The sequence below is a fragment of the Streptomyces sp. NPDC087300 genome (assembly GCF_044744425.1).
GTDB lineage: Bacteria > Actinomycetota > Actinomycetes > Streptomycetales > Streptomycetaceae > Streptomyces.
In genome coordinates, this window is record NZ_JBIUYI010000005.1 from 228,617 (window position 1) to 343,959 (window position 115,343).

Annotated in this window: 98 protein-coding genes and 3 pseudogenes (2 of these 101 running past the window's edge); 71 read left to right on the forward strand and 30 right to left on the reverse strand. The window is 70.8% G+C overall.

Features of this window, described 5'->3' with window-relative positions; all coding sequences use genetic code 11:
• Together egtB and egtA are read right to left on the reverse strand one after the other, a co-directional pair.
• Positions 1–1,291, reverse strand: partial view of an ergothioneine biosynthesis protein EgtB gene (gene egtB / locus ACIO9J_RS21270; protein WP_402001603.1) — the 5' portion only. 41 nt of this gene lie to the left of the window's left edge; only the first 1,291 of its 1,332 coding nucleotides appear in the window; the start codon lies at positions 1,289–1,291; its stop codon lies beyond the left edge, outside the window.
• Entirely contained in the window at positions 1,288–2,652 is a 1,365-nt protein-coding gene (egtA, locus tag ACIO9J_RS21275; protein WP_402001605.1) for an ergothioneine biosynthesis glutamate--cysteine ligase EgtA, read from the reverse strand. Before egtA ends, egtB begins: the two co-directional genes overlap by 4 nt.
• Positions 2,653–2,811: 159 nt before the next feature.
• Here egtA and ACIO9J_RS21280 point away from each other — a divergent pair, with 159 nt between their 5' ends.
• On the forward strand, positions 2,812–3,669 hold the full coding sequence (locus ACIO9J_RS21280; protein WP_402001608.1) for a TIGR02452 family protein: 858 nt from the start codon (positions 2,812–2,814) through the stop codon (positions 3,667–3,669).
• On the opposite strand, the gene ACIO9J_RS21285 is transcribed toward ACIO9J_RS21280, so the two are convergent.
• Positions 3,654–4,121: a type II toxin-antitoxin system PemK/MazF family toxin gene (locus ACIO9J_RS21285; RefSeq protein WP_402001611.1), complete on the reverse strand. Its 468-nt coding sequence runs from the start codon at positions 4,119–4,121 to the stop codon at positions 3,654–3,656. The genes ACIO9J_RS21280 and ACIO9J_RS21285 overlap by 16 nt on opposite strands.
• 62 nt (positions 4,122–4,183) lie before the next feature.
• Between ACIO9J_RS21285 and ACIO9J_RS21290 the strand changes: the two genes are divergently transcribed.
• On the forward strand, positions 4,184–5,263 hold the full coding sequence (locus ACIO9J_RS21290; RefSeq protein ID WP_402001614.1) for a glycosyl hydrolase family 18 protein: 1,080 nt from the start codon (positions 4,184–4,186) through the stop codon (positions 5,261–5,263).
• Positions 5,264–5,269: 6 nt separating this feature from the next.
• On the opposite strand, the gene ACIO9J_RS21295 is transcribed toward ACIO9J_RS21290, so the two are convergent.
• The gene (locus ACIO9J_RS21295; RefSeq protein WP_402001617.1) at positions 5,270–6,700 is read right to left on the reverse strand and encodes an amidase; all 1,431 of its coding nucleotides are present in this window, start codon (positions 6,698–6,700) and stop codon (positions 5,270–5,272) included.
• A gap of 237 nt (positions 6,701–6,937) precedes the next feature.
• Here ACIO9J_RS21295 and ACIO9J_RS21300 point away from each other — a divergent pair, with 237 nt between their 5' ends.
• On the forward strand, positions 6,938–7,972 hold the full coding sequence (locus ACIO9J_RS21300) for a LacI family DNA-binding transcriptional regulator (RefSeq protein ID WP_402001620.1): 1,035 nt from the start codon (positions 6,938–6,940) through the stop codon (positions 7,970–7,972).
• Between the two features lie 61 nt (positions 7,973–8,033).
• Here ACIO9J_RS21300 and trxA read toward each other — a convergent pair whose 3' ends face one another.
• Positions 8,034–8,417 carry a thioredoxin gene (gene trxA, locus ACIO9J_RS21305; protein WP_402001623.1) on the reverse strand — a complete coding sequence of 128 codons (384 nt, stop codon included), beginning with the start codon at positions 8,415–8,417 and terminating at the stop codon, positions 8,034–8,036.
• Between the two features lie 165 nt (positions 8,418–8,582).
• Here trxA and ACIO9J_RS21310 point away from each other — a divergent pair, with 165 nt between their 5' ends.
• The 3 genes from ACIO9J_RS21310 (at position 8,583) to crcB (ending at position 11,077) form a co-directional block, all read left to right on the forward strand.
• Positions 8,583–10,007 carry a dihydrolipoyl dehydrogenase family protein gene (locus ACIO9J_RS21310; RefSeq protein WP_402001626.1) on the forward strand — a complete coding sequence of 475 codons (1,425 nt, stop codon included), beginning with the start codon at positions 8,583–8,585 and terminating at the stop codon, positions 10,005–10,007.
• A gap of 180 nt (positions 10,008–10,187) precedes the next feature.
• Positions 10,188–10,706: a fluoride efflux transporter FluC gene (locus ACIO9J_RS21315; protein ID WP_402001629.1), complete on the forward strand. Its 519-nt coding sequence runs from the start codon at positions 10,188–10,190 to the stop codon at positions 10,704–10,706.
• Positions 10,703–11,077, forward strand: a complete 375-nt coding sequence (gene crcB, locus ACIO9J_RS21320) for a fluoride efflux transporter CrcB (protein ID WP_402001631.1) — start codon at positions 10,703–10,705, stop codon at positions 11,075–11,077. The genes ACIO9J_RS21315 and crcB overlap by 4 nt, the downstream gene beginning before the upstream one ends.
• 7 nt (positions 11,078–11,084) lie before the next feature.
• Here crcB and ACIO9J_RS21325 read toward each other — a convergent pair whose 3' ends face one another.
• Positions 11,085–11,648 carry a dihydrofolate reductase family protein gene (locus ACIO9J_RS21325; protein WP_402001634.1) on the reverse strand — a complete coding sequence of 188 codons (564 nt, stop codon included), beginning with the start codon at positions 11,646–11,648 and terminating at the stop codon, positions 11,085–11,087.
• Between the two features lie 55 nt (positions 11,649–11,703).
• Positions 11,704–12,477 (reverse strand): NAD(P)-binding domain-containing protein, encoded by a 774-nt coding sequence (locus tag ACIO9J_RS21330; protein WP_402001637.1) that lies wholly within the window; start codon positions 12,475–12,477, stop codon positions 11,704–11,706.
• Between the two features lie 364 nt (positions 12,478–12,841).
• Here ACIO9J_RS21330 and ACIO9J_RS21335 point away from each other — a divergent pair, with 364 nt between their 5' ends.
• A complete protein-coding gene (locus ACIO9J_RS21335; RefSeq protein WP_402001640.1) occupies positions 12,842–14,143 on the forward strand; it encodes a phosphatase PAP2 family protein in 1,302 nt (433 codons plus the stop codon).
• Positions 14,144–14,185: 42 nt separating this feature from the next.
• On the opposite strand, the gene ACIO9J_RS21340 is transcribed toward ACIO9J_RS21335, so the two are convergent.
• Positions 14,186–15,442: a glycosyltransferase family 4 protein gene (locus ACIO9J_RS21340; RefSeq protein ID WP_402001643.1), complete on the reverse strand. Its 1,257-nt coding sequence runs from the start codon at positions 15,440–15,442 to the stop codon at positions 14,186–14,188.
• Positions 15,443–15,660: 218 nt separating this feature from the next.
• On the opposite strand from ACIO9J_RS21340, the gene ACIO9J_RS21345 reads away from it, so the two are divergent.
• A complete protein-coding gene (locus ACIO9J_RS21345) occupies positions 15,661–16,398 on the forward strand; it encodes a response regulator transcription factor (RefSeq protein WP_402001646.1) in 738 nt (245 codons plus the stop codon).
• Positions 16,399–16,406: 8 nt separating this feature from the next.
• Positions 16,407–17,858: an ATP-binding protein gene (locus ACIO9J_RS21350; protein WP_402001649.1), complete on the forward strand. Its 1,452-nt coding sequence runs from the start codon at positions 16,407–16,409 to the stop codon at positions 17,856–17,858.
• Positions 17,859–17,909: 51 nt separating this feature from the next.
• On the opposite strand, the gene ACIO9J_RS21355 is transcribed toward ACIO9J_RS21350, so the two are convergent.
• A complete protein-coding gene (locus ACIO9J_RS21355; RefSeq protein WP_402003536.1) occupies positions 17,910–18,251 on the reverse strand; it encodes a tetratricopeptide repeat protein in 342 nt (113 codons plus the stop codon).
• A gap of 141 nt (positions 18,252–18,392) precedes the next feature.
• Between ACIO9J_RS21355 and ACIO9J_RS21360 the strand changes: the two genes are divergently transcribed.
• A complete protein-coding gene (locus ACIO9J_RS21360; protein WP_402001652.1) occupies positions 18,393–19,223 on the forward strand; it encodes an alpha/beta fold hydrolase in 831 nt (276 codons plus the stop codon).
• A gap of 16 nt (positions 19,224–19,239) precedes the next feature.
• Entirely contained in the window at positions 19,240–20,100 is an 861-nt protein-coding gene (locus ACIO9J_RS21365) for a helix-turn-helix domain-containing protein (RefSeq protein WP_402001655.1), read from the forward strand.
• Positions 20,101–20,571: 471 nt separating this feature from the next.
• Here ACIO9J_RS21365 and ACIO9J_RS21370 read toward each other — a convergent pair whose 3' ends face one another.
• Entirely contained in the window at positions 20,572–21,264 is a 693-nt protein-coding gene (locus tag ACIO9J_RS21370; protein WP_402001658.1) for an NAD-dependent epimerase/dehydratase family protein, read from the reverse strand.
• Positions 21,265–21,520: 256 nt separating this feature from the next.
• On the opposite strand from ACIO9J_RS21370, the gene ACIO9J_RS21375 reads away from it, so the two are divergent.
• On the forward strand, positions 21,521–22,453 hold the full coding sequence (locus ACIO9J_RS21375; RefSeq protein WP_402001661.1) for an endo-beta-N-acetylglucosaminidase H: 933 nt from the start codon (positions 21,521–21,523) through the stop codon (positions 22,451–22,453).
• A gap of 112 nt (positions 22,454–22,565) precedes the next feature.
• On the opposite strand, the gene ACIO9J_RS21380 is transcribed toward ACIO9J_RS21375, so the two are convergent.
• A complete protein-coding gene (locus ACIO9J_RS21380) occupies positions 22,566–24,821 on the reverse strand; it encodes a glycosyl hydrolase family 18 protein (protein ID WP_402001663.1) in 2,256 nt (751 codons plus the stop codon).
• Positions 24,822–25,496: 675 nt separating this feature from the next.
• On the opposite strand from ACIO9J_RS21380, the gene ACIO9J_RS21385 reads away from it, so the two are divergent.
• Positions 25,497–26,255 carry a trypsin-like serine peptidase gene (locus ACIO9J_RS21385; RefSeq protein ID WP_402001666.1) on the forward strand — a complete coding sequence of 253 codons (759 nt, stop codon included), beginning with the start codon at positions 25,497–25,499 and terminating at the stop codon, positions 26,253–26,255.
• A gap of 35 nt (positions 26,256–26,290) precedes the next feature.
• Here the strand turns inward: ACIO9J_RS21385 and ACIO9J_RS21390 are convergent, their stop codons facing one another.
• Positions 26,291–27,217 (reverse strand): LysR family transcriptional regulator, encoded by a 927-nt coding sequence (locus ACIO9J_RS21390; protein WP_402001669.1) that lies wholly within the window; start codon positions 27,215–27,217, stop codon positions 26,291–26,293.
• A gap of 192 nt (positions 27,218–27,409) precedes the next feature.
• On the opposite strand from ACIO9J_RS21390, the gene dnaE reads away from it, so the two are divergent.
• The 6 genes from dnaE (at position 27,410) to ACIO9J_RS21420 (ending at position 34,616) form a co-directional block, all read left to right on the forward strand.
• On the forward strand, positions 27,410–31,015 hold the full coding sequence (gene dnaE, locus ACIO9J_RS21395) for a DNA polymerase III subunit alpha (RefSeq protein ID WP_402001672.1): 3,606 nt from the start codon (positions 27,410–27,412) through the stop codon (positions 31,013–31,015).
• Between the two features lie 47 nt (positions 31,016–31,062).
• Positions 31,063–31,665 carry a hypothetical protein gene (locus ACIO9J_RS21400; protein ID WP_402001674.1) on the forward strand — a complete coding sequence of 201 codons (603 nt, stop codon included), beginning with the start codon at positions 31,063–31,065 and terminating at the stop codon, positions 31,663–31,665.
• 94 nt (positions 31,666–31,759) lie between these two features.
• Complete coding sequence (locus ACIO9J_RS21405) at positions 31,760–32,839, forward strand: hypothetical protein (protein ID WP_402001677.1); 1,080 nt, start codon at positions 31,760–31,762, stop codon at positions 32,837–32,839.
• Between the two features lie 149 nt (positions 32,840–32,988).
• The gene (locus ACIO9J_RS21410; protein WP_402001680.1) at positions 32,989–33,432 is read left to right on the forward strand and encodes a cupin domain-containing protein; all 444 of its coding nucleotides are present in this window, start codon (positions 32,989–32,991) and stop codon (positions 33,430–33,432) included.
• A 119-nt stretch (positions 33,433–33,551) separates the two neighbouring features.
• Positions 33,552–33,977, forward strand: a complete 426-nt coding sequence (locus ACIO9J_RS21415; RefSeq protein WP_402001683.1) for a RidA family protein — start codon at positions 33,552–33,554, stop codon at positions 33,975–33,977.
• Positions 33,978–34,211: 234 nt separating this feature from the next.
• Positions 34,212–34,616 carry an ANTAR domain-containing protein gene (locus ACIO9J_RS21420; protein WP_402001686.1) on the forward strand — a complete coding sequence of 135 codons (405 nt, stop codon included), beginning with the start codon at positions 34,212–34,214 and terminating at the stop codon, positions 34,614–34,616.
• On the opposite strand, the gene ACIO9J_RS21425 is transcribed toward ACIO9J_RS21420, so the two are convergent.
• Entirely contained in the window at positions 34,608–36,056 is a 1,449-nt protein-coding gene (locus tag ACIO9J_RS21425) for a PLP-dependent aminotransferase family protein (protein ID WP_402001688.1), read from the reverse strand. The genes ACIO9J_RS21420 and ACIO9J_RS21425 overlap by 9 nt on opposite strands.
• Before the next feature lie 137 nt (positions 36,057–36,193).
• On the opposite strand from ACIO9J_RS21425, the gene ACIO9J_RS21430 reads away from it, so the two are divergent.
• The 3 genes from ACIO9J_RS21430 (at position 36,194) to ACIO9J_RS21440 (ending at position 38,908) form a co-directional block, all read left to right on the forward strand.
• On the forward strand, positions 36,194–37,138 hold the full coding sequence (locus ACIO9J_RS21430) for a DMT family transporter (RefSeq protein WP_402001691.1): 945 nt from the start codon (positions 36,194–36,196) through the stop codon (positions 37,136–37,138).
• Between the two features lie 17 nt (positions 37,139–37,155).
• Positions 37,156–37,893, forward strand: coding sequence for an alpha/beta fold hydrolase (locus ACIO9J_RS21435; RefSeq protein WP_402001694.1), 738 nt, complete (start codon positions 37,156–37,158; stop codon positions 37,891–37,893).
• A gap of 61 nt (positions 37,894–37,954) precedes the next feature.
• Positions 37,955–38,908 carry a phosphotransferase family protein gene (locus ACIO9J_RS21440; protein WP_402001697.1) on the forward strand — a complete coding sequence of 318 codons (954 nt, stop codon included), beginning with the start codon at positions 37,955–37,957 and terminating at the stop codon, positions 38,906–38,908.
• Between the two features lie 12 nt (positions 38,909–38,920).
• Here the strand turns inward: ACIO9J_RS21440 and ACIO9J_RS21445 are convergent, their stop codons facing one another.
• Entirely contained in the window at positions 38,921–39,748 is an 828-nt protein-coding gene (locus tag ACIO9J_RS21445) for a MarR family transcriptional regulator (RefSeq protein WP_402001699.1), read from the reverse strand.
• 223 nt (positions 39,749–39,971) lie between these two features.
• Between ACIO9J_RS21445 and ACIO9J_RS21450 the strand changes: the two genes are divergently transcribed.
• From ACIO9J_RS21450 to ACIO9J_RS21490, 9 genes are all read left to right on the forward strand, one after another.
• A complete protein-coding gene (locus ACIO9J_RS21450) occupies positions 39,972–40,826 on the forward strand; it encodes an SAM-dependent methyltransferase (RefSeq protein WP_402001702.1) in 855 nt (284 codons plus the stop codon).
• A gap of 635 nt (positions 40,827–41,461) precedes the next feature.
• The gene (locus ACIO9J_RS21455) at positions 41,462–41,953 is read left to right on the forward strand and encodes an NUDIX hydrolase (protein ID WP_402001705.1); all 492 of its coding nucleotides are present in this window, start codon (positions 41,462–41,464) and stop codon (positions 41,951–41,953) included.
• A 118-nt stretch (positions 41,954–42,071) separates the two neighbouring features.
• Positions 42,072–43,091: a Gfo/Idh/MocA family protein gene (locus ACIO9J_RS21460; protein WP_402001708.1), complete on the forward strand. Its 1,020-nt coding sequence runs from the start codon at positions 42,072–42,074 to the stop codon at positions 43,089–43,091.
• A gap of 106 nt (positions 43,092–43,197) precedes the next feature.
• Entirely contained in the window at positions 43,198–44,487 is a 1,290-nt protein-coding gene (locus tag ACIO9J_RS21465) for a DegT/DnrJ/EryC1/StrS family aminotransferase (RefSeq protein WP_402001711.1), read from the forward strand.
• Between the two features lie 73 nt (positions 44,488–44,560).
• Positions 44,561–45,250, forward strand: a complete 690-nt coding sequence (locus tag ACIO9J_RS21470) for a methyltransferase (protein ID WP_402001714.1) — start codon at positions 44,561–44,563, stop codon at positions 45,248–45,250.
• A gap of 46 nt (positions 45,251–45,296) precedes the next feature.
• Positions 45,297–46,121 carry a histidinol-phosphatase gene (gene hisN, locus ACIO9J_RS21475; protein WP_402001717.1) on the forward strand — a complete coding sequence of 275 codons (825 nt, stop codon included), beginning with the start codon at positions 45,297–45,299 and terminating at the stop codon, positions 46,119–46,121.
• 40 nt (positions 46,122–46,161) lie between these two features.
• Entirely contained in the window at positions 46,162–47,730 is a 1,569-nt protein-coding gene (locus tag ACIO9J_RS21480; RefSeq protein ID WP_402001720.1) for a carbamoyltransferase C-terminal domain-containing protein, read from the forward strand.
• An 87-nt stretch (positions 47,731–47,817) separates the two neighbouring features.
• Complete coding sequence (locus ACIO9J_RS21485) at positions 47,818–48,318, forward strand: hypothetical protein (RefSeq protein WP_402001723.1); 501 nt, start codon at positions 47,818–47,820, stop codon at positions 48,316–48,318.
• 251 nt (positions 48,319–48,569) lie between these two features.
• On the forward strand, positions 48,570–48,989 hold the full coding sequence (locus tag ACIO9J_RS21490; protein ID WP_402001726.1) for a molybdopterin-binding protein: 420 nt from the start codon (positions 48,570–48,572) through the stop codon (positions 48,987–48,989).
• 86 nt (positions 48,990–49,075) lie between these two features.
• Here the strand turns inward: ACIO9J_RS21490 and ACIO9J_RS21495 are convergent, their stop codons facing one another.
• A complete protein-coding gene (locus ACIO9J_RS21495) occupies positions 49,076–49,648 on the reverse strand; it encodes a TetR-like C-terminal domain-containing protein (protein ID WP_402001729.1) in 573 nt (190 codons plus the stop codon).
• Positions 49,649–49,826: 178 nt separating this feature from the next.
• Here ACIO9J_RS21495 and ACIO9J_RS21500 point away from each other — a divergent pair, with 178 nt between their 5' ends.
• The 4 genes from ACIO9J_RS21500 to ACIO9J_RS21515 all read left to right on the forward strand — a co-directional run bounded on the left by ACIO9J_RS21500 (position 49,827) and on the right by ACIO9J_RS21515 (position 56,889).
• Positions 49,827–50,885: an NADH:flavin oxidoreductase/NADH oxidase gene (locus ACIO9J_RS21500; protein ID WP_402003539.1), complete on the forward strand. Its 1,059-nt coding sequence runs from the start codon at positions 49,827–49,829 to the stop codon at positions 50,883–50,885.
• Between the two features lie 59 nt (positions 50,886–50,944).
• Positions 50,945–51,745, forward strand: coding sequence for an alpha/beta fold hydrolase (locus tag ACIO9J_RS21505; protein WP_402001731.1), 801 nt, complete (start codon positions 50,945–50,947; stop codon positions 51,743–51,745).
• 428 nt (positions 51,746–52,173) lie between these two features.
• A complete protein-coding gene (locus ACIO9J_RS21510; protein ID WP_402001734.1) occupies positions 52,174–55,998 on the forward strand; it encodes a hypothetical protein in 3,825 nt (1,274 codons plus the stop codon).
• A 180-nt stretch (positions 55,999–56,178) separates the two neighbouring features.
• A complete protein-coding gene (locus ACIO9J_RS21515; protein WP_402001737.1) occupies positions 56,179–56,889 on the forward strand; it encodes a hypothetical protein in 711 nt (236 codons plus the stop codon).
• Here ACIO9J_RS21515 and ACIO9J_RS21520 read toward each other — a convergent pair.
• A complete protein-coding gene (locus ACIO9J_RS21520) occupies positions 56,863–57,114 on the reverse strand; it encodes a hypothetical protein (protein WP_402001740.1) in 252 nt (83 codons plus the stop codon). The genes ACIO9J_RS21515 and ACIO9J_RS21520 overlap by 27 nt on opposite strands.
• On the opposite strand from ACIO9J_RS21520, the gene ACIO9J_RS21525 reads away from it, so the two are divergent.
• The 3 genes from ACIO9J_RS21525 to ACIO9J_RS21535 all read left to right on the forward strand — a co-directional run bounded on the left by ACIO9J_RS21525 (position 57,103) and on the right by ACIO9J_RS21535 (position 58,585).
• Positions 57,103–57,321 carry a hypothetical protein gene (locus ACIO9J_RS21525; protein WP_402001743.1) on the forward strand — a complete coding sequence of 73 codons (219 nt, stop codon included), beginning with the start codon at positions 57,103–57,105 and terminating at the stop codon, positions 57,319–57,321. The genes ACIO9J_RS21520 and ACIO9J_RS21525 overlap by 12 nt on opposite strands.
• Positions 57,322–57,538: 217 nt before the next feature.
• Complete coding sequence (locus ACIO9J_RS21530) at positions 57,539–57,868, forward strand: ANTAR domain-containing protein (protein WP_402001746.1); 330 nt, start codon at positions 57,539–57,541, stop codon at positions 57,866–57,868.
• 174 nt (positions 57,869–58,042) lie between these two features.
• Positions 58,043–58,585: a two-component system response regulator gene (locus ACIO9J_RS21535; protein WP_402001749.1), complete on the forward strand. Its 543-nt coding sequence runs from the start codon at positions 58,043–58,045 to the stop codon at positions 58,583–58,585.
• Between the two features lie 898 nt (positions 58,586–59,483).
• On the opposite strand, the gene ACIO9J_RS21540 is transcribed toward ACIO9J_RS21535, so the two are convergent.
• Both ACIO9J_RS21540 and ACIO9J_RS21545 read right to left on the reverse strand, forming a co-directional pair.
• A complete protein-coding gene (locus ACIO9J_RS21540) occupies positions 59,484–60,059 on the reverse strand; it encodes a hypothetical protein (RefSeq protein ID WP_402001752.1) in 576 nt (191 codons plus the stop codon).
• Positions 60,060–60,183: 124 nt separating this feature from the next.
• Complete coding sequence (locus ACIO9J_RS21545; RefSeq protein ID WP_402001754.1) at positions 60,184–60,615, reverse strand: nuclear transport factor 2 family protein; 432 nt, start codon at positions 60,613–60,615, stop codon at positions 60,184–60,186.
• A 644-nt stretch (positions 60,616–61,259) separates the two neighbouring features.
• On the opposite strand from ACIO9J_RS21545, the gene ACIO9J_RS21550 reads away from it, so the two are divergent.
• The 4 genes from ACIO9J_RS21550 (at position 61,260) to ACIO9J_RS21565 (ending at position 70,131) form a co-directional block, all read left to right on the forward strand.
• Positions 61,260–61,934 (forward strand): ArpA protein, encoded by a 675-nt coding sequence (locus ACIO9J_RS21550; protein WP_402001757.1) that lies wholly within the window; start codon positions 61,260–61,262, stop codon positions 61,932–61,934.
• Positions 61,931–63,250 carry an APC family permease gene (locus ACIO9J_RS21555; protein ID WP_402001760.1) on the forward strand — a complete coding sequence of 440 codons (1,320 nt, stop codon included), beginning with the start codon at positions 61,931–61,933 and terminating at the stop codon, positions 63,248–63,250. Before ACIO9J_RS21550 ends, ACIO9J_RS21555 begins: the two co-directional genes overlap by 4 nt.
• 1 nt (position 63,251) lies before the next feature.
• Positions 63,252–64,241, forward strand: coding sequence for an ornithine carbamoyltransferase (locus tag ACIO9J_RS21560; protein WP_402001763.1), 990 nt, complete (start codon positions 63,252–63,254; stop codon positions 64,239–64,241).
• Between the two features lie 223 nt (positions 64,242–64,464).
• A complete protein-coding gene (locus ACIO9J_RS21565) occupies positions 64,465–70,131 on the forward strand; it encodes a hypothetical protein (protein WP_402001765.1) in 5,667 nt (1,888 codons plus the stop codon).
• A gap of 78 nt (positions 70,132–70,209) precedes the next feature.
• On the opposite strand, the gene ACIO9J_RS21570 is transcribed toward ACIO9J_RS21565, so the two are convergent.
• The gene (locus ACIO9J_RS21570) at positions 70,210–71,016 is read right to left on the reverse strand and encodes an SDR family oxidoreductase (protein ID WP_402001768.1); all 807 of its coding nucleotides are present in this window, start codon (positions 71,014–71,016) and stop codon (positions 70,210–70,212) included.
• 63 nt (positions 71,017–71,079) lie between these two features.
• Here ACIO9J_RS21570 and ACIO9J_RS21575 point away from each other — a divergent pair, with 63 nt between their 5' ends.
• Together ACIO9J_RS21575 and ACIO9J_RS21580 are read left to right on the forward strand one after the other, a co-directional pair.
• Positions 71,080–71,910: a helix-turn-helix domain-containing protein gene (locus ACIO9J_RS21575; RefSeq protein WP_402001771.1), complete on the forward strand. Its 831-nt coding sequence runs from the start codon at positions 71,080–71,082 to the stop codon at positions 71,908–71,910.
• Between the two features lie 70 nt (positions 71,911–71,980).
• A complete protein-coding gene (locus tag ACIO9J_RS21580) occupies positions 71,981–72,448 on the forward strand; it encodes a hypothetical protein (protein WP_402001774.1) in 468 nt (155 codons plus the stop codon).
• Positions 72,449–72,463: 15 nt separating this feature from the next.
• On the opposite strand, the gene ACIO9J_RS21585 is transcribed toward ACIO9J_RS21580, so the two are convergent.
• The 4 genes and pseudogenes from ACIO9J_RS21585 to ACIO9J_RS21600 all read right to left on the reverse strand — a co-directional run bounded on the left by ACIO9J_RS21585 (position 72,464) and on the right by ACIO9J_RS21600 (position 73,686).
• Complete coding sequence (locus ACIO9J_RS21585) at positions 72,464–72,679, reverse strand: signal peptidase II (RefSeq protein ID WP_402001777.1); 216 nt, start codon at positions 72,677–72,679, stop codon at positions 72,464–72,466.
• Between the two features lie 81 nt (positions 72,680–72,760).
• Positions 72,761–73,258, reverse strand: a pseudogene (locus tag ACIO9J_RS21590) (prolipoprotein diacylglyceryl transferase family protein); the annotation flags it as partial.
• Positions 73,254–73,418, reverse strand: a complete 165-nt coding sequence (locus ACIO9J_RS21595; RefSeq protein WP_402001780.1) for a hypothetical protein — start codon at positions 73,416–73,418, stop codon at positions 73,254–73,256. The gene ACIO9J_RS21595 and the pseudogene ACIO9J_RS21590, both read right to left, overlap by 5 nt.
• Positions 73,419–73,551: 133 nt before the next feature.
• Positions 73,552–73,686 carry a hypothetical protein gene (locus ACIO9J_RS21600; protein WP_402001783.1) on the reverse strand — a complete coding sequence of 45 codons (135 nt, stop codon included), beginning with the start codon at positions 73,684–73,686 and terminating at the stop codon, positions 73,552–73,554.
• 239 nt (positions 73,687–73,925) lie between these two features.
• Between ACIO9J_RS21600 and ACIO9J_RS21605 the strand changes: the two genes are divergently transcribed.
• Both ACIO9J_RS21605 and ACIO9J_RS21610 read left to right on the forward strand, forming a co-directional pair.
• The gene (locus ACIO9J_RS21605; protein ID WP_402001786.1) at positions 73,926–74,498 is read left to right on the forward strand and encodes a GNAT family N-acetyltransferase; all 573 of its coding nucleotides are present in this window, start codon (positions 73,926–73,928) and stop codon (positions 74,496–74,498) included.
• A gap of 196 nt (positions 74,499–74,694) precedes the next feature.
• Positions 74,695–75,384 (forward strand): hypothetical protein, encoded by a 690-nt coding sequence (locus ACIO9J_RS21610; protein WP_402001788.1) that lies wholly within the window; start codon positions 74,695–74,697, stop codon positions 75,382–75,384.
• Positions 75,385–76,154: 770 nt separating this feature from the next.
• Here ACIO9J_RS21610 and ACIO9J_RS21615 read toward each other — a convergent pair.
• Positions 76,155–77,843 (reverse strand): helix-turn-helix domain-containing protein, encoded by a 1,689-nt coding sequence (locus ACIO9J_RS21615; RefSeq protein ID WP_402001791.1) that lies wholly within the window; start codon positions 77,841–77,843, stop codon positions 76,155–76,157.
• Between the two features lie 218 nt (positions 77,844–78,061).
• On the opposite strand from ACIO9J_RS21615, the gene ACIO9J_RS21620 reads away from it, so the two are divergent.
• The 9 genes from ACIO9J_RS21620 to ACIO9J_RS21660 all read left to right on the forward strand — a co-directional run bounded on the left by ACIO9J_RS21620 (position 78,062) and on the right by ACIO9J_RS21660 (position 90,891).
• Positions 78,062–78,709 (forward strand): hypothetical protein, encoded by a 648-nt coding sequence (locus tag ACIO9J_RS21620; protein WP_402001794.1) that lies wholly within the window; start codon positions 78,062–78,064, stop codon positions 78,707–78,709.
• 280 nt (positions 78,710–78,989) lie between these two features.
• Complete coding sequence (locus ACIO9J_RS21625; RefSeq protein WP_402001797.1) at positions 78,990–81,623, forward strand: lantibiotic dehydratase; 2,634 nt, start codon at positions 78,990–78,992, stop codon at positions 81,621–81,623.
• 48 nt (positions 81,624–81,671) lie between these two features.
• A complete protein-coding gene (locus tag ACIO9J_RS21630) occupies positions 81,672–83,057 on the forward strand; it encodes a B12-binding domain-containing radical SAM protein (protein WP_402001799.1) in 1,386 nt (461 codons plus the stop codon).
• 1 nt (position 83,058) lies between these two features.
• Positions 83,059–84,153 (forward strand): arginase family protein, encoded by a 1,095-nt coding sequence (locus ACIO9J_RS21635; protein WP_402001802.1) that lies wholly within the window; start codon positions 83,059–83,061, stop codon positions 84,151–84,153.
• Positions 84,150–85,202 carry a hypothetical protein gene (locus tag ACIO9J_RS21640; RefSeq protein ID WP_402001805.1) on the forward strand — a complete coding sequence of 351 codons (1,053 nt, stop codon included), beginning with the start codon at positions 84,150–84,152 and terminating at the stop codon, positions 85,200–85,202. The genes ACIO9J_RS21635 and ACIO9J_RS21640 overlap by 4 nt, the downstream gene beginning before the upstream one ends.
• On the forward strand, positions 85,202–86,137 hold the full coding sequence (locus tag ACIO9J_RS21645) for a PHP domain-containing protein (protein WP_402001808.1): 936 nt from the start codon (positions 85,202–85,204) through the stop codon (positions 86,135–86,137). Before ACIO9J_RS21640 ends, ACIO9J_RS21645 begins: the two co-directional genes overlap by 1 nt.
• Positions 86,134–88,719: a lantibiotic dehydratase gene (locus tag ACIO9J_RS21650; protein WP_402001810.1), complete on the forward strand. Its 2,586-nt coding sequence runs from the start codon at positions 86,134–86,136 to the stop codon at positions 88,717–88,719. The genes ACIO9J_RS21645 and ACIO9J_RS21650 overlap by 4 nt, the downstream gene beginning before the upstream one ends.
• Positions 88,716–89,990 (forward strand): MFS transporter, encoded by a 1,275-nt coding sequence (locus ACIO9J_RS21655; RefSeq protein WP_402001813.1) that lies wholly within the window; start codon positions 88,716–88,718, stop codon positions 89,988–89,990. Before ACIO9J_RS21650 ends, ACIO9J_RS21655 begins: the two co-directional genes overlap by 4 nt.
• A complete protein-coding gene (locus ACIO9J_RS21660; protein WP_402001816.1) occupies positions 89,980–90,891 on the forward strand; it encodes a phosphotransferase in 912 nt (303 codons plus the stop codon). The genes ACIO9J_RS21655 and ACIO9J_RS21660 overlap by 11 nt, the downstream gene beginning before the upstream one ends.
• Before the next feature lie 60 nt (positions 90,892–90,951).
• Here the strand turns inward: ACIO9J_RS21660 and ACIO9J_RS21665 are convergent, their stop codons facing one another.
• Both ACIO9J_RS21665 and ACIO9J_RS21670 read right to left on the reverse strand, forming a co-directional pair.
• Positions 90,952–91,593, reverse strand: a complete 642-nt coding sequence (locus ACIO9J_RS21665) for a DUF6461 domain-containing protein (RefSeq protein WP_402001819.1) — start codon at positions 91,591–91,593, stop codon at positions 90,952–90,954.
• A gap of 100 nt (positions 91,594–91,693) precedes the next feature.
• The gene (locus tag ACIO9J_RS21670; protein ID WP_402001822.1) at positions 91,694–92,356 is read right to left on the reverse strand and encodes an O-methyltransferase; all 663 of its coding nucleotides are present in this window, start codon (positions 92,354–92,356) and stop codon (positions 91,694–91,696) included.
• A 61-nt stretch (positions 92,357–92,417) separates the two neighbouring features.
• Here ACIO9J_RS21670 and ACIO9J_RS21675 point away from each other — a divergent pair, with 61 nt between their 5' ends.
• The 6 genes from ACIO9J_RS21675 (at position 92,418) to ACIO9J_RS21700 (ending at position 98,794) form a co-directional block, all read left to right on the forward strand.
• Positions 92,418–93,065 carry a TetR/AcrR family transcriptional regulator gene (locus tag ACIO9J_RS21675; RefSeq protein ID WP_402001824.1) on the forward strand — a complete coding sequence of 216 codons (648 nt, stop codon included), beginning with the start codon at positions 92,418–92,420 and terminating at the stop codon, positions 93,063–93,065.
• A 391-nt stretch (positions 93,066–93,456) separates the two neighbouring features.
• A complete protein-coding gene (locus tag ACIO9J_RS21680; RefSeq protein WP_402001827.1) occupies positions 93,457–93,927 on the forward strand; it encodes an MFS transporter in 471 nt (156 codons plus the stop codon).
• A gap of 86 nt (positions 93,928–94,013) precedes the next feature.
• Positions 94,014–94,424: a hypothetical protein gene (locus ACIO9J_RS21685; RefSeq protein WP_402001830.1), complete on the forward strand. Its 411-nt coding sequence runs from the start codon at positions 94,014–94,016 to the stop codon at positions 94,422–94,424.
• Positions 94,425–94,511: 87 nt separating this feature from the next.
• Positions 94,512–95,294 carry a phytanoyl-CoA dioxygenase family protein gene (locus ACIO9J_RS21690; RefSeq protein WP_402001833.1) on the forward strand — a complete coding sequence of 261 codons (783 nt, stop codon included), beginning with the start codon at positions 94,512–94,514 and terminating at the stop codon, positions 95,292–95,294.
• Positions 95,295–95,666: 372 nt separating this feature from the next.
• Positions 95,667–97,466 carry a carboxypeptidase regulatory-like domain-containing protein gene (locus tag ACIO9J_RS21695; RefSeq protein ID WP_402001836.1) on the forward strand — a complete coding sequence of 600 codons (1,800 nt, stop codon included), beginning with the start codon at positions 95,667–95,669 and terminating at the stop codon, positions 97,464–97,466.
• Positions 97,467–97,849: 383 nt separating this feature from the next.
• Positions 97,850–98,794 (forward strand): hypothetical protein, encoded by a 945-nt coding sequence (locus ACIO9J_RS21700; protein ID WP_402001839.1) that lies wholly within the window; start codon positions 97,850–97,852, stop codon positions 98,792–98,794.
• Between the two features lie 49 nt (positions 98,795–98,843).
• On the opposite strand, the gene ACIO9J_RS21705 is transcribed toward ACIO9J_RS21700, so the two are convergent.
• Together ACIO9J_RS21705 and ACIO9J_RS21710 are read right to left on the reverse strand one after the other, a co-directional pair.
• Positions 98,844–99,368 carry a DUF1877 domain-containing protein gene (locus ACIO9J_RS21705; protein WP_402001842.1) on the reverse strand — a complete coding sequence of 175 codons (525 nt, stop codon included), beginning with the start codon at positions 99,366–99,368 and terminating at the stop codon, positions 98,844–98,846.
• A gap of 120 nt (positions 99,369–99,488) precedes the next feature.
• A complete protein-coding gene (locus ACIO9J_RS21710; protein WP_402001845.1) occupies positions 99,489–99,977 on the reverse strand; it encodes a TetR/AcrR family transcriptional regulator in 489 nt (162 codons plus the stop codon).
• 97 nt (positions 99,978–100,074) lie between these two features.
• Here ACIO9J_RS21710 and ACIO9J_RS21715 point away from each other — a divergent pair, with 97 nt between their 5' ends.
• The gene (locus tag ACIO9J_RS21715; protein ID WP_402001848.1) at positions 100,075–101,178 is read left to right on the forward strand and encodes an FAD-dependent monooxygenase; all 1,104 of its coding nucleotides are present in this window, start codon (positions 100,075–100,077) and stop codon (positions 101,176–101,178) included.
• Positions 101,179–101,222: 44 nt separating this feature from the next.
• Positions 101,223–101,696 (forward strand): hypothetical protein, encoded by a 474-nt coding sequence (locus ACIO9J_RS21720; RefSeq protein ID WP_402001851.1) that lies wholly within the window; start codon positions 101,223–101,225, stop codon positions 101,694–101,696.
• A gap of 133 nt (positions 101,697–101,829) precedes the next feature.
• Here the strand turns inward: ACIO9J_RS21720 and ACIO9J_RS21725 are convergent, their stop codons facing one another.
• Positions 101,830–103,065, reverse strand: a complete 1,236-nt coding sequence (locus ACIO9J_RS21725) for a hypothetical protein (RefSeq protein WP_402001854.1) — start codon at positions 103,063–103,065, stop codon at positions 101,830–101,832.
• A gap of 363 nt (positions 103,066–103,428) precedes the next feature.
• Between ACIO9J_RS21725 and ACIO9J_RS21730 the strand changes: the two genes are divergently transcribed.
• From ACIO9J_RS21730 to ACIO9J_RS21745, 4 genes and pseudogenes are all read left to right on the forward strand, one after another.
• Entirely contained in the window at positions 103,429–104,691 is a 1,263-nt protein-coding gene (locus tag ACIO9J_RS21730; RefSeq protein WP_402001856.1) for a GMC family oxidoreductase, read from the forward strand.
• Positions 104,692–104,716: 25 nt separating this feature from the next.
• Positions 104,717–105,736 (forward strand): NAD(P)H-dependent flavin oxidoreductase, encoded by a 1,020-nt coding sequence (locus ACIO9J_RS21735; protein WP_402001859.1) that lies wholly within the window; start codon positions 104,717–104,719, stop codon positions 105,734–105,736.
• A 117-nt stretch (positions 105,737–105,853) separates the two neighbouring features.
• Positions 105,854–106,567, forward strand: a pseudogene (locus ACIO9J_RS21740) (SDR family NAD(P)-dependent oxidoreductase).
• A gap of 1,019 nt (positions 106,568–107,586) precedes the next feature.
• Positions 107,587–108,276: pseudogene (locus tag ACIO9J_RS21745) on the forward strand (nitroreductase).
• A gap of 398 nt (positions 108,277–108,674) precedes the next feature.
• Here the strand turns inward: ACIO9J_RS21745 and ACIO9J_RS21750 are convergent.
• On the reverse strand, positions 108,675–109,436 hold the full coding sequence (locus ACIO9J_RS21750; protein ID WP_402001862.1) for a MerR family transcriptional regulator: 762 nt from the start codon (positions 109,434–109,436) through the stop codon (positions 108,675–108,677).
• Between the two features lie 751 nt (positions 109,437–110,187).
• On the opposite strand from ACIO9J_RS21750, the gene ACIO9J_RS21755 reads away from it, so the two are divergent.
• The 4 genes from ACIO9J_RS21755 to ACIO9J_RS21770 all read left to right on the forward strand — a co-directional run.
• Positions 110,188–113,550 carry a hypothetical protein gene (locus tag ACIO9J_RS21755; RefSeq protein WP_402001865.1) on the forward strand — a complete coding sequence of 1,121 codons (3,363 nt, stop codon included), beginning with the start codon at positions 110,188–110,190 and terminating at the stop codon, positions 113,548–113,550.
• Positions 113,551–113,624: 74 nt separating this feature from the next.
• Positions 113,625–114,086, forward strand: a complete 462-nt coding sequence (locus ACIO9J_RS21760; protein ID WP_402001868.1) for a hypothetical protein — start codon at positions 113,625–113,627, stop codon at positions 114,084–114,086.
• Between the two features lie 238 nt (positions 114,087–114,324).
• Entirely contained in the window at positions 114,325–114,852 is a 528-nt protein-coding gene (locus ACIO9J_RS21765; protein WP_402001871.1) for a hypothetical protein, read from the forward strand.
• A gap of 62 nt (positions 114,853–114,914) precedes the next feature.
• Positions 114,915–115,343: the 5' end (the start) of a trypsin-like serine protease gene (locus tag ACIO9J_RS21770; protein ID WP_402001874.1), read on the forward strand. Its footprint extends 1,113 nt past the window's final position; the window shows 429 of its 1,542 coding nt (coding positions 1–429); its start codon is at positions 114,915–114,917; the stop codon falls past the right edge of the window.

Below are 115,343 nucleotides of genomic sequence, written 5' to 3' on the forward strand. Positions count from 1 at the left end.
ACCCGGAGAAGATCTGCCGGCGCACCGGATGGTCCCAGTTGCGGAAGGTGCCGCGGCAGGCCACCGCGTCGACGGAGAAGGCGCCGCCGCGCAGGACCTTGTAGTCGCCGCCGAAGAACACGTCCGAGTACTCGCGGTAGGGGAACGCGGTGAAGCCCGGGTAGGGCAGGAAGCCGCTGGACGTCCACTCCCACACGTCGCCGATCAACTGGCGTACGCCGAGCGGGGATTCACCCGCCGGATAGCTTCCCGCGGGGGCGGGGCGCAGATGGCGCTGGCCGAGGTTGGCGTGCTCGGGCGTGGGGTCCGCGTCGCCCCACGGGTAGCGCGTGGAGCGGTCGGACACCGGGTCGTACCTGGCCGCCTTCTCCCACTCCTCCTCGCTGGGCAGGCGCCGCCCCGTCCAGCGCGCGTAGGCGTCGGCCTCGTACCAGCTGACGTGCAGGACCGGTTCGTCGAGCGGCACCCGCTCCACCGTCCCGAAGTGCTTGCGCAGCCACTGGCCGCCCTCATGGCGCCAGAACAGCGGTGCGCTGAGCCGGTTCTGACGGACCATCGCCCAGCCCGCCGGGTCCCACCAGCGCTCCTCGTCGTAGCCGCCGTCCTCGATGAAACGCAGATAGGCGGCGTTCGTCACCGGGGTGGTGTCGATGAAGAAGGGCGGTACGAGACGGTGGTGGGCCGGCCGCTCGTTGTCCAGGGCCCAAGGCTCGGTGGAGGTGCCCATGGTGAACGGGCCGCCGGGGACCAGGACTTCGGCGGGGCCGGTGAAGGGCGGGTCGAGCGGCGCCGGGTCGGGCGCGGTGAGCGCCGTCGGGCCGGTGCGCAGCTGGTGCGTGATCAGCATCGTCTCGTCGTGCTGCTGCTCGTGCTGCGCGATCATGCCGAACGCGAACCCCGCGTCGGTGAGCGGGGTGCCGTGCAGCGGCGTCCTCTCCAGGATGTCGAGCGCGCGCCCGCGCACCTCGGCCGCGTAGTGGCGGGCCTCGGCGGGCGCGAGCAGCGGCAGGGCGGGGCGTGCGGCCCTGGGGTGCTCGAAGGCGTCGTACAGCGGGTCGATCTCGGGGCGCATGGCGTCGCGCCCGGCGACCGCGCGCAGCAGCCACTGCTCCTCCTGGTTGCCGATGTGCGCCAGGTCCCAGACCAGTGGCGACATCAACGGGGAGTGCTGCGCGGTGAGTTCGCCGTCCTCGACGCAGCTGGTGAGCAGGGTGGTGCGGTCCCTGGCGGCGAGCAGCGCGGCGTGCGCGCGCTCCCGCAGGGCTTCGGGGTCGGCGGTGGGCCCTGTCATCGGCGGGCGTCCTTCCCGGGGGTGTCGTCAAGGATGTGGGGGCCGGGCGCGCCGCTCTCGCGCAGCCCGTCCAGGAGGTCGTCGGCGGGGCAGCGGCCGCGCGCGACGTACTGGGCGCCGTACGTGACCACGGCGTCCCGCACGGCCGTGCTCACGCCCATGCGGGGCAGCGCGTCGGCGGCCGCGGCGAAGCAGGCGACGGCGGCCTCGCGCAGCTCGGCGTCGGCCGGGCCGTGGCGCGCCGCGTCCAGCCACAGCGGGCTGTGCGGCGCGGCGGGCGAGCCCGGCGGCCCGGCCCGCTCCGCGAGCGGCTTGACCACGCGGTAGGCCGTCTCGGCAGCCTCCGCGTCGTCGAACAGCGCGGCGGTGACGGCGAGCGGCACGATCCAGCCGTCCTCGCCGGGCTGCGCGTCGACCATGCGCAGCTCCAGGTGGCCGCGGGGGCGCACCGGCGGGAACAGCGTGGTCAGGTGGTAGTCCAGATCCTCGCGGGTGGGCGCTCTCGGCGCCTTGGAGCGCGTCCAGGCGCGGAAGGTGAGGCCCTCGGGCACGGGCCAGGGGGACGTCCCCGCGCTGTCCCCGAGGTCCCTGACGCACATGACGGGTGCGTCGAGGGCGTGCCGGGTCCAGGTCTCGCGGGGCTCCCCTTCGAGGGGCGGCGCGCCCGACCTGTCGGGGGCGATGCCCGCCCAGATGGCCTGCCGGGTGGAGCGCCAGCCGGTGCTGCGGCCGTCCTGGAGCGGCGAGTTGGCGAACGCGGCGACCAGGACGGGACCGAGCAGGTGCGCGAGGCGCCAGCGTCGCGCGTAGCCGAGCGGACCCGGCTCCTCGTGCCCGGCGTCCAGGCAGATCTGCACGGACGCGGTCGAGCACATCATGCGGCGGCCCGAGGGGCCCGCCCGGTCGAAGCAGCACTCCATGGCGTCGTAGCGCGGCTCGTGCAGGATTCTGGCCGGTGGCCGCCACGGGTCGGCGCCGACGCCGCTGAGCGTGAGGTGGTGGGAACGTAACGCGTCACGTACGACGCGGAGATCGGCCCGCATGGCCGAGATGCACTCCGTCAGGGACGCGGCGGGCAGCGAGCTGAGCTCCAGCTGGCCGCCGGGTTCGACGGTGATGAGCGAGTGCAGGGGCAGGGCCCGCAGTGCGGCGTAGGCCGCTTCGAGGCGGGGGGTGGGAACGGGTTCGTGGGGCAGACCCGGTTCGTGGACGAGCCATTCCAGTTCGACGCCGGTGGTGCGGGGCGGCCCTGTCTTGAAGCAGATGCCGCGGACCAGCGCCTCCACCTCCGCCTCGGTCACCGTGTCCAGGGCCCTGGTACGCGGTGGGATGTCGTGCTGCGTACAGTCTCCCTCGGGCATGACGGGGATCCTTCCTGTCGATGGTGCTCGTAACACCCAAAACCCTCAAGGGCGTTCGCACAAGAGTGCCCCTAAGGTCGTTTCCGCACCGGGAATCGAGTTGTGCCGCCCGTCGTGCGGAGCTCACCATGCGTTCATGAACGACACGGGGGCGCGGCCATGAGCGCCCGGCTGCGCGCACAGGCGCAGGAGACGGAAGAGATCGTCGCGGCGGGGGAGTACGCCACGGGGAGCGGACGCACGGTGGCGATCGGCGCCGCCGTGGCCGCCGCCCGCGAGGGCACCCGGATCTTCGGCCCCGACCCGGTGGACGTGCCGCCCCGCCCGCCGGTGCCCACGCGGTTCGAGGTCACCGGCGAGGGCAGCACGGAGGCGGCCCGCAGGCTCGTCGGCGCCGGCCGGGACGCGGCCGGATCCCCGGTGGCGGTGCTCAACTTCGCCTCCGCGCGCAATCCCGGCGGCGGCTATCTGAACGGCGCCCAGGCCCAGGAGGAGGCCCTGTGCCGGGCCTCCGCGCTCTACACCTGCCTGCTGGAGGCCCGCGCCTACTACGACCACCACCGCGCGGAACGCGATCCCTTCTACAGCGACCGCGTCGTCCACTCGCCCGGCGTCCCGGTCTTCCGTGACGACCGGGGACGCCTGCTCGACACGCCGTACACGGCCGGCTTCCTCACCTCCGCCGCGCCGAACGCCGGGGTGATCCGGCGTCAGGCGCCCGAGCGCGCCGCGCTGATCCCTGCGGCGCTCGCGGCGCGCGCGGAGCGCGTCCTGGAGACGGCCGCCGCCTGCGGATACGACCGTCTGGTGCTCGGCGCGTGGGGCTGCGGCGTCTTCATGAACGACCCGGCCGGGGTCGCCACCGCGTTCAGGGAGCTGCTCGGCGCGGGCGGTCGCTTCCACGGACGCTTCACGCACGTCGTGTTCGGGGTGCTCGACCGCACGAAGGGCGCGGTGACCCGCGGCGCCTTCGAGACGGTGTTCGCCCACGAGACCGGGGCTCAGCGCCAGCCGTAACGCTCCCGCAGCCGGAGCACGACGAGGTTGAACCGCATCCGGTCGAGCGCGCACGCCTCGCGCCGCATGCCCCGCTCGTGCACCCGCAGCACCCGGTCGATGTCCACCCACGACTCGCGCCCCTCCCGGTCCCAGGGCCCGCTGCCGATCGGCACCCACTCCCTCTCCCCGTCGTGCCGCTTGCTGGAGAGCTGCACGGCCAGGAGCGTGCCGGAGGCCTCGCGGGCGACCACGAGAACCGGACGGTCCTTGCCGCGCCCGTCGTTCTCCTCGAAGGGTACGAACGTCCAGACGATTTCCCCCGGATCGGGGTCGCCGTCGTGCTCCGGGGCGTACTCGGTGCGGACCCGGCCCACCTCGCGCGGCTCGGCCTCGGTGGTCGCGGTGGCGCCGGAGCGGCCCGGCGACGCGGACAGGTGCGGGTCATCGATCGAAGCAGTCACACGGGTCACCGTAGGACCTGTCCGGCCCAATCCACAGCGCGGGTCCGCCGGATGCCACGCAGGCTCGGTGCATGCTGCTTCGACACACGCGCCACGCCCGGGTCCTCGTCGTCCTCGCCGTCGCGGGCTCCGCGCTCGCCGCCGTACCCGCCGCCACCGGCTCCTCCCCGCCCTCGCCGCCGCCCGCGCATGCCGCCCCGCCCCTGCGCACTGCCTCCGCCTGGCTGCCGTACTGGAACCAGGAAGCCGCCTTCAAGAGCGCACTGCGCCACAAGGACCAGCTGCACACCGTCAGCCCCTTCTGGTTCCAGACGAAGTCCGCCGGGCGTGTCGCGCCGCACACCGGAGCGGGGGACCGGCGTGTCGTGGACGGGCTGCACCGGGCGGGCATCAAGGTCGTGCCGACCGTCATGGAGACCATGGCACCCGGCGCCCTCGCCGCCGTCGTCACCGACCCGGGCAACCGCGCCACCCACATCAAGGCACTGCTGCGGACCGTGCGCTCCGGCGCCTACGACGGCCTCGACCTCGACTACGAGACCATCGCGCCGACCGGCGACGCTGCGTACAAGAAGGTCCGCGACGGCTACGCCACGATGGTCACCGACCTCTGCCGCCAGCTGCACGCCCTGCGCAAACAGTGCGTCATCACGGTCTCTCCGAAGACCGCGGGCACCGGTCGCGTGTGGGACTACAAGCGGCTCGGCGCGGCCGCCGACCGGCTGCGCGTCATGGCGTACAACCTGCACTGGGCCGAGGGCGCGCCAGGCCCCCTCTCCACGCCCGACTGGTACGAGGACATCCTGCGCCGCGCCACGGCCGAAGTCCCGCGCCGCAAGCTGGAGATGGGGCTGCCCGCCTACGGCTGGGACTGGGCCGTCGGCAAGAGCGGCCGGGCCAAGCACGTCACCTCCGTCGAGGCGGAGGCGCTGCGCCGCAAGGTCGGCGCGCCCTACCGCATCGACCCCGCGTCCAAGACGCCCCACTTCACGTACAAGGACGGCACGACACGCCGCACCGTCTGGTACCAGGACGCGCGCGGCACCGCGGCGCACCTGCCCGCGCTGCGCAGGCACCGGGTCACCAACACCGTCCTGTGGGCACTCGGCTTCGAGGACCCCGGGCTCTGGAAGGTGCTCGCCCGCGGCTGAGCCGCCTCACGGCGCCGGTGCCGCGTCGGGCACCGGCGCGGGCCACCGCTCGTACCAGCGCCGGTCGGCCTCCAACTGCGCGGCCAGCGAGATCAGGAGCGGCTCGCTGCCCGCGGGCCCGAGCAGCTGCGCGCCGACCGGGAGGCCGCCGGGGGTGTGCCCCGCGGGCACGTTGACGCCGGGCCAGCCGAGGACGTTCCACGGCCACGCGTACGGGCAGGCGGCGATCATCGCCCGGTCGGTGCGCCAGCCGTTCATCGCCGCCAGCGTGCCGATCCGCGGCGGGGGAGTGGCCGTCGTCGGCGCGATCACCACGTCGTACGTCGCGAAGATGCCGCCCACCCTGCGGTGCAGCGCCGCCTCCGCGCGCCGGGCCAGCTTCAGCGGGACACCGCCCAACAGCCGCCCCATACGGGCGGCTGCACGGGTGCGCGGGTCCAGGAGCGCCGGGTCGGGGACGTGCCGCGTCCACTCCGCGATGCCCGCCGTGGCGCGCGGCACGAAGGCCAGCCCGATCTGGCCGTAGCGCGGATCGGCCGCCGCCACGTCGTGCCCGAGCGCGGCGAGCCGCTCCGCGAGCGCCACCACCCGGTCCCGCACCACCGGGTGCAGCGCCTTGGGCGTCGCCGTGAACGGCATCCGCAGGGAGAGCGCGATGCGCAGCCGCCCCGGATCGCGCGTCGCCGCCTGCGCGGCGCGCACGGCGGCAGGCCGGTGCAGATCGCCCGCGTGGCTGCCGCTCGCCGCGTCCAGGAGGAGCGCGGCGTCCGCGACGGTCCTGGCCAGCGGGCCGTTGACGGTGATGCCCTGGAACGCCTCGGCCCACGGCCACGTCGATATCCGCCCGCGCTGCGGCTTGATGCCGACCAGATGCGTCCAGGCCGCCGGGATGCGCACCGAGCCCGCGCCGTCCGAGCCGAGCGCGGCGGGCACGAGTCCCGCGGCCACCGCGGCCGCCGAGCCGCCCGAGGAACCGCCGGGCGTGTGACCGGAGTTCCACGGATTGCGCGTGTCGCCGAACCCGGGCCCCTCGGTGAACGGCCACTGCCCCAGCTCGCAGCTGTTCGTCTTGCCCACGAGGACCGCCCCGGCCGCGCGCAGCCGGCGCACCGCCTCGGAGTCCTCGGACTTCGGCGGAAACTCGCCCCTGCAACCGAACGCCGTCGGCTCGCCCGCGATGTCCATGTCGTCCTTCACGGCCAGCGGCACCCCGAGCAGCGGCCGCCCGGGGAAGGGGCCGCCGGCCGCCAACTGCCGGTCGGCGGCGTCCGCTTCGGCGAGCGCGGCCTCGGCCCGCAGCAGCTTGAAGGCGTTCAGCGTGGGCTGCGCCGCCTCGATCCTGGCCAGCGTCCGCTCGGTCAGCTCGCGTGCGGACACCTCTCCTTCGGCCAGCGCGCGGGCGGTGCGCGCCAGGCCGTCGGCACGGTCGGCAGTCATGTGGGGGGCACCTTCGGTCGACGACGGGTGCCCGCACGTTAACCGGCGAGTAGGTCGCCGGGGAATGCGCGAAGGGAACAATGGCGCGTGCCCGTGCGGAAGTTGTGTGCAAGGGGCCCGGCCGCCGTCCGGCCGTGCCGCGCGCCGCGGGACGGGTCCGCGCCTCCGGTTCCACCCGTCCGCGCCCCGCCGCCCGCCTGCGGGCGCCCCCGCACGGTCTGCGAGGATGCCCATGTCATGGTGCAGATACCGAACCAGCAGCCACCGCAGCGCTCCGTGCCGACGAGCGCCGACGTCGCCCGCCTCGCGGGGGTCTCCCGCGCCACCGTCTCGTACGTCCTCAACAACACCAGCGCCGTCCGCATCAGCGAGCCCACCCGCCGCCGCGTCCACGACGCCGCGAGGGAACTGGGCTACGTCCCGCACGCCGCGGCGCGCAGCCTGCGCGCCGGGCACAGCCGCATGGTGCTCATGCCCACGTCGGAGATCCCGATGGGCCCGCTCTTCAGCCAGTTCTTCAACGAGTTGCAGTGGGCGCTCAGCCGCCTCGACTACACCGTCGTCCAGTACGCGAGCCTCGGCCTGACCGGCGAGGACGCCGCGCGCGCCTGGGCCGAACTGCGCCCGGTCGCCGTGCTCGCGCCCGACGCCTCCGCGCTCGGCCCCCGGGGCGTGACCGTGCTCAAGCGGTCGGGCGCCAAGGCCGTCTTCACGCTCGGACCGCAGCAGGTGGAGGGCGCGCACGCGCTCCTGATGGACGGACGCAGGGTGGGCGAGGCCGCCGCCCTGCACTTCCTCGCGCGCGGCCGGCGCCGCATCGGCGCGATCGTCCCGACGGAACCGGGCCTGGAGATGTTCTGGGAGCCACGCGTGGCGGGCCTGCGCGAGACGGTCGGCGCCACCGGCACCGCGGGCGCCACGGTCACCGAGATCCCCCTCGGCTACACCGAGGAGTCCGCCGCACTGCTCGCGGCGCGCTGGCGCGACCTCGGGGTCGACGCCGTCTTCGCGTACAACGACGAGTACGCGATGCTGCTGATGCGTGCCTTGCAGGACGAAGGCATCGACGTTCCCGGCGACACGGCCGTCATCGGCTCCGACGACCTCATGCTCGGCAGACTGCTGCGGCCCCGGCTCAGCACCGTCCGCATCGAACTGCCCTCCGGGCCCACCCTGGCCGAGCTCGTCGACCGCGTGGTGCGCGACCCTGGGGCGGAACCCGAAGTGCACGACGTCCTCGGTGCGGACGTCGTGCACCGCGAGTCCAGCTGATCCAAACGAAAGACCCTAGCCCGCGGCCGCTCCCGGGCCCCGGCAGGGCCCGGGGTGCGGCTCACTGCTCCTGCTGCTTGGCCTGCTCCTCGGCGACCTGGCGGCGGACCTCTTCCATGTCCAGCTTCCTGGCCTGGCCGATGACGTCCGTCAGGGCGGCCTCGGGCAGCGCGCCGGGCTGGGCGAACACCGCGACCTGGTCACGGATGATCATCAGCGTCGGAATCGACTGGATGTTGAACGCGGCGGCCAGCTCCGGCTGGGCCTCCGTGTCGACCTTGGCGAAGACCAGGTCGGGGTTGGCCTCCGCGGCCTTCTCGTAGACCGGGGCGAACTGACGGCACGGCCCGCACCACGACGCCCAGAAGTCGATCAGGACGAATCCGTTGTCCGTGACCGTCTGGTCGAAGTTCTCCTTGGTGAGCTCCACGGTCGAGCTGCTCATGGTGTTCCCTACTTCCTGATATCGGGCGTAGCCGCTGTGCACAACCGCCGGTGGGACGGACGTATTCCGACCGTCCCCGCGCGCGAGACTCCCGCGCGCGACACCGGGGCGTTCCGCGCGCGTACCCGTGTGGCCACGGCGCACACCTGCGGAGAGACTGTCCTTATGACGGATGCCATCACGTACGACGTAGTAGTCATCGGAGCGGGCCCCGTGGGGGAGAACGTCGCCGACCGGGCCAGGGCCAACGGGCTCAGCGCCGCGATCGTGGAGAGCGAGCTCGTGGGCGGGGAGTGTTCGTACTGGGCGTGCATGCCGAGCAAGGCGCTGCTGCGCCCCGTCATCGCCCGCGCCGACGCCCGCCGCACCCCGGGACTGCGGCAGGCCGCGCAGGCTCCCCTGGACGCCGCGGAGGTCCTCGCGCACCGCGACGACTACACCTCGCACTGGAAGGACGACGGCCAGGTCGGCTGGCTGGAGGGCGTCGGCGTCGACCTGTACCGCGGGCACGGCCGCATCGCGGGCCCCCGCAAGGTCACGGTCACCGGCCGGGACGGCACCGAACGGACCCTGGAGGCACGCCACGCGGTCGCCGTCTGCACCGGCACCCGCGCGGCCCTTCCCGACCTGCCCGGACTCGCCGATGTCGAGCCCTGGACCAGCCGCGAGGCGACCAGCGCCGACCACGTGCCCGGCCGCCTGATCGTGGTGGGCGGGGGAGTCGTCGCCGTGGAGATGGCCACGGCCTGGCAGGCGCTGGGTTCGGCGGTCACCGTCCTGGTGCGCGGCGGCGGCCTGCTGCCCCGCATGGAGCCGTTCGCCGGCGAGCTGGTGCGCGATGCGCTGACCGAGGCGGGCGCACAGGTGCGCGACGGCGTCTCCGTCACGGCCGTACGCCGCGAGAACGGCACGGTCGTCGCGACCCTGGACAACGGCGAGACGCTCGAAGCCGACGAGATCCTCTTCGCCACGGGACGCGCGCCGCGCACCGACGACATCGGCCTGGAGACGGTGGGCCTCGAACCCGGCTCCTGGCTGTCCGTCGACGAGAGCCTGCGGGTCGAGGGCAGCAGCTGGCTGTACGCGGTGGGCGACGCGAACCACCGGGCGCTCCTCACCCACCAGGGCAAGTACCAGGCCCGCGTCGCGGGCGCCGCGATCGCCGCCCGCGCCCAGGGCGTACCGCTCCTGGAGACCGACCGCTGGGGCGCCCACGCGGCCACCGCCGACCACGACGCGGTCCCCCAGGTGGTCTTCACCGACCCCGAGGCGGCGTCGGCGGGCCTGACGCTCGCGGAGGCGGAGGCGGCGGGCCACCGCGTCCGGGCCGTCGACTACGACATGTCGGGCGTCGCGGGCGCGGGGCTCTACGCCGACGGCTACCGCGGCAAGGCCCGCATGATCGTCGACCTCGACCGCGAGGTGCTCCTCGGCGTCACGTTCGTCGGCCCCGGCGTGGGCGAACTCATCCACTCGGCGACCGTCGCGGTGGCGGGCGAGGTCCCCGTCGACCGGCTCTGGCACGCGGTTCCCTCCTACCCGACGATCAGCGAGGTGTGGCTGCGGCTCCTGGAGACGTACCGGGGCTGAGGGGCCCCGGCTCCGTGGCGCGGCCCCGGCGCGGGCGGCTAGCCTGGACACGGCGGCGCTCTCCACCGGGCACCGCGCGGCGGTGGGGCCCGCCGTACCCGAACCGCGGCACGCACGCCGCCGACGGTCCCTACTTGCGAACGAGTGCGCCCGGTCACGGGCGACGCGAGTAGGAGGCACATGCCCAGGCAAGACCCGCGGCCCGCGGCGGTGGACGCACGCTCTCAGAACACGGCGCACACGGAACCCACGGACCCCGACGTCGACCTGTCCGTGCCCGCGCAGCGGCGTGAGTTCGCGCGCGGGCAGGGCGGCATCCTCGCGGCGGTCGCCGTCGGCGGAGCGCTCGGCGCCACCGCACGCTACGCCGCGACCCTCCTCTGGCCGGCCGCGTCCGGCGGCTTCCCCTGGGCCACGCTCGTGGTGAACGCCCTCGGCTGCGCGCTGATCGGCGTCCTGACGGTCCTCGTCACCGAGGTCTGGACGGTCCACCGGCTGGTGCGGCCCTTCCTCGGCACGGGCGTGCTCGGCGGCTTCACCACGTTCTCGACGTACGCGGTGGACATCGAACGACTCATCAGCGGCGGCTACGCCCGCACGGGCCTCGCCTACCTCGCCCTGACCCTGCTCGCGGCCCTGGCGGCCGTGACGTGCGCGGTGTGGACCACGCGCCGCCTCACCGGCGGGAGGCCGCGATGAACTGGCTGCTCGTCGTCGCGGGCGCGATGATCGGCGCCCCGCTGCGCTATCTGACGGACCGGGCCGTGCAGGCCGGACAGGGCACCGCCTTCCCGTGGGGGACCCTCACCGTGAACGTCGCGGGCTGCCTCGTCCTCGGCGTCGTCACGGGAGCGGTGGCGGCGGGCGCCGTCTCCTCGCAGACCCAGCTGTTCGTCGGCACCGGCCTGTGCGGCGCCCTCACCACGTACTCGACCTTCTCGTACGAGACGCTGCGCCTGGCCGAGGAGGGCGCGGCGTTCTCCGCGGTGGCCAACGCGGTCGGCAGCGTCGTCGCGGGCCTCGGCGCCGCCTTCGTCGGGGTGGCCGTCGCCGAGGCCCTGTGGCTGTGACGCGCGGCTAGCCGGGGAGCGCGTACCGGAGCAGGACGACGCCGTTGCCGAAGGTCCGCGTCTCGGCCAGCCGCAGATCGGCGTGGACGTCCGCGGCCTGGAACATCGCCGTGCCGCGGCCGATGACGACGGGGTGGACGTAGACGCGGATCTCGTCGATCAGGCCCTGGCGCAGGAAGGACGTGGCGAGCCGGGCGCCGCCGAGCCCGATGTCCCCGCCCGGCCGTTCCTTGAGCGCCCGGATCTCCTCGGGCGCGACCTCCCGCAGGATCGTGGTGTTCCAGCCCGCCTCCTCCAGGCTCCGTGAGACCACGTACTTGGGCATGTCGCGCCAGATCGCGGCGAACTCCCGCACGGGCGCGCTGTTCGACGGGTCGGCGTCGGCGTCCGGCCAGAAGCCCGCCATGAGCTCCCAGGTGACCCGGCCGTCGATGAACGCGCCCATCGCCCGGGACTCGTCGTTGAAGTGCTGGTGCAGTTCCTCGTCGACGAGATGCCAGTCGAGATCGCCGCCCGGACCCTCCATGAAGCCGTCGAGGGACATCGACATCATCCAGATGATCTTGCGCATGACGCTCCTTGGTCCGGTGGTCCGTGGTCCGGTGGGTACGGGGCCGTCGCCGCGACTACCTCAGATGCTCCAGCAAGCCGTTGAGCGCCGTGGTCAGGGACGCGGCATTCGAGGCGTCGAACCGCGTGGTGCGGATGCGCTCGTTGCTGCCCTTCGGAGTCTCGTGATCACCCGCGAGCTGCTTCAGTGAGCGGGTGTCGTCGCCCAGGGAGCGCCCGACGCCCTGGAAGAGGCCGCGGACGTAGCGGTCGGCCTCCTTTGCCGGGATGCCCTGTCGCGCCGCCCAGTCGGTGAGCGTGGCCAGGTACCAGTAGTGGGTGGTCAGGGTGCCCGTCAGGGTGGAGAAGACGGCGAAGTCCGCCTCGTCCGCGACGGGCAGCGCCCCGCCGAGGCGGTCGAAGAGGGCGTCGACGGCCGGGTGGGAGGGGCAGGTCACGGTGACGGAGCGGCGCTCGCGCACGGTGGGCAGCGGGATGGTGCGCACCACCGGGGCTTCGGTGCCGAGCGTCCTGCGCAGCTCGTCGATGCCGACCCCGGCCACGGCGCTGACCACGATCTTGTCGGCGTCGACCCGGAGCCCCGCGAGGGCCGCGCGGTCCTGGGGGCGGACCGCGATGATCACCAACTCGGAGCGGTCCACCACGTCCTGGTTGTCGGCGCACACCCGCGCGTTCGGATACCGCTGGGACAGTTCGGCGGCCGCGCGGGCGCCCCTCGGCGAGAGATGAATCTCAGGAGCGTCCTCGACGCCGTCGCTCAGGCCCTCCACGACGGCCCGGCCCAGCTCGCCCACGCCGATGATCCCGATGCTCTCCACTGCGCTGTCCACTGCGTCTCCTCGTCGTCACGGGTGGTGTCGGAGGGGCGCTGGTCAACCCCTCGGCCGGGGTCGCCGGGTGATCCGTGCGTGCGATTCGGCGACCGAACACGATCTTCGTGCCCGCTTCATTTCCTGGTGGTTGCTTCCGCGAGGCGAATGTGTGGGGGATCTCACCTGACGCAACCGGCGAAATACACCCGCAGGGCTCCGATAACATGATCGAACTCACAACGATGGCCCAGATCGCCGTACAGCACTAGAAATCCATGCTATCTAGCGCGAATAGTGAGCTATTTTCCCAAAACCTAACAAATCGGTCATGGAATTGATATCTAGAGCACCGCGGAATCCTTCGCGAAAAGACAGCACGAACATGCTCGCCGCGCTGCGCCGCCCGCGGGTGATCCTGTGGACCGCGGCCGTCGTCGTGGCCCTCGGGTTCATCGTGGCGCTGGAGATCGCCGCGCGGCACTACGGCGTACCCGGGCCGATCACCAACCAGGCGCGCGAGGTGATCTTCGCCCCCAAGTCAGGGCCGCTGCTCTACGCCAGCATGGGGCTGATGATGGTCGTCCTGACCTGGCGCGAACGGTTCATCGCCGTCGGCGTCGCGGTCGGCATAGACCTCGTCTTCTTCCTGGTGCGCTGGCTGGTCGACGCCAGGATGATGTTCGGCAACGGCGCGCTGTGGGTGATCCTGGGCTGCGCGGTCATCGCCGTCACCCGCCGGACGGGCAACGAACGGGTCCTCCTCCTGAAGGGCGTCGGCCTCGGACTGCTGCTCGTGGCGGGCCGCAAGACCGGTGACACCTGGCTGCTCATCACGTCGAAGACCCGCCCCGTGGTGCTCGACCAGTACGTGGCGACCGCCGACCACGCGCTGGGCAACCCGTCGTGGGTGGTGGGCCGGATCATCAGGGCCTCGGGCCCGGTCGGCTCCCACGTCCTGGACTGGGTCTACATCCAGCTCGCGGTGGCCGCGGTCGCCGTCGCGCTGTACCAGCTGCGGCATGTGGCCCGGGACCGCCGCTTCCCCGGCCACCACCTGGTGCGGACCTTCCTGGTCATCGGGCTGCTCGGCCCCGGCATCTACATGATCTTCCCGGTGGTCGGGCCGATCTTCGCGTACGGCGGGGACGGCGGGCAGTGGGCGGTGGCCAACCTGTGGCCGGACACCCCGCCGCCGATGAACCTCCCGCAGCACATGCCGTTCAACGAGATCACCCCGCGCAACTGCATGCCCAGCCTGCACACCGCGTGGGCCACGTCGATCTTCATACACTCCCGCAGAGGCCCGCGCGCGCTGCGGTACGCGGGCACGTTCTGGCTGATCGCCACGCTCGGCGCGACGCTGGGCTTCGGCTACCACTACGGCGCGGACATCGTCGCCGGCGTGGTGTTCACGCTCACCATCGAGTCCGCCCTGCGCGCGTACGACCGCGGCTGGGAGCGGTCCAACGTCCAGCTGGTCGTCCACGGCGCGGTGGTCTTCACCGCGCTCCTGGTGTCGTACCGCTACCTGCCGACGGAGATGGCCGACTACCCCTGGGTGTTCGGACCGCTGATCATCCTCTCGATGGTCTCGGTGATCTACGGCTACATGCGGGTCAACAGGGCGTGGGAGCCGAAGACCGCACCGGTCCTGAAGCCGGAACCGCAGCCCGAACTCGTCTGAGCCGAGGGCCACGCCGCCTCGCGTGAGCGGGGCGGCGCGGCGTCAGGCGGCGGGCGCGCGGCGGGGCAGGACCGACCTGTACGCGCGGCGGGCCGCGCGGACGCGGGCCCCCGCCCACGCCCTGACCCGGGCACGGGCGCGCCGTACCGCGCGCCCGTGCCGCGTCGCCCGCAGTTCGGCGAAGAGGGCCTCGTGCCGCCCGACGATCGGCTCGGGGTCGAACCGGTGGGCGCTGCGCAGGGCGGCCGCGCCCATCGCACGGCGCAGCGGCGCGTCCTCGATCAGCTCCACGATGGCCTTGGCGAGCGCGTGGCCGTCGCCGGTCGGCACGAGACGGCCGTCGTGCCCGTCCTCGATGATCTCCGCGGGTCCCAGCGGGCAGTCGGTGCTGACCACCGGCAGACCGCAGCGCATCGCCTCGACGAGCGTCATCCCGAAGGACTCGGCGTCGGAGGCCGACGCGACCAGGGACGCCTTCCTGAACTCCTTCTCGATCGGTGAGCGCACCCCCATGAGCGTGACGTGCGCACCGAGTCCGAGGCCGTCGATCATCTCCTGAAGGCCCGCCTTGGCGGGGCCGCCGCCGTAGATCCGCAGCTGCCAGTCGGGATGCAGCGCGGCGACCGCGGAGAACGCCTCCACCAGCAGATCGAACCGCTTGCCCGGCACGAGCCGCCCCGCGGCGGCGACCACCTTCGACGAGCCCTCCGCGGGCACCTCCGGGGGAGCGGGGACGATGTTCGGCACCGCGACGACCCTGACCCCGGGCAGCGCCATCCGCGCGCGGTAGACGGCCGCGTCCGCCTCCGTGGTGGTCACCACCGCGTCGAGCCCCCGGTAGTGGCGTGCGAGGACGGCCCGCAGCCGCTTGCTGTGCGCGTCGTGGCGCAGATGCTCCTGGGCGATGCGCAGCGCCCCGCGCCTTCCGAACAGGGCGAGATACACGTTGAGCCCCGGCCGGGTGCCGATGACGACGTCCGCGTCGCAGCCGCGCAGGAACTCCGCCACGCGTACGTCATGGAGGCGGGTGTACTGGTGGTGGCGCCGGTCGGCCTCGGGAAAATCCCGCGCGGGCTCGGCGAACAGTGGGTCGGCCATGTCCGTGCCGCCCACCCGGGTGTCCACGAGCGGCACCAGGGTGATGCGCGGATCCACCGTGAAGCGCGGCGCCTCGCGGTGCCGCGACAGCGACACCACCTGGACCTCGTGCCGGTCGGCGAGCGCGGCCGCGAGGTTCAGGGTGGTGCGGATGGTGCCGCCGACGCCGTAGGCGTTGTGCAGCAGGAACACGACCTTCATGTGGTGCTTTCCCCTGGTGGAATGGGCGAACTGGGCAGAAAGGGCGGGAGGGACGGAAGAGGCGGGGCGGAACGGGGCCTCACCCTGGCACCGCGGGGTAAGCCGAAGGACCGCCGATGGTGAGAGGCGGGTAAGAACGCGGGTGAGAGCCGGGTGAGAAGAACCGCCCCCGGCCCCCGGGGGACGGCAGGAGCGGGCCGGCTTGGCAGACTGGCCGGATGCCCCACACCGTGCTGCTCGCCGAGGACGACCGCGCCATCCGCCATGCCGTCGAGCGCGCGCTGACCCTTGAGGGGTACGAGGTCACGGCCGTCGCCGACGGCATCCAGGCGCTCGCCACCGCCCATCGGCGGCCGCCGGACATCCTCGTGCTCGACGTGATGATGCCCGGCATCGACGGCCTCCAGGTCTGCCAGGTGCTGCGCGCCGAGGGCGACCGCACGCCGATCCTGATGCTCACCGCCAGGGTGGAGACCGCCGACCGGATCGCCGGGCTCGACGCGGGGGCCGACGACTACGTGGCCAAGCCGTTCGAGATCGAGGAGGTCTTCGCCCGGCTCCGGGCGCTGCTGCGCAGGGTCGACACCGACGCGCCCTTCGGCAGGGCGGGGACGGGGACGGCCGAGTCGGGCGACGTCCCGGTCGCGGCGGCCGACCTGATCACTGCGGCCGACCTCAGGATCGACCCGCGGGCCCGCCGGGTCTGGCGCGGCGGCGCCGAACTCGACCTCACCCGCACGGAGTTCGACCTCCTTGAGCTGCTCGCCCGCAACAGCGGGATCGTCCTCGACCACACGGCCATCTACGACCGCATCTGGGGCTACGATTTCGGGCCCAGCTCCAAGAACCTCGCGGTGTACGTCGGCTATCTGCGCCGCAAGCTGGACGTCGTCGCCGGCGCGGCGCCACTGATCCACACGGTGCGCGGCGTCGGATATGTCCTCAGGGAGTCCTGAACCAGCACATGCGCACGCCTCGCCCCTTCAGCGTCCCCCGTCTCTTCCGCCTCCTCCGTCTCCCGCGTCGCTCGCGCACCAGTCTGCGCACGACCTTCGCCGCCTCGTTCGCGGCGGTCGCCGCCGCGGTGACGCTCCTCGTCGGCCTGCTCAGCTACGACGCGGCGGCCCAACTCGTGCGCAGGGACCAGCAGTCGGTCTTCGCCGAGGTCGTCGGCGACCTGCGCTCCCAGGTGCGCCACCGCAGCCTGGACGCCGAGGACTACGCCACCGGGGACCTCGACCACGACGGGCTGCGCGACGATCTGACCCGGCCCACCCGGGCCGACGTCCAGGTGCTCGCTGCGGACGGCCGGATCGTCGACCGGGGGAGCCGTGAGCTGCCGGTCGAGGAGACGGAACGCGTGCTCACGACCGACCCGGAGCCCGGCAAGGTGGCGCGCCGTGACATCGAGATCGACGGCGAGGACTACCGGCTCGCGACGGTCGCGCTCGGTGGTGGCAGGGGCGCGGTGCAGGTGGCGCAGCAGTTCAGCGACACCGAGGACCTCCTGGAGGACCTCCAGGACCGCACGCTCCTGTTCGCCCTCCTGGTGGTGGTCGCCGCGGGCCTGTTCGGCTGGTGGCTGGCCCGCCGCATCACCGGCCGTCTCGTACGGCTCGCGCACGCGGCGGAAGGCGTCGCCGCCACCGGCCGCGTCGACATCCAGGTGCCGGTCGTCGGGCGCGACGAGGTGGGCAGGCTCGGCCGGTCCTTCGACCACATGCTCGGCCGGCTCGCCAGGGCCGAGGACGACCAGCGCCGCCTGGTCCAGGACGCGGGCCACGAACTGCGCACCCCGCTCACCTCGCTGCGTACGAACATCTCGCTGCTGCACCGCATCGACGAACTGCCGCCCGGCGCGCGGGCCGAACTGGTCGCCGACCTCGCCGAGGAGTCCCGCGAACTGACCGATCTGGTCAACGAGTTGGTCGATCTGGCCGCGGGCAGGCCGGACGACGAGCGGACCGAGGAGCTGACGCTCGCCGACGTGGCGCGGGAGGCGGCGGCCGTGGCCAGGCGCCGCACCGGCCGCACGATCACCCTGCGGGCCGAGGAGCCGCAGGTCTTCGAGGGGCGGCCCGCCGCGCTCCAGCGGGCCGTCACCAACCTCCTGGAGAACGCGGCCAAGTTCGACCGGGAGGGCACCGAGCCCATCGAGATCGTCGTCGAGGGGCGCCGTCTCGCGGTCCTCGACCGCGGCCCCGGCATCGCCGCGGCGGATCTGGACCACGTCTTCGACCGCTTCTACCGCGCCCCGGGCGCCCGCAGCCTGCCGGGTTCGGGCCTCGGCCTCTCCATCGTGCGGGAGGTGGCCACCACCCACGGCGGCACGGTCTTCGCCGAGGCGCGCGACGGCGGTGGAGCGGCGATCGGTTTCCTGGTGGGGGACGCGGAAGGGGCCTCCGGCGGAGGCTGAGGCGTCACCGCCCCGCTCTCCACCGAAGGCCCCGACGGGCTCACCGGCCCTTCAGGCCTGGACCGCGTCCCCGGTCAGCGCCGCCGCCATCCGGAGATGCGGCGCCGCGTCCGCCTGCCGGCCCTGGCGCTCCAGGGTGCGGCCCAGCATCAGCCGCGCGTAGCTCTCGACCGGGTCGAGCGCGACGACCTTGAGCAACTCGGTCTCGGCGCGCAGCAGTTGAGCCGAGTGGTAGTAGGCGCGCGCCAGGAGCAGACGCGGGGCGACCTGCTCGGGCACCTCGTCGGCCAGGGCGTGGAGGATCCGCGCCGCCGTGGCGTACTCCTTGGCGTCGAAGAACTGCCGCGCGCGCTCCCAGCGCTCCGCCGCGGTTCCGTGGTCGTAGTAGGTCATTCCCCTGTTCTGCTCCACTGTCTGCCTCCTTCAGTGGGCTCCAACGACCTCGGGTAATTGAATATTCCACCACTGGGTGGGGGCGGGTCACCGCGACATATGTACAAGACCGGCCCTCGGCGGGCCGCGCATCATCCCGTCATGAGTGAACACGACACCGCGTACGCGCACCCGATGCACGTGGTCCACGACGGACCGCGCAAGGCGCCCCCGCTGCTCCTGATCCACGGCTCCGGGGCCTCGGGCGCCACCTGGAACCCGATGGTCGCGGCTCTCGCCGACCGTCATCACGTCGTCCGGGTCGACCTGCCGGGCTGCGGGAACTCCCCGCCCGCCCCTTCGTTCGACGTGCCCGCACAGGCCGAGCGGGTGGCGGCGGTGCTCGACGGACTCGGGCTCGGGCCCGTCGTCGTCGCCGGGCACTCCAGCGGCGGCTACGTCGCCACCGCGCTCGCCGAACAGCGCCCCGACCTGGTCCGCTCGCTCGCGCTGATCAGCACGGGCCCGAGCCCCGGCGCGCTCCTCGGCCAGCCGCTCCTGCTGCGGGTCCTGCTGGCCCCGCCGCTCGGCCCGCTGCTGTGGGCGAGGCGCTCGGACGCGATGATCCGCAAGGGGCTGAGCGTGACGGCCGCGCGCCCGGTCGACATCCCCGACGACGTGGTCGCCGACCTGCGGAGCACCACGTACCGCACGACCAGGGCCGTGCTGAACCGCAACGGCGCCTACCTCGCCGAGCGCGGCGTGCCCGAGCGCCTCGCCGGCCTCGGCATTCCGCTGCTGGTGGTCTTCGGCGCGGCCGATCCGCGCTGGGACCCGAAGTCGGCACACGAGTACGCGGTGGTGCCGAACGCGCGGATCGAACTGCTGCCGGGTATCGGGCACTTGACCATGCTCGAGGAACCGGCGAGGACCGGTGAACTGCTCCTGGACTTCACGGCCACTGGCGCCGGCCTGCCGCCGGTACGTCCCTGAGATCTAGAGTGGTCAGATGCTGCCGACGGGGGCACCGCCCGACTGGACGAGCGTGGAGATCGCCACTCCGCGCCCGTCACTCCGGCTGCCGGGGATCAGCATGGCCGGATTCCGCGCGTGCGCTCCTTCGCCCGTGGACATCGCCATGGTCGCGCATCCCTGCCTCACCCTGCTCTTCGATCTGGGCGGGAGCGCGGGAGAGGGGCTCGTCCACGAGGCGCGCGAGTGGCACGGGCGCGGCAGCATCGCCGTCGGGCTCCTGCCCGGCGAACTCCGGCTGGGCGGCCGGGTGGGCGAGTGCCTCCAGATCCGTGTCGACCCGGTGGTGGCCGCCGCCGCGTTCGGTGCCGCCGCCGAGCTGGGCGGGACGGTGGCGTCCTTCGAGGACGTCTGGGGCCGGGGCGCCGGGCGGGCCGAGGGCCGGCTGCGCGCCGCCGGGTCGTGGGACGAGCGGTTCACGATCGCGGTGGACCTGCTCGGCCGACGCCTCGACGCCCGGCCCGGGGCCGATCCGGAGGTCGCCGAGGCCTGGCGGCGTACGCGCGGCCGTCGGGGTCTCGTACGGGTCGACGGCCTGGCGGACGAGCTCGGCTGGAGCCGCAAGCGCCTGTCGGCCCGGTTCCGCTCCCAGCTCGGCATCGCCCCCAAGCGCGCCGCGCGGCTGGTGCGCTTCGACCACGCGGTCCATCTGCTCGCGGCGGGCCGGGACGTCGCGCGCGTGGCCGCCGAGAGCGGCTACGTCGACCAGCCCCATCTCCACCGCGAGGTCAAGGCGTTCACCGGGCTCACGCCCACGGCAGCGGCACTCGCGCCGTGGCTCGCGATCGACGACATCGCGTGGCCGCCGCCGCCCCGCGACTCCGTGGCGGGCGTCTGACACGTCCTCGTCTCGCGCTGAACGGCCTGCCGGGGCCGGCGAGTTTGCGATCAGCCACGCGCCGGTCGTTCAAGTGCGGTAGGCGTCCGGCGTCTTGACGGTACGAGGTCCCGCCCTGCTCACACCGGCAGCCGTACGCCTCCCGTACTCCTGGTCCCGTCGGGGCCGCATCGCCGACTGTGCGGCCCCGACCACCGCTCTCCCGTGGGGCCCGGCGCGCGACTTCCGCGCCAGGCCGAACGGCGGAGGGCGCCCCGCGCGAGAGCCATGAGGGAGCCGTGCCCCTCGCGCACCGACGGCCGTCATCACCTGGGTGAGGGCGACCGTCCCCTGCCGGGGCCACACCTTCAGCACCGGCCACGGCCCCTGTCGCGAAATTACCGCCGACGGGCGGCCGCGCCCGCGTTCTTGACGCAACGCGCTTCCTCTCCATGCCTGCGCATTGCCATGTGCCGCCGGGGGAGGGAGCGGTCAGCCGGTCGCGCGGGCCCCGGCAAGGAGCGCCGAGATCCCGTGCCGGGGCCGGTAGCCGAGCACCGACTCGGCCCGCTCCGACACGTACACCCGGTCGATCGAGGCGGGCAGCTCCCATCCCGACCGCGCGAATCCGGCCGCCACTTGGGGAAGCCGCCGGGTGATGAGCGTGGCCGGATCGAGCCACAGCTCCTTCCGGTCCGCCGCCCGCCACGGATACGGCCCGGCGATGTTCAGCACCCCGTCCGCCCCCTCGGGGGCGTGGACGGCGAGTAGATGGGCCTCGGTCACGTCGGCCAGATCCACACCCCGGTACAGGCGGTGCCTGGCGAGCACCGCAGGCGGCTCCGGGAAGCTCCGGGCGATGCGCAGACACAGCGTGCTCATCGTGACCGGCGTGCGCGTGCCCGCCGCGCCGCTCGTGCCGCTCGCGGAGAGCGCCAGGTGTTCGGCCGCGAGCTTCGTCTCGTCGTAGATGTCACGCGGACGGCAGGTGACGTCCTCGGTGACCCGGACCGCGCCGTCCTTCGGCACGAGCGCGTGCCCGTACACCGAGGTCGAGCTCGTGTACACGAAACGGCTCACCCCCGCAGCGGCCGACGGCAGGCGGTCGACGCCGACGACCGGGCGGCCCAGGGCCCGCAGCCCGCGCACGACCGCCGAACCGACCAGCCCCGCGGACCCGGTCACCACGACATGCCTCGACGATCTCTCCGACGGCACTGACGCGCATGGCGTGAACGACATGAACACCCTCCCCGGTGCGAAACGGACGCCCCAACTCCCGTGCTCCGACCCCATGGTGCGATGCGGCATGCGTAGGAATTGTGAAGATCTCTCGCTTGATTCTCCAGATTCGGTCAGGTGAGCGGAAAACTCTGAGGGCTCACTCGGCGCTTTCGAAACAGGTCGGGCGCCGACCCATGCGATGGGAGAACGATCAACGATGTTCACTCTGGTACGGAGCAGAGTGCGGGTGGCCGCGCTCGCGCTCTCGGCCGTCGCGGCCCTCGCCTTCGGCACGACCGCAACGACCGCCACGGCCGACGCGGCAGCCGCCCCCGCTCCCGCGCCCGCGAAACAGGGACCGACCTCGGTGGCGTACGTCGAGGTGAACAACAACAGCATGCTCAACGTCGGCAAGTACACCCTCGCCAACGGCGGCGGCAACGTGTTCGACGTCGCCGTGATCTTCGCGGCGAACATCAACTACGACACGAGCAAGAAGGCGGCGTACCTGCACTTCAACGAGAACGTGCAGCGCGTTCTCGACAACGCCGCCACCCAGATACGCCCGCTCCAGCAGAAGGGCATCAAGGTCGTCCTCTCGGTGCTCGGCAACCACCAGGGCGCGGGCTTCGCCAACTTCCCCTCCCAGCAGGCGGCTTCGACGTTCGCGAAGCAGCTGTCGGACACCGTGACCAAGTACGGCCTGGACGGCATCGACTTCGACGACGAGTACGCCGAGTACGGCAACAACGGCACGGGCCAGCCCAACGCCAGTTCCTTCGTGCACCTGGTGTCGGCGCTGCGCGCGAACATGCCGAACAAGATCATCAGCCTCTACAACATCGGCCCGGCCGCGTCGCGCCTCTCCTACGGCGGCGTCGACGTCTCCTCCAAGTTCGACTACGCCTGGAACCCGTACTACGGGAGCTGGCAGGTCCCCGGCATCGCGCTGCCCAAGTCGAAGCTGTCGCCCGCGGCCGTCGAGATCGGCGGGACCTCGCAGAGCACGTCGGCCAGCCTCGCCCGCCGCACCGTCAGCGAGGGCTACGGCGTCTATCTGACGTACAACCTCGACGGCACCGACCGCAGCGCCGACGTCTCCGCGTTCACCAAGGAGCTGTACGGCAGCAACGCCGTCTACAAGCCGTGAGGTGACCGTGCGATCCGCACCTTCGACAACGATGTCGGGGCGCGCTCGCCCGTGATCCCGGCGCCTGGTGAGGGGCCGCCCCGGAGGGTTCCGGGGCGGCCCCGATCCATGGCTACTTCAGGCCGCGGTCCAGGGCGTTGAACAGGATGTTGTTCGAGGTGTCTCCGGACATCTCCCAGATCATGCCGCCGAGCAGACCCTTGGACTTGATGTACTGGGTCTTCTTCTCGATGGACCAGGCGTCGTCGAAGGACCACCACTGGCCGTTCGCCCCGGTGTAGCCGTACGTGGAGACGGACTGCTCGTCGTGGTAGACGGTCAGGTTCGGGAAGCTCGCGACGAGGTTGTCGTAGCCGCGGGTGCCCGCCTCCTCCTGGAACTGGCCGGGCGCGGCGCCGTTGGCGCTCTGCCACTCGCCGTGCGCGCCGCCGTCGGCGACCTGCTGCCAGCCGCGCCCGTAGAACGGGAAGCCGATGGTCAGCTTGCGCGGCTTGATGCCCTGGTCGGTGTACACCTTGACCGCGTCGTCGATGCTGAAGTCGGTCGGGTACGGGCTCTGCGCGTCCTTGTACAGGTTGGCCTGGTGTCCCGTGCGGTTGGGTTCCCAGGAGTTGTCGCTGCCCGCGCCGTGGAAGTCGTAGCCCTGGACATTGCCGAAGTCCAGGTACTTGAAGACCTCCTTGAGGTCCCAGCCGTCGTTGATCTTCTTGGCGTCGGCCGGGGTGAAGGCGGTGAGCAGGCGGTGGCTGCCGCCGAGCGCGTCGAGCTGCTTGCGGAACTCGGCGATCAGCGCGGTGTTGTTGGCCTTGTCGTCCGTGCTCCAGTGGTTGCCGGGGTGGCCGTCCGGCGATCCGGGCCACTCCCAGTCCAGGTCGAAGCCGTCGAAGATCCCTGCGGCGACGCCGTCACCGCCCGCGCCGTTGTACGCGGGCAGGTTGCCCTTGATGTACATGTCGATGCAGGACTTGACGAACTTCTTCCGCGAGTCGTCCGTCTTGGCGACGTCGGAGAAGTACTTGGAGTACGTCCAGCCGCCGAGGGAGACGACCACCTTGAGGTTCGGGTGCTTGGCCTTGAGCTTCTTCAGCTGGTTGAAGTTGCCGCGCAGCTTGCCCCAGCCGTCGTCGGCGACGCCGTCCACGGACTGCCCGGCGGGGAAGGCCCTGCCGTAGTCCGCCTCCGCGTCCCCCGCCCCGTCGCCCTGGTTGGGGTCCTGTGGGTTCTGCGTGGTGCCCTTGGTGACGCCGTTGAGGCAGGTGAGGTTCTTGGGGTCGACGTTGGCGAAGGCGTAGTTGATGACGTCGAGCTTGCCGGCGGCGCCGGACGTCTCCAGATCCCTGACGAAGTACTGCCGCCCGTAGATGCCCCACTGCACGAAGTAGCCGACCTTGGCGTAACCGCCCTGGCCGACGGCCTCCTTGGTGGTGACGGACAGGGTGTTGCTCGCGGGCGATGCGTTGTCCGCGGCGTCCCTGGCCTTGACGGTGAAGGAGTACTCCGTGTCGGGCGTGAGCCCGGTAACGGAGCTGGTCAGGGTGTCGGCGGGCAGGCTCTCCAGGAGCGTCGTGCCGCGGTAGACGTCGTACGCCGCGACGCGCTGGTTGTCGGTCGCCGCGTCCCAGGAGAGCTTGACGGTGCTCGAAGTGACGTCACCGGCACGGAGGTTGCGGGGCGCGGTGGGCGGCACGGTGTCGGTGGCCGGGTCCACCGTGGTCGCGGTGACCGGGGCACTGGCCTCGCCGGTGTTGCCGCGCGAATCCTTGGCCCGGACGCTGAACTGGTAGGCGGTCGCCGGTTCCAGACCGCGCACGGTGGCCTGCGTGGTGGCGCTCGCCGCGACGACGGTGGTGCCGCGAAGGACCTCGTAGGAGGCGACGGGGAAGTCGCCCTGCGCGGCCGCCGTCCACTTCAGGCTGACCGTACGGGCGGTGGTGTCGGCGACGCCGAGCCCGGTGGGTGCCTTCGGAGGCACGGCCGCGGTGCCGTCGCACTTGTCGCCGTTGATGAGACAGCCGGTCGGTGCCTTGAGCGGGCCGCTGCCGCGGAAGGTGTAGCTGTACGGCTCGGTGTCGCGGCCCGCGGGGACCCGGGCGTTGTAGTACGCGGGCGTCACGACCACGTGCCTGCCCTTGATCTCGGCGGTGCCGTGGGTGTGGTCGCTGATGGTGACGCCGTCGGGCAGGTCGAATTCGAGGGACCAGGTGTCGACGGCGGTGTCGCCGCTGTTCTTCACGACGAACTTGCCGGTCCAGGACGAGCCGCTGCCCTCGCTGCTGAAGGTGGCGGTGAGCTTGGCGGCCGCGATGGCGGGTGCCGCGAACGAGGTGAGTCCGCCCAGCGCCAGCGCGAGGACGGCGAGGACGGCCATGAGGCGTCGGGGTAAGGCCAGGACCTCGCGAGGTCTGGCCGCTGATCTGAGTGGGGACACGGCTCTCCTTGGGGAGGTGAGGCGTCCGTCCGTGCCGGGCCTGCCGAGGCCGGGGTGCGGGGGCTTGTCGGGAGGCTCTCCTTCGGTTCGCGTCCGTGTGTCCGGGGCTGCCCCGGTGTACGAGGGCGGCGGCGGATGCGGGAACGGTCCGATGGTGCGGGGGTCGGACGCGCTTCCTGCGGTACAGACCTCTTAGAGAACCACCCTCCGTGAGCATGTCAACGCGGGTGATGAGGGCGGAGGACCGTACCAATGCGGGGTGCGCGACCCCTCTGCCGCGCTCCCGCGTCCGTAAAGGACTGGACCAATTCGGTGAGATTTTGCTTCACCTTGACTCGGTGTCAAGTCGATTCAGGTCTCAAGCCGCTGTGGCGAGGCATGAGTTGCCGAAGCGCCCGGCGTGCGCCAGGGCGCGGGAAGCGACAGGGCAACCGGTGTGCGTGCCACCGGAGTTGTGAGGGGGCGGTCAGGGGTACCAGGCGCGCCCATGTTCGACCGTTCATGCACTGGCCTGCGGGTATTCACCGTACGTCGGGATCTTATGTGTGTGGCGTCACAGAGAATCCTCAGATTCCTCGGGCATGCTTCCCGGCAACCGAGCGAGAGGAGCGAAGGATGGCGAAGGGCGCACGGCTGAAGTGGGTACGGCCGAAGCACGGACATCTGCGGGCACTGCTCGCCGTGGGTGCCCTGTTCTCGTGCCTCGCGCTCGCGGACAGCGACGCGCTGCCCCACTCCGCCACCGCCACCGTGCGGCCCACGTCGCCCGCCGGTGCGGCACGGGTCGGCGCCCTCTTCGACGGCGGCCTGGACGGGCACCACTTCTGCACCGCGTCCGTGGTGCACAGCAAGGGCCACGACCTCATCGTCACCGCGGGCCACTGCCTCAGTGACGGCAAGGGCGTCACCTTCGCCCCCGGCTACCACGACGGCAAGGCCCCCCACGGCCTGTGGAAGATCGACCGCGTCTACTCCGACGAGCACTGGTCGCACGACGAGGACGAGGACCACGACCTGGCCTTCGCCGTCCTCGAACCGCTGCACGGGCGCCGGATCGAGGACGTGACGGGGGCCAACATCCTGGACACGGCGGCGGGCACCGACCACCGCGTCACCGTCACCGGCTACCCCTCCGACGAGCAGACCCCGCGCACCTGCACCAGCACCGCGAACCGCTTCCGCGCGGGCCAGCAGCGCATCGGCTGCCCCGGCTTCAGCAGCGGCACCAGCGGCAGCCCGTGGGTCACCGCCGACGGCCATCTGATCGGCGTGCTCGGCGGCTACCACGGGGGCGGTGACACCCCCGACGTGTCGTACAGCGTGATCTTCGACGTCGAGGCGGCGGCCCTCTACGCCAAGGCCGTGCACAGCTGACGTGACACCCGGCGCGGCGCGCCGCTGACGCCGCCTCAGTCGGCCCACCTCGGTCTCCAGGTCCCGCTGTCCCTGCCGGGGTACGCGGCGCTGAGGTGGTCGCGCAGCGTGCTGAGGGCGGGGTGCGGATTGTCCGTGCGCCAGATCAGCGAGTGGGGGTAGACGGGAGTCGGATCGCGCAGCGGGATGCGCCGCAGGTCGTGCCCGGCGGGCCAGACCAGGGGAGTCTGCTCGCTGATGAACGTCGACAGCGTCGAGGAGTCCGCGATCGTGTCGAGGAGGTGCTCGACGCCGAAGTTCGGCCCTGTCGACTCCACGATCAGGCCGAACGCGGCGGCGAGTTCGTCGTAGTAGGCGGCCCACTCGGTGCCGGGCAGGTTGCCCGGCATCCAGATCCGGTGCCCGATGAGCTGGGCGGGGGCGACCGCGCGGGCGGTGGCGAACTCGTGCGCCGGTCCGGTGAACAGGTGCAGCGGTTCGTCGAAGACCGGTGTCGCCTCGACGCCTTCGGGGAGCCGGCGACCCGGCATCGTCACCGCGCGGAAGGTCGCGTCGATCGTCCCGGACAGGACGGCGGCGATCGCCGTGTCCCAGTCGAACAGGGTGACGACATCGAGCTCGGTCCCGGGATGGGCCCGGTGGAAGCCGCGCAGGAGCCCCGCCACCGAGAGGCGACGCCCGATCACGTCGACGCGCAGCGCCCGGTGTCCTGGCCGGACGGAGGCGATGGCCCGTTCCTCGGCCTGGAGGAGGAGCCGGGCGTACGGCAGGAACGCCTGCCCGTCGATGGTGAGCTCGGTGCGCCGCCCCCCACGGCTGAACAACGGCACGCCGAGCTGTCTCTCCAGCAGGGCGATGCGCTTGGAGACGGCCTGCTGTGTGATCGACAGGCTGACGGCGGCCTCCTGGAACTGCTCAGCCTCCACGACGGCGATGAAGGTGTGCACGGTGGTGAGGTCCATGCGGGCCAGGCTAAGGGAACAACCATTGGTTGTGTCATGCCGCCCAAATGGTTGTTTGATTCCGGCCGCTCCCGATCGCTTGGATGGCCGTGGCTGCCACGGGGACACCATCGCGGGCCGCTGAACCGCGCCGCCACCACGCCTCTGGACGGGTGGGGCCGTCCGCCCACTCGCTCCGGAGGTATCGCGCACGTGCCGGATTCCTTTGTCCACCTGCACAACCACACCGAGTACTCGATGCTCGACGGCGCGCAGAAGCTGACGCCGATGTTCGCCGAGGTGGCCCGCCAGGGGATGCCCGCCATCGCCATGAGCGATCACGGCAACATGTTCGGGGCCTACGAGTTCGCCCGGGTCGCGAAGGGCTTCGACGGCGTGCGGCCGATCATCGGCATCGAGGCGTACGTGGCGCCTTCCTCGCGGTTCGTCCGCAAGCAGGAGTTCTGGGGGCCGGGCGGCCGCCGCGCCGTGAGCGAGGACGGTGAGGGCTCCAAGGACGTCTCCGGCGGCGGCCGCTTCACGCACATGACCATGTGGGCGCGGAACGTCCAGGGCCTGCGGAACCTGTTCCGGCTCAGCACCCAGGCCAGCTACGAGGGCCAGTTCCCGTCCGGCAAGCCGCGGATGGACAGGGAGCTCATCGCCGAACGGCCCGACGGGATCATCGCCACCACCGGCTGCCCCTCCGGCGAGATCCAGACCCGCCTGCGGCTCCACCAGTACGCGGAGGCCAGGGCCGCCGCCGCGGCCTACCAGGACATCTTCGGGCCCGAGAACTACTTCCTGGAGCTGATGGACCACGGCCTCGACATCGAACGCGCGGTACGGGAGGGTCTGCTGCGCCTGGCCGAGGACCTGAACATCCCGCTCCTGGCGACCAACGACGCGCACTACGTCACCGAGGACCAGGCCGACGCCCACGACAGCCTGCTCTGCATCGGCGTCGGCAAGAACAAGGACGATCCCGGACGCTTCCGCTTCAACGGCTCCGGCTACTACCTCAAGACGGCCGCCGAGATGCGCGGACTGTTCTCGGAGCTCCCGGCGGCCTGCGACAACACCCTGCTGATCGCCGAACGCGTCGAGTCCTACGACGAGGTCTTCGACCACGTCGACGAGATGCCGCAGTTCCCCGACGTCCCCGCGGGCGAGACCCAGGAGTCCTGGCTGCGCAAGGAGACCCTCAAGGGGCTCGCGATGCGCTACGGGGACCCGGTCCCGCAGCACGTCCTGGACCGGTTCGAGACCGAGATGACGGTCATCGGCCCCATGGGCTTCAGCTCCTACTTCCTCGTCGTGGCGGACATCTGCCGCCACGCCAGGACCAACCGGATCCCCCTCGGCCCCGGACGAGGCTCGTGCACCGGCTCGATCGTCGCGTACGCCACCCGCATCACCGAACTCTGCCCCCTGGAGCACGGCCTCCTCTTCGAACGGTTCCTGAACCCCGAACGCATCAACCCTCCCGACGTGGACCTCGACTTCGACGACCGGCAGCGCGACCGGATGGTCCGCTACGTCACGGAGAAGTACGGCGAGGAGTACACCGCCATGGTGAACACGTTCGGCAGGATCAAGGCCAAGAACGCGATCAAGGACTCCTCACGCATCCTCGGCTACCCCTACGCGCACGGCGAGCGGATCACCAAGGCGCTGCCGCCGGACCAGAACGGCAAGCCCGCCCCGCTGGCCGCCCTCTTCGACACCTCCCACGAGCGGTACGACGAGGCCGGCGAGATCCGGCAGATGTACGAGAACGAACCGGACGTGCGGCGCGTCATCGACACCGCCCGCGGCGTGGAGGGCCTCACCCGCGGAACCGGCGTGCACGCCGCGGCGGTGATCCTCTCCAAGACACGGCTGACCGACCGCATCCCGCTGCACATGCGCGCCGCGGACGGAGTGAAGATCACCGGCTTCGACTACCCGTCCTGCGAGGACATGGGCCTGGTCAAGATGGACTTCCTGGGACTGCGGAACCTGGGCGTCATCGACCAGGCCATCGAGAACATCCGCGAGAACCGGGGCGTCAGCCTCGCCACGGTGGACCCGCTGGACGGTGACACCTCCGCCGCCGTCATCCCGCTGGACGACGCCAGGACGTACCGGCTGCTGGCCGAGGGCAATACGTTCGGTGTCTTCCAGCTCGACGGCGGCGGCATGCGCGTGCTCCTGAAGCAGATGGAACCCACCCGGTTCGAGGACATCGCCGCGGTCAACGCCCTGTACCGGCCCGGCCCCATGGCCGCCAACGCGCACACCAACTACGCGTTCCGCAAGACGGGCCGCCAGGAGATCACCCCGATCCACCCCGAACTCCGCGAAGCCCTGGAGCCGATCCTCGGCAACACGTTCCATCTGCTCGTCTACCAGGAGCAGATCATGGGCATCGCCAGGTCACTGGCCGGATACACCCTGGGCGGCGCCGACCTGCTGCGCCGCGCGATGGGCAAGAAGAAGCCGGAGGTGCTGGCCGCGGAGTGGGACAAGTTCCACGACGGCATGCGCGGCAACGGATTCGGCGAGGAGGCCGTCAAGGCCCTGTGGGACGTCATGCTCCCGTTCTCCGGCTACGCGTTCAACAAGTCCCACACCGCCGGATACGGCCTCGTCTCGTACTGGACCGCCTACCTCAAGGCCAACTATCCGGCCGAATACATGGCGGCCCTGCTCACCTCGGTAGGCGACGACAAGGACAAGGCGGCGGTCTACCTCGCCGACGCCCGCAAGAACGGCGTGCGCGTCCTTCAGCCGGACGTGAACGAATCCGCCGCCGAGTTCACCGCTGTCGGCGACGACGTGCGCTTCGGGCTGCGATCCGTACGCAATGTCGGTGACCACGTCATCGGGGCCGTCATCGAAGCGCGCCGCCGCAAAGGGGAATTCACCACGTTCGCCGACTTCCTCGACAAGGCGGACCTGCCCGCACTGAACAAGAGGGCCGTCGAATCCCTCATCAAGGCGGGCTCCTTCGACTCCCTGAACCATTCACGCAAGGGCCTCACGGCCATTCACGAGGCAGCGATCGACGCGGTCATCCCCGTGAAGAAGGCGGCGAGTTACGGGCAGGACGATCTCTTCGCCGATCTCGCCGCACCGGGCGACGGAGGAATGGGCGAACCGGCGCCGCCCTTCGGCCTGGACTTCCCCGTCGACGAGACGGAGTGGCCCCGCAGGCAACTCCTGGCGACCGAACGCGACATGCTCGGCCTCTACGTCTCCGCCCACCCGCTGGACGGCGCCGAGCACATCCTCTCCGGCGCCAGGGACTGCTCGATCGCCGAACTGCTCGCGTCGGGACGCACTCACGGGGACGTCAGACTCTCCGGGCTGATCACCGGCATCCAGCTCAAGATGACCAAACAGGGCAATGCCTGGGCCATCGTGAACCTGACGGACCGCGACGCGGGCATCGAGGTCCTCTTCTTCCCCGCCTCCTACCAACTGGTGCGGCATGCGCTGGCCGAGGACAACGTCATCTCCGTCAAGGGGAAGATCGAGGACCGCGAGGGCACGGTGAACATCTTCGGCAGGGAACTCGTGGTCCTCGACGTCTCCTCCGCCGAGCACGGGGGAAAACCTCCGGTGCGGCTCAACCTCCCCCTCCACCGCATCACCGAGGAATCCGTGAAAGAGCTGAAACGCATCCTCTCGGACCACCCCGGCGACAGCCCGGTGCACCTCGCGGTCCGAGGCGCGCGCAAGACGACGGTCTACGCCCTCCAGGCCACGGTGGACGCCGCGTCCGCCGCCTCCGACGTGAAGGGCGCGTTCGGGGCCGATGCCTGGTCGGGTTGAATGGGCACACGCCACGAGATGAATGCCTGAATGAATGAAGGACGAGGATGAATTCGCCCCCTGTTCCGCTTGCCCCCGCGACATCGCGGAGCAGCCTCGCCCGTGCCGTCACCGATCTCCTCCAGCCTCGCAACGTGCTCGTGGCCGGGATGCTCGGGATCGGCGCCGTCGCGGGTGGGATCGCCGGTCTCGCGTGGGGACTTCTCGGTGCGCTCTGCGCGGGGCTCGTGCCCGCCGCCTATATCGAGTTCGAGCGGAAAAGGGGGACATGGGGCGACCGCCACGTGGTGGACCGGACGAAGCGGGCGCCCATCTTCCTCGTCATCCTGGCGTCCGTCGGAACCGGCGCGCTCCTGATGACGCTGGGGCACGCCCCCGCGGACGTGATCAGGGCCATGGTCGCGCTGTGGCTGATGACCGTCGTCCTGCTGAGCGTCAACACCGTCTGGAAGATCTCCGTCGACTCGGCCGTCGCCTCCGCGGTGGTCGCGCTGCTCGCCGTCGTGCACAGCCCGTGGTGGCTGGTCGCGTACGGCATGACCGTGGTCGTGTGCTGGTCGCGCGTGGCGCTGCGCTATCACAGCGTGTGGCAGACCGTGGCGGGCGCGACTTTGGGGGCGCTGACCACGGTCGCGTGGATCGGAACCTGACGTACTCCTGAAAGCGTCCCCGTTGTCGCGGTCATGCTCATAATGGCGGGACCGGAGACGGCACGGGGGACCGGGGACGGCAGGGGGGACCGGCATGAACGCACCCGACCTGGCGGCGATGGCCGCGCAGGCGCTCACCGCCGCGGCGTCGGGCGCCGCGAACACGGCGGCGTCGGAGCTCGTACGCGACAGGCTCGGCCGTTCCGCGCGCGGGCGGGCCGCCCTGGACGCGGTGGCAGAGGCACCGGATGACCCCGAGGCGAGCGGCAGCGCACGGGCAGCCCTCGCCGACGAGATCGACGCCGACGCCGAGTTCGCCGGACGGCTCGCCGTGCTGCTGCACGCGCCCTCGCACCAGTACACCGGCAGCGTCGTCATGACCGGCAGCAAGGTGACCCGCAGCCAGATAGCGCTCGGCCCGGTGACCATCAACAACACCCGTACCGGACGGCTGGCTCTGGTCACGGGCGTCCTGCTGGTGGTGCTGGTCGTCGGGATCGCCGTCTACGGAGCCGTGCGGCTGTTCGGCACCACGGACGGCGACGCCGACGATCCGCCGCGCGGTGGATCGTCGGCGAGCGCCGGGGAGCGATCCGGCGCCGGTGGCCGTACCGCCGCTCTCCCGCCCACGACCGAGACCGTCCGCCGGATCCTGCCGGACCGCGCCAGCATGGACACCACGGAGTTCCCCTGGGCGGGCGCACCCGAGGTCAGGACGTCGGCGGCCGGCCTCCCCCTCTGCCGGGCGGCACCCGCGTGCGAGAAGGGCGCCACCGCGGCGGGCGCGGTGGAGTTCGGCCGGGGCGAGGACAAGGGGGAGAACAAGGCCGAGTTCCTCGTCCTCGCGTTCCCGGACGAGGCCACCGCCCGCCTGGCGTACACCGACATCGTGCGGGACGTCGAAGAGGCCGACCGTGGCCACAACAACTTCCGCAAGACGGAGCTGGAGCGCAGGGGCGAGGAGAGCCAGGGCCTCGAAGGGGGCGGCCTCGACGCCGAGCGCGACCCGACCCCCTCGTTCGTCAACCGCGCCCTGATCTTCCGTCAGGGAGCCTTCATCGGCCTGGCGCACCAGCTGGACGATCCGACCGCACGGCGGGGCACGCGCATCCTCGACCTGTCCGCCGTACTCGCCGAGCGGGTCGCGAAGGCGGACGCGGGCAAGAACCCGTAGCGACGCGACGGCATTTGCCGTACCAGCAACCTCAATTGCCGTAATGCGTAAGGCTGGAGCACGCTGGATCCGGTCGGGCCGACACGGGGGAAGAGCCGGAGACGGCAGTCCTCCGCACGGTCGGGGAATCGGAATCGAGAGGCTGCACGATGAGTTTTCAGGACGGCGTCGGGACCGCACCGGGCCCCGACGGCAGCGCGCCGCTGAACAACCGTGTCCACCACGTCCGCACCGGCGAACTGGACGGCTTCGCCGCGATCAGCGGCAGCACGGTGGGCTCGAAGAAGCTGTGGATGGGCATGGTGGAGAACCCGCCGATGAGCTCGACGGACAACCACCACCACGGGGCCTCGGAGGCGGGGATCTACGTGGTCAGCGGCCACCCCGTGTTCGTCTACCACGACGGAACCCAGGAAGTACGCGTCGCCGCGGGCCCCGGCGACTTCTTCCTCGTGCCGCCGTTCGTCCCGCACCGGGAGGAGAACCCGGACCCGGAGGAGCCCGCGGTCGTCGTGATCGCCCGGACCACACAGGAGCCGATCAAGGTATCCGTGCCGGAGCTCTACCAGCTCACGGAGGCGAACGGGGCATAGCGGGGGCGGTGTTCCGGCCGGCGGTGCGGTGATCCGGCCTCCTGGACGTGAGGGAGCGTTTCGTAATCTGGGCGGGCGGGCCGGTCCCTTCGGACCGCCCGCCCAGCCGGAGGAGACGCATGTCCAGGAACGAGAGCAGAGGCGCCGTGCCGAACATCGAGAAGATCGCCACCACGCCGGACTGGTACGCGCCGTACCGCATATCGCAGGCCGTGCGGGCCGGTGGCGTCGTGTACGTGTCGGGGCAGGCGGGCTTCGAGGAGGACGGGACGACCGTCGAAGGCGGCTTCCTGGAGCAGGGGCGGCAGGCGTTCCGCAACGTCGGCCGGGTGCTGGAGGCCGCCGGTCTCACCTTCGCGGACGTGGTGAAGGTCGGGATCTTCGTACGGGACATGGCGGCGAACCTGCCGCACGTGATCACGCTGCGCGGCGAGTTCCTCGCCGAGCCCTACCCCGCCGACACCCTCACCGAGGTCGTCGCACTGGCGCAGCCGGACTGGCAGATCGAGGTCGAGGTCATCGCGCTGGACCGCCACGCGGCGTGAGCGCCTAGGGCGTCCCGCACGGCATCGTGCCGGCGATTCGGCCTCTTTCGGGGGGGAATGCACGGAAGAGGTGTCGTGCGGGGCGGCGGACCCTACGGTGAACGTGGTGGCCGGTGGTCACCGGCGTGTCGCGTCGAATCCGCTTCCACGTACCGGGGAGGTTGTGCGTGGACAGGGAACCGAGTGTCGAGAAGTTGCTGGACGACCTGGGCGCGACGACCGAGCGCCGTGCCGATGCGGCTGCGCCAGGACAGCATCGGCAGCCTGCTGCTCCTGCACACCGTCGACCGCGAACTGAAGGCCGATGACCTGCTCCTGGCCCAGGCACTCGCGGACGCGGCCACCATCGGCCTGCTGCACGCCCGCACCATCAGCCAGCAGGAGGCCGTCAACACACAACTGCACACCGCCCTGCACAGCCGCATCATCATCGAACAGGCCAAGGGCGTCCTCGCGGCCCGTCGGCGCATCCCCCTCAACCAGGCCTTCGATGCCATGCGCCGCCACGCGCGCCAACCGCATCCTGCTCGGCCAGGTCGCCCAGGACGTCATCAACGCGGGCCTGCTGCCCGCTGTCCCGCCCGCCGTCCCGCCCGGCGGACGCGTCGGACCGGCGCCCCGCCCCGCGCTCTACTCTGACGCCCGTACCGCCCCGGCCAGGAGCCGCAGGCCCTCGGTGATCCGGGCCGGCGACAGGTGGGCGTAGCCGAGGACCAGGTGCACCCCGTCCTCGGCGGCTGTTGCACCGGTGGCGGACACGCCGTAGTCGGCCAGTGGCCGGACCGCGACGCCGGCCGCCGCGGCCCGCGCCAGGAAGACGTCCTGCGGTCCCCAACGGCCGGGCAGTCGGGCGATGACGTGCAGGCCGGCCGCGATCCCGGTGACCCGGACACCGGGGAAGTGTGCGTGCAACGCGGTCACCAGGGTGTCCCGCCGTTCGCGGTAGGCGCGCTGGCAGCGGCGCAACTGCCGGTCGTAGTCGCCCCGTTCGACGAAGTGGGCCAAGAGCTCCTGGTCGAGGGCCGGATTGCCCAGGTCCATCACCCGCTTGCGCTCGACCACTTCGTCGGCGAGCCCGTCGGGCACCAGCAGCCAGCCGAGCCGCAGTCCCGGAGCGAGCGACTTGCTGACCGAGCCGGTGTACGCGACGTGTTCGGGGTCGAGCCCTTGCAGCGCGCCGACGGGAGCGCGGTCGTAACGGAAGTCCCCGTCGTAGTCGTCCTCGACGATCAGACCGTCGACGGACCGGGCCCAGCCGAGGAGTTCGGCACGCCGCCGTGCCGAGTAGGCGATGCCCGAAGGGAATTGGTGGGCGGGAGTGGTGACGACGGCGCGCACTCCCTGCTCCCGGAGGGCCGTGACGTCCACGCCCTCGACGTCCACCGCGATCCCCTTCGGGGTGATGCCCGCGGCGGTGAGCAGCGTCCCGTGCTCGGGGCTGCCAGGATCTTCGACGCCGATCGTCGTATGCCCCCGTGCGCGGAGCGCCAACGCCAGCAGCGTCGTGGCCTGGGCGACCCCGGAACAGACGATCACCCGCTCCGGCTCGGCGACCACGCCCCTGCGCCGCGCCAGCAGATCGGCCAGGACCGTACGCAGCCGGGGCAGCCCGCGCGGGTCCGGGTAGCCGAGCGTGTGGTGCGGCAGTTCGGCGAGCACCTGGCGGTGGGCGGTGGCCCAGGTGGCACGGGGGAACAGCGACAGGTCGGGGAGGCCGGGCAGGAAGTCCACGCGCGCGTGACCGTCGCGCGGCGCGAGATCGCGCACGGCGGGCGACGCGGCCCGTACGGCGTCCCCCACCCATGTCCCCGAGCCACGACCGCTGCGCAGATAGCCCTCCGCCGTCAACTGCTCGTACGTCTCGGTGATCAGCCCGCGGGACACCCCCAGGTCCGCCGCGAGCTCACGGCTCGCGGGCAGCCGGGTGCCCGCCGTGAGCCGTCCCGACCTGACGGCGTCGCGCAGGGCGGACGCCAGGCTGCGGCCACGGCTGCGCGCGGGGGCGGACGCGGCGGGCAGGAGCAGTTCCCAGGCGGCGCTGCCTACGGGGCGGCCGCCGTCGGCGCGCTGTGCGGTCAAGGTGAAGCACCTCTTCGGGAGGGTGGGCGGGGGAGGGTGCCGGTACGCGGCATTGGGCGCCGCCGGACAAGTGGTCCTCGAAACAGCCGTGGAAGTGGACCTTAATGGGGACCGCTCCCTCTTCCTAACGTCGGGGCATGAACGCGAACTCCTCACGCGGGGCGCTCCTCGCGGGCCTCGCCTGTCTCCTCGTCGGAGGCTCCTTCACGGCCAACAGCCTGCTGGGCGACTACCCCTACGCGGGCGGCCAGTTCCTCCGCTACGGCGTGGCCTGTCTGCTCCTCCTGCTCTGGCTCGGCAGGGGCTCGACGGCAGCGCTGCGCGATCTCTCGCGGCTCCAGTGGGGGCGGCTCGCGCTCCTCGCGGCCGTGGGCATGGTCGGCTTCAACATGGCGATCCTCGCGGCGGAACGCACGGCGGAACCAGCCGTACCGGGTGTCTTCGTAGGATGCGCCCCGGTCGCCGTGGCTATCCTGGTGCCGCTCTCCGCGCGACGCAGGCCTCAACGGGCGGTCCTCTACGGCGCGTTGCTCGTGGCCGCGGGTGCGTTCGTCGTCCAGGGATGGGGCCGGGCGGACGGTCCAGGGCTCCTCTTCTCGGCCGCCGCGCTCGCGGGCGAGGTCGGCTTCGCGGTGCTCGCCGTACCCGTGCTGCGGCCCCTCGGACCCCGACTGCTCGCGGCGACCGTGTGCGGCGTCGCCGCCGTCGAGTCGGCCGCGCTGGGACTGCTCGCCGACGGCGGCGACTTCGTGCGGATGCCGGACCGCACCGAGGGCGCGGCCCTGCTGTGGCAGGCGGCGATCGTCACCGTCATCGGTTTCGTGCTCTGGTACACGGGCCTCCAGCGCATCGGCGCCGAACGGGCCACCCTCTTCTCGGGCCTCATCCCGGTGGCGGCCGCCTGCACGGCCCCGCTGGTGGGCACGGGCAGCTACGGGGCGCCCCAGGCCTTCGGCAGCGCACTCGTCGGCGCCGGGGTGGCCCTGGGGTCAGGGGTCTTCGCCCGGCGCTCCCCGGCGGTGACGGGTACGGGACGGCCCGCCGGTGGAGCGTCGGTAGAGTCGGTCCGAGCAGAGCAGTGATCTTGGGGGAGGGGCTCATGCCGACAGAGGACGCACCGCCCATCGTCTTCGTGCACGGGACGCGGTTCAGCGCGGGACAGTGGAGTGCCCAACTCGACGCACTCCAGAAGGACTTCGACGTGGCAGCCGTCGACCTGCCGGGCCACGGGGCGCGCTCCGCCGAGCCGTGGAGCCTGGACGCGGCCACGGAGATCATCACTTCCGCGGTGGACGCGCTCGACCGCGGACCGGCCCTGGTCGTCGGTCACTCGCTCGGTGGGTACGCCTCGCTGGAGTTCGCGCGGCGCCGCCCCGAACGGCTGCGGGGGCTGGTTCTCGCCGGGGCCAGCGCCTCGACGCGCGGCCCGTGGGCCAGGCCGTACCGGTGGGCCGCCGAACTGGTGCCCCGCCTGCCCGCGCACCGGCTGGAGCGGATGAACGACCGGTTGTTGCGCCGGCTCTACCCTCCGGAGGTGGTGGAGGCGACCATCGCCTCCGGTTACGCCTTCCACACCCTGCCGGCGGCCTGGGGCGAGGTGCTCGGCCGCTTCGACGCCGGTGCGATGCGCGATGTGAAGGTGCCCGCGCTCATCCTCAACGGCGAGAAGGACACGGTCTTCCGGTCGGGCGAACGGGACTTCGCCCGCGCGCACCCGCGCGGGCAGGCCCGCGTCGAGCTGATCCCGAGGGCACGGCATCTCGCGAACTTCGACGACCCGGACGCCTTCACCGACGCGGTCCGCCGTTTCGCCCGGCAGCTGTCCGCGCGCGACTGAGCGGAGCGGAGCGGGCGAGGGGCGGGATCGGCCGGCGCGGCAGCTGGTATCCAATGGATGGATGGAGAACACCCTGATCTCGGACGCCCCGCACGACGACCCGTGGCTCGCGTACTTCACCGGCCGCGGGCACACCGGTGTCCGGCGGATCGGTGCGGGCGTGGAGGGCGTCGTCTACCGGCTGGGCGAGGGCCGGGCCGCCAAGGTGTGGAGCGGTCGGCCGCCCGCTGATTTCGCTCTCACCCGCCAGGTGTACGCGGACATCGCGCGGCATCCGCTGCCGTTCTCCACCCCCGAGATCCTTGACGTGGAGGACGACGAGGGCGTACTCGTGACGTACGAGCGGGAGCTGCCAGGGGCCCCGATGCGCGCAGACTCCGCACACACGGACTACGAGCGCGAGCTGCCAACTCGGCAAAATGAAGCGCTACTTGCTGTCCTGCGCGGCCTGGGCTCCGTGCCTGGAACCGACGCCATGCGGGAGCTGACCGTCCAGGGCGACGACCGCCCGCTGTGGCAGGACCACGACCGCTTCCGGGACGCGCTCGCGGCCCTGGTCGGCAGGGCCGCAGCCCGGCACGGCGCCGCGCTGGCTGCCTGTGTGCCGGACTTCGAGGCGGGCGTCGAGCGCACCCGAATGGCGCTGCGCGCGCTCCCCGACGCCCCGGTGACGGCGATCCACGGCGACCTCGTCCCGCCCAACATCCACGTCGACTCGGCGGGCCGACCCGTCGCGGTGCTCGACTTCGGCTTCTACACGACCGCGGGCGACCCGGCCTTCGAGGCCGCCGTCACCGCCGCCTGCTGGGACATGTACGGGCCCTACGCGCAGGAGCACACCACGGAACTGACCCAGCTCTTCGTCCGCGAACTCGGCTACGCTACAGCGACTCTGACGACCTATCAGGCCGCCTACGCCCTCACGACGTACGACCTCTTCGGCGCGGACGACAGCGACGGGCACTTCCGCTGGTGCGCGGAACTGCTGTGCCGCAACGCCGTGTTCAGCTCCTGAGGCGCGCGCTCCTCACTCCGAACCCGCGGCCACCAGCTTCGCGGTGATGGGTTCGAGCGCGGCGGTCAACTCGTCGAGTTCGGCGGGGGAGAGGGCATCGTACGGCGGGGCGGCGAGCTCGTCGGTGAGCTCTTCGACGCGTTGCTTGGTGGCGCGGCCCGCGTCGGTGAACCGGCCTTCGGCGTCGACGAGTCCGCGCTCGCGCAGGCCGTCCATGACCGCGGCAAGGCGTTCCTTCGGCAGGTGATGGATGCGCCCGAACGACTCCGGCGGATGGATGCCCATCTCCAGCGCGGACAGGACGTGTGCCTCCGTACCGCCGATGCGCGCGCCGACGAGAGCGGCGATGTGCCCGTCGGCGCGGTGCTCACGCAGCATGTTCGCGGAATGCCACAGCCGGGCGACGGGCTCGCTCGGCACCGGAAGGGCGCGCAGCCCCGCGTACATCACCCGGCCTGCCATGGGCGCGCTCGTCGCGGCCTTGGTGGTGAGGTCGGCGGCGCGCACCAGGCCGGGGGAGTCCGCGAGCTCGGCGCCGATGATCCGCCGCACGGACGCCGTGCTGCCCCGCTCCCGTGCGGCGAGGGACGCCTCGGGCGGGATCGTCTCCCACGCGCTCGGAATGTGCCGCGCGGCCTCCCCGTCGGCGAAGCTGTAGAAGGCCGCGTGCACGACCTGCGCGGGTACCCGGCCCAGGGGCGCGGCCCTGCTGGCGAAGTAGCCGTCCCAGTAGGTGCGGTGGCCGAGCGCGGCCAGCTCCTCGTTGCACTCGTCCGCCAGGTAGGTGACCAGGCAGATCGGCTCCAGGAGCTCGAACATACGACGGGCGATGCGGGGCATGGTTCCCATCATGCCAGCGGGCACGGCACAGCCGCAGGTCGTCGACCCGCGCAGGCGGTGAGGCCGTCTTCCGGGGCGGTGGCGTCGGCGAGTAGATTCCTGCCCGCTCCCGGCCGACCGTACGGACAGGACATCGCGCGCTCGCCCGGGAAGCCTCCGGCCTGAAGCCTCCGACCTCAAGCCCATGACCTGTCACCAGGCGAAGCATGCTCGGGAGACCTCTATGACCAACGACCCGTCCGCGCAGCCCACCGCCCCCTCGTCACCGGACGTCGAGCGACCGTACGACGAACCGACCGTGACCGAGACCGAGACCGTGGACGGCGCGACCGTCGACGGGAACATCCACGTCGGCTACTGGGAGAGCGACGCGGACGACCGCTCGCTCGACCGGGCCACCGACCGGCTCACCGACCTCGTGGCGGAGCGGCTGGCCGGCGCGTCCGGCCGGCACCTGCTGGACGTGGGCTGCGGAACCGGACGGCCCGCCCTGCGCATCGCCCGTGCCACCGGCGCCCGCGTCTCCGGAATCTCGGTGAGCGACCAGGACATCGAGCTCGCCAGGACCCGGGCGGACGCCACCGCGCTCGCCGACCGGGTCGACTTCCGGTACGCCGACGCCTGTGCGCTGCCCTTCGAAGCCGCGTCCTTCGACGGCGCCTGGGCGATCGAGTCCATGATGCACATCCCCGACCGGACCGCCGCCCTCACCGAGATCGCCCGGACCCTGCGACCGGGCAGCCCGTTGGTCATCACCGATGTGCTGCTCCGGTCGCCGGTGACCGGGGACGCCGCGGAGATCGTCCGCCGTACGTGCCGGGCGTTCCAGTCACCGTCGCTGCCCGGACCGGACGAGCTCCGCACGGCGCTCGGCCGCGCGGGTCTTGAGGTGGTGGAGTTCACCGACATCGGAGACCGGGTCCGGCGCACCTACCAGGCGTTCGCCGATGCCTTCGAGGATGTCGCGCCCGCCGAGGACGATCCGCATCGCGAGTTCTTCAACTCCACGCGCTCCCTGCCCCTGTTCGGCGCGCTCCCGCAGATCGGCTACGCCTTCCTGGTGGCCCGCCGTCTGTGACCGGCGGGCTTCGGATGACTCGTACGCGCTCTCGAAGCGTGGGGCGCTTGTGGGTGGCGGCCACTCCCGGTGGACGGCCGATCCGGCCAACATATTTCACCGTGCGTCGGCGAGCGGTGGCAAGAAGTAATCGTTCGACGTGAGCGTGCGGGGTGGCGACCGCTCGCTCGCGGCGTAAGGGGATCGGGTTGACGGCGGCCCGCGGATCAGCGCGGGCCGCCCGAACGCCGTGTCCGGACCGATGTGCGACACTCGCCGGACATACCCCTTGAGCATATGAGCCCGAGATGTGTCAAGGAGTAGTTTAGGCGTCCGGAGGATTTCGTAAACGCATTCGCCTTCCGGAATGCAAGGTACTGTTACAGGGCGGAAAATTATGTCCGCCGAAACCGCTGGACTTCACGGTCCGGCAGCAATTCGAGCTTCTTTCGTCCCTTCGTGTTCCTTTTGCCTTTCGACCTGTTCGGCTCTGTGAATATTTTGCCCGGATGTGTGACGCACGTGAATCTCTGTGTGCAGGTGAAATGAGGGAAGAATGGTCAGCTGGTGGCGTGGAAGAAGGCATGTGGCTCCAGGTGCGGCCGGGGGAGTCCCCCGCTCCGCGAGCCGTCGGCCGGGCAGGGTGAACGGCTGACGTGGCCGGCCGGACCGACGTGACCGGGGCGGCCGAACCCCGACTGGTGGTGGGCGCGCTGATCCGCGACCCGTACGACCGGATCTTCGTCCAGCGCCGCTCGCCCGGCCGCCGCCTGTTCCCCGACTGCTGGGACGTCGTCGGCGGAGCCGTGGAGGACGGGGAGGCCCTGCTCGACGCGCTCGGCAGGGAGATAGCCGAGGAGACCGGGTGGCGGCTGCGCCGCGTCCTCGCCAGGGTGGCGCACGAGGAGTGGACGGCGGACGGAGTACGGCACATCGAGTCGGACTACGTCGTGGAGGTGGAAGGAAACCTCGCGGTGCCCGCACTCGAACGGGACAAGCACACCGAGTTCGCCTGGATAGCGGCCGACGAAGTCTCGCTGCTCGACGAGAACACGCGACGCAGCGGAAGCACCTTTATCAAGGACGTCGTGACCGCGGCACACGCCTGGCTCGCCGATTCCTCCGGTGAGAGCCGCAGAGCTCTCTGAAACGTTCGCGGCCAAGGGGGTCGGGCCGTCGTTCCGCGCGCCCGGTCCGGATATCCGCGAGCCTTTCCCGGGCGCCCCGCGCCATCCTCATATATCGCTCCGCGAGGGGATATTCTGCATGCCCAGCGACAGTTCGAATAAGGTGCGCCCGCAGCGGCTGCGCGTATTGACGGTCGGATTCGCCGGACACCAAGGAAAAGAATATCTGCCGATCGTGCGGGAGAGCGCGGACATCGTCGGTGGCGTCGACCCCGCCCCGGCGGCCCCCTCGCTCGCCGACTCCTGGGGATTCCGGCATTTCGATCTCCTCGGCGAGGCGCTCGCACAGGTCGACTTCGACGCCGCCGTGGTCACCGTGCCGCACAGCGAACACTTCCCGGTCTGCACGGAACTCCTGGCGCACGGCAGGCACGTCATCAAGGAGAAGCCGTTCGCCGTCACCGAGCAGGAAGCCCGGCAACTGATCCAGTCGGCGCAACGGGCCGACCGCAGCGTCTTCACGCTGCTGCAGCGGAACTTCAACCCCGTCTTCCAGTTCGCCCGGAAGAATCTCGCGCGGATCGGTGAGCCCTACTGGTTCTCCTACGACTACCACTTCAACTTGGCCCATCCGACCACGGGTTGGCGCGCCTCCAGGGAACAGGCGATGGGCGGTGTGCTCCTCGACATGGGCTACCACCTCATCGACGTACTCAGCGGAATGTTCCCCGAACCCCCGCGGGTGCACGCCGCCTTCGTGCACCAGTACCAGGAGATGCGCGACCGCCGGCTGGAGGATCTCGTCAGCCTCATGTGCAGCTATCCCACGACGGGGCTCGCCGGCTCGCTGCGCATCTCGCGCCACAACCACGAGAAGATCGAGCACCTCTGCGTACTCGGTACGGAGGGTGCGCTGAACGTCGGGCCCAGGGCCGCCACGCTGCACTCCATCGGCGGGCTGCAGTTGGAGCGCCACACCTGGGACGGTCCCAAGACCGACGCCGTGCGTGCCATGTTCGCCCACCACCTGGGCCACTTGGACGACCGCTACTACCGCCAGGACCACCTCCAGCGCCAACTCGCCGCCGTACGCACGATCGACGGGATCTACCGGGACCGGTTACGCGAGCAGAACGCGCTCGCGGACCGGTGCGCCTGACACCAGCGGTCCGGTGCGCCTGACCTCAGCGGCCGTACGCGCATCGCCCCGACCCGACCGACGTGCCGGGCCCGACCCGTTCCACCCCCGAAAGCAGGAAGGACACATGGCCACCGCCGAACCACTCGCCCTCCTCGGAGGCGCGCCCGCCATCGAAAAGCCGCTGCCGCACGAGATCTGGCCGCCCCCCGCCGACCAGGCGGAGCTGTCCGAACTGGCCGAGCAGCGGAACACCGACATCTCCATCAAGGGCAACAGCGGGCCCATCGGCTGGCTGGAGGCCGACTTCCTCGCCTTCCTGGACGGCGGAGCCCGCTTCGCCGTCACCTTCAACTCCGGTACCAGCGCGCTGTTCGCGGCCTACTTCGCGCTCGGCGTACGCGAGGGCGTCGACGTCGTGGGCCCGGCCCTCACCTACCACGCCGCGCTGAGCCCCGTCTTCGCACTCCGCGGGGACGTGGTCCTCGCCGACATCGACCCCGACACCCGAGGTCTCGACCCCAAAGCCCTTCAGGACGCGCTCACCGAGCACACCAAGGTCATCACCGTCGTCCACCAGTGGGGCCACCCCTGCGACATGGACGCGATCCTGCGGATCGCCGAGCAACACGGGCTGCGCGTCCTGGAGGACTGCTCCCACGCCCACGGCAGCCGCTACAAGGGCAAGCCGGTCGGCACCTTCGGTGACGCCGCGGTCTTCTCCCTCCAGGCCAACAAGGCCGTGTACGCGGGGGAGGGCGGCATCCTCGTCACGAGCAACTCCCGGGTGCACGACCGCGCCACCCTCCTCGGGCACTACCGCGACCGCTCCAGGGACGCCGTCCTCGACGACGAGCTGCGCGAACACTGGGTCACGGGCTTCGGCCTGAAGCTGCGGATGTCGCCGTTCAACGCCATCGTCGCCCGGCACGCGCTCGCCGCGTTCCCGGCGCGCAAGGAGGCCAGGCACCGGTGTCTGCGCCACTTCGGCGAGCAACTCGGTGACGTGGCCTACCTGGAGCCGGTGCACGTGGCCGACCACGTCGACATGGGCGCCTGGTACGGCTACAAACCGCTCTACCGGCCCGCGGAGTTGGGCGGCGTCCCCCGCGCCGTGCTCATCCGGGCGCTGCGCGCCGAGGGCATGGAAGTGGGCGCACCCTCCGGCCCACGCCTCTCGACCCTGCCGCTTTACGCCCGCCCGGAGAACCCCCTCTTTCCCGGCACGCCGAAGAAGGGCATCGCACGGGAGGCCGGCTCACACGCCGAGTACGTCGAACGGCACGCGCTGTCGTTGCCGACCTTCACCAACTGGCCCGAGGACACGGCGCTCATCGACCAGTACGCCGAGGCCTTCCGCAAGATCGGGCGGCACCGCGAAGCGCTCGTACGGTACGCGGCCGACCACCCTGGATGACCGACCCGCCCCGATGACCGGCCTGTCCCGGCGACCGACGTCTGACACCACCCCCACCGAAGAGGTAGACACCATGACTGTCAAGGAGTCCCCCGAGGCCGTGGCCCAGGTCCTGCGGCACGCCCTCGTCGGTGACGACCTACCCGACGCCTTCACTTTGCTGGGGCGGGAATGGAGCCTGCACCGAGGCGTCTTCCCCAGCACGCTGAGCGCCGCGACCGAGGTGCTGGCCTCGATCGTGCCCTACCCCGAGGGCGGCTCGTTCCTGGAGGTCGGCTGCGGCACGGGCGTCATCGCCGTGACCGCCGCACTCGAAGGCTGTGCCTCCGTCACCGCGCTCGACATCAACGAGAAGGCGGTGGCCAACACGGTCGCCAACGCCGAGCGGCACGGTGTGAGCGACCGGGTGCGCGTCCTCCACAGCGACATGTACGCGGCGCTCGACCCCATGGACCGCTTCGACACCATCTTCTGGAACGTGCCCTGGACCTACGTGGAGGACGACTTCGCACTCTCCACCGACCTGCACACCGCCGTCTTCGACCCGGGCTACCAGGGCCAGGCCCGCTACATGGCGGGAGCCCGTGAACACCTCGCCGCCGGCGGCAGGTTGCTGCTCGGCACGGCCGACCTCGGGGACCGCGAACGACTCGACGCCCTGGCCGAGGAAGCCGGACTTCGGGTCGAACTGCTGCACCGCGTACGGCGGATCGAGGAAGTACGGGTCATGGAGTACCACATGCTCGAACTGCACCCGAAGTGATCCGGTCGAGCCCCCGAAGCCCACGACGTGTGCAGTGAGGCGCCCCATGGCACTACAGGCCGATCTCGACCTTGCCCTGCAACTGGCCGCTGTCGCCGATGACATCACCAACCGCCGCTTCCGCGCCCGCGACCTCCGCGTCCGGCAGAAGCCGGACCGTACGCCCGTGACGGACGCGGACACCGCCGTCGAGACGGCCGTACGCGAGGCGCTGAAGTCCGCCCGCCCGGACGACTCCTTCGCGGGGGAGGAGACCGGCGGCTCGGTCACGGCCGGGCGTACCTGGATGGTCGACCCCATCGACGGCACCAAGAACTTCCTGCGCGGAGTGCCGGTCTGGGCCACCTTGATCGCGCTCCTGGAGGACGGCAGACCCACCGTCGGCGTCATCAGCGCCCCGGCCCTGCGCAGCCGTTGGTGGGCGGCGGCCGGGCAGGGCGCCTGGCTGCGGCGCGGGGACGCCGACAGCGCGCCCCAGCGCCTGTACGTCTCCGACAACGCCCTCCTCGCCCATGCCTACGTGTCCACCACCAGCACACGTACCTGGGACACCTTCCACTCGCGGGCGGCGTATCTGCGCCTGGCCGAAGCGTGCTGGGAGGACCGGGCCTTCGGTGACTTCCTCCAGCACTGCATGGTCGCCGAGGGCACGATCGACATCGCGGCCGAACCGGTCGTGAACCCCTGGGACATCACCGCCGTGCAGATCCTCGTGGCGGAAGCGGGCGGTGTCTGCACCGATCTCCTGGGCGCCTCGCCCCAAGGCGGCACCGGCGCCCTGTCCGCCAACCCGCGACTGCACCAACTCGCCCTGAAGGTCCTCGCGGCCCCGCCTCCGCTACGGGCGGCACCCGAACCCGGGCCGCTCTGATCGATCCACAGAGAATCGCGAATCCACAGAGAAACGGACCATGATGCTGATTCTTTCCCTGAAGGAAGGCCACGACGGGGCGATCGCAGCCGTCGAGGACGGCAAGCTGCTCTTCTCCCTGGAGGCGGAGAAGGACTCGTTCGTCCGCTACAGCGGCCTGACCGCCGAGGCGTTCGCCGTCGCGTCGGACCGGCTGGACAAACAGCCCGACGTCGTCGCGATGAGCGGCTGGATCAAGGGGACCCAGGCCACCGACCAGCCCTCGCGCGCCGGGTACTACGGAGTGGGCGAGTCCGCGATCTCGGACGAGGCGGGCCGGTTCTTCGGGAAGTCCGTGCGGGTCTTCTCCTCGACGCACGAGCGCTCCCACATCATGACGTCCTACGGGATGTCGGCGTTCCGGCGCGACCAGCCCTTCTACAGCCTGGTGTGGGAAGGGAACATCGGCTCGTTCTACCGCATCGACGAGCACGGCAAGGTCACCCATCTCCAGGAGGTGCTCAACTACCCGGGCAACAAGTACTCCTACGGCTTCGCGCTCGCGGACCCCAAGTACAGCCCGCACGAGGAGTTCGTGCGTTTCCAGGACGCGGGCAAGCAGATGGCACTGGCAGGCTTCGCCGAGAACCGGCCGACGACCCGGGCGGAACGAGAAGTGATCGACTTCATCCTCGGCCAGAGGGAGGTCATCACCGGCCGCCTCAAGGACCGGATGACCGATTCCCCGTTCCACGACATCGGCGTGGAGACGGACGCGTACAAGAGCCTCGCCGCCCGCCTGTCGGACGCCATCTTCGACCGGTTCCACGCATACGCCAGGGAGAACCTGACGGAGGGCCTCCCCCTGCTCATCTCGGGCGGCTGCGGGCTCAACTGCGAGTGGAACCGCCGCTGGCGCGAGTGCGGACTCTTCCCCGCGGTCTTCGTCCCGCCGTGCCCCAACGACAGCGGCTCCGCGATCGGGACCGCCATCGACGCCCAGCACTTCTACACCGGTTCGGCCGATCTGGACTGGGACGTCTACGCGGGCGGCGAATTCGTGGAGGACACGGCATTCGACCCGCAGCGCTACGAGATCCGTCCGGTGCGCTACGACGAGATCGCCCGCTATCTCCGCGACGGAAACATCATCGGCTGGGCGCGCGGCCGCTGGGAGATCGGCCCCCGCGCGCTCGGGAACCGCTCGATCCTGGCGGCGCCCTTCACCGTGGAGACGACGGCCAGGCTCAACAAGATCAAGCAGCGCGAGGGCTACCGTCCCATCGCCCCGATCTGTCTGGAGCAGGACGCGGGCCGATGGTTCGGCGGCGGGGTCCCCGATCCCTACATGCTGTACTTCAGCCAGGTCGACTCCGGCGAACTCCGCGCGGTGACGCACGTCGACGGAACGGCACGCACCCAGACGGTCGACCCGAAGGCGAACCCCGAAATGGCCGCGCTGCTCACGTCCTTCGGGGAGCTGACCGGCTTCAGCGTCCTGTGCAACACCTCGCTCAACTACTCGGGACGCGGCTTCATCAACCGCACCAGCGACCTGATGACGTACGGCGAACTGCACGGCCTGGACGGCTACGTGGTGAACGACGCCTTCATCACGCCGCGCCGCTAGGCCGCCCGCCCGTGACGCTGCCCGCATCGGGCCCGCGAGCGCCGCGCGGGCTGGGCAGGATCCCGGGGCGGCCCGATACTCGCCGGCATGGAAGTGCTCGTGGCGCTGATCGGTGTCGCCGGAGGGCTCTGCGGAGCCCTCCTGGGGGCCCGGCTGGGGCTGCGTCAGGCGACCAAGGTCGCGCGCATCGATCCTCGACGGGCCGCCTGTGAGAACTTCCTCGCCAAGGCGGAGAACGAGGCGAGGGCGATGTACCGCAACGCGACGGCCCTCAACGATCCGAGTGTGGCGCGGGAGCGGCTGGACGAGGCCGGCGAGCGCGTCAACGAGGCTTCGTGGGAGCTCGGGTTCGCGATCGTCAGACTGCGCATGCACGTCCGCGGCCCGGAACTGGACGACCACCTCGGCCTGCTCTTCAGAGAGCGGGAACAGGCGGGACGGCTCCTGCTCGACTGGGAGGCCGCGCTCCGCGGCGACGACCGGGCCGCCGCCGAGCACTGCTACGACTGGTGGCCCAGCTACGCGCAGGAGGTCATCGCCCATCTCCACCTGATGGGCACCTGGTTCAACGAACTCCTGGACGAGTAGCCGGCACCCGCGGCGGCGGAAGGCGCATCCGAAAGGCGCTGAGGGAAGGGGCCGAGAGTCCGGACAAGTGGCGACCTTGGGCCCTGTCGAATCTGCCAGCCTGGAGCTCGGATCCGCCTGGTGGATGCGATGGCCTCACAAACGGATGTTTGCGGACGTATTACCTTCGGGGGCATGGCGGGTCGCCCTTACGGGCTGCCCCGCTTCCCGCCCCCTTCCCCCGTTCCCCCGATTCCGTGAGGCGCCACCCCATGAGCCTGAGCATCCGCAACCAGATCCCCGGCACCGTCGCGTCCGTCACCACCGGCGAAGCCATGGCGACCGTGAAGGTCCGCCTCGCGGGCGGTCAGGACGTCACCGCCGCGATCACCACCGAGTCCGTCAAGGAGCTCGGTTTCGCCGAGGGCTCCGAGGTGAAGATCCTCGTGAAGTCCACCGAGGTCTCGCTCGCCACCGGTCCGGTCCAGGGCCTGTCGATCCGCAACCAGATCGCGGGCACCGTCACCGACATCGCCTCCGGTGGTGCGATGGCCTCCGTCAAGGTCGACGTCGAGGGCGGCGCGCTCACCGCGGCCATCACCAACGACGCCGTCGCCGACCTGGGCCTCGCGGCCGGCTCCTCGGTCGTCGCGCTGATCAAGTCGACCGAGGTCTCGCTCGCCACCGTCTGATCGAGCACCGCACGGCGGGCCCGCACTCCTCCGGGGGTGCGGGCCCGCCGTCGTCCGACGGTCCCGGTGCCCCCTGCGAGGTGCCGTCAGTCCCGCAGCAGGTTCGACACGAGCTCGCGCGTCCACTCGGGGGTCAGGGGCAGGCTGGTGAAGACGGCGCGGTAGTAGAGGGGGGCGAGTACGGCGTCCGTGGCGCGTTCGAGCGTCGGGGGCAGCTGCCCCCGGGCCCGCTCCCGTTCCAGGACGGCGTCGAGGGTCTGCTGACGCTCCCCGCTGCACACCGCGGCGCCCTGTCCGCCGCCCGCGCTGATGGTGGCGCGTACCAGCGCCAGGGTGTCCGGGTCGCCGAGGTCCTTGGCGAGGTCGGACGCGTAGCGCTCCAGGTCGCCGCGGAGGCTGCCGGTGTCGGGCACCACGAGGTCGCCGGTGAAGCGGCTCGACGCCACGTCGGCGAGCAGGTCGGCGACCGAGCCCCAGCGGCGGTAGACGGTGGTGGCGTGCACGCCGGCGCGGGCCGCCACGACGGGGATCGTGAGCGGTTCCCCGTCCCCGTCGGCGACCAGGTCCCCGACGGCCCCGTGCACGGCCGCGCGGATGCGGGCGGAGCGGCCTCCTGGGCGGCTCCCGGACTGGGGCGAGGGCGATGTCTGGCCGGGCATGTGGCCACTATTTCATTGATCGCTGCTTTTTTGATGCAGCGATCACTGCGTTTGTGCTACCTTCCGATCGCTAACGCAGTGATCGCTGCGAGTGCGTTCGCTGGGGACGCCGCGGTCACCTCGGGAAGTGGGACAAGTGAGTACACCTGTTGTCGTTCCGGAGTCGGCGTCAGCCGTGATGCGCCCTCTCCGGTTGCGGGACGTCACGGTCGCGAATCGCGTGTGGATGTCGCCGATGGCTCAGTACGCCGCGGGGGCGGACGGGCGGCCGACCGACTGGCACCTGGTGCACTACGGGGCCCGCGCGGTCGGCGGGGTGGGCCTGATCATGGTCGAGGCCACCGCCGTGGGCCCCTCCTACCGCACCACGTCGGCCGACCTCGGGCTCTGGAACGAGGAGCAGGCCGTCGCGCACCGGCGTCTGACCTCGTTCCTCGCCGAGCGCGGCACCGTCCCCGCCGTGCAGTTGCAGGCCGCGGGCCGCAAGGGGTCGCATCAGCTGCCCTGGGAAGGCGCGGGGCAGAACGGGTCCGTGCGCGGGTCCGCCGGAGGCTGGGAGACGACCGGCGCGTCCGCGGACCCCTTCGGTGAACTCCAGGCCCCCAGGGAAGCGAGCGGCGCCGACGTCGACGAGGTGGTCGAGTCCTTCGCCCACGCGGCCCGGATGGCCGATCTGGCGGGGTATCAGGCCGTCGAGATCCAGGGCGCGCACGGATACCTGCTGCACGAGTTCCTCTCCCCGCTGGCCAATCGGCGCACCGACGAGTACGGCGGGGACCCGCAGGGCCGGATGCGCATGCCGCTGCGGGTCGCGCGGGCCGTCCGGGAGGCGTTCCCCGCGCACGAGCCCGTCTTCTTCCGCATCACCGCCACGGACTGGATCGAGGGCGGACTGACCCTCGACGACGCCGCGTCGTTCGCCAAGGAACTGGCGGCCGCGGGCATCGATCTCCTCGACGTCTCCTCCGGCCTCGTGGTGCGCGACACGCAGGCCCGCGCGCCGGTACGGGAGGCGGTCCATGCCGGGTACGCCGAGGCGCTCAAGGAGGCATCGGGCCTCGCGGTCGCCCCGACCGGCCAGATCGGCGATCTGGCCCTGGCCGACGAACTGGTGGCGGGCGACCGGGTCGACGCGGTGATGATCGGGCGCGCGCTGCTCCGCGACCCCTACTTCGCCCTGCGCGCCCCCGCCACGGCCCCGGCCGCCTGGCCCGCCCCGTACCGCCGCGCGGTGTGACGGCGCGACGGCCGCCGCACGCCAGGCCAACACACTTCATCGCGAGAGGACATGACGACATGACCACTGCATCCAGGACCGCCGACCACCGTGCGGTCCGGCGCGAGGGCGACACGACGATCCGCTACACGGCGAGCGGCCCGGCCGACGGGCCCGCGCTGGTCCTCCTCCACGGATGGGGGTGCCACCGGGGCGACTTCGACGCGCTGACGCTCCAACTGCCCGATGACGTAAGGGTCCTGGCGGTCGACCTGGCCGAGCACGGCGAGTCGCGGTCCGCGCGGACGGTGTGGACGATGGCGGAGTTCGCCCGCGACGTGGCGGCCGTGCTGGCGGCCGAGTCGGTCGGCTCGGCCGTCGTGGCCGGGCACTCGATGGGCGGAGCGGTCGCCGTCGAGGTCGGGCGCCTGCTGCCGGAGACGGTCTCCCACGTGGTCGCGCTGGAGGCGCTGCACTACCTGGCCCTCTTCCCCGCGCAGCCGGCCGCGCGGGCGGAGGGAGTGCTGAGGGCGTTCCGGGATGACTTCCCCGCGGCGGTGCGCGGCCTGGTCGAGGGCGGCACACCGCAGGGCGCCGACCCGGCCCTCGCCGAGACCTACACGGCGAAGATGAGCGGCGTGCGGCAGCCGGCCGGACTGCGCTCCATGGAGGGCCTGTTGCACTGGGACATGGACGAGGCGCTGGGCGAGACCAGCCAGCCGATCACCGTGTTCGCGATTCGCGACCTGACCCACCAGGACGCCGTCGACCGCTACGGCGACCGCTTCGACATCGTCCTCGTCGACCTGGGTACCCACCACTTCCCGGTCGAGTCCCCCGCGGCCACCGCCACACTCCTCACGGAGATACTCAGCCGCTGAGACCGCCCCCACGCACGGGCTGCGCCCCCGAAACCCCCACGCTCACGCCCACTGGAGCAAGGCTCACGGGGCCTGGCAGGAATCCCTGCCAGGCCCCGCCCCCGTCCCCCGCGCAGTGGTCTGTCGTTCCTGTGGGGCTGGCTAGCCGGTACCACTTGGTACAGGCGTGAGCCGCTGGCGCTCGTTCATGTGGCGATCCCCCTCCGTTGTCTGCCTGACCTCGACGTTTCCGGCTGGCGGGTTGAATGGGGAGCCGGGTTCGCCACTCGGATCAATGGCCTTGCACCGCAACGCACTTGGTAGGAGGAGCCGGTCGGGGTGTTGACCGAAGAACGTGCCTGTCGCTTGCCCCGGCCGGTCGGTGTGCGTACGTTCTCGGGCCGCGTGCCGCGTCCACGGGGGAAGCGGGCCGACCGGAGGAGCCGTCGATGCCGGGGCGTCCGGAGAATCCGCTGGATCCGAGCGCGGGGGCGGTGGCGCGGTTCGCCGCGGACTTGCGCAAGCTGCGGGCCGAGGCGGGCGGTCCGACCTATCGCGTGATGGCGCGGCGGGCGGCCCAGGGCGCGAGCACCCTGTCGCAGGCGGCGGCGGGCGCGCGGCTGCCCACGCTGCCGGTCGCGCTCGCCTACGTACGCGCCTGCGGCGGTGAGCCGGTCGAGTGGGAGGCGCGCTGGCGGGAGGCGGCCGCGGAGACGGCGGCCGCACCACGCGCCGACGACGAGGACGCCGAGTCGCCCTACCGGGGCCTGGCCCGCTTCGAACCGGCCGACGCTCATCTCTTCTTCGGCCGCGACGAGCTCACCGAACAACTGCTCCAGGCCGCCACCGCACACCGCTTCACCGCGGTGTTCGGCCCCTCGGGCAGCGGCAAGTCGTCCCTGCTGCGCGCCGGGCTCATCCCACGTCTGCGCACCTGGGACGCGGCGGCTCTTCCCCGTCCCGCCGCGCTGCGCGTCCTCACCCCGGGCGAGCACCCCGTACGCACCCACGACCGGGCCCTGGTGCCGAAGGACGCGGACGGGGACACCTGGCTGATCGTCGACCAATTCGAAGAGCTCTACACCTTGTGCGCCGACCGGGCGGAGCGGGACCGCTTCATCGACCGGCTCCTCACGTGCCTCGATCCCACGAGCCGACTGTGCGTCGTCATCTGCGTACGGGCCGACTTCCTCGGCCACTGCTCCCAACACCCGGCGCTCACCGCCGCGTTGCGGCACGCGACCGTGCTGGCCGGGCCCATGAACCCCGAGGAACTGCGGGCGGCCGTCGTGCGACCCGCCCAGGCGGCCGGACTGATCGTGGAGCGCTCGCTCACCGCCCGGATGCTCGACGAGGCCGGTGGCGAACCCGGCGCCCTGCCGCTGCTGTCGCACGCCCTCCTGGAGACCTGGCGCCGCCGCAAAGGGCGAGCACTGACCGAGGAGGCGTACGAGGCGGCGGGCGGCCTGCACGGCGCGATCGCCCGCACGGCCGAATCCGTCCACTGCCAACTGACGCCGGATCAAGCCATGTTGGCGCGCCGGATCCTGCTACGACTCATCGCGCCCGGTGACGGCACGCAGGACACCCGTCGCCCCGTCGCCCGCGCGGAGCTGGAGCCGGACCGTTCCGCCGACGTCCGCACCGTCCTCGAACGGCTCGCGCACGCGCGGCTGATCACCCTGGACCACGACACCGTCGACCTCGCCCACGAGGCCCTCATCGCGGGCTGGCCCCGGCTGCGCGGCTGGATCGACGCCGACCGCGAGCGCCTTCGCACGCACCGCGGGCTGACCGAGGCGGCACAGGTGTGGCACGCGCTCGACCGGGACCCCGGCGCGCTCTACCGCGGCACGCGCCTGGCGGTGGCCGAGGAGACATTCACCGACCAGGGCGAACTGACCGCGCTGGAAGCCCAGTTCCTCGGCGCGGGCACGGCGGCGCGCGACAGCGAGCAGCGGGCGGCCGCACGTGCCACCCGGCGGCTGCGCACGCTCGTGGCCGGTCTGACCGCGCTGGTCCTCGTGGTCTGCGCCGCGGCGACGTTCGCCTTCCAACAGCGGGCGACGGCCCGCGCCCAGCACTCCGTCGCGGTGGCCCGGCAAATCGCCGCCGAGGCCGACCAGTTGCGGGGCACCGGGCTGCCCGCTCGGGTCCAGAACGCCTCTCTCGCGGCCCAACTCGACATCGCCTCCTACCGGATGCGCAGGTCGCCGGGGACCCTGACGAGCCTGCTCGGCGCGGGGAATTCCACGCTGTTCTCCGAGACCCCTGACCAGAGCCGCCGCACGCCCGATACCGAGGGCGACATCAGCTCCTTCGGCAACGGCCCGATCACCGACACCCGTGGGCGTCTGCTGGTCCTCGTCGGGCCCGACCGCCTCGTACGCCTGTGGGACATCCGGGACGTCACCCGCCCCCGCCGCGTGGGACCCGCCCTGCGCGGATCCGCCGTGTCCCTCAGCGCCGACGGGCGCCTCCTGGCCACCGGGGACGACCGCGACGGCAGGATCAGGATCTGGCGCACCGCCGACCCGCGCCATCCGACCGCCCTCGCCTCGCTGGCCCTGCCCGACGACACCGTGGGCAACGGGGTGGCGCTCAGCCCCGACGGGCGGCTGCTCGCCGCGGGCGGTCAGCGGACGTTCGTATGGGATCTGCGCGATCCCCGGCACCCCGAACGGTCCGGCCGCGCCCTGCCAGGTGATCTGCCCGTCTTCAGCCCGGTCGGACACGTCCTTGCCACGGCGGGCAGCGACGACGGTGTCGTACGGCTGTGGGACACGGCCCGCCCGGCGCACCTGGCGTCGCTGAGCACCCTCCGGCTCGGCGCGGACGGGGCGGAGGACGTCGTGTTCAGTCCGGACGCGCGGACACTGGCCACCGACGGCGGCGGCCAACGGGTCAGGCTCTGGGACATCGGCGACCTCGGACACCCGAAGCGGCTGCCTATCCCGCTCGACAGTCTGGAAGGATCCGATGTCGCCGCGGCGGCCTTCAGCCCGGACGGCCGCACCCTCGCGGTCGTGGAGGACGCGGGAGTCCAGCTGTGGAACACCGCGGACCCGCGCTTGCCCGCCCGTATCGGAGAACCGCTCGGCCAGGCCGTGCACGAGGGGCTCTCCGTGGCTTTCGGCCGCGACGGCCGGAGCCTGATCACGGACGACCGGGTCATCCGGGTGTGGAGTCCGACTCCGTTGCTGACGGGGTGCCCGGACGCCGCCGTCGGCGGCGTCAGTCCCGACGGGCGGACGCTGGTCGCCGGTTGTGACGCGGGGGAGAAGGTGCGGCTGTGGGACACCGCCGACCCCAGCCGCCCCGAAGAGCTGGGCGAACTGCGCGGTGCCAGTGCCGTTTTCGCGCCCCGCGGCCACCTGCTCGCGGTCGCGGACCCGGACGGCGGCACGCACCTGTGGGACGCCGGAGATCCGGCACACCCGCGCCGACTGGGCCGTACCTCCCTCAGGCGCGACCACACGATCACCGCCCTGTCCTTCAGCGGGGACGGGCGCACCATGGCGGAGTACGAGCAGCGTCGGATCAAGTCGGTTTCCGTCAGCGGGTCTTGGGGCGACGCGGCCGACATCGGTGAACCGGGCGCGTCGGACCGCATCCGCCTGTGGGACGTACGCGACGCCCACCACCCCCGCCTCCTCGGCACCGCCGCGGCCACGGGCGCGGACGTCGACTCCTCCTTCGCGTTCAGCGCCGACGGACGGGTCCTGGCCCTGGCGGACGACACCGGAAGGGTCAGGTTCTGGGACACCCGCGACCCCACCCGCCCGGCCCGAGTGGCCCGCACCCTGCGCGGCGACGCGGTCGGCTTCGCCCCGCGAGGACACACCCTCGCCGTGGCCACCGACGAAGGAGAGCTACGCCTCTGGGACGTCACCGCGCCCGCCCGCCCCAAGCCGCTCGGCGCCCCGGCCGACGCCAACGGCCCCGTATCCGCACTCGCCTTCGGCCCCGCCGCGCAAACCCTCGTCACCGGCACGACGGACGGCACGTTCACGCTGTGGGACGTCACCGATCCTGCCCACCCCGCCGTCACGGGCAACGCGCTGGTCGGCCATGCGGGACCGGTCACACGTGCCGTGCTGGGCCCCGGCGGCCGGACCCTGGCGACGTCGGGCGACGACGGCACGGCCCGGCTGTGGGACCTGGACGTCGAACGGGTCGTCGACCACGTGTGTGCCGTGACGGGGCACGTGCTGACGCGGGCGAGGTGGCGCGACCATCTGGGGGAGCTGCCGTACCACTCGCCGTGCCCGTGAGACAGGCATGGCCGGATCGGACTCACCGTCCTCGTACGGGACTGCGTAAAGCCGTCGTACGGGACTGCATAAAGTTCGCAAAGAAGCAGCTCAGAGGGGCAGTCTCGGCTCTGCCGAGTGGATCACGTCCGGTAGCGTCACGTCCGCATTCGACCAGGTACGCGACGGGGGAGACCAACCATGGGCGGCTTGCTGTTCAACGTGACCACGGCGGCGCTGATGGTGCTGATGTTCAAGGCGGGCCTGGCGCTGCTCGGTCCGGATTCGGTCCCGCGGCGGCGCATACCCTGGGCCGCCGCGGCAGTCCTCGCGGTGGCCCTCGCCGGTGTCGTGACCCAGCTCAGCTGGTCCGGGGCCATGGCTGCCCTCGACGCGGACCCGGACAGATCCGGCTGGTGGCGCGTGGTCACCTCGGTATTCATGCAGAACGGCGGCTTCCTGGGCGGCGCTTGGAACATCGCGACGCTCGCGGTCGTCTCGGCCCTCGCGGAGTGGTTCTGGGGCGGCGCCTTGATGCTCGGTCTGCTCGCGGCGGGAATCCTCCTCCCTCAGCACATCGACTCGCTCTTCATGGAAGCGAGCCGCAGCACCGACCCGCGCAACTTCGCGGGCAGTTCGGGCGCCACGTACTTCCTCGCCGCGACCCTCGCCGCGGGCCTGCTGCTGCGCACCAAGGACCAGAAGGAGCGGCTGCTCGCCCTCGCCGCACCCGCACTCGGGCTGGTGATGTGGTTCGCCCAGGAGAACGGGCACGGCCTGGTCGTCGTGTACGGCTTCGTGCTGGGCGCCCTGGTGTGGGGCCTCGGTCACCGGATGATCCACCCCGACCGCGATCGGCGGAAGGCGCCGCACCGCACGGTGGGTTCACTGACGGCCGCGTTTCGGCGATAGCGCGAGGCTCCGAGGACGGGCTGGTCGGGCGCCGGGCGCCAGGGGGCAGCGCCAATGGTTGTTGCTGGTGTGGTCGCCGGCGAGCCAGCGGGCGAGGTCGGCGTGTGCCGTGGTGCGCTTCTCGGCGTCGATCTTCGCCACGTCGGGGTGGTCGACGACGAACTCCAGGATCAGCCCGTTGGGGTCGGTGACGTACAGCGAGACGCAGAACCCGTGGTCGATCACGTGGGTGTTCGCTCCCGCGGGGTCTGCCGCGGTGACCCGCTCGCGCAGGACCTCCTGGGCCTCCGCCTCGACCTTGAAGGCGAGGTGGCGCAGGGGAGTGGTGTTGATGTCGGTCTTGAACTCCTTCTGGTCCTCGGGGTCGGCGAACTGGAAGAAGGCGAGCGCGCTGCCGGCGGCCAGGCCGCAGAGGGTATGGTTGAACGTTAAATCAATTCAGGCCAATGTCCGCGGGCGGGGCGCCGGGCGCCGATTTCCGGACGTGGGAGGGCTGTGGCCCGGTACTCGGGCGCGGCTCGCTCCCGTCCGCTGTGTGGGATTCTTTTGGCTGCTCAGGGGGCTTGTGAGTGGCTTGACGAAGGGGGTCCCGCACGCGAGATTGACCCTGACTCGTATCGGAACCCAGAGCCCATAGTGGAGTTGCGGAGTGAATGATCCTCAGAAGGCCGAGCGGACCGCGGACACGGTCTCCGGCCTTGTGGAGCAGGTCGATCAGTTAAGACAGGCAGTGGACTCCCACGCCTCGATCGACCAGGCTATCGGCATCGTCGTCGCCTTGGGGCAGGTCGCTCCCGAGCAGGGTTGGGAGGTGCTGCGGGAAGTGTCGCAGCACACCAACATCAAGCTCCGTGCCGTCGCGGACCTCATCCTGGCGTGGGGGCAGAACGGCGACCTTCCCGCCGAGGTGCGCGACGAGCTGGGCGCGAGCCTGGCCCGGCGCGCGGGCCCGCCTCCCGCCGAGGGCCCCGTCACGTGACATCCGCAGGGCGGGTGCCTGACGTGAGGGCCCCCTCCGTCTCGTGCGGAGGGGGCCCGCGCTGTTGTGATCGACGTCCCCGTCCCGGCCGTGGCGCCAACGGCACATGACACGGGGACATCTCTCAACTCACTTGAGGCATAGGCTGGTTGGTGGAGATAGGGGGTTCGGATTGTGACGCCTGGTGCGAAGATCCTGATCGTCGACGACGACGCGGACACCCTGTTCGCGCTCGAAAGCGCGTTGGTGCATCTGCGGTACGAGCTGATCAGCGCCACCAACGGAGAGGACGCACTGAGGCACCTGCTCCGTGGCGAGATCGGTCTCGTGCTGCTCGATGTGCGCATGCCCGGCACCGACGGTCTCGACGTGGTCCGCTTCATGCGGCGCCTGGAGCAGACGCAGCACATCCCCGTCGTGCTGCTCACCGGCTTCGGCGTGGACCACGAACTGGCCTCGTCGGCCTTCGCCCTCGGCGTCGCCGACGTGGTCCGCAAGCCGGTCGACCCTTGGATGTTGCCCACCAAGGTCCGCTACCTCTACGAGTCCCACGAGTACATGCGCGCCCTCCGCCGGGAACTAGCCGCCCTCCGAGCCGACCGCTCCACGGACCCTCCCCGAGGACACCGCTCCTCCGCCTCCCCGGAACGGACGGCTCCGCAGGTCCCCGAACAGCCGACGGCGACCTCGCGCCCGGGTTCGGTTCTGCACGAGTGACGGTTTGCTGATCCCGGACCCACGCCTTCCCGGTCGCGCGCCCGCGCGGGACGGACCGTCGCGGCCGTCAGGACAGGAGGCCGCGGCCCGTGTGGTAGAGGAACTGGGCGAGGCCGTCCGTGGAATGCCGCATGAGGGTGTCCGTCAGCCCTTCCAGTGCCCGGCGTACGCGGCTTGGCGGGGGCCGGTCCGGTGCTCTCCTCTTCGAGGTAGGAGGCGTCGCGGACGATCTGGGCGCGCAGTTCGTCGGAGGTCTCCACGCGGGGTGCGGCGCTGAGGACCTGGCGGGCGAAGTCGGCGAACTGGGAGGGGTCGAAGCCGAACGATTTGTTCTGCACGTTGTGGGAGCCGAGGTGGCGAGGCCTTGTTCCGCCAGATAGGCCGCTGCCGCGCGTACTTCCCCGAGGGTCAGAGGATCGCCGTACGTCAGCGAGTGTGGTGTCGCGAGGAACGCCTCCAGGCCGGTGGTGGGGCTGTAGGGCGCGTGTGCGGCCACGGACACCAGGCCGTTGCGGGCGAACTGTTGGCGCCCTTCGGGGTCGCGCCGCAGATGCGGGAGTCGCTGTGCCTCCAGTTCGCCGCTGTGGGTGAGGTGGTACAGGTTGCCCTTGCCCAGCGCGAACGTCCGCTGCAACTGGCCTCGCCGGACAAGTTCCTTGAGGTCGCTGTGGAGTCGAAAGCGGGCGTTGCGCCGCCATTCCTCGGGAAAGTCCTCCGGGCCCGCCGGACCCGAGTGCCCCCGCGTGCGACGTTCGTTCATCCAGACCAGTAGGTGGGCATCCGCCCCGACTCCCGTCATGGGGCGACACTACGAGCCCGCCCGGCCAGTTTCCCTGCCGTCGCAGGGATACGGCTGGGACCCGGGCCGCCAGAGGGAGCCCAGGCCGCGAGAGGACACCTAGAGCCAACTGGCCCGCAGACTGGTCACCGTCCCCGACTCCAGATCGCCCCCGGCTCCGCCGAGTTCGCCGGACCACACCCGCTCCAGCAACTGGCCGACGGTGCGCACGATTTCGGGTGCCGAGGTTCGCAGACCGTCCGCGTCCGTCTCCGAGATCTCGTACGCAGGGATGCCCGCCTCATCAAGGAGGCTGGAGAGGTCGGTGAGTTTGGCGGTGAGCCACGACAGCGGGTCGGCGGACAGTTCCTCGACGAAGGTCCGCGGGCCGGGTTCCCAGCCGACGATGGAGGGGTGGTGGTGCGTGCGGTCGAACGTGTTCGGGGCGGCGTCCACGTCCTGGAGGAGATCCACCCGCCACAGCGGGCGGCCGATCGTGATCGGGCGTGCCGAGTAGATGGAGCCGGGCAGCTCGCCGGTTTCGAAGACCCGTAGTTCGAGCCGCACGCCGCGCTCGGGCGTCTCCTGCCCGTGCAGCGGATTCGGGTTGAGGAAGTGGAGGTCGCTCACCACGACGCCGACCCGCTCGAAGGCGAATGCGTACAACACGCCGACCTCCAGGGTTACTTGAGACACGCGCATCCTGTGCGGTTGAGCCTACGGAGACCCAGCACCGTCACACGATCCAGAACCAGCCAACGAACGAACGGCCGGGGAGGCCGACTTCGCGGTCGGCTCAGTGTCCCCCGGCCCGCCCCTCCTACTCGAACGCCTGGGCCACGGCAAGGCTGTCTTCGTAGACGTGGTGCCGGGTGATGAGGCCGTCCTCGGCGGTGAGGTGCAGCGCGAACCGGGCGCGGTAGGCACGTCCGGTGGCGCGCGCCGTCTGGCGGATCTCGCCGAGCACGACCGCGTCGTCGCCATCGACGAGGATGCGCTCGATCTCCGTCGCCGCCTGCCCGTGCACATGGTGCTCGGCGAGTTCGCGGTAGTGGGCGGCGGCATCTGCCCGGGTGGCACGGTGCCGGATCCACGGAGTCGCGGCGCGACCGTGCTCCGCCTCCGGCCAGTCCAGCTTCCAATCGCCCCGTTCGGCGTACATCTCGGCGATGCGCTCGGGATCGCCCTCACCGATGCGGCGCAGCAGCTCCTCCACCACGGCGCGGGTCGTTCTGGGTGCGGCTGAGGACATGGCTCATCACTCCGATCCGGGAGCCGCGTCCGGCCGACGCGGCGAGATCACCATTCTGGCCAGTCCGCCGGACCGGTTCCATTACCTCGCGGGTAAGGCAACGGCGAGCGCGAGGCCCCGCCCGTCGCCGCGCCGGCCAGGCCCTTGGTGAACGTGTATGTATTTCCGGCTTCGCCGGTCCGCTTCGCACCGTTTCGAACTCCGGCGTGCGCCCGCTAATCGCCGCCTCGGGCGCGTGACAGAAAGAAACGAAACGTCAACGGACCGCCCCCGCCTCGGTTTCCCGCGCACCATTCGAATCCGCTGAATCATGTAAAACGGAGCTCAATGTTCTGCGCCGCCGACCGGCCCCCGGAGTTCGCCACCGGCCCCCTGGCCTGAATGATTCGCTTTTCCCGGTGCCCACAGCTTGACCGGGTAGGCTGCCGTTCTTGTCATGGAAGCGAAACGAGCACATCTCCTGCCGACGACGTGGGGAGCTGGTCATGCGGCCGGACGAGCGGATCGGGGGCCTCGTTCAGTCCCTCTCGGAACATCTCGTCAAACATGTCGAGCAACACCGACTGGAGGCCGCGCGCCGCGATTTCCTCCAGTGCGGATTCACGACTTTACCCTTCCTCGTTCCTGACCACGTCAAATCATGCGTGGCGGACGAAATTGAGGACCTCGTAGCGGAGCACGGCGTCCGCAGGACAATCAGCTTCGAGGAAACAGACCACTCGCCCCGGCTGATGCGCAATGTGCGCCACCGGGAAATCAGCGAGCACGGCTCCGTCATCCCACGGGTGTACGACGCGGCGGCCCTGCTCGACGCGCTGGGCAAGGTCGCGGGCGAGCCCGTGCTCCCCTGCCCCTACGAGCCGGAGCGGTACGTGATCACCGAGCTGGAGCAGTCCGGTGACACGCACGGCTGGCACTGGGACGACTACAGCTTCGCGCTCGTCTGGGTCGTCGCCTGCCCGCCCGCCGAGCACGGCGGCTTCGTGCAGTGCGTACCTCGTACGTACTGGAACAAGAAGGATCCCCAGCTGCACCGACAGTTCCTCGCGCAGCCCATCCACTCCTTCGAACTCCTCCCCGGCGACCTGTACTTGATGCGCACCGACACCACCCTGCACCGCGTCTATCCACTGACCGGCGGGCGGCGCCTCATCATCAATATGGGTTACGCGTCCCAGGGAGACCTGCACAAACAGATCAGCCACGAGACGATGGACGGACTCTGGCGCGGATCGCGCGCGGAGCAGCCCGAACAGCCCGAGCAGGCACAGCGGGCAGCAGACGCACGGCAGGCCGAGCAGTCGAGGCAGACCGTATGACATCAGTGGAGGGGGCCGTCTCGAAGGCAACAGCGCCCCCTCAACTGCCCCGCAGGCTGGGCACATCAGGGCTCGTCGCCCACTACGTCACCTCGGTGATGGGCGCGGGCGTCCTGCTCATCCCCTCCCTCGCCTGGGCCGAGGCGGGACCCCTGTCCCTGGTCGCCTGGGCACTCCTCATCCTCTACAGCTACCCCTTCGCCCTGATCTTCGCGACGCTGTCCGTGCGGCACCCCACGAGCAAGGGCGTCGCCCAGTTCGTGGAGGCGGCGTTCGGCGCCAGGGCGGGCCGGGTCGCCGCCGTCTTCCTCCTCATCACGCTGCTCGCGGGCAATCCCGTCCTGGGGCTCGCGGCCGGCCGCTACCTGCTCGCCGCGGTCGACCCCACTGCCTCGAACCGGGCGGCCCTGCTCGCGGGCGCCGCGGTCATCGTGTTCTGCGTCGTACTCAACCTGTGCGGCATCAAGGTGAGCACGCGCGCGCAGCTCCTGGTGCTCGGCGCCGTGGTGCTGCTGCTGGTCCTCGTCATCTGCCTGGCGCTGCCCGAGGCGGACTACACCCGTCTCCAGCCGTTCGCCCCGCACGGCTGGAGCGCCCTCGGCAGCACCGTACTGATCTGCTTCTTCGGATTCATCGGCTGGGAGAACGCGGCCCCGGTGGCCGAGGAGGTGCGCGACCCCGCGCGTACGTTTCCCAAGGGCATCCTCTACGCCGTCACCTGTGTCGGCGTCCTCTACTTCGCGATGGCGTTCACGGTCTCCGTGGCGCTGCCCGAGGCGCCCGCGGGCCAGTCGGACCTGACCGCGTTCGTACGACTCCTGGAGGTCGCCACCGGCTCCGGCCTGCAGAGCGTCGGATACCTGGTCGCGGGGATCCTGCTGCTGCTCACCACCAACGCCTGGTGTCTGGGCACGTCGCGCGTCGTCTTCGCCCTCGCCCGCGACGGGATCCTGCCGACCTCCCTCAGCAAGCTCTCGCGCGGGCTGGTGCCCACGCGCGCGGTCCTCGCGCTCCTGCCCGGGTACGCCGTGTCGGTCGTCCTCCTCCTGGTCACCGACTCCAGCGAGTCCACGCTGATCAAGGCGTCGTCCGCCACCTACCTGCTCATCTTCCTGATGGCCTTTCTCTCCGCCGCCCGTCTGCTTCCCCGTGGCCGCACCGCCCGCCTGAACCTGGCGGTCATCACGGTCACCGTCGGCATACTGCCGTTCTTCGGCGTCAGCGTCGTCATCGCCCTGGCGATGCTGCTGGTCTCCGTCGGCGCCGAGCGGTGGCTGCGCAAGCGCGTACCCCATCCCCCGAGACAGGAGTACTGACGTGACCGCGCGACACATCCTGCGGATCCAGGACCTCACAGCCAAGGAAGTGGGCTCCCTCCTCGACCTCGCCGAAGCCATGAAACGCGGCGACGACACCCGCGCCCACCTCGCGGGCCGCTGCATCGGGCTGCTCTTCCACGTGCCCTCGACCCGGACCAGGGTCTCCTTCCAGGTCGCCGCGTCCCAGCTCGGCGCCGACAGCTTCCCGTACGGCGTCGAGGAACTGCGGCTCGCCAACCGCGAGTCGATCGAGGACACCATCGGCGTGCTCAACCGCTACCTCGACGCCCTCGTCGTGCGCTGGTACGACATGAACGAGTACGGCGCGGGTCACCGTCGACTGCGGGCGATGGCGGAACAGGCGACCATCCCCGTCATCAACGCGCTCGACGACGAGGAACACCCCTGCCAGGTCCTCGCCGACCTCCTGACGCTGCGCGAGCTCTTCGGGGCAGGACAGGTGCCGGAGAAGCGGGTCGTGTACGCCTGGTCGTACTCACCGCGGCAGAAGACGCCCGGCGTGCTGCACTCCTCGATGATGGCCGCGGCACTGCTCGGGCACCGCGTCACGGTCGCGCATCCGCCCGGCTTCGCGCCGGAGGAGCGCGTGACCCGCGCGGCCAGGGACGTCGCCGCCCGCACCGGCGCGAGCGTCGAGCTCACCCACGACCTGGAGGAGGCGGTGCGGGACTGCGCCGCCGTGTACACGCTGAGCTGGAAGTCACCGACGCTGGAGGGCCAGGAGGAGATCCAGGCACGGACGCGGCTCGCGGACCGGTGGCGGATCACCGAACCGCTGATGCGGCTCGCGGGCGACGACGCGGTGTTCCTCGACTGCATGCCGACCAACCGGGGCGAGGAGGTCGACGCCGAGGTGAAGGACGGCCCGCGGTCGAAGATCTTCCAACAGGCGGAGAACCGGCTGCACACCCAGAAGGCGCTCCTCACCCAGCTGTTCGACGGCACGCTCAGCGGAAACCCGGGATAGCGGAAACCCGGGACAAGGGCGGAAGGGCCCGCCGCCGGGCCCTTCCGCTTCGGCCCGCGGTGATGGCCGCGCACCCGGCGTGGCTGCTCCGCGCAAGAGGGCACACATGTTTACCCGTTCGCCCGTCGCGGTGATTCCCCTCCTCGTGTGCATGACGAGAAGCTGATCGGTGGCATCGCCAACGGCGCCTGGGTGGCGCACGGCCTTCTTGGGGAGAGTCACCGTGAGGACCATCGAGCACGTCGTGTCCAGGCACCACCCCGCGTTCGACGTCCCGGCCCTGCGCCTGGGGCTCGGCCGGGACGACAACGTCTATCTGGTGATCGGCGGCCGCGCGGACGGCCAGGCGCTGCGGCTCGCGCCGGACGGCTCGGCGCAGCGGTTCGGGCGGGTCGGGTACGCGGCGCTGGCGATCACGGCCGACGCCCAGGGGGTGATCGCGACCGCCGAGACCCACTTCCCGCACCGGATCGACTTCTGGGACAAGGAGTTCAACCGGCTCGGCAGCATCGACGACTTCACCGCCAACGACACGGACGGCTACTTCGCGCCCTCGGCCGTCGAAGCCACCAGGTCGGGCTGGTTCTACGCCATCGACCAGCACCGCAGGCAAGTGCTCAGGCTGAAGCCCGGCACCGTGGACAAGCGCATCACCCTCACCGGGCTCGACGAGAACGCCACCTCCAAGAAGGGCCCCGCGGGGTTGCGCGTGGCCGAGGAGCTGGGGCTGCTCTACACCGCCTGGCCCACGACGGCCGCGACAGGAATCGTCGCCGTCTCGACGCTCGACGGGGCATGGGTGCGCAACATCCCGGTGCGCCCCGCGGGCTTCGCCTTCGGCGGCTACGACGTCGACGACGACGGCCGGGTCCACGTCTCCACCGGCCTGCCGAAGGAACCGCTCCGGCGGCAGGTCAGCGTCTACGACCCGCAAGGCCAGTTGGAGCGCAGCGTCACCCTCGCCCTGCCCGACGACCCGTACGTGGTGCAGGACCTCAGGGTGCGCGGCCGCCGCTACTACGTGAAGCGCAACGACCCCAAGTACCTTTTCGAGGTCTATGAGTTCACCGGCGCGCTCGTGCGCAGGGTCGGCGCGGACGTCGAGCGGCTTTCCGTGACGTACGAGGCCGACGAGTGGACGGCCGGCCGCAAGATGCCGCTGACGATCACTCACGACCGGGGGCGGTGGTCCGACGACCCGTGCTTCCGAGTGTGGCTGCGGCCCCTGGGCGTACCGGAGTTCACCGAACTCCCGCTGGCCGACGGGGCGGTCACCCCGCCCGCCGACGCCCGGGGCCTCTACAACGTGCGGGTGTCGCCCGACGTCGCCGGACGGCTCAGCGAATACGTCGTGGACGGCATCGTCGAGATCCGCACGCCCGACAGCACCAAGGGCTCGCTGTCCCTGATGACCTGCCGCGTCGGCACCGGCACGGGCGGCGCCGAGACGTTCACCGCTCTCAACCGCTTCTCCTACGGCCGCGGCGAACCCGTCACCGTACGCGTCGTGGCCCGCGTGGCCGACGGCACGCCGCTGCCGGGCAGCGCGCGCGTGCGGTTGCTGCGCGACGGGGTGGAGGTCCACGCCGAGAACGTCACCCTGACGAACGGCAACGGCCGCCTCGAACTCACCGGGCAGTACACCGGCACGCTGGCGCCCGGACGCTACGTCATCGACGCCGAGCAGCCGCCCGGCTTCACCGTCGCCCCGCACCACCTCGACCTCGGCCCCGGCCTCGTACGACGGCCGGACTTCCACCTCACCTGGTACAGCGACATCTACGCCAACAACCACGCCAGCATCCCCTCCGACCCCCGGGACACCGTCAAGAACCCCTCGACACAGCGCCTGCCGCTCTTCGCGGACCTCCCTGACACCGTCGAGGCCCATGTCGCCAGGACCGCGAAGCTCGGGCTCAACCTCTTCGTCGACCGCCTCGGCTTCGCCTGGACCGATGCGTTCAAGGACGCCGCCGCCGACTCCGCCGTCGTCGACCGGCTGAAGCTGTCACGGACCGCCGTCCACTGGGACAAGGCCGTCTTCGAGGATCCAGGGCGCCGCACCATCGCCGGATACGGTGCCCGCGGCATGGAGGAGCAGGCGGTCCTCCTCGCCAACGACGCGTTGCTGCCGCTCAGTTGGCCCGGCAATCCGGAGTCCCGCGACCAGGCGGCGCTGGAACGCGACCTGCTGAAGGTGACCGATAGCCTGCGCACCTACGCGGCGTTCCGCGGCTGGACCTGGGGCGCGAACTGGTGGGTGGCCGTGATCGGCGCCGGAGCGGCGCAGGGCCCGGACGAGCGCAAGAAGTACGACGAGGCGCTGCGACTGGTCGAGCAGCCCGGTGGCTGGGCGCCGATCCTCGACACCGTCACCGACCGCTCGATCGCTCTGAAGACCAACGCCGGGGCCCGGTTCCGCGACGTACTGAACCAGCAGTTCCCCGGCAAGAGCAGCGCGATGACAGGACCCTACCGCGCACCGCAGACCCTGCCCCCGACCGTGTTCGCCGCCGCGGACGAGATCGACCTGCACTACCAGGGCGAGCAGCTCCAACTCCTGAACTCCACCGCCCACATGGTCGACTACTACCGGCGTCCCGGCAGGCCGGCCTGGGGCCACCCGGAGCTCTTCAACGACGACGGCACCGGCGGCATGATCCTGCCGACCCTGCTGCAACAGGTCATGCGGGGCGCGAACGGCACCGGCATGACCGGCGACCAGGGCGCCTACCACCTGGAGGGCATCACCGTCCTCGACGAACGCGGCGGCGGCAGCGGCGGCAGGCCCGGCGACCCCCGCTCCGGCGGCGCGGGCCGCACCTCGATGCTGCGCGCCGCCTTCGACCTGTGCAGCCGCCTGGGCTCCGCGACCGCCGCCGCCCGCAACGCCGACCGCGTCGCGATCGTCGTCTCCACCCGCATGCAGCGCCTGGAGACCTCGCAGGGCCTCAGCAGCAAGTACTTCATGCGGCTCTACGAGGCGTACACCACCTGTCTGTACGCCCACCGCCCGGCCACCTTCGTCTTCACCGAGGACGTCAGCGCCGACGTCCTGCGCGGCTACGACGCGGTGCTCCTCATCGGCCAGCGCACCGACCTGGACCCCCGCCTCGAAGCGGCGCTCACCGCGGTGGGCCAAGGACCGGACACCGTCCCCGTCTACGCCGACGACAGCTGCGTCCAGCGCCACAAGGACACCTACCGCCCCCTCGGCACCGCCTTCACCCACGTCGAGAACGACGAGACGCCACAGAGCGACGACGCGTCGTACTACCGGCTGCGCCGCCTCTTCCTCGATCAGGCGGCCAAGGTCACCGCCGCCCTGAAGGACGTCGTCGCCCCGGTCGCCGAGTGCGACAACCCCGAGGTGTGGCTCAGCGAGCGCAAGGCCGGGAAGACCACCTACATCTGGGCGGTCAACAACACGCTCCTCGACTGGGAGCCGGGCCTGGTCTGGCGCGTGGGCCTGCGGTGCGGCCACCGCGTTCCCGTGACGGCGAAGCTGAAGGTGGCGCTGCCCGCGCTGCACCAGGTCGTCGACGTGCTCACGGGGGAGCGGGTCAGCCTGCTCGGCGGCGAGTTCACCGCGGACCTGCGCACCGTCCCCGCCCGGCTCTACGCCGTCGTACCGCTGGCGCACGACCCGCTGCCGCCCCCTGCCGAGTACGCCTTCGGCCCGCATCTGCGCGACATCGCGGTCGCCGCCGACGGCCGCACCGCCGCGCTCACCGCCTTCAACTGGGACCAGAACCTCTACGGCATCGACCTCGCCACCGGCACCACGCGCTGGCGCCGCCGCATCGGCCACCACTTCGCCTACACCCCGAGCGCCCGCGGCGACGGCTTCGCCGCACAGGGCTTCGACCTGCACAGCGCCGAGGGCTACCACCTGTACCTGCTGGGCGCCGACGGTTCGCCCCGGCGCCGGTTCGCCCTCTTCGGCCTGCCCAAGAAGGCCACCGACTGGACGAAGGGCGAGTGGGGCCACGACTACGGCCTGAACAACTTCGCCGCCGCGCCCGGCGGTTCGTGGATCGCCACCTCCGGTGACCTGGGCCTCGCGGTGTGGGACGACGTGGACGGCGAGGCGCGCGAGAGGTGGGCGCACGAGTGGTGGAAGACCGGCGAGCGCGCCCCGCTGCGGCTCCTCGCCCTCGACGACGACACCCTCATCACGTTCGCCGCGCACACGATCACCGGACTCGCTGCCGCGGACGGCCACACCCTGTGGTCGATCCTCACCGGCGAAGGGAGCTTCGGCGGCGGAGTCGTCAGCGGTGACCGTCGTACCGCCGTGATCTGCTCGGACGCCGACGGCGGCCGCGTGTACGTGATCCGCGGCGGCGCCCTCCTCAACACCCTGCCCACCGCGGCCGGTGAGGTCTCCGTCAGCGCCGACGGCTCGTTCCTCGCGGTCACCTTCCGCAACCAGCTCAAGGCGTACGACGCCGAGCACGGACTCCTCTGGACGTACACCGGAGACGATCTGCTGCGCCGCCCCCGGGTCTCGCCGGACGGCACCCGCGTCGCCGTCGGCAGCGAACTCGGCACGCTCGCCGTACTGCGGCGCGACGGCACCCCGCTGAGCACCGCTGACCTCAAGGCGCTGCCGGTCGCGGCCTGGCTGCCCGACGGGGGTCTCCTCGTCGCGACCTGGACGGGTACGGTACTGCGCTACACCGCCGACCTCGACGAACGCTGGCGGACCCGACTCGCCCCGTCCGAGACCGACATCCGGCCCAAGCTGCTCGCCCCTGACCCCGTTCCGGTGGTCCGCCGCTCTGGCTGGGGCAACACCACGGCTCCCAAGGACCTCACACCCAACCTGATCACGACGGCTCCCGCCCTCTTGGACGTACGTCTGGTCAACCCGACCCAGTACATCGACCTCAGCAAGCAGAACCCGGTCGGCCGCCTCTCCGACGGACGCGCCGACCCGCCCGCCGAACCGTGGGTGCCCTGGTCGGTCATCGGCGCCATCGGTGCCGTCGCCGGCCAGGAACTGCTGTTCACCGTCGACACCTTCCGCACGCAGGTCCAGCTGACCGGAGTGACCTTCGCGGAGGACCCCGCCCACCCCGAGTCGTGGCTGCGCGACGTCCAACTCCAGTGGTGGGACACGCGAGCCGGGCTCTGGAAGGACGGCCCGAAGCTGCTCTCCGACGCGGGCGCCGTGCACAGCCACGTGTTCGACCCCCTTGCCTCCTCCCGCTTCCGACTGCGCACCACAGGTGGTGGCATCTGGCCCGTGGGCAACATCCGCCTCGGCGAACTCGTCTTCCACGGCACCGCGTTGGGCAACTCCCACCGGGACGTACTGGCCGACAACGCGCTCGCCGTCCTCTTCGACGACCGGGAGGACGACGTGCGCGACATCGTGGAGGACAGCTCGGCCGCCGACATCCAGATCGGCGGCGCGGCCGTCGGCACGAGCTGCCTGCGGCTGAAGAAGGCGGTGGAGCGCTACCCCACGGCGCGGGCCCCCTTCGGACACGCCATGCACGACTGGGACTTCAGGATCGTGGAGAACCCGAGCGCCCCCGGCCAGTACCGCTACCTCCAGTTCGCCTGGAAGGCCCTCAGCCCCCGAACCACAGGCATCAGCGTCCGCCTCGGCCCCGCGACATCCGCCCCGATCTTCTCGGCATCCATCGGCGACTCACACTGGCCTCCCCAGACCTCCATGGTCGAAAAGCGCTTCGACGGCCCGGTCCCCATGGACTGGACGGTCGTACGCATCGACCTCTGGAAGTTCACCGCGGGAGCGGTCAAGGTCATCGACCAACTCGCCCTGCGCAGCAACGGCGACGGCGCGCTGTTCGACCAGATCGTGCTGGCCCGGACGGAGGGGGATCTGCCGGAGTTGGGGCTGCCGGGGGCGGGGTGAGGGCCCGCGCTCGACGAGGGCGCCGGTGGTGGGAGGAGTTCCCCGATGCCGCGCCCCCCGCAGAGCCCTCTGCACCGATCACGCCCGGGACGCGAGGTCCCGCCACTCGTTCCAGGTGTCCAGCCGTTTCCGGTAGGCCGCTTCGACGATCGGATAGGGGTAGGTGCCGAGGAAGAGGCGTAGCGGTGGTGCGTCGGTGTCGACCAGTTCCAGGATGGCGGTGGCGGTGGTCCGTGGGTCCTGGGGGGTGCGGGCGGAGGCGCCGGCTCGGCGTGCGGCGCGGACGGGTTCGTAGGCGGGGAGCGGTTCGGTGTGTGCCGCGGAGGCGCCCGACCAGTCGGTGCCGTAGGGGCCGGGTTCGATCAGGGTGACGTTGATGCCGAGCGGGCCGACCTCCTGGGCCAGGGCCTCGCTCATGCCCTCCAGGGCCCACTTGGAGGCGTTGTAGAGGCCGAGCGTGGGGAAGGCGGCGAGCCCGCCGAGGCTGGAGACCTGAAGGATGTGACCGCTGCCCTGGGCCCGCAGGTACGGCAGTGCCGCCTGCGTCACCCACAGCGGGCCGAACAGGTTGGTTTCGAGCTGGGCGCGGGCTTGGTCCTCGGTGGTCTCCTCGACCATGCCGAACAGGCCGTAGCCCGCGTTGTTGACGACCACGTCGAGCCGGCCGAATGCCTCGGCGGCCCGCCGCACCGCGTCGGTCGCGGCGGCGCGGTCGGTCACGTCGAGGCGGAGCGGGAGTACGTCGTCGCCGTAGGCGTCCACGAGGGGGCGCAGGGTCTCGGTGTCGCGGGCGGTGGCGGCGACGCGGTCGCCGCGCTGCAGAGCGGCTTCGGCCCAGATGCGGCCGAAGCCGCGGGACGCGCCGGTGATGAACCAGGTCTTCATGCCGTCGAGCCTGCGCCGTTCCCGCGGCGGCAGCCAGCACCCCCACAGGGTTACCCTCGCAGCATGGCGGCCGACAACCTTCTGGGCACCTTCCTCAAGGCCCGACGCGCACGGGTCGACCCGGCGGACGTGGCCCTGCCCGCCACCGGACGACGCCGGGTGGCGGGGCTGCGCCGGGAGGAACTGGCCCGGCTCGCCGGAATCAGCGAGCCGTACCTGGTCCGGCTCGAACAGGGCGTCGACCGGCACCCCTCGCCCCAGGTACTGCACTCCCTGGCGCGGGCGCTGGGCCTGGACGCCGACGCCTCGGCCCATCTGCTCGCCCTCGCGGGCCACGGCACGGGTCCCGGTTCCGGTCCCGGTCCTGGCCTCGACCCCGGCCCTGCGTCGCCGTCGTCGCGGACCGAGGTGTCCGAGGACGTACACCGGCTGCTCGACGCGTGGGAGAACTGCCCCGCGTACCTCCGCGACCGGCGCTTCGACGTACTGGCCTCGAACAAGCGGGCCCGCGCGCTCGCCCCGATGTACGAGCCCGGAAGCAATCTGGCCCGAGCGGTCTTCCTCGACCCGGCGTCCCGCCGGCTCTTTCCCGACTGGGCCGAGGTGGCCGCGCAGACCGCGGCAGCCCTGCGCGCGGAAGCCGACCTCCGCGACCCCAGGATCGCCGGCCTGATCGCCGAGTTGGAGACGGACGAGGAGTTCCGCCGGCTGTGGGCACGCCACGAGACGCGGCCCGCCCGCGACGAACTCAAGCGCTTCGCGCACCCCGTCGTCGGCAGCCTCGCCCTGCGCCGGCAGGCGCTCACGGTCGGCGGCGCCGAACATCAGGTGATCATCGTGTACCAAGCGCCGCCCGGAAGCCCGTCCGAGAGCGCGCTCGCCCGTCTCCTATAACGCGTAACGCGTAACGCGTAACGCGTAACGCGGACGTGCCGGGAGTGTGGATTGGTGCGCGCTCATCACGGTGACTGTGGTCGCGGAAGCGGGCCTCGTGCGCTCGGAGGCCGGTGCCGAGGTGCTCGGCGAGGTCCGCGGTGAGGTCTTCCGGGGAGATGCCGCCGATGCGGCGGATGCCCGAAACGCGGCTGTCGGCGTGGACCGTCTCTACCTCGCGCATCCCTTCTCCGAAGGCCAGATTGCCGCCGAAGTGAACTTGGGCGACGCCGCGATCGAGGCAGGCGCGCGCCGCATCGTCAAACTCGGTGCTCGCAGGTTGACCGGCCAGGGGACCGTCCCGGACGCCGTCACCGGCAACCATGACGTGATCGCCGAGCGGCTACGCAGGGCCGGTGTCCCGGAACTGACCGTCGCTGCCGGAGCTCGCCGACCGCTTCGGCGCCGCCCTCGCCAGGATTTCCGGTCCCGGCCGACTCCTCGGGTACGAGGGACCCGTCCGGACCTTTCCCGGGTGCCCGGGACCCGTCCAGGTTGATGCCGCGGAGTACCGTCACCACGGCAGTTGGATCCAGTCCACGACCGCCCCCTGGAACGGGGAGGGCGGCCGGAAGACGCGATCCACGAGGTTGCCCGCCGCGCCGCCGACCAACAGGCCGAAGACCACACCCCACAGGGGGACGCGGACCCGGCGCGCGAACCAGAGCATCCCGACGGTCACGACGAGCTTGGCCGCGCTGAACAGCCACGTCGAGTCCTCGCCCACCACTTGCCCGCTTTCGACGTACCCATTGATGAGGCCGGAAGTCTCTCGGTCTGCACGGTGCCGCACCTCCCGATCCCGTGTGCACTATCTGTTCCTGGAGCTGAGGTCGGTAGAGGTGACGGCCAGGCGCGGCGGCTCATCGGCGCTCTCGTCGCCGCTCCCCGCCCGCGGCTGCGACACGTCCTCGATGCCCGGGTGGCGACGCGCCGAGAAGACGAGGAAGGCGATGGCGCCGGCGAAGACCAGGGCCGAGGTCCAGTTGTTCAGGCGCAGTCCGAGGAAGGTGGGATGGTACGTCGCCACGTCGAGCATGTCGGACGGCCGGTGCGCGCGGTCGATCTCCAGGCCCCAGGGGAGTGTGGTGGGGCGGCCGTAGAGCTCCTGATTGAACCAGTTGCCCCAGCGGCCGATCGCCTGGGCCAGGACGATGCCGGGGGCGACCGCGTCCGCGTAGGCGGGGAAGGGGACCCCGTGGCGTCGGCAGCCGACCCACGCGCCGACCCCGCCCAGGGCGATGGCACCCCAGATGCCGAGCCCGCCCTCCCACACGTACAACGCCCTTATGGGCTCGCCGTGTTCACCGGCGTCCGAGCGCCGCGCCGAGTACGGCGACCCAGATCAGCAGCAACGGCAGGGAGAGGAAGGACATCGGCGACAGCGTGCCGTGGCGCGAGGCCGCACAGGCCGCCGCAGCGAGTGCCGCGAGCGCGAGCATCTTGACGCCGTCCAGACGCTGGACCACCTCAAACAGCGTGCCGGTACTGCGTGGTGACGCTGGATCAGCGCCCGCTATCGCGATCAGTTCGAGGACGAGCTGCACGCCTGCGAGCGCCCCGCCGATCCTGCCGGCCCAACCGGCCCAACGTGCAGTCGAGTTACTGGTACGGCGGCACCGGCCGGTCAGCGTACGCGGCGGCGAGCACGAGGATCCATGCCGCGGCGTGCACCTGTCCGGCGGCCCGCGCGGTGACTCGGGCAGCGGGAGCGTGCTCCTTAGTGAGGATGGTCATTTGGTGTCTCCCCGCTTGTCGTTCCGGATCTGCCCGGCCACTGCGGCCCTTGTGTATGGCGGCTCGTTCGGCGACTCGCATGACGACCGACCACCGTGGCTAACGGTGGTAGCCACACCGATCAAGTTGCGGCTACCGGTGTTATCCGTCAAGGAGGCGAAGTCAGGTCAGGGGTAGGCGGGGGGGGGTGAGCGATATGACGCTGGTGTTCGACCCCCTGGCAGGGCAAGATCGGGCCCATGCCCAGTCAACATGAGATCGTTCTGCCGCCAAGCATTCGGTTGTCAGGAGACGGGATTCTGCTGAGGGAGTGGGTCGAGTCCGACCTGCCCGCGCTGGTCGAGGTCTACGACGATCCAGAGATCTACCGTTGGACTCCGGTGCCCTCTCCCTTCGATGTCGGAGCGGCGCGAAAGTACCTGGCCAAGGCTCTCGAGGGCCGCGAAGAGGGCCGCAGGGCAGCGCAGTTGGCGATCACCACCGACGGTGGGCAGGCGCGCGGCGAGGGCATCCTCTTTCACAGCGCGCACGACGCGCGCGACATCGAGCTCGCCTATGGGGTGGGTAGCCGACATCGGCGGCGAGGCCTGGCCTCGCGAGCCGTCAAGTTGATGGCTGACTACGCCGACCGCCAACTGGCAGCGAGACGCGTGCTGCTGCGCATCGAGGCCGAGAACGCTCCGAGCGTTGCGGTCGCTCACGCAACTGGCTTCCAGCTCACCGACGACGATCCCATCACGCGCGAGTCCAAGGGCCACCAGGTGACGTTGCTGACCTGGTGCTACCAGGGCGAAGGATCGGCGGGTTCGTAACGCGCGGCCACGCCCGCCACTTGGTACGACAATGTCTCCTTCCGCGAGTTCTGGCGCACTTCGTGCGATCCGTCCGGGTCGAGATCTCTGAGACAGAACCCGGACATTCTCAGGATCACTTAAGGATCAACGCGACCCTAGTGTCCTCGGTGTCAGCAGAAGACACCGCTACGGCCACCAGGTCCTGGAGTTCCTCATGAGTTCGCGTCGAGCCGCCCGTTCCACCCGCCTCGTCCTGGCCGCCGCCGCGGTGACGGCTCTGGCCGCCACCGCCACCGCGTGCGGTCCCGACGACACCACGGGCGCCGGCGCCTCTCAGGCCTCCTCGGCCGGGAGCGGCGAGAACGAGGGCTCGGCGAAGGACGGCTCGTCCAGCGGTTCCGGCTCCAACTCCGGTGGCACCGGCGGCAAGTCCGACTCCGGCTCCGGTGCCGAGGCCGGTGCCGGTAAGGGTGGCGACGGCAAGAAGGACGGTTACGGGCAGTCGTGTGGGACAAACGATGTGAGTCTCACGCTCACCTCCGAGTCCCAGGCGGGTGGCTACTACCTGGTCACGGCCAAGGCGAAGTCCGGGATCACCTGCTACCTGGATGTCAACACGCCGAGTGTGTCGTTCGGTTCCGGTGCGGAGGGTGTGGCGTCCCCGGTCGGGCAGGGTGGTGAGGACCCGATCAAGCTCGGTGGTTCCGCGGTCGCGTACACCGGTATCAGCCCCAAGTCGACGGACGCGGACGGCGGTGTCGAGTTCAACAGCGTGATAGTCGCCCTGACCGAGGACGACTCGAACCCCGCCGAGCTGAAGCTGCCCGAGCCGGCCACCGTCGACAAGCCCATCGTCACCAACTGGTCGACCAACAGCGCCGAGACCGTCCCCGTCATCCCGTAGCGGATTCAGGGCACCCTGTGGGCTCTGGTCTACGGATGTGACTCCGTGAGCCGCGGTGTTCCGCTGCGGCACGGAGTCGCCGGCGCGTTCACCCGCATCCTTGGGAGCGGCATCCGTGTACGGAGTCGAGGGGCGTGAAGCGCAGTGACGATCTTGGTGACCGGTGCGACGGGGAACGTGGGCCGACGGGTGGTCGGGGAGATACTGAGGGCCGGTGCGGACGTGCGGCGCTGACCCGCAGGCCGGACAGTCGCGGGCTGGGACACCGAGTACCACCTGCCCGTCGAGCGGGCCGTTGAGGCGTCCGGCATGGAGTGGACCCATGTCAGGCCCGGCGAGTTCGCTGTCAACTCCCCGCACATGTGGGGGCCTTCGGTCCGTGCGCGCCGCACTGTCGTCGAACCGTACCCAGACAGCGTCAGCGTTCCGATCCACGAGTGGGACATCGCCGACGTCGCGTCCGCTGCGCTCGTCGAGGACGGGCACGTCGGCACCGCTTACACCCTCTCCGGGCCGGTGCCGGTCACTCCCCGCGAGCAGGTGTCCGGAACGTCGACTTCCTCTTCGGCTACGAGGACTACTCCGGCGCCGGGTCGGCCCTCGACGGGCCCGGCGCTGCGGATGAGGCGGAGCAGGCGGAAACAGGGGTGGGTCCGGGTGCCGTCGCCGCCGACGCGGTCACGGGCCGGCCCCTGCGCTCGTACCTCACCTGGGCGTACGACCACGCCGACGACTTCCGCTGAGCCTGAGCCCGCCCGTGAGGCACTCCCTTACTCTCGCCCGTACTCGATCAACACCGGCCGCTCCGTGACGAGTTGGTCGTCCTCAGGGCGTACTCGCTGTGCGGAGCCGTCGAGGTGGCGGACGCGTTCGGCGCCGGGGCCGTTGGGTACCTCGGCCGTGCCGGTGTGGGTCCAGCGGATGCGGGCCGTGCGCGGGTGGCCGTCGGAGTCGGGGATGCGGAATTCGCACTGCCAGACGTTGTCCGGCAGGGAGGCCCGCGTGCCGGTGCCGCAGCCGCGCAGTCGCGCGCCGGTCAGCCACTCCTGGAGGCGCCCCACGAACTTGCCTGCCTTCGTGGGTGGTTGGCCCTCTGCCTGGAGCACGAGGGGGATCTTGCCGTTGCCCCAGGCGTAGAAGTACAGGCGGGCCACGCCGCGGTTCCTGGCGTACAGGCCGGTCAGATAGAAGCGGACCGCGTAGTCGGCCGCCGTTTCCTCGTCCAGCGGATCGTTGAGCGGCAGCGACTGTGTGGTGCCCGTGCTCCACACCGGCAGGTGGTATCCGGCGCGCTGAAAGGTCCGCTCGATCCCCAGGACCGCGTCCAGCATCGTCTCCGGAGGGTCGATGACGCGGCGTTGGTAGAGCTTGACGCCCGCCGCGTCGCAGTACTGGTAGCCGCCCGCCTCGGCGAAGCGCAGCAGGTAGTCGTGCGCCTTCCGGTCCCACAGCTCGGTGACCGAGGGGCAGACCAGGGTCGCGCCGGGGTCGGCCGCCCGGATGACGGCGCTCGCCCGGCGGGTCATCTCCACCAGGGTCCGCACGTCGCGGTTGTAGTGGTGCGGATGGTTGGCCACGACCCACAGTTCGTACGCGTCGATCCGGTCGCCCGCGTGCCGTACCACGGCGCGGACGAAGGCGTCCCAGTCGGCGAGGTCGTCCGGCGGGGCCGCCCGCGAACCGTCCGGGTAGGCGGCCCTGCGGGCGTCGGGCGCGGCCCAGGCGGGGGTGCCGCCGAAGGTGAACAGAGTCGGTAGCTTCTCGCGTTCGGCGGCGTTCAGCAGCCGGTCGAGGGTGGACCAGTCGAACTTGTCCTGCTTGGGCTCCAGTTGGGCCCAGCGCGTCTCGCTGTCCCACAGGCGCAGGGAGCCGACCCGGAAGGACGGTGTCGCCCCGCTGGAACTGTTCATCGTCACCCCGAACATCTCCGGCCCGACCGCCTTCGGAGCCCCCGCCCAACTCGCCGCGGCCCCGGCCGACGGAGCGGGCACGCGCACGGCCGCGTCCCGGCCCGGCGCGCTGGCCGCGGCGCCGCCGAGGACGAACAGGGTGACCACGGCGGCGAGGACGAGTCGCACGGGTGGTGCGTGGGGTCGCGGCGCTGCGGCTACCGGTTCTCCGGTTTCCAGTTCCCCGGTTTCCGGTTTTCCGGTCTCCGGTCCTCCGGTCTCCGGCGAACCGGCGGACGACTGCTCACGTCCGGTGGCCGTCCGCCAGTGCCGCAGCAATACGTTGAGTTCCTCCGGTCCCGCGCCGCACTCCTCGGCGATGCGGACCAGCAGGCCGTACTCGCCCGGCACCGCGCGGCCGGTGCAGTAGCGGTGCAGCGTGGAGCGGCTGGTGAACACCCGGCGGCCCAACTCCTGGTAGCTGAGTCCGCTGCGCTCCTTCAGGTCCGCGAGCGTCGCGGCCAACTCCCGTACGCCCGCTGTCCTTGCCTCTGTCTCCGCCTCTGCCACATCCCCACCCCTCGACGGGCCCCAGCGGCTCGTCCTCGCGTTCTCCGGCCGTCCCGTTCGATGTATGAAAGCGCAGTTCAGCGGGGGAGCGCGCGTCCCGTGACGATGTGGGACGCGAATCCGCGGGCTGGTGGGCGGCCGAGGCCGGATAGTAGGGCTCGCCGGGCCGACGGCTGAAGTCGGCTCGCTCACTGTCCGAGAACACGGGGGGAACGACTGTGACCAAGGGGAACAGCGCGAGCAAGGTGAACAAGGCGAGCGAAGCGAACAAGGCGACGAAGTCGGGCACGAGGAACACGAGGAACACGGGGAACATGGGCACGGGGAACACGGGGATCTGGGTGGAGAAGGCGACGCCGCGGCGGACGGCCCGCCGTACCGCCGTCGGCATCGCGGTGCCGTTGGCCGCCGTGGCGAGCCTCCTGGTGCTGACGCCGAGCGGCACCGCCGCGGCGAACCCGGGTGGGGAGTCCGGCGCGGCCCCGGCCGCCGCCTACGGGGAGGTCCGCAACAACACTCGCTGGACCATGGAGTACGCCTCCTTCAGCGGTTCCGGCCGGGTACACCGGTGCGACGTGTGGAACAACAGCGCGTCGGCGCGCAAGGACCACTGGACGAACCTGAGTTGCAAGCAGGTCGAGCTGAAGGCGGGGAAGAAGGCGGGCGGTCCCGGGAACGACGTCGACGGCTTCACCTTCGAGGACCGCGCCTACGACCTGTACATGCAGTTCGGCAGCGGCGCGAACAAGGAGATGAAGTACATGGGGGGCTTCAAGAAGGGGGTCTGGACGAAGATCACCGACATCGACGACGCACGCTGCGAGACCCTGGGGTCGGTGGCGAGGTGTTACGTGACCTTCCCGTAGGGGATGCCTCGTCGGGGCGCTCACCGACCTGAGCGCGTGCCGCCGTCGACGCGCTGACATGACGAAGCCGTCCGCCACCGCTGCGTACTCACGGAGTCGGTGGCGCCCTCCGTGCCGAAGTTGTCCGCCACGGCGCCGTCGGGCACGAGGCAGCCGGCGCACACATGACCACCCCATTTTTGGCTTGAAGTCGGTGAGCCTGCGCCCATGTTGGAGTCGTCTCCTTGGATGACTGGCGTCACGCCCCGTCGCGGGCACTGAGCGGCCAACGGGAGCGGTCATGGACCAGCTGGGACAGGAGCAGGGCGAGACACGGCTTCAGGCCGAAGATCCCCTCGCCGACCGTCCCGACGGCCGCGACGAGTGGGCGCTCGCCCCGGTCATGCTGCTGCGGCACGCCGGATTTCCCTGCTCTCTCCTGCAAGAGGTCGCCGATTCGGCGGCCGCGCAAGCCGCGGACGCCGTACTCACCCGCTGCGATGCGGCGCTTCAGCTCGGGCAGCAGGTCAAAGCGTTGTTGCGCGAGGAACGCGTGGGCACGAAGGGGGACATCGCCTCCGGGGTGGGCATGCTGCGTCCCTTTCCGCCGCGGGATCTCGCGCGGTTGGAGGGGGACCTCGGCCCGGCGTCCATGGAGGTGGTCGAGCGTTACCAGGACGCGGTGCTGGCCCTGGACGGCGTGTGGACCGCGTTCGAAAGGGATCATGCCGCCGGGCTGGCGCGCGGACGGGAGACCGTCGTACGCCTCTTTCGAGACCCCGCACTCCAACAGGTGCTGCTCCTGTCGAACGACGCGCGCTTCGAGGAGTTCGTCGGCTGGATCGACGGTGGGGGAGAGGGCTCGGACGGGCACGTCAAACGCATGACCGACCTGCTCGCCATGTACCTCCAGCGGGTCACGACGAAGAACGAGACCCACTCGCACTTCGGCCCTCTCGCGGTGGCCCGAGTGGCACCCGGGACCACGGGGATCTCCTGGTCCACCGGTCCACTGCGGCGGGTCGCCTTCCTGAGCCACTGGGCAGGCGAAGCGATCGCGGAGGCGTTCAGCGGCCGCCCCGAGCTCTTCGAGACCGTACGTCCCCGGCGGCGCCCGCTCGTCTTCGGTGCGGGCCCGCACATCCGGCTGTACGCGTTCGAGACGCGGACGGGCATGCCGGACGACTGGCGCTTCGTCGAGGTGGCGGCCGGAACGCTCGACGACGACCAGTCGTGGGTGTGGGAGCGGTGTGACGGCGAGCGCACGGTGGCCCAACTCCGTGCCGCATGGCGGCGACGCGGCGGCGCTCCACCCCGCCGTACCTTCGACGAGGTGCTGCACCAACTGGTGTGCAATGACTGGCTGTTGGCGCGCTGGGAGATCCCTGTCGGGGCCGCCGATCCCCTCCAGGCCCTGAAGGGACACCTGGCGGAGGGAACGGCCGAGCTGACCGCGGTGCGGTGGTTCGCCGACACGTTGCGGGAGTTCGCCGACGGTCCGGTCGAAGAGCGTGCGGCACTGCTCGGCCGTCTCAAGAAGTCCTTCGAGGAGATCTCCGGGACCGCGGCCAACCGTTCCCAGGGGCTGCACTACGCCGATCGCAGCGTCCTCTACGAGGAGGCCTACAGCCAGGTCAGGAACATGGCCATCGGCCGGGACGTCGAGAACGTCATCGGGCGCGAGCTGTCCGTGGTCTACGATCTGACGCTCCTCGCGCCCCGGCTCCGGGTCCGCCGCGAGCAGGACATCCTGCACCGCTGGTTCAAGGAGCGTTTTGGTCTGGGGAAGCGCGTCGCTCTCCAGGACTTCTACGCCGGTTTCTTCGAGGACGAGCCGCGGCTGGTCCGAGAGTGCGAGGAAGTGGATCGGGACATCGCGACCCTCGACCGCGAGATCACTGCCGTACTGCTGGCGGGGACCAGCGGCGATCAGCGTGAAGTGGTCGTGGATCGTGGTCAGTTGGAGGCCTTGCTCGCGCGTCATCCTGCCGCGCCGCCGGCGCTGTGCAATCCGGACGTCATGCTCGCCGCACGGGACACCGACGTGCTCGCGCGGGGCGACTTCCTCGCCGTGGTGGGCGACTGCCATGCCGTCCGCGAGGCGCTCACCCACTCCAGTTTCGCCCCGCTGATGCAGGCCGAGGCCCCGGACCTGCTGGACGAGGTATACGCGCGATATCAGACCCTCCTCGACGAGGACGAGGTGCTGATCGACCTCTCCCGCGCGCATCCTGACAAGACCGCGGCCCAACTGACCTACCCCTGCCCGGACCTGGAGGTGCACGGGCTCTCCCCGAAGAGCCGGGACGCCGTCCTCCAGCCGCATCAGCTGTACGTCGTGGCGACCGCCGCGCGGCTGGAGCTCCGCGCCCGGGGAGTCGAAGGCAGGCTGAAGCTGATCGCCCCGCTCGCGGGCGGACCCAGCATCCGCCAGGACCCGTTGTCCCCGTTCGCCTTTCCCCGGCACTTCGGCGGCGTCGGCCTACGTGCTTTCGGCCATGACCATCTGCCGCGCATCCGCTGCGGTCGCATCGTGCTGCACCGGGAGCGCTGGCGCATACCCGCCGACGTCTTTCGTGGCTGGAGCCCAGGGACGCGCCCCGCGAAAGGGGACGCGGCCGAGTTCGCCGCCGCGCGCAAGCTCCGTCGCCGACTGAGCCTGCCCCGCCACGGCTTCCTGAAGATCCCCGGCGAGCCGAAACCGGTGTACGTCGACTGGGAGTCCCCTCTCCTGGTCAGACAGATATTCCGGCTCGCCAGGAGACCGAGCCCTCCTCTGGATTCCCCCCAGAACTCTCCGCAGCAATCCCCCCTGAACTCCCCCTTGGAATTCAGCGAGATGCTCCCGTCGCCGGACCAGCTCTGGCTCGACATCGACGGAGAGCGTCGTACGAGCGAACTGCGCTGTGCGGTCTTCTCCCGCGGTTCCAGCTGACCCCTCCACTTCGAGGATGCCCCATCATCATCGAGCAAAGGGACGACCATGCCCAAGAGCTGCATAGTCCAACTTCCTTTTCCCTCCAGCCATGACCCGGACCCCCACCTGTCGAGCTACTACGACGACTACGACCGGCGATTCCGGGAGATGCTCCCCGAATACTTCATCCCGTCCGACGGGTTATGGGAGATGCCGCTGTGGGTCGCCCATCTGACGGCCCTGCTGGACACCGCGGGCATCGAATCCGTCTTCCGTGACCTGTCGAAAACGCCGGCGGAACCGGACGTCTGCTGCGAACCGCTGAGGGAGGCGACGGAACCCGGCGATCTGATCCTCATGTCGCCCCTGGCGCAGAACTTCCGCCTCGCGCTGGACGTGGCCAAACACCTGGAGCACGCGGGGCGCCATGTCGTACTCGGCGGGAACATGGCTCCACTCGCCCCGAGCGGTTCCGTCCACGCGGTGCACCGCGGCCAGCTCGACGCCACGTTCGTGCGCACCCTCGTGGGCCTCGCCTCCGGAGAGGGCGGGGACCTGGAGAAGCCCCTGCTGCCCGGCCTCGTGGCCGAGCGGATCACCTGGGCGCCGGACTACCGTCATCTCGGCGGGTACGAGGGGCGGGTTCCGCTGCTGCGGCTCAACGCAAGCCACGGTTGCCTGTACCAGTGTTCTTTCTGCGGAGACGCGTGGAGCAAGCAGCTCACCCTCGTCGAGAAGGACGTCCTCAAGCAGGAAGTGGACGAACTCACCGCACGGTTCCCGGATACGCGGCTCTTCTACATCGGCGACAAGACATTCGGCCAGTCACGCGAAGCGGTCGCCAATCTGTTGGACGTCTTCCGCGACCGGCCGGGCTACCGGTTCATCGTGCAGACACATGTGATGCAGGTGAAGGACTGGATCGTGGACGCCATGCGGGAACTCGGCGTCGTCACCGTGGAACTCGGCTTCGAATCGGCCGACTCACAGATGCTGAAACGCCTCAACAAACTCTCACGTGGACTCGACGACTACACCACGAAGATCCACAAGTTGAGCGACGCCGGTCTGAAGGTCGTGCTCAACATGATGGGCGGCCTGGACGAGGAGACGGAAGCCGCACACGGTCAGACCGTGGACTGGATGCGGGCGAACAGCTCGGCGCTGTGGCTCTTCAACCTCTACAACTTCGTTCCCTATCCGCTCACCCCGGACTTCCCGAGGCTGCGCGAGCGGATATTCAACTGGGACTTCGCCGACTGGCGGGAGGACCTGCCCGTCGTCTACCGGCCGCAGCACCTGACTCCCGAAGCGAGTTGGGACCTGTTCCGGGAGAAGATCGCCGCCGCGCACGACATCATCCGCACCCCGACGACCGTTCCCACGCGCCCCACATCCCCTACGTGCTCCACGTCCCCCACATCCCCCACGTCCGCTGCGCAGGAGAAGTGACATGACCGAACTCCCCGACTTCGAAGCGCTGCGGAACAGCGTCAAGGCCGAGGACTTCGAGGAGGACCCGCTGCCGGGCTGGGCCGGGGTCGCGACGCTCTTCGGAACCCCCACCACGCACGCCGACCGGGTGGACGTGGGGGAGGACGGCTGGGTGGCGTCCGGCGTCGCCTTCGACGCCACCGCAAGCTCCCGCCCGGGAGCCGCGGAGGGGCCCAGGGCCATCCGTCAGGCGAGCCTGGTCTTCTCCAGCTATCTGACGAGTCTGGGCCAGTGGCGGATGCTGGACACCCGCACGGGCCAGGCGTTCCGCTACCGCGCTCCCCAGGTCGCGGACGCCGGTGACCTGCACGTCTATCCGACGGACACCGTGCGGACCTTCCAGGCCGTCGCGGCGGAGAGCCGCCGGCTCAGCCGGTCGGCGCCGCGACTGATCTTCCTCAACGGTGACCACTCGTGCACGTTCCCCACGTTCGCCGGTTTCCGCGCCGGGCGGCTCGAACGCGGCGCGGGCCGCGTGGGGTTCATCAACATCGACCACCACTTCGACTTCGGCAACTGGAGCACGCTGCACGGGCCGCTGTACCACGGCTCCAACTCCCGCAGGATCAGCGAGATCCCCGAGATGCGCCCGGAGGACATGGCCTTCGTCGGCGTCGGCGACGTGACCAAGTACGACCAGTACCGAGGACTGATCGAGCGCGGCTTCCACATCGTGCCGGGCTCCCAGATCGTCAGGGACGGCGCCGCCGCCGCGCTGCACCCCCTCATCGAGGAACTCGGCTCGCGGTGCGACACGGTCTACGTCTCGCTGGACATCGACGTGCTCGACAGCGCCGCGGCGACCGGCACCGGGCACGTGACCATGGGCGGCATCTCCAGTGGAGACCTCCTCGACGTGTACGAGGAGCTCCGCGCGCTGCCCGTCGGCGCCGTCGACGTGGCGGAGGTCGCCCCTCGCTACGACCCGTCCGGCGGTACCGCGCAGATCGCCGCGCGCCTGCTCTTCGAGTTCCTGTTCCGCACCGAGTGCGTCCCCTCCCAGTTCGCGCCCTGGTCCGACGGCACTCCCGGCGACCCCCTGGAGCACCAGTGAAATTCACCCCCACCGAGGCCCAGTTCGACTGCACGGCTCTCGTCTCCGGGCCGCGGGACCGGCGCGAGCGGGCCCTTGAGGACCTGGCCGGCGCGGCCGTCCACGTCATCCACCGGGTCGGCTTCGCGGTGTTCCGCATCGGCCGGCTGCGCCTGGGCGTCGAGGAGAGCCGCCGGCTGTCGACGGCCCTGGCCGAACGGATCCGCGCGGCGCTGCTCGCCCGTGGCGCCCCCGCCGAACTGCGGCTGGAGATCGACCGACCGCAGCAGACGTACGTACCCGAGGGCTTCTCCACCCGGACCCTGCTGCCCCACCACGACGGACAGCACTGTTCGTACCTGACGCCCAGCCTCCATGACGCGCCCGAATGGCAGCCCGCCTGGCGGGAGTTCGGCAGCTCCGGTTACACGACGACTCCCGCGCACAAGATGTACCAGGGCATCTTCCTGCCCGACGTGGGGGAGGGCCTGAGCGTCACGACGTACTACGACTGGCTCGGTGTCATCGACGACGTGCTCGACCGGCGCGGAATCGACGCCGGGGACGATCGGCCGGCCTCGGCGGCACGCTGGATCGGCGACAACCTGCGCCGGGGCCTTGAGCGCCAGCCGGAGCACGGCTGCGCCTACCCGTCGTTCGGGGCCATGCTCGGGCTGGTGGAACCCCTGTGGCACGGCCTGTCCTTCCACCACGGTGAGGCCGTGCTCACGAAGGAGGAACGGGTCCGCTACCCCGCTGCCGTGCCGCTGGCCCGGAGCTGTGCCTGTGGGACGTGCGAGGGCGAGGCGGCACGTCTCTTCTGCCACCAGGTGCTCATGGCCACAGGCCTGACCTGGGCGCAGTTCCGTCGCCGCTGGGAGGTGTGCGCACCGGGCGAGCAGTGCGACCTGCTGTTCGGCCACAACCTCACCCTGCTCCACGGCGGTCTGGCCGGCGGCCCGGGGCGCGTGATCGAGCCGCTGTGCCTGGTCGTGGACACCCCGGCCGGTCCCGCTTACGAGCGATGGCTGGCCGCGTCCTGGCGGCGTGCCCTGCCAGGGGCGCATTGATGCGGGGGACGTCCGCCACGCTCGCCACGCCGGTCGACCTGCATCTGCACACGCGGCACTCCGACGGGGACGAAGCCCCCGCCGAGCTGGCGCGGCGCTGTGTCGACGCGGGGCTGCGCGTGGCCGCCGTGACGGACCACGACACCGTGGCCGGCATCGCCGCGTTCGAGCAGGCCGTCGCCGGACACCTCGGCGTGATACCGGCCTGCGAGATCACCACCACCTGGCGCGGCGAGGAAACCCACTGCCTCGCCTACTTCGTCGACCCCCATGACCTGCGGTTCCAGCAACGGATCGGTGGCATCCGCGACGCCGAACTGACGTGGTGGCGCACCTGGACCGACCGCGCGCAAGCCATCGGAGTCCCACTCACCTGGGACGACGTCGTACGACGCCTCGGCGGCCACCGGGTGGCCTACGTGGGCGACTATCTCGCCCTGCTCCTGGAAGCGGCGCACGGCGATCCGAGGTTCGCCGACTACACGACAGCGGCGTACGACCGGCTCGTGGCCGACTGGTGCCGTCCCGGACGGCCGCTCCACGTGGAGCATCCCGAGATGCCCGACGTGGTCGACGTCCTGTCGTGGATCGAGCAGGCGGGCGGGGTCGCCGTCCTCGCCCACCCCGGTCGGTTCGTGACGGGCCTGGACGGTGCCGCGTGCGAGGCGCTCCTCGCGCCGCTGCGGGCAGCAGGACTCGCCGGGCTCGAAGTGTGGACGAGCTGGCACACGCCGGCCGACAGCGGCCGGCTCGCCGAAGTGTGCGAACGGCTCGACCTCGTCGCGACCGCCGGGTCCGACTACCACGGGGTGCGGGTCAAACCCTGGGCGCCGCGGCCCGGCCTGCTGCCCGCGCTGCCCGCGGACCCCCTGGCCGTCATCGACGCGCTGCACGACCGCCGTCCCGTCCACACGACCACGGAGGCAGGGCTGTGACGAGCGTCAACGAATCCCGGACCGGCACGAACCCGCTCACCGGCGGGGCATGGAGACTCGTACCGATCGTCGTACTCCGCCAGGCGGGCTTCCCGATGGAGGTGCTCGACCCCCTGGTGGACACCGCCTCCGTCGACGAGGCCCGCGCCCTCCTGGAGAGCAGGGCGCGGCTGAGTTCGTCGGCGCGGGACCTCAAGCCGGTGCTGCGGCAGCACCGGCTCCCCGGCTGCCCCCAATCGGCGTCGCGCGTGGGCCAGTTGCGGCCGCTGCCCGGACGTGAACTGCGGCGTGCCACCGGGGCCCTGCCCGAGGAAGCGGCGCGCACCCTGCACACCTACCAGGCGTACGCGGAGGAGTTCGTCAGGGAACAGGGCGCCTTCGCCGCCCGGCACCGCACCCGTCTGGACCGCGCGAGAACCGCCGTGGCCGAGGCGTTCGGCGACGAGCGCCTGCGGCAAGTGCTGCTGCTGTCCAACGATGCCGCATATCCGGAGTTCGCCGCATGGCTCGACACCTTCCGGGGAGAGCCGGGTCGGCACACCCGCAGAATGACCGACCTGCTCGCGATGTACCTCCAGCGGGTGGCGACGAAGAACGAGACCCACTCCCACTTCGGACCGTTCACCGTGGGCCGGGTCGGGGCCGCGCCGGGCATCGCCTGGGCCGCGGAACGGGAGCTGGAGCGCCGCACGCTCTTCAGCCACTGGGCCGCGGAGAAGCTCGCCCAGAGCGCCGCCGCGATGCCGGGCCTGCTCGACTTCGTACGTCCGCGCAGGCGCCCGCTGTCCTTCCTGCGCGACGGCCGCATCGACCTCTACGCGTTCACCACCCGGGACGGCCTGGACACCGAATGGAACTTCCAGCACCTCGGCGGCAGGACGGCGACAGCACACGAGCAATGGCTGTGGCGGCGCTGCGACGGCGAACGGACCCTTCGCGAGCTGCGCGCGGAGTGGCACGCCGAACTCGGTTCCCCCACCCCCGTCCCCTTCGAACAGGTGCTGAAGGAGATGGTCGCGCGTGAATGGGTGGTCGCCGAGTTCGAGATCCCCGTCGGCGACCATGAGCCCCTGGCCGCCCTGCGCCGCCAACTGCTCTCCGCGCCACCGGAACAGGCCGCACCGATGCTCTCGGCCATCGGACACTTCGAGGAGGACCTGGCCCGCTTCGCGACGCTGCCCCTCGCCGAGCGTCCCGCCGCGCTCGCCGCGACCAAAGCCAGGTTCGAGAAGCTGACGGGAACCGCCGCGAACCGCAACAGCGGCCTGCACTACGCCGACCGGAGCATCCTGTTCGAGGAGGCCCACGGCGAACCGGCCGGCCTGACCATCGGCCCGGACATCGCCCGCTTCATCACGGACGAACTCTCCATCGTGTACGAGACCGTGCTCGCACGGCCACGGCTGCGCATGCGACGCGAACTCGCTCTGCTCACACGCTGGGCGGCGGAGCGCTTCGGCACCGGAGTCGAAATCCCCCTGGACCGGCTCTACTCGGAGTTCTTCCGGGACCGGGGCGCCCTCGCGGAGAAGTGCGCGGCCGTCGAGGCCGAACTGGCCGCGCTCGACCGGGTGATCGCCGACGCCCTGCTGGGGGCGGGGGACCTGGACCGGCCCGAGGTCGTCGTGGCACGGGACCGGATGGAGGCGATCCTCGCGGCCCGGCCCCGTACACCTGCGGCGGTCGTCGATCCGGACGTGCTGTTCGCCGCCGCGAGCCGACGGGATCTGCGCGAGGGCCGGTTCACCGCGGTGATCGGAGACTGCCACGCCGTCCGGGAGGTCATGACCCACACCAGCTTCGGCCCCCTGGTCCAGGAACGCGCCCCGGAGCTGCTGCCGGAGGTCTACGAGGGCTATCAGTCGCTGCTCGACGACGGCGAGGTCCTCGCCAACCTGTCACGCGGCCACCCGGACAAGTCCTCCACCCAACTCATCTATCCCTGCTACGACTTGGAGGTCTACGGACGCTCCGGGCAGTCGCGTGACCGGGTGGTGCAGCCCTCCCAGCTGTACGTCGTGCTGCGTGCCGGACGGCTGGAGCTGCGCGCCCACGGTGTCGAGGGCAGGCTGCGCCTCATGGCGCCCCCGGCCGGCGGACCGAGCATCCGGCAGGACCCGCTCTCCCCGTTCGCCTTCCCGCGCCACTTCGGCGGGGCGGGACTCGACGCCCCCACCCTGAGGCACATCCCCCGCATCCGGTGCGGTCGCGTCGTCCTTCAGCGTGAGACCTGGCGTGTCCCCGCCGCCCGGCTGCGCGGCGCGGCCGCCTTCGACGGCCCGGCGGGGCCGACGGGCGGGGAGGAGGCCGCGGAGTTCGTCGCGGCCTGTCGGCTGCGCGCCGACCTCGGCCTGCCCCGGCACGTCTTCGTCAAGGTCCCCGGCGAGCCGAAGCCGATCTACGTAGACTGGCAAGCTCCGCTCCTGGTACGGCAGTTGTGCCGACTGGCCGGACGGGAGGATGGCACGCTGGAGATCTCCGAAATGCTCCCGACGCCCGACCAACGCTGGTTGCGCGTGCGCGGTCAGCGCTACACCAGCGAGCTGCGGTGTGCCGTCTTCTCGCCGGGGGGCCCGAGGTGAGCGCACACACCACGTCCCGCTTCAGCTCCGGCTACCACCGGGTGATCGGCGCCGCGGCCTCGTCGGCGGTCGGCGACGGCATGCGTTTCGCCGCCCTGCCGCTGCTGTCCGCCGCCCTCCTGGACGACGCGTTCCAGGTGTCCGCGGTCACCGCGGCGACGACGGTGCCCTGGCTGCTCTTCGGCCTGCCCGCCGGGGCGTACGCCGACCGGTTCGAACGCGCTCGCCTGATGGTCGCCGCCGACCTGCTGCGCGCCCTGACGCTGATCGTCACGGTGGTGCTGCTCGCCTGCGACTGGCTGACGTTCTGGCCGCTGCTGACCGCGGCGTTCCTGCTGGGCGTCGGGGAGGTGCTGTTCGACTGCGCGTCCTTCGCGCTGCTGCCCAGCATCGTCCCCAAGGAGCGCCTTGAGGCGGCGAACGGCCGGCTCTTCGCGGTCCAGACGGGGGGCCGTGATCTGCTGGGACATGTGCTCGGCGGGGTGCTCTTCGTGGCGGGCAGGGCGATACCCCTGCTGCTCGACGCACTCTCCTTCCTGACGTCGGCGGTGCTGCTGACCGGCGTGCGCGGGCCGCGCCCCGAACGGTCCACGGCCAGGCCGCGGCTCCTGACCGACATTCGCGAGGGCCTGGTCCACGTGCTGCGTGACCCCCTGCTGCGCGCCCTGACCGTGTCCGCGGGCGTCATCAACGCCGTCTACCTGGGGCAGATCGCCGTCTTCGTCATCCTGGTGCGCGACGTGCTCGAACTCCCGGACGCCGCGTACGGCGTACTGCTGGCCGCCGGAGCCGCCGGGGGAGTGGTCGGCAGCATGGCCGCGAGCCGTATGACCGCGGCGCTGGGCCGGGTCCCCACCTTGATCGGCAACCTGGCCCTGATGGGCGTCGGCGGCCTGGCGGTAGGGGCGACCGACAGCGTGTACGTCGTCGCCGTCGGATACTGCGCCGGCGGATTCGGCCTCATGGTCTGGAACGTCGTGGCCGTCTCCCTGCGGCAGGAACTCATCCCGGACCGCCTCCTCGGCCGCGCGACGGGCGTGTACCGGCTGTTCGCCTGGGGGACGATGCCCCTCGGCGCGCTGATCTTCGGCTGGCTGAGTACGTCGACGGGGCCACGGACGGCCTTCGTGGCCGGCGGCGCGGTCACCCTGGTGATGTGCCTGCCCATCGCTCTCACCCTGATGAAGGACAGCAGAGTGGCGGACAGCGGAGCCAAGGACGAAAGACTCACCGACGACCCCAAGACCCCCGAAGGTGCGCATGACGAGTGAGCGGTTCGCCGAGTTGGACAGCCTGGCCGAACGGTGGGGCCTGAGCGGCCTCGAACTGGTCGGCAAGGGCCTTGAGTTCTCCGTCTACCGGGCGCAGGGGCGCGACGGCCTCCCCGTCGCGGTACGTCTCGCGCACCGGCGATTCGACTCGAACGCCAACGACCCCCATGTGGACACCCGGGCCCTGCTCCTCCAGGAGTACGAGATCGCGCGCCACCTGGCCGCCCACGGCCTGCCGGTCGCGGAGGCGAAGGAACTCGTCCTCGCGGACGGGCCGTCATCTCCCGACGTACTGCTGTCGGCCTACGTTTCCGACGACGGTTCGGACCTCGACTCCTTCGCCCTCGGGCAGCTCCTCGCGCGGCTTCATCAGGTGCCGCCGCCTCGCCTTACACCGGTCGCGTCGGAGGGAGTGCCCACGGCGAGCGCGCTCACCGCACGCATCGGCCGCCGCTGGACCGAGATCGGCCGCTTGGTCGACGACTGGCCCGACCCGCCGCCCGTGCCCCTCATCGCCGCACACCTCACCGACCGCACCGAGGAGCACCTCCTCCACCTCGACGTACGCAGCGCGAACATCCGACGCCGCGAGGGCCGGGCGGTGGCCCTGCTGGACTGGTCGAACGCGCTGCTCGGACCCCCCACGCTGGAGTTCGGCCGCCTGATCGAGTACGCCCGGTACCCGGAGAACGAACTCGACATGACAGCGATCCGCAGCGGCTACGAGACAACGACAACGCTCCCGCCCGACAGCGATCCGGCCCTGTACGTCTACCGACTGGATGCCGCACTGATGCTGGCTCTGGTCTTCCTCTCGGAGGCGCCGGACGCGAGCAGGGGTGGGGCGGCGGCTGACCATGTGCGGGAGTTGGCGGGGAGGGTGGGGGAGCGGTGGGGGTGAGGGGGGTGTTGAGCAGCACCGCGCCAACATCCATCGCCGAACCCTAGAGGCTCCTTGAGGTCACCAGGAGGACGGGGGCGAGGTGCGGGTGACTACGGCAGGGAGCCGTCCGCTCTCGATCAGCTGCCGTGGTAGCGAAAGCCCGAAGTGCTCACCGGCGACGATCAACACGCGGCGCTTCTGTTCGAGCGGCGACGTCTCTTCGTCGTCGCCGAGCAGGTCGTCGATGGTGTCCTCCGGCGGGGTGATGCCAGCCGCTTCCAGCGCGGGGCGCAGCAGGTCGGGCCGGGCTCCGGCGGGGTCGTAGCCGAACCCCAACTCGAAGTGCAACCGCACTTGGCCGTCGGCGAGGTAGGTGAAGAAGGAGGGCGGGTCGTCCGGCCGCGGGTCGAGGATCAGTACCTCGGCGCCGCGGGACGTCGCCGGGTCCAGGGTCCAGCCTTCGCTGCCGCCGCACTCCACGATGAATGACCAGTCGCCGCTCTGGCCGATGCGGCCCACGCAGTAGATCTGCGAGAGGTCGACCATGCCGCGGGCTTCCTGGCTGGTGAGGGCGGGGCCGACCTCGACAGGCTCATGGTCGGCCATGCGCTCGGCCAGCTGTTCAGGGCCGAGGCCGCGGGCGCAGGTGATGTACAGATCGGGGGCGCTCGGGCTCGTGCCGCTCCAGGCGTCGGCGATCCACGCCAAGCCATCGGACATCGCTGCCTTCTCCTTCCGGTTACGGGTACGTGACTTCCGTGCGGGTTACGGGTACGCGACGCGGCCGGATCAGCCGCCGGCTGGCGAGTATCCGCCGCCCTCAAAGGCGGCAGCTGATCTCCATGCCGTCGTCGACCGGGAACGTGACGCTCTGGTACCCGTTCCGCGGGTCGCGTACGTAGTCGAGGCACGGGGCCAGGGCCGGCAGGTCCACGTCGTCGGTCACTACGAGGGTGCCCGGTGCGAGGCGCGGTTCGAGCAGGCGCAGTACGGGCAGGCACAGGTCCTTCCAGCCGTCCAGCAGCAGGAAGTCCACCGGGCCTTCCAGTCCGGCGAACGTGTCACGTGCGTCGCCTTCGAGGACGGTGATCAGGTCGTCCAGGCCGGTCTCGGCGAACGTGCGGCGCGCGGCGGCGATTTTGTCCGCGCTCAGCTCCGAACTGATCACCCGGCCCGCGCCGTTGTCGCGTACCGCCGCGGCCAGGTGGAGCGTGGAGATCCCGAAGGACGTGCCGAACTCGACGACGGTCGCCGGGCGGGCGGCCCGGACCAGGTTGTAGAGGAGCTTCCCGCCGTCGGCCGAGATCGGCATGTACACCTCCGCGTTGGCGTCCGCCAGCTCCTGCGGGGTTGCCGAGGTGAGGGCATCGGGCCGCGCGGCCATGATCCGGTCGCTGGTGGCATCGTCCTCCGCCGCGCGGGCGAACATCGCGTCGAGAGCGGCGGCTACGCGGGGGTCTTGGAGCGTGTTGGTCTGCGTCATGAAATCTAGAGTAGACGCACCGTTGCGTTGCGTCTAGGAGTCGGTGACTTACTCTTGCCCCGTGACGGCAGACATGGATCGAGGGAACACGGTGGCCGAGGGCACCGGCGCGGACCGGGCGGCGCGGCAGCACCACGGCAACCGGCACGGGCGGAGCGAGCAGGCTCGACAGGCCGTACTGGAGGCCGCCGACGGCCTCTTGGTGGAGAAGGGCTTCTCCGGCGTCACCATCGAGGGCATCGCCACCAGCGCCGGGGTCGCCAAACAGACCATCTACCGCTGGTGGAAGACCAAGACCGACATCCTCCTGGACGCCTTCCTCCAGGACGCGACGGAGGCCCTGACCCCGCCCGATCGCGGCGACCTGGCCAGGGATCTGCGCGCCCACCTGCACCAGCTGGCCCGGTTCCTCACACGGTCCGACGCGGGCGCCGTCTTCACCGCACTGCTCGGCCAGGCCCAGCACGACCCCGCGTTCGCCGCCGTCCTGCGCGCCCGGTACCTCGACGAGCAGCGCCGCCGCGACCGGCTCCCTCTGGAGAACGCGGTACGCCGCGGCGAACTCCCGGCGGACGTCGACACGGTGGCCGAGGTCGACCAGCTCGTGGGGCCGATCTACCACCGCGTCCTGGTCACAGGCGATCCCGTCGACCGGGCCTTCACCGACCTGCTCGTCGACAACTTCCTGCGGCGTCATCTCATTCGGTGAGCCGACGCGGTGAGCCGACGGCACCCCAGCCGTTCCCCGCGCCCTTCGACGAGGCGCGGACGCAATATCGGTTGTACGGGGGGTGTGAGGGTGTCGTACGGTGAATGAGTTCCTGTGCCGGCGCTTTCAGCGGCGGCGTTCGGACTCCCTGCTCCGCGATCTTGAGGTGATTTCATCCACCAGGCCCTGTAGCCGTCCGCGTTTCCCCGCGTTCTGATTCTTCGAACGTGTCCGGGGGCGGACGTCGCGCCGGCCTGAGTTGCGTCACCCTCCCCTCGCGGTTTCCTGTTGTTCCCCGGGTGCAGCTCTGCCGTCTGCCCCGGGTTTCGTGTTGTCCGGCCCCGGTACGGCCGACGGCGTGCTCCCGGATTCCTTGGATCAGGAGTCCACCTTGCTTTCCTCCGCACTCGACGACGAGCCGCAGCACACCACGAACCCGGCGGCTCACACCGCCTCCCTCGGCGCCTCCAAGATGGCCCTGGCCGCCAGGATCGCCCTGGTGGTGGTCCTGGTGGCCGAACTGATGGACGTACTGGACCAGTCGGTCGTCCTCACCGCCATCCCCACCCTTCAACACTCGCTCGGTGCCACACCGGCCGCCGTGCAGTGGCTGACCGCCGGCTACGCGCTGACCCTCGCCCTGGGCCTCATCACCGGCGGCAGACTCGGCGACACCTACGGGCGGCGCAGGGTCTTCCTCATCGGCACCGCCGTGTTCACCCTCGCCTCACTGCTGTGCGGCCTCGCCACCGGTGCGGGCACGCTCATCCCGGCGCGCGTCCTCCAGGGCGCCAGGAGCCGCGGTGATGATCCCGCAGATCCTGGCGACCCTCCACGTCACCTTCGACGCCGCCGACAGTAGGCACCGCAGCCGGGCCTTCGCCCTCTACGGCGTGGTCCTGTCCATCGGCGCCGTCCTGGGCCCGGTCCTGGGCGGCGTGCCGGCGGGTGCCGCAGACCGGAGCCCTGTTCGCTGTCGCCTCGATGACGCTCTACGGGCTTGAGATCAGCAGCCGACAGGCCGACCTGACCCTCCTCACGATGGCGGTCCCGCTCCTGCTGCTCGGTCTCGCCTTCGGCGCGATCGGCGGACCGCTCGCCGACATGTCCCTGGCCGAGGTCCCGCACGAGAACGCCGGTTCGGCCTCGGGCCTGTTCAACACCGCGGTCCACCTCGGCATCGCCCTCGGCACCGCGCTGACCGCCCTGGTGTTCTTCTCCGCCACCGGCGGATCGCCCGACGCCGCGGTCAACCGTGACGCGTTCACCGGCGTGCTGTGGTGGGTGGGCGGCGCCTTCGCCCTGATGTGGGCTCTGATGTTCTGCCTGCCCCGCCGCGCGAACGGCCGGACGGGTTGATCCCCCCCCGGTACTGCCGCCGCACCCGACAAAGGCGGTACGGAAGGTATCGGGCAGCCGGAGCCGGTGTCGCCGCAGCATGGAGACATGGATGACACGACCTTGGTATCCGGGTTCCTCCGCGACGGCTTCGTGAAGTTGGCGGGTGCCGTCGCGCCGCGCGTGGCCGCGGACTGCGCGCGGCTGCTGTGGCGGGAGACGGGCTGCGACCCGGACGACCCGTCGACATGGACGCGGCCCGTGCACTGGGTGGGCGGCATGGCGCAAGGACCGTTCGCCGCCGCGCCCAACTCCCCGTATCTACACCACGCGTACGACCTGCTCGTCGGCGCGGGGCGCTGGGAGCCGCGCTACTCGCTGGGCACGTTCCCGCTGCGCTTCCCGCACGAGGAGGAGCCGGACGACGCGGGCTGGCACATCGAGGGGAGCTATCTGCCGGAGGGGGAGAGCTGGTCCTTCACGAATCTGCGCTCCCAGGGACGGGTGCTCCTTATGCTGTTCCTGTTCAGCGAGGTCGGAGAGGAGGACGCCCCGACCCGGATCCGGGTCGGCTCACACCTCGACGTGCCGAAGATCCTTGAGAGGTACGGGGAGGACGGAGCCAGCGGACTGACCCTCGCGCCCGATCTGGCGGCGGCATCCGATCACCGGCCACTCGCCCTCGCCACCGGATCCCCGGGCGACGTCTACCTGTGCCACCCCTTCCTGGTGCACGCCGCGCAACCGCACCACGGGGTGCGGCCGCGCTTCATGGCCCAGCCGCCGCTGATGCCGGCCGTGCCGTACGAATGGGAGCGGGCGGACGGCGCGTACTCGCCCGTGGAGATCGCGATTCGCCGGGGTCTGGGACGGGACACCGCTGGCCTGTAGGGGGACAGCACCGGCCGCCGTGCTGGGCGTCAACTCCAGCCGTTCTTCCCGCAGTTGAGCCGTCCAGTACGCCAATGGGGCGATGTGTGCATTGTGCCGCTGAGGCTACTTTGAGTTTTCTTGGGGCTTGCTCATCAGATCATGGACGGGGGAGCCATGGCCTGTTACCCGGAATGTGGTCCCTGGTGCACGTGCGTCGATGACGTCTGCCGGCCGCTGCCCGTCGCCATCAACGCGGTACGGCTGCGTACCCGGGACGGGCGCACGATACGCCCGCGAGTGCCAGGCGTGGCCTCCGTGCTTGAGGCGACGACTGCGCCCGCCCCTGAATGGGCGGACGTCTTCCTCCTCGTAGGGCCCTCTCGCTGGCCCATGAGCAGCGGTGACACCGTCGTCCTGCTCGCGTGTACAAGCAACTGGGATCCGTCGACCTACCGTGTCCGGGTCGAACACGGTACGCGGACAAGTCAGCCGAGCGACCCGCATGACGGGACACCGCTGTCGTACTACGTGATGGGCGGACTGGACACCTGGGTGTGGGCCAGCACTCCGTTCACGCCGGGATTCCCCGCGTACAAGGGGGACGATCCCATGGAGTGGGAGTTCACCGTGCTCACCGCCGCCGGCGGCCGGGTGCCCGCGGGGGGCGAGATCTCGTTGCGGATCGGGCAGACCCGAAGCGACGAGGGGCCGTACTACTTCGCCGTACCCGATGGCCAGGACGGTGCGACGCTCACCGGGGCCGGCATCGTTCCTTTTGGCGACGACACGGCTTTCGAGGCTCAGTTCGTCGAGATCCGCGCCGGCCTGGGGGTCCGTCCCCGAGACATCACGTGCCAGCGATGTGCCGCAGTCGTCGGCACGGTGACGGGAGGCAGCGGCAGGGAGCCGGTCGAAGGCGCACGGCTGATCTCCAGCGGAAGCGCGCTGAGCCCGTATCACCCCATGACTGCCACAGCCGGGTCTGACGGGACGTACCGGCTGTCCGACCCGCACCGCCACAGCTGTGTCCCGGAAGGGCAGCTGACAGTTGTCGCCACCGCGGATCGGCACCAGGACACGGCCGTGACGGTGAACGTGCCCGAGCGAGGCAGCGTGACCGCGGACGTCTTCATGCCGTGCACCAACGTCCGGGGCGTCGTCCTGGAACAAGTCGGCAGCAGCCGGCTTCCGCTGCCGGGAGTCGAGGTCGAGCTCGTGTACCCCAACAGCGCCGACCCGCTGGACATCGCCGTAACCGACCCGGTGAACGGGACCTTCACCTTCGAGTGCGTTCGGCACACCGACGTGCGCCTGTCCACCGACGGCGCCACGCCGGCCACCGTGACCGTGCCCGCCGCCGGGGTTCAGGGAGTGACGCTGCTGGTGAGCCGCGCCTGTGCGCGCGTCGAAGGAACGGTACGAGACCAGGGTGGCAACCCGATCGAGGGGGCCACGGTCACCGTGATCACAACCCCTTCTGGCATCTACCAGGTGAGGACGCAGCTCGATGGCACCTACGCCATCCCTCGGGTGTGCCTGACCGGACTACAGCCGATGAAAGCCGGCAAGCCCGGATACATCAGCTCGGGCGCGAACCCCACCCCGTCCCTTCCCGCCTCCGGCACAGTCGTCGTCAACTTCGTGCTGCGGTCCTCCCAGCCGACGCCCAGCCCCACTCACCTCGTCGACTGCACGCTGGCCTGGGGGGCGGCTGCTCCCGCGCCCCGCGACCTGGACTCCCATATGAGTGGCCCGGACCCAGCGGCCGCCGGCGCCCGGTGGCACTGCTTCTTCCCGCCGCCGACCCGGAGTCCGGTCTCCTTCGTGAAACTGGACACGGATGACACGGACTATTCAGGGCCGGAACACATCGTGGTCAGTCCGCTCGCTGTCGCCGGAAGTCCCGACCGCATGGTTCCCGGTGACTACCACTACTGGGTGCGGAACTTCAGCGCTGAACAGCCCTTCACCACTTCGGACGCGAGGGTGACCTTCCTGGTGGACGGCGCGACGCTGGCCCAGTTCTATGCCTCGCAGGCCCTGGGAGATCCGGCTGAAGGCGTCTGGCGCGTCTTCGACTTCACCGTCGCTGCTGATGGCTCGGTGAGCCTTGCCCGTCTGAGGTTCGCCGGCCAGACCGCGGCACATGGCTATTTCATGCCAGATCGAGGCGATGCGACTCCTCTGTGAGCTCTGTGAGCTCTGTGAGCACCTTCCTCCGAAAGGGGGCTCGATGCGAGATACGTCGGACCCTGTCGTCCCGGGATCGTTCGAATTACGCGGACGGAAATTCAGCGGGTTGGAGGTCCTTCCGCACGGGGAGGCGCAGCTTCTCTACTCCGGCCTCGTGCGTTACGCCAACTCCTGCGGGTGCGGTGCAGGTGCTCTTGGTGTGGCTTTCGCGGGGCTCCTTTACCTGCTGGGGCTGCCACTTCTACCGACGATCGTTGCTGCGGTCGTGGGTGGTGGCGTTGGCAAGTGGCTCGGTCTTTGGTGGGCAAGGCGACGCTTCGACGCCGTCGCCCGCAGGCTTGAACAGGCCCTGCACGCGCAGGCGGAGGGGTAGGAGCGTCATGGCCGTGTCGTGCCAGGAGCAGGCAGAACGTGTCGAGGAAAAGGTCCTGCAGCCTATCGATCGATGGGTGGATCAACAGGAACAGAGGTGTCGGGACGAACCTTGCAACTGGTGGTTGCTGTGCCTCAACAAGCTCTTCTGCTGGTTGGTCGTCGTCGTGGTCAAGGTGACCCTGTGGGTCACCACGATCGTGGTGCGCTGGGTGTACCGGACGGTGTGCACGGTGGTCATGGTCATCGTTGGCGTGGTCGTCCTCGTTTCTGGTAACAGTGACGTACTTCTCCAGGCACTCAAAGATCTATGGACGCTGGCCAAAGACGCGTTCTACTCGGCCACCGGCGCGGTCATCTTCGGCGGCCTGCGGATTGTGGACGTCGTACAGACCCTGTTCCGGATTCAGCCGACGAAGCGCCGGTTGACCAAGCGTGAGCGGGAGCTCCTCTGGCCGATCTTCCGGGATTCGCTCGCCTATGACGCCATCGGGCTCGTAGTGGGGTCAGCCGGCATCCTCACGCTCTCTGGACGTGCCTTCACCATGGGCTTCACCATCTACCTGCCGACGTACAGCGAGCAGACGTTGGTCCATGAGTGCGTCCACACGTGGCAGTTCCAGTTCGGCGGGTTCAAGTACGTGGGAAACTCGGCGTTTCATCAACTCGACAGCCTCATGTTCAACCGGGGCTACAAACCGTACGACTGGCGGCCGCGCATCGACGCCGGAGATTCCTGGTTCCGTCTGCGCAGCGTGGAGGCCCAGGCACAGTTCATCGAGGACGTGTACGCGGCCGGCATCTTCGATTTCTCGGACCGGAAAGTACCGGACGACACAAGCCCCGGAGCATTCTTCCGTGAGGACGCCTCGGGGGTGAATGCCTTTGTCGTGGGCCGAGTCTCGTATACACAGCAAGCGAACGACGCGTGGCGCATCCTGCGCACGAGGTAGCCGGTACGTACGCGACCGCTTCAACAAGCCGATCCAACAGGCAAAGGGATCAGTCCCACCAGAGCACGATGAGCAGGTGCCGCCGGGCCGCGTCGAGGTAGAAGTCGCGCAGGGCATGGAAGTGCCGCAGCAGGTACTTGTTCGGTCCGCCGACGATCTCGTCCGCCCCGTGGCCGATCAAGGAGGCCGCCTCGGTGTCGTCCGCCGGTAGACCAGCCAGGATGGCTGGCATGTCGATCTGGCCCAACAGGCGCGCGACGAGCGTCACTTGCTCCACGGACAGGGCCGTGGGCGGTGGTCCGAAGGGGGCGATGGCGTGTGGGGGTGCGTTGAGGAAGTCGAGGTCGATGGTCGTGTCGCCGGTCGTGGCCTGGCGGAGGGCGTTGAGGTGGACGGGGTCGAGATCCGCCAAGTCGCAGACACGTTCCAGCAAGGCCGGTGCCCAGTCCAGGTCCAGGATGTCCGCCGACGGTGGGTCCCAGCGGGGGTTCCCGTCGCGTGACGCTCCGGCTGATGTGCGGAAGGCGGCGAGGTAACGCGCCTCGACGCGGGCGAGTTGCTGGGTGACGGCCATGACGGCAGTATCCCGATGTATCCCAGCCACCTCCGCGACGAGCCGACCCCCGTCGGCGTGGAGGGTGGCCCCGAAGCGCCGGTGCCGCAGGTGCGCAGATGCCGGCGCGGGCGCCTCGCGTCAGATGTCGCTTGCCAGCGCTCGCAGTTCGGTGACCACCTGCGCGCCGGACGGGGCCCGCTCCGGATCCACCAGCCACTGCAGCATCAGACCGCCGAGCAGCGCGAGCGGCACCGAGCCGCCCATCCCCTCCCGGCCCTGCCGCTGGCCTTCGGCCAGGTGGACGCGTACCTCCGGCAGCCGCTCCGCCATCACCGTGGCCTCCAACTGCGCCACCCACAGCGCCCGATGAGTGGTGAAGCTGTCGATCAGCGCCTGCCAGCGTTCCTGGGGTCCGCCCGCCGAGGCGAGTCCCAACTCGTCGCTGAGCTCGTCCACCGCCTCCACCAGGCCCTGCGTGAGCAGCGCGTCCTTGGAGCCGAAGTGGTAGCCGATGGCCGCATGGCTGACGCCCGCCGCGGCCGCGATGTCGCGGACGGTGGTGCGGGCCCAGCCGCGTTCGATCAGGCACTGCTTGGCGCCCGCCAGGAGATCTTCTCGGTTGCCCATGGCACGCAGCATAGCCGTGACTTGACCAAACGGTTGAACCGTTTGGTTTGAACAAGCGTATTGACCATATGGTCAAGTCGGCTCTACGGTTGTGCTCATGACGAAGCCGAAGCGGATCCTGATCTCGGGTGCCAGCGTCGCGGGCCCGGCCCTCGCTCATTTCCTGCGCCGTGACGGTCATGCGGTGACCGTGGTCGAGCGGGCCCCCGACCTGCGGGACAGCGGGTACGCGGTGGACTTCCGCGGTGACGCGTTCGATGTGCTCGCGGACCTCGGCGTACTCGACGAGGTGCGGGCGAACGACACGAAGATGCGTGGCACGGCCGTGGTGGACGAGGACGGAGCCGAGACCGGGCAGCTGCCCGCCGAGGTGTTCGCCGGTGAACTCGAAGTGCCCAAGCGGAACTTGACCGAGATCCTGCACCGGCTGACCGCACCGCACGTGGAGTACCTATTCGACGACACCATCACCGAGCTGACCGAACACGAGCACGGCGTCTCGGTCCGCTTCGAGCGGTCCGCGGACCGCGAGTTCGACCTCGTGATCGGCGCGGACGGCGTCTACTCGACGGTGCGCCGCCTGGCGATGGCCCCGCACGCCGACGTGGTGCGGCACCTGGGCATGTCGGGTGCGGGGTTCACCACCGCCAACCATCTCGGCCTGCGGCGCAGCGGAGTACTTCAGCAGGGCAGCGGCACCACGGTGTATCTGTTCAGCACGGGTGATGCGGACAGGCTCACGGTCAGCCTCTCCTTCGCCACCGACTCGCCCTCCCTGGACCGGGTCCCGCGGGCCGAACAGGAGCAGGCGGTACGCGCGGCGTTCGCCGGGCGCGGCTGGGAAGTGCCCCGGCTGCTCGAAGAGATGACTCGCGCCGAAGACTTCTACTTCGCCTCCGCCTGCCAGGTCCACCTCGACACTTGGTCGCGCGGTCGGATCGCGCTCATCGGCGACGCCGCCCACTGCGCCGCACCGACCAGCGGCATGGGCACCTCGCAGGCGCTGATCGGCGCGCGGGAACTGGCCCGGCAGCTCACCGCCGCCGGGGACGACCACGTCCGGGCCTTCGCCGCGTACGAGAAGGAGTTGCGCCCGTACGTCACCGCGAACCAGGAGGCGGGCGCGCAGGCGGCGGAGATGTTCGGCGCGGGGGAGGCCCCCACGGCCCCCACGACCTCCACAGCCCCCACGGACGACTGACACGAGCGCCGGGATTGTCACAGGCGCCAAGTAGCCTCAGGCGTATGGGGATACAGATCGATGTCGTGGCCGGGTATCCGGTCGAGGACGAGGTGCGGCAGGTGCTCGCACTGGCCGAGGCGGTAGGCGAGCCGATCACCGTCACGTTCATGTGGGAGGGCCGTGACGAAGCCGAGCACGTCGTTCTGGTGCCCGCGGCCACGCTGGCGCTGTGGGAGCACTGGGCGCCTGCCGCCTACCCGGTGAAGGGCACGGGGGACGAGAGCGGAGCCGAACCGGAGCAGCGGGAACTGGCCCATCCGCAGGAGTTCGGGGAGTTCACGCTCCTCCGCCGCCGCGTGGGACGTCGTACGGCGGTGGTGCGCGGTGGCGTCGTGGTCGCCGAGCTCGTGGACCCGGGCGAGGCGCACTGGCTCCAGGAGCAGTGCCGCGAGGTCCGCCAGGGCTTCATGGACCCGAAGCAGCGGGCCGCCTTCGAGGAGTTCCTCGCCCGGCAGCCACCGGTCGGCGAACAGTGACGCGGCCGGGCGCCCGTTCATCCGGCAAGCGCGGGTACGCGGCGCGCTCGGCAAGCGCGGGTTCGCGGCGCGCCCCGCACGAAACCGGTAGGTCCCGGGTTCACGTGCGGGGCCGCTCACAGGGTGGGGGCCGTCAGACCCCGATCAGGTCGTACGTACCCGTAGCGTCCGGCCTGCCGCCCGAGTACTGGCGTATGAACTCCCCGTCCGCGTACCGGTCGTGGCCCATCATCGAGCCGGTGTACTTGTTCTGCACACCGATCTTCGAACTGCCGGGCACGTCGCGGTAGATGTAGAAGCGCTGGAGGTCGTCCTCCGTGCAGGAGGCCGTCGTCACGACAGCCCGCTCGGTGGACGCGTTCTGCGCGGCGATGGTCGCGCACCCGCCGTTGCCCCAGTTCCACAAGGACGCCTCGATGACGCCGTCGCGTTCCGTCACGTTGCACAGACGCCAGTTGTCCAGGTGGGCGCTGAAGATCGACGAGGGTCGCAGGCGGACACCGTCGTCGGCCAGGAGCGGCGCGCCCCAGGACAGGGGCTTGCCGGGCACGGCGATCTTGTAGACGGCGGCCTGGCAGTCGAGAGCGGCCCGCGAGCTACGCCCGGTGGCCTTGGGGCGGTCGGCGGACGTGCCGTTGGTGGGTGCCGGGTGCTGCGCGAGGCCGTCCCGCTGCTGCTTCGCGGTCGGCGCCACCGCACCCGCCGGGTGCTCCGCCTTCGCGGCGGCCGACCCGCAGTCGAGGAGGCTCTGCGCCTTGGCCATGATGCTGCCCGCGGGCACGTTGTCCTCGCAGCGCACCGCGCCTTCCTCAAGGGTGGTGAACGTGGTGAAGTTGCCGCCGTCGGGCCCCTCGATCCACTTCAACGCCCAGGTGCCGTCGCCCTGTTGGACGCGGTTGCAGTTGAGGCTTCCGTACGTCCCGGTGACCTTCTTGGTGCCCTTGTAGGCGCCGTAGTAGCCGGGCCGGCCGAAGTTCCACGTGACCGTGTTCGACTCGGTGCTGGTGGAGGAGTAGTCGACCTTCACGTTCAGGCCCAGGCTCGCGCCGACCTTGGTGAGGGCGTCGACGGCGAAGCTGCCCTCGACGTTGCCGTTGAGGCCGACGGAGACCGAGATGGTCGTCTGGGTGCTGGTGGTGACGGTCTGGGTGCCGGTCGTGCCCTCGGTGACGTACCAGCCCTTGAAGTGGGTGATGGTCGGGGTCACTTCGGTGGACTTGATGTACGGGTGGCGTGTGCCGAGGTCGGCCGCCGTACAGGTGCCGCCGGCCTGGGGCGCGGCCGTGGCGGCGGGCGCCGCGGCGGCCGGTGAGGCAGCGAGTCCCATGGTGGTGACCGCGATGGCGGCCGCCGATGCGGTGACTGCCATGAGGGATCTACCGAATTGACGTACGGGTCTGACGGATCTGACGGATCTGACGGGGCCTATCGGTCCTACGGAGCGCATCGTCGCCTGTTCCCCCTGGTCGGGTGTGGATCCGGTCGGGAGTGAATGTAGCGGCCACAGAGGGTGGTGGTGTGAGGCCTGAACGGGCCACAAATGATCACGGAGGGGCCTGTTCCTCTCCGTGCTGCGCGCTGAACTCGCCCTGGACCAAAGCGAATGCCCCGGGCGGGCGCCTTCACGTGGCCGATTTCCGCGTCCTCGCCGCGCTCCGGCCAAGGAGACAATGCGGACGCCTCGGGGGACCGGCCGAAGAGAACCGAGGACGCGTACCAGGAAGTGATGAGCATGCCGGAACATGACTTCATCGTGGTCGGTGCGGGCACCGCCGGCTGTGTGCTCGCGGCCAGGCTGTCCGAGGACGCGAGCACGCGTGTCCTGCTGGTCGAGGCCGGTGGCGCTCGGATGCCACCCGAGCAGCGCGTGCCTTCGGTGTGGCCGGGCCTGCTGCAAGGACCCGCGAGCTGGGGCGAGTTCACCGCGCATCCGGTGATCGAGGCATGCCTGGAGGCGGCCTCGGAGACGGGGTACGCGCGGGCCGCCGACATCAGCGGCGGCCTGGAGGAGGGTTTCGGCCTCGTGGACCTGAACATCGTGGACGGCAGGCGACAGAGTGCCGCCGACGCCTACCTCGCGCCGGTCCTGGACCGCCCCAACCTGACCGTCGTGACCGACGCCCTGGTGCACGGCCTGCGCATCGCCGGCGGGCGCTACCACGGTGTGGAGTACCGGGTCGGCGCCGAGACGGTGAGCGCGGACTGTTCGGGCGAGGTCGTCCTGGCCGCAGGCACCATCGGCTCCGCGCAGCTGCTGCTCCGGTCCGGGGTCGGCCCACGGCCGCACCTGGCGGACGTGGGTGTCGGGACCGTCCTGGACCTGCCGGGGGTGGGCACCGGTCTGCACGACCACCCGATCGCCGGCGTCGTGTTCGGCGCGACGCGCACGGTATCCCTGCGGGAGAGCGGCAACCTCGGGGAGGCCATCGGTCTCGTACGCAGTGATCCGAGCCTGGACGCACCAGACCTTCAAGTCCTCTTCGTCGAGGCCCCGACCCATCTGCCCTCGGTCAAGGGGCCTGAGAACGGCTACACCATCGCCGTCGCCCTGATGCGCCCGCGCAGCCGCGGCACCGTACGCCTCGCGAGTGCCGCACCGGACGCGTCGCCGCTGCTCGATCCGGAGTTCTACGCCGATGAGCGTGACATGGCGGCGGTCATCGCCGGCGTACGGCTCGTCCGGGAGATCGGCGCCGCGCAGGCGCTCGCTCCGTGGGGCGGTGCCGAGGCGCTCCCCGGGCCGGGCACGGAGGACGACGACGCGATCCGTGCGTATCTGAGCCGGACACTGGCCTCCTACTGCCACCCGGTGGGCACCTGCCGGATGGGCGACGACCCCCTCTCCGTGGTCGGCACCGACCTCCGCGTCCACGGGATCGAGGGGCTGCGGGTCGCCGACGCCTCGGTCCTCCCGTCCATCCCGTCGGCCAACACCGTGGCCACCGTGTACGCCGTGGCCGAGCGCGCCGCGGACCTGCTGCGTGCCGACCACTAGAGACAGAGTCCAGGGAGGAACCGACATGAGCGTGCTGTCCACCCGGCTGACCGAGAGGTTCGACGTGCGGTACCCGTTCGTCTGCGCCGGAATGGCATTCGCCGGCGGAACCGCCGATCTGGCGGTGGCCGTCTCCGACGCGGGCGGCATCGGCGCGGTGGGCGCCGGGCTCATGCCCCCGGACACCCTCCGGCAGGTCATCCACGAGATACGGAAGGGCGTGGGCGCCGCGCCGTTCCACATCAACCTGATCAGCTACTTCGACACCGCCGACTCCGTCCGCGTCTGCGCCGAGGAACAGGTGCCGATCGTCTCCTTCCACTGGGGCCACCCGCCCGCCGAGCAGCTCGGGCGGCTGCGCGAGGCCGGGGTGTCGGTGTGGGAACAGGTGGGCTCCGCCGAGGCGGCCCGGCACGCCGTCGAGGACGGGGTGGAGGTCGTCGTCGCGCAGGGCTGGGAAGCGGGCGGGCACAACTACGGTGGTCTGCCCACCATGGTCGGCGTGCCCGCCGTCGTGGACGCGGTGGGGGACCGGGCGCTGGTCCTCGCCGCGGGCGGGATCACCGACGGGCGCCAGGTCGCGGCGGCCCTGTGCCTGGGCGCCGACGGCGTGTGGGTGGGGACCCGCCTCGTGGCCTCGCACGAGGCGCAGGTGCATCCCGAGCACCACCGCCGAATGGTCGCCGCCCTGGGGGAGGACACGGTACGCAGCGGGATCTTCGGACCCGAGTGGCCGGAGTTCAACCCGATGCGGGTGCAGCGCGACCGCGTGGTGGAGGAGTGGAACGACCGCCTGGACCAGGTCCCGGCCGACCGGGACGCGCTCGAACAGGTCGGCACCACGGTCTTCCAGGGCGAGGAGACGGTGCTGCGCAAGTTCAACGTGCTGCCGCCCGTGCCGGTGACCGAGGCCGACTGGGAGGAGATGCCCTGGCTGATGGGACAGGGCGTCGGCCTCGTCCACGACATCCGGCCGGCCGGAGACATCGTCCGGGAGGTGATGGAGCACGCCGAACAGGTTCTGACGAGTCGTCAACGACCTTGAAGGGCTGGCACGTTCTGTGATGTGACCCGGCAGCGGTCCTGAACGTCTGGCGCGCGACTCATGGGGCGAGCTGCGCCGGTCCCGGAGGATCCCACCCCACGTTCCGGAAGGTCCACCATGAGCTCTCAGGAACCAAAGGTCGCCGTCATCACGGGCGCGTCGCAGGGCATCGGCGCCGAACTGGTTGCTGCCTACCGCAAGTTCGGCCATCGGGTCGCGGCCACCTCGCGTACGATCGCCAGCTCCCCGGACCCGGACCTCGTCACCGTCCAGGGAGACATCTCCGACCCCGCGACCGCCGAGCGGGTCATCGGCGCGGCGGTGGAGCGGTTCGGCCGCGTCGACACCCTGGTCAACAACGCGGGGATCTTCCTCGCGAAACCCTTCACCGACTACACGCGGGACGAGTTCGCCGCGGTGATCGGCGTGAACGTGACCGGCTTCTTCCACCTCACCCAGCGGGCCGTCGGACAGATGCTCACCCAGGGCGCCGGGCCCATCGTCACCATCACCTCCAGCCTGGTCGACCACGCCGACTAGCACGTCCCCTCCGTACCGACCTCGTTGGCCAAGGGCGGTCTGCAATCCGCCACCAAGTCGCTGGCCATCGAGTACGCCGCGCGCGGCATCCGGGTCAACGCCGTGTCGCCCGGGATCATCAAGACCCCCATGAATCCCGAGGAGACACACGCGGCCCTCCGCGGCCTGATCCCGGCCGGCCGCCTGGGCGAGCCGAGCGACATCGTGGACGCGGTGATCTACCTGGAGAACGCTCCGTACGTCACCGGCGAGATCCGCCACGTCGACGGCGGTCAGAGCGCCGGGCACTGATTCCCTCTCTCCTCCTGATCGTCTCCTGGTTACCGATGGGCTGTGGTGAGTGCGAAGTGGCCAAAACAAGGAACGTCGTCGTCTTCGGCGACGAGATCTCCGATGCGTCGGGCACCAGGGTGACTTCGACGGGCGGGAGGAGGGGGCGGCTGCGTCTCCGCGGCGGATCAGGTACGTGAACTATGCCAGGGGAGGGTGCGTTGTCGCCGGAGCCGGAGCCGGAGCCGGAGCCGGAGCCGGAGCCGGGGCTGGGGCGCTCACCCGCGGGCTCGGCTCTCTCAGTTTCCTCAGGGGGCAGGTGGAGGACTATCTGGCCCAACGCGCTTTCCTGGGAGAGGAGTTCGAAGGCCCCACCCTGCACGTCCTGTGGGCCGGTCTCAACGACTTCGTCACCGCGGAGCGGCCCGACCCCGCCCGAGAAGGAGTAGGAGCAGGGGCCTTTCCGGCGGTGATGGAGACGCGGTCACTGATCGAATCGATCGTGTCCGCTTCTCCCGGGACCGAGACCGAGCAGTACTTCATGGTCGTCGACCTTCCGAACGTGTACAGCGGCGAGCCCGAGATCGACCGCTACAACGCGCTCCTCGCGACCCTCGTGGCCAACTGGCCGCAAGAAGCGGGCGCACCCGCCCGGGACCACGTCCACCTGGTGACCATGAGCAAGTGGATGGAACACGTCTGCCACGAGCCGGCGGCCTGGCAGCTGTCGAGCGGCTCCCAGCCGACAGGGGTCCGCCCCTTCTACGACGCCGGTACAGCACCGGCACCGGCACCGGTACAGGCGCCGACACCGGACCGCGACCCCGTCCCCGCAGAGGTCCGCCGCTGTCTCACCACCAGCACCCCGCACCATCCGACCCAGGCGGTCCACAGCCTGATGGCCCGCTACTTCCTGGCCACGCTGCTGAAGAACGGGCACGCGATGGGCAGGCTCGACAACGACACCTGCCCCCTCGAATCCCCCCTGAGCACCCTGCCCCTGGACATCCCCACCACCTGCGCCCGGAAGGCGGATCACCGTGGACGTCTACGAAGCGGTCAGGAGCCGGCGGGCGGTGCGGGGCTTCACCGACCGCCACGTCCCGAGAGACGCTGGAGCGCGTGCTGACCGCCGCGGCCTGGGCGCCCTCCGGGTCCAACCTCCAGCCGTGGCACGCCTACGTACTGACCGGCGGACCGCTGGCCGAACTCAAGAAGCGCGCCGGTGAGCGGCTGGCCACCGGCGACCTCTGGGACAGCGCGGAGTACGAGATGTACCCGTCGGAGCTGAAGTCCCCGTACCGCGACCGCCGGGCCGCCTTCGGCGAGCAGCGCTATGGAGCACTCGGCATCCCCCGTGGAGATCTGGAGGCGGCCGGCGAGCCGCCTCGGCGAACTGGGACTGCTTCGGCGCTCCCACCGCGCTCTTCTGCTACATCGACCGCACCATGGGGATGCCCCAATGGTCCGACGTGGGCATGTACCTGCAATCGGTCATGCTGCTGCTTCGCGCGGAGGGGCTGCACAGCTGTACGCAGATGGCCTGGGCCAAGTTCCACCGGACCGTCGCGGAGGTCCTGTCGCCCCCGGACGAGCTGATCCTCTTCTGCGGCATGTCGATCGGCTACGAAGACGAATCGGCGACCGGACCCCGCACGGGCCGAGCACCGCTCAAGGAGACGACCACGTTCGTCGACGATCTCAACCCGCGTGTTCCCCGGAGCGGTTGAGGCAGGAGGGTGATGAGCTCCCACCGGTCCGGAGCGAACGCGCTGGTGTGGCAGCCGCGTTGGGCCTCTTCGTCCCAGCCCCAGACGGCAGTGACGTAGGTGCTCATGGCGGCCTTGTGTAGCGAGAATCCGTACTCTTCGTCCGCGGTGGTGGTGGGCCTCAGGCCGATGACTGTCATGCCATCCTCTCCATGAAGCGTCATGCGGAAGACTGCGAGTGACCATCCCTACCCGCTCGCCACCGCTGAAGAGCGACACGCGCACCTGGTTGATCAGCTCAACCTCGCCTGCGCCGACACACGGCGGAAGCCGACGACCTGTGATCCCCTCCCGGAGCGGTAGCGGATTCGGCGGCGGACAGGGCCGCCGCACCCCCGTTGCGGCGGCCCTATCCCGGCTCAGGACAGCCGCGTCGCGGCGTACGCCTCGATGGCGGCCCGCTGGTACGCGGCCATGCCTGGCGCGATCGCCTCGTACACCGCGCGCCAGTGTTCGTTCTCCACGCAGGTGCGCCCGATCGCGCGGTACTCCTCGGCGGTCGCTTTCCGGATCCGGGCCAGCGTCCGGTACTGGGTGTCGATCTCGGCCTGCACGGCGTCGGCGTCCGCGGGCAGGCCGACGGCCAGCAGTTCCGCGAGGCGGATCATCCGCGCCGTACGCTCGCGCTCGTCGGCCTCGCTCTCGGCCCCGCTCAAGGCCGAGGCGTGCCGCTCGACGGCACCGGCCAACTCCGGGAAACCGTGCAGGGCCCTCATGCAGTGGGCGGACCGGATGCCCTCGAACAGGTTCTCCGGCCTGCTGATGGTGATCATGCCTGTGCCGTCCTTCCTGGACTGCTCCAGTTCGGTGATCGTGTGGGCGACGGTGCCGGCCAGGGCGTCCAGCCGGTCACGCTCGACGAGCAGCCGACGGTAATGGCCCCGCAGGGCCTCCAGTTCGTCGACCTGCGCGGCCAGGATCCGGCCGATCTCAGGCAGTCCGAGGCCCAGCGCCCGCAGCACGAGAACCTGCTGCAACCGCAGCAGTTCGCGCTCCTCGTAGTAACGGTGACCGTTGGACCCGATCCAGGCCGGCGGCAGCAGACCGATCTCGTCGTAGTGCCGCAGTGTCCGGGCCGTCACCCCTGACATGCGGGCGACCTCCGCGATCGGCCAGGCCATCGCCGCCTCCCTCACACACGCTTCACCGGGCCAGAATCTCCGGCCCCGCTCAGGACGGTAGAGGCTTCCGCTGCGGCACCTTCAAGCCCCGCTCCCAGGCTCCCAGGTCGGGCACTGCTCGGCGCCCGCCCGGACGGTGCTCACGAAGTCGCCGTGACGAGCTGCCACCTGAAGCGCGGTCAGGTGTGCACGACGTGCGGTCCTGGGGCGAACCGCCTCGAACGTCGTAGCTTTCTACGAAATCCTTCAGGGGGTGGGAAGTCCGGTCGAGCTTACGCAGGAACCCTTTAAAAATAGGTATTTCGCTCGGCTGAGGTGGCTGTCTTTCGCAACCCCTTCCGAGTGGGCGAGAGTTGGGCAATGCGGAGGTAAAGCGGCCTGGTGGCATGGGTGGTCTGTGGTCCTCCCCGATTTACACAACAACCCTCCCGCAGGGCCCTCTCGTTACGATTTTGCAATCGAGAACTTGATCCCAAAATGTCCACTTTGGGGGATTGTTGGGCTGTTCTAATGAAGTAGCCACTCAAGGGGGATTTGAGTCGGGGTGTTTTCCGCTGCCCACCTGGGGAGAGGTGGCTCTTCGTGGCGGTCGATCATATGTCGAGTGGGGGTTTTCCTGTTGCCCCACTGGGGCTATTGAAAAGGTAAATCGGCAGCATGAAAACAATTAACAGGTAGCACGCCGGTTCTGAATTCTTGAGAAAGGGTCGTCTTCTTGACTGCCACCTTCCTAAGCCGACGCACACTCCTCGTGAGCATCGCCGCCGGAGCGGCCGTTGCCGCTGTCCCCACCCTCGGCAGCGGTCGCGCCCACGCCGCCGGTCTGCCCGACATTCCCGATGACGCGGGGCTGCCCGACACCGACCGGGGCAAGGCCGTCTGGGCGTACAAGCTCGGCGGCAAGGCGGTGAAGGAAGCGGCTACCGCAGCCCTGACGACCGGCTCCGTGAGCGCCTTCCTGGCGACCGGCTTCGACCGGGCCCGCGCCGAGGACAACAGGTTCGCCCTGTTCGAGTCCCTCGCCTACGCCGGGAAGTCGGTCAGCGACAGCGTCTCCACCGCACTGTCGGGCGGCGACAAGGCCATCGACACGTATCTGTCGGACGGCTGGCAGAAGTCCCTGGTGACCGACCTGCGCGTCGAGACGTTCACCGTCATGAACGGCGGCGGCAAGGCCGTCCAGCGCGAAGCGTCCAAGGCGCTGGCCGAGGGAAGCCGCAAGGCCCTCGACACGTTTCTGACCGACACCCAGTACACGGCCCACGCCGAGGACGAGAAGGTCGAGGTCTTCACCCTCCTCAACGGCGCCTCGCCGGAGGTGAAGAAGTACGCCGAGCGGGCACTGGCCGACGGAACTCCGGAGGCGATCCACTGGTTCCTCGCCACCGGCCAGCACATCGCCCGTGCCCGCGACGAGGAGAAGGCGACGATCGATCAGCTCGTCGCCATCGTCGAACGCGAGGGCAGGCAGGCGAAGGCGACCACGGAACGCGCCGTCGCCGCGTCCGACCAGGCCAAGGCAGCGGCTGAGAAGGCCAAGCAGGCCGCCCTCAAGGCGGCCGAGGAGGCCAAGGCGGCCAAGCAGGACGTGCAGAAGGCGGCCAGTGCCGCCAACAACGCGGCCGGCGCCGCCCGCGGCGCGGCCGCCGCGGCGACGACCGCGATCTTCGCCTCGCGGACCGCACAGGCCGCCTCCTCCCGAGCCACCCGCGCCGCACAGGCCGCGGCCGCCGCGGCCGCCACCGCGGGCCGGGCCGCCTCGCGCGCCTACGGCGCCGCCATCGCCGCCTCCAAGGACGCCTCCCAGGCCCGCGCCGCGCGCCTGGCCGCCGAGGGCGCCAGGGACGCCGCGAAGAAGGCGCGCACCGCGGCCAAGGCCGCCGACGCCGCGGTGACCGCGTCGAAGCAGGCTTCCGCGGCGGGCGGTTCCGCCGCCTCCGCGGCCCGGAACGCCGCTGCCGCCGCGACCGCGTCGGCCGACGCCGCCGACGCCGCCGGGGTCGCCACCTCCCAGGCCCGCGAGGCACGCCAGGCCGCGGGCGAAGCGAACTCCGCGGCCGCTCGCGCCACCCGCGCCGCAGCAACCTCGCAGTCCCTGGCCAACAGGGCGGCCGCCGCGGCCGCGGCCGCGCACCGCGCCGCCAACTCCGCCGCCGACCACGCGGACAAGGCCGCCGACGCCGCCGAGGACGCCGCGAAGAACGCGGGCAAGGCAGTCGAGTACGCCAAGCGCTCCACCGCCTACGCCGAACAAGCCGTCAAGGCCGCCAACACCGCCATGGACGCGGTCAAGGAGGCCCAGGAGGTCGAGAAGGCGGCCCGCGAAGCCGAGACCAAGCGGATCGAGGAGGACACGCAGGCAGGCATCGCACTCGCCCGCGTACAGGCGAAGCAGGAGGCCGAGACCCTCGACCGCGTCGAGCGCCAGCGGGACTTGGCCGACCAGACCGACAAGACGACCAAGGACCTCATCGCCGGGGCCGAGCAGGCCCTCGAGGCGGGGGACCGGACCAAGGCCGCCGCGACGGGCCGCGAGGCCACCGCGAGACTGCTGAACAGCCACGGCACCTGGACCAGGGCGGCCGCCGAGTTCGCCCTCGCCGGAACCGATGCGGACGTCCTGAACTGGATCGACGTCGACCGGGTCGCCGCCCAGCGGCAGGACGACCGCGAGAGTGTCCTCGTACTCGCCGAGGTCGCCCCGGCGGCCGTGGCCGAGGCCGCGCAGAAGGCCATCGACAGCGACGACCCGGACGCCGCCACCGCGTTCCTGGAGACCGGCCGGATCAAGGCCTCCCTCACCGACAACCGCGTCGCGGTCTTCAAGATCCTCGGGCTGCAGCCCGGCAAGGCCGTCAAGGAGGCAGCCGAGGCCGCTCTCTCCGACGGCAGCGCCGAGGCACTGGACCGGTTCCTGACCTCGGGCCTCGGCGGGGCGCTTCAGGAGGACGACAAGGTCGAGGTCTTCCGGCTGCTGAACGACGGCGGCCCGAATCTGAAGTCCGCCTGCCAGGTGGTCCTGGAGGGCCCGGCGCGGATGCGGCGCTTCTTCGTCGCACGGGACCACCACCACATCGCGCAGGTCGACCACGACGCCGCCAGTCACGTCTCGGCGATCCGCGCGTCGATCGCGCACGCCGCGAAGGTGGCCGCCCAAGCGCTCGAGGACGCCGCGCACGCCTCCAAGGCGGCCGCGGAGGCCAGGAAGGCCGCCAAGGAGGCCTCCGATTGGGCGATCAAGGCGAAGAACTACGCGGACGACGCCTCGGAGTCGGCCGGCGAAGCACGCAAGAACGCGGCGGCGGCCGACGCGTCCGCGGAGAAGGCCCGGAACTCCGCGCAGAGCGCGAAGAAGGCCGCAGCCACCGCCCGCACCGCTGCCCGCACGGCGAACTACGCGGCCAACCAGGCGTACGACTCCGCAGGCAGCGCGGTCGCATCGGCCAACTCCGCGCAGGCCTCCGCGGCCAAGGCGAAGGCGTCCGCCGTCCAGGCGGGCAAGGACGCCAAGGCCGCGGCGGCGGCCGCCAGCGAGGCCCGCAGCATCGCCATCGCCAAGCGGCAGGCCGAGGCCGTCGCCGCGGCCAGGCAAGCCGTCCGCAAGGCCAAGGAAGCCAAGGCGAACAACAAGAACCCCGCCGACACCTCGGCCAACGACCAGTGCAAGGTCGAACAGCCGGGGACCTGGCTCGGACACAACGCCCAGGAATGGCAGGACGCGACCTCGCAGGCCAGCACCGTCCTGGGAACGCTGAGCCTGGGAGCCATGGGCCTGGGCGGTCTCGCACTCGTCACCGGGATCGGCGCCCCGGCCGCGCCGTTCCTGTTCGCCGCCGGGGCCGTCCTGGGAGGCGCGTCGTGGGTGGCGCAGGGGTTCAACGTCCTCGCGCACGGCTTCGACGACCGCATAGGACGCGGCTGGTGGAGCGCGCAGTTCAAGGAGTCCCTGGGCATGTTCGCGCTCGGCGGCATCTTCATGGGCAAGGGAGCGATCGCCGGCAAGCTCGGCTACGGCTTCGAGATCGCCAAGAAGGGCGTGAAGAACGTGGGCTCGGCCGTCAGCGACGCGGTCGGCGGGATCGTCACCACGACCATTGGCTGGCTGACCTGGTAGCGGGGTTCCGTCCCTCGAGGGAACGTCCCGTGAGGGAACGTCCCGCTAGAGAAGAAGAAAACTGAAGGAGACGGGTGGCGGAACCCGACCGCCACCCGTCCGTTCACCCGTCCTGTCTGAGAGAGTTCTTCATGTTCGGTTCCGGCCTTTCCGTCGGCCAGTGGTTGGTGCTCGCGGCTGCGTCATCTCCTCTTCCCGGCCTCGCGATGCTGCCGTACATCCGGAAAGCGAAGAAGAAGGCACTGGTTCCGCTCTTCTTCATCGTTCCCGCCGGCCTCGGAGCGTTCGGCATCTGGGGGAGCGCCGCGGCCCGTGGCTCCGGCGCGGCCGAGTCCCTCGAGATGTACGCCTGGTGCATGGCGGGTCTGGCCCTGCTCATCGTCCTCGGCCGTCCCCAGATCAAGAGGAACGAAGAACTTCAGGCTGCGGGCAAGGAGATGGAGCAGCCGTCGGGTCTCTATATGGCGGTGGTCTTCGTGTCCCTGGGAATTGCCGCCGTACTCGCTTTCCTTGTCAGGAAATACCTCATCGGGTGACCCCTCGTCCCGCGTGACGGGTTCCACATCCGATCATGCGGATCCATGCCTTTCCCCGTCATATCCGGCTGGACTTTCCGCGGGGGGAATGATTGTGTTGACATCGCTTCCGGCGGAGAACGCGTACGCGTTCCCTTTCCTCCTTTCCTGGGTGCACAGAAAGCCCGCCGGTCTCCCTCTCCCCACCCCCCTTTCTCATTCCCTTTTTATTTCCCTTTCGTGAAGAGGACATCACTTGATGAATCCCGTACGACGGATCTGCGTCATCGGCGCTGCCGCGGCGGCCGGTGCCGCCGCGATCGCCGCCCTGCTCCCCTCGACCGCCTCCGGCGACGCCGTGGCTCAGCCCCGGGTGGACGGCAGCAAGGCGGTCGCGGCCGCCGACAGTCAGCCCGGCTACGCGGTCGAGGACTTCAACTACCCCGACGCGGACCGGATCCTCAAGGACAAGGGCATCGTCCTCAAGCGCGGCGACGGCCACATCACCCTCGCCGAGTGCGGCTCCGCCAGCGGCCTGATGGAGGTCTACTCGCGGCGGAACGACAGCATCTGCTTCAGCACCACCGGCACCTCCGGCTACCTCACCATGGAGATCCCCGCCGTATACGGCGTGAAGACCAGTGCCATGGACGCCGATCTCAAGCTGAGCGCCGAAGGCAAGCAGTCGACGGTCGCGGTCGACAAGAACACCTTCAAGCCGGTCGGCGAGACCGTCGACCCGGGCGGCCGTGAACACGTGCTCCTGGAGATCTGCACCTCCAAGTAGCCCCCGCCTTGCAGTACTTCACCAGTTCACAGTCCACGGTCCACGAACAAAGGACGAAACACGTGTCCGGCAGCAAGACCCGCTCGGCGCGGGCGCCCCGTCTCCTGGCTGCGGCTCTCGCCTCAACCATCTGTGCCCCCGCGATCGCGATGCTCGCCACGGCTCCCGCCGCCCACGCCCTGACAGGCGACCGCGCCCCGGCCGGCGACCACTCCTTCACCGCCCAGCTCCACATCGGCGGGAAGGACCCCCAGCGCGGCTGCTCCGGCGCGGTGGTGAGCAAGCAGTGGCTGCTCACCGCGACGAGTTGCTTCGCGTCCACCCCCGGCGTCGACGTCCAGGCCGGGAAGCCGGCTCTGAAGTCCACGGCCACGGTGGGCAAGCAGAGCATCGACATCATCGAGGTGGTCCCGCGTGACGACCGCGACGTCGCCATGGTCCGCCTGGCGCGGCCCGTCGCCGACATCACTCCGGTGCCCGTGGCCGGCGAT

Coding starts and splice junctions, on each gene's coding strand:
- ACIO9J_RS21500 (WP_402003539.1), top strand. CDS start 49,827: ATGCGCCCTCTCCGGTTGCGGGACGTCACGGTCGCGAATCGCGTGTGG.
- ACIO9J_RS21720 (WP_402001851.1), top strand. CDS start 101,223: ATGGGGATACAGATCGATGTCGTGGCCGGGTATCCGGTCGAGGACGAG.
- ACIO9J_RS21515 (WP_402001737.1), top strand. CDS start 56,179: ATGGGCGGCTTGCTGTTCAACGTGACCACGGCGGCGCTGATGGTGCTG.
- trxA (WP_402001623.1), bottom strand. CDS start 8,417: ATGAGCAGCTCGACCGTGGAGCTCACCAAGGAGAACTTCGACCAGACG.
- ACIO9J_RS21490 (WP_402001726.1), top strand. CDS start 48,570: ATGAGCCTGAGCATCCGCAACCAGATCCCCGGCACCGTCGCGTCCGTC.
- ACIO9J_RS21480 (WP_402001720.1), top strand. CDS start 46,162: ATGATGCTGATTCTTTCCCTGAAGGAAGGCCACGACGGGGCGATCGCA.
- ACIO9J_RS21690 (WP_402001833.1), top strand. CDS start 94,512: ATGGATGACACGACCTTGGTATCCGGGTTCCTCCGCGACGGCTTCGTG.
- ACIO9J_RS21405 (WP_402001677.1), top strand. CDS start 31,760: ATGAACGCACCCGACCTGGCGGCGATGGCCGCGCAGGCGCTCACCGCC.
- ACIO9J_RS21670 (WP_402001822.1), bottom strand. CDS start 92,356: ATGACGCAGACCAACACGCTCCAAGACCCCCGCGTAGCCGCCGCTCTC.
- ACIO9J_RS21450 (WP_402001702.1), top strand. CDS start 39,972: ATGACCAACGACCCGTCCGCGCAGCCCACCGCCCCCTCGTCACCGGAC.
- ACIO9J_RS21505 (WP_402001731.1), top strand. CDS start 50,945: ATGACCACTGCATCCAGGACCGCCGACCACCGTGCGGTCCGGCGCGAG.
- ACIO9J_RS21645 (WP_402001808.1), top strand. CDS start 85,202: ATGCGGGGGACGTCCGCCACGCTCGCCACGCCGGTCGACCTGCATCTG.
- ACIO9J_RS21410 (WP_402001680.1), top strand. CDS start 32,989: ATGAGTTTTCAGGACGGCGTCGGGACCGCACCGGGCCCCGACGGCAGC.
- ACIO9J_RS21325 (WP_402001634.1), bottom strand. CDS start 11,648: ATGCGCAAGATCATCTGGATGATGTCGATGTCCCTCGACGGCTTCATG.
- ACIO9J_RS21495 (WP_402001729.1), bottom strand. CDS start 49,648: ATGCCCGGCCAGACATCGCCCTCGCCCCAGTCCGGGAGCCGCCCAGGA.
- ACIO9J_RS21420 (WP_402001686.1), top strand. CDS start 34,212: ATGCGGCTGCGCCAGGACAGCATCGGCAGCCTGCTGCTCCTGCACACC.
- ACIO9J_RS21435 (WP_402001694.1), top strand. CDS start 37,156: ATGCCGACAGAGGACGCACCGCCCATCGTCTTCGTGCACGGGACGCGG.
- ACIO9J_RS21440 (WP_402001697.1), top strand. CDS start 37,955: ATGGAGAACACCCTGATCTCGGACGCCCCGCACGACGACCCGTGGCTC.
- ACIO9J_RS21660 (WP_402001816.1), top strand. CDS start 89,980: ATGACGAGTGAGCGGTTCGCCGAGTTGGACAGCCTGGCCGAACGGTGG.
- ACIO9J_RS21290 (WP_402001614.1), top strand. CDS start 4,184: ATGCTGCTTCGACACACGCGCCACGCCCGGGTCCTCGTCGTCCTCGCC.
- ACIO9J_RS21345 (WP_402001646.1), top strand. CDS start 15,661: ATGCCCCACACCGTGCTGCTCGCCGAGGACGACCGCGCCATCCGCCAT.
- ACIO9J_RS21605 (WP_402001786.1), top strand. CDS start 73,926: ATGCCCAGTCAACATGAGATCGTTCTGCCGCCAAGCATTCGGTTGTCA.
- ACIO9J_RS21545 (WP_402001754.1), bottom strand. CDS start 60,615: ATGTCCTCAGCCGCACCCAGAACGACCCGCGCCGTGGTGGAGGAGCTG.
- ACIO9J_RS21735 (WP_402001859.1), top strand. CDS start 104,717: ATGAGCGTGCTGTCCACCCGGCTGACCGAGAGGTTCGACGTGCGGTAC.
- ACIO9J_RS21710 (WP_402001845.1), bottom strand. CDS start 99,977: ATGGGCAACCGAGAAGATCTCCTGGCGGGCGCCAAGCAGTGCCTGATC.
- ACIO9J_RS21705 (WP_402001842.1), bottom strand. CDS start 99,368: ATGGCCGTCACCCAGCAACTCGCCCGCGTCGAGGCGCGTTACCTCGCC.
- hisN (WP_402001717.1), top strand. CDS start 45,297: ATGGCACTACAGGCCGATCTCGACCTTGCCCTGCAACTGGCCGCTGTC.
- ACIO9J_RS21575 (WP_402001771.1), top strand. CDS start 71,080: ATGGCGGCCGACAACCTTCTGGGCACCTTCCTCAAGGCCCGACGCGCA.
- ACIO9J_RS21375 (WP_402001661.1), top strand. CDS start 21,521: ATGTTCACTCTGGTACGGAGCAGAGTGCGGGTGGCCGCGCTCGCGCTC.
- ACIO9J_RS21610 (WP_402001788.1), top strand. CDS start 74,695: ATGAGTTCGCGTCGAGCCGCCCGTTCCACCCGCCTCGTCCTGGCCGCC.
- ACIO9J_RS21340 (WP_402001643.1), bottom strand. CDS start 15,442: ATGAAGGTCGTGTTCCTGCTGCACAACGCCTACGGCGTCGGCGGCACC.
- ACIO9J_RS21295 (WP_402001617.1), bottom strand. CDS start 6,700: ATGACTGCCGACCGTGCCGACGGCCTGGCGCGCACCGCCCGCGCGCTG.
- ACIO9J_RS21465 (WP_402001711.1), top strand. CDS start 43,198: ATGGCCACCGCCGAACCACTCGCCCTCCTCGGAGGCGCGCCCGCCATC.
- ACIO9J_RS21360 (WP_402001652.1), top strand. CDS start 18,393: ATGAGTGAACACGACACCGCGTACGCGCACCCGATGCACGTGGTCCAC.
- ACIO9J_RS21355 (WP_402003536.1), bottom strand. CDS start 18,251: ATGACCTACTACGACCACGGAACCGCGGCGGAGCGCTGGGAGCGCGCG.
- egtA (WP_402001605.1), bottom strand. CDS start 2,652: ATGCCCGAGGGAGACTGTACGCAGCACGACATCCCACCGCGTACCAGG.
- ACIO9J_RS21400 (WP_402001674.1), top strand. CDS start 31,063: ATGAATTCGCCCCCTGTTCCGCTTGCCCCCGCGACATCGCGGAGCAGC.
- ACIO9J_RS21365 (WP_402001655.1), top strand. CDS start 19,240: ATGCTGCCGACGGGGGCACCGCCCGACTGGACGAGCGTGGAGATCGCC.
- ACIO9J_RS21715 (WP_402001848.1), top strand. CDS start 100,075: ATGACGAAGCCGAAGCGGATCCTGATCTCGGGTGCCAGCGTCGCGGGC.
- ACIO9J_RS21350 (WP_402001649.1), top strand. CDS start 16,407: ATGCGCACGCCTCGCCCCTTCAGCGTCCCCCGTCTCTTCCGCCTCCTC.
- ACIO9J_RS21380 (WP_402001663.1), bottom strand. CDS start 24,821: ATGGCCGTCCTCGCCGTCCTCGCGCTGGCGCTGGGCGGACTCACCTCG.
- ACIO9J_RS21390 (WP_402001669.1), bottom strand. CDS start 27,217: ATGGACCTCACCACCGTGCACACCTTCATCGCCGTCGTGGAGGCTGAG.
- ACIO9J_RS21555 (WP_402001760.1), top strand. CDS start 61,931: ATGACATCAGTGGAGGGGGCCGTCTCGAAGGCAACAGCGCCCCCTCAA.
- ACIO9J_RS21445 (WP_402001699.1), bottom strand. CDS start 39,748: ATGCCCCGCATCGCCCGTCGTATGTTCGAGCTCCTGGAGCCGATCTGC.
- ACIO9J_RS21635 (WP_402001802.1), top strand. CDS start 83,059: ATGACCGAACTCCCCGACTTCGAAGCGCTGCGGAACAGCGTCAAGGCC.
- ACIO9J_RS21415 (WP_402001683.1), top strand. CDS start 33,552: ATGTCCAGGAACGAGAGCAGAGGCGCCGTGCCGAACATCGAGAAGATC.
- ACIO9J_RS21700 (WP_402001839.1), top strand. CDS start 97,850: ATGGCCGTGTCGTGCCAGGAGCAGGCAGAACGTGTCGAGGAAAAGGTC.
- crcB (WP_402001631.1), top strand. CDS start 10,703: ATGAACTGGCTGCTCGTCGTCGCGGGCGCGATGATCGGCGCCCCGCTG.
- ACIO9J_RS21510 (WP_402001734.1), top strand. CDS start 52,174: ATGCCGGGGCGTCCGGAGAATCCGCTGGATCCGAGCGCGGGGGCGGTG.
- ACIO9J_RS21765 (WP_402001871.1), top strand. CDS start 114,325: ATGAATCCCGTACGACGGATCTGCGTCATCGGCGCTGCCGCGGCGGCC.
- ACIO9J_RS21630 (WP_402001799.1), top strand. CDS start 81,672: ATGCCCAAGAGCTGCATAGTCCAACTTCCTTTTCCCTCCAGCCATGAC.
- ACIO9J_RS21430 (WP_402001691.1), top strand. CDS start 36,194: ATGAACGCGAACTCCTCACGCGGGGCGCTCCTCGCGGGCCTCGCCTGT.
- ACIO9J_RS21625 (WP_402001797.1), top strand. CDS start 78,990: ATGGACCAGCTGGGACAGGAGCAGGGCGAGACACGGCTTCAGGCCGAA.
- ACIO9J_RS21470 (WP_402001714.1), top strand. CDS start 44,561: ATGACTGTCAAGGAGTCCCCCGAGGCCGTGGCCCAGGTCCTGCGGCAC.
- ACIO9J_RS21460 (WP_402001708.1), top strand. CDS start 42,072: ATGCCCAGCGACAGTTCGAATAAGGTGCGCCCGCAGCGGCTGCGCGTA.
- ACIO9J_RS21310 (WP_402001626.1), top strand. CDS start 8,583: ATGACGGATGCCATCACGTACGACGTAGTAGTCATCGGAGCGGGCCCC.
- ACIO9J_RS21570 (WP_402001768.1), bottom strand. CDS start 71,016: ATGAAGACCTGGTTCATCACCGGCGCGTCCCGCGGCTTCGGCCGCATC.
- ACIO9J_RS21695 (WP_402001836.1), top strand. CDS start 95,667: ATGAGCAGCGGTGACACCGTCGTCCTGCTCGCGTGTACAAGCAACTGG.
- ACIO9J_RS21665 (WP_402001819.1), bottom strand. CDS start 91,593: ATGTCCGATGGCTTGGCGTGGATCGCCGACGCCTGGAGCGGCACGAGC.
- ACIO9J_RS21725 (WP_402001854.1), bottom strand. CDS start 103,065: ATGGCAGTCACCGCATCGGCGGCCGCCATCGCGGTCACCACCATGGGA.
- ACIO9J_RS21750 (WP_402001862.1), bottom strand. CDS start 109,436: ATGGCCTGGCCGATCGCGGAGGTCGCCCGCATGTCAGGGGTGACGGCC.
- ACIO9J_RS21300 (WP_402001620.1), top strand. CDS start 6,938: ATGGTGCAGATACCGAACCAGCAGCCACCGCAGCGCTCCGTGCCGACG.
- ACIO9J_RS21315 (WP_402001629.1), top strand. CDS start 10,188: ATGCCCAGGCAAGACCCGCGGCCCGCGGCGGTGGACGCACGCTCTCAG.
- ACIO9J_RS21385 (WP_402001666.1), top strand. CDS start 25,497: ATGGCGAAGGGCGCACGGCTGAAGTGGGTACGGCCGAAGCACGGACAT.
- ACIO9J_RS21280 (WP_402001608.1), top strand. CDS start 2,812: ATGAGCGCCCGGCTGCGCGCACAGGCGCAGGAGACGGAAGAGATCGTC.
- ACIO9J_RS21600 (WP_402001783.1), bottom strand. CDS start 73,686: ATGACCATCCTCACTAAGGAGCACGCTCCCGCTGCCCGAGTCACCGCG.
- ACIO9J_RS21335 (WP_402001640.1), top strand. CDS start 12,842: ATGCTCGCCGCGCTGCGCCGCCCGCGGGTGATCCTGTGGACCGCGGCC.
- ACIO9J_RS21485 (WP_402001723.1), top strand. CDS start 47,818: ATGGAAGTGCTCGTGGCGCTGATCGGTGTCGCCGGAGGGCTCTGCGGA.
- ACIO9J_RS21730 (WP_402001856.1), top strand. CDS start 103,429: ATGCCGGAACATGACTTCATCGTGGTCGGTGCGGGCACCGCCGGCTGT.